This window comes from Streptomyces coelicoflavus (assembly GCF_045041415.1).
GTDB lineage: Bacteria > Actinomycetota > Actinomycetes > Streptomycetales > Streptomycetaceae > Streptomyces > Streptomyces coelicoflavus.
This window is the reverse complement of the sequence record NZ_CP108218.1, coordinates 5681322-5796664: the sequence shown is the minus strand read 5'-3', so window position 1 is coordinate 5796664 and position 115343 is coordinate 5681322. Positions and strand designations below refer to the sequence as shown.

Annotated in this window: 95 protein-coding genes, 3 tRNA genes and 1 pseudogene (2 of these 99 cut by a window edge); 47 read left to right on the top strand and 52 right to left on the bottom strand. The window is 73.0% G+C overall.

Features of this window, described 5'->3' with window-relative positions; genetic code table 11:
- Positions 1–27: the 3' portion of a histidinol-phosphate transaminase gene (locus OHA99_RS25780; RefSeq protein ID WP_366471953.1), read on the top strand. It extends 1641 nt beyond the left edge of the window; only the last 27 of its 1668 coding nucleotides appear in the window; its start codon lies off the left edge, out of view; it ends in the stop codon at positions 25–27.
- A 17-nt stretch (positions 28–44) separates the two neighbouring features.
- Here OHA99_RS25780 and OHA99_RS25775 read toward each other — a convergent pair whose 3' ends face one another.
- From OHA99_RS25775 to OHA99_RS25710, 14 genes and pseudogenes are all read right to left on the bottom strand, one after another.
- Positions 45–1364, bottom strand: a complete 1320-nt coding sequence (locus tag OHA99_RS25775) for a lytic murein transglycosylase (RefSeq protein ID WP_153180026.1) — start codon at positions 1362–1364, stop codon at positions 45–47.
- 37 nt (positions 1365–1401) lie between these two features.
- A complete protein-coding gene (locus OHA99_RS25770) occupies positions 1402–2163 on the bottom strand; it encodes a hypothetical protein (RefSeq protein ID WP_153180025.1) in 762 nt (253 codons plus the stop codon).
- 48 nt (positions 2164–2211) lie between these two features.
- A complete protein-coding gene (locus tag OHA99_RS25765) occupies positions 2212–2760 on the bottom strand; it encodes a nuclear transport factor 2 family protein (RefSeq protein WP_366471950.1) in 549 nt (182 codons plus the stop codon).
- Between the two features lie 28 nt (positions 2761–2788).
- Positions 2789–3553: a hypothetical protein gene (locus tag OHA99_RS25760; protein ID WP_405698045.1), complete on the bottom strand. Its 765-nt coding sequence runs from the start codon at positions 3551–3553 to the stop codon at positions 2789–2791.
- Positions 3550–4080 (bottom strand): hypothetical protein, encoded by a 531-nt coding sequence (locus OHA99_RS25755; RefSeq protein ID WP_405698043.1) that lies wholly within the window; start codon positions 4078–4080, stop codon positions 3550–3552. The genes OHA99_RS25760 and OHA99_RS25755 overlap by 4 nt, the downstream gene beginning before the upstream one ends.
- A complete protein-coding gene (locus OHA99_RS25750; protein WP_164384891.1) occupies positions 4077–5363 on the bottom strand; it encodes an MlaD family protein in 1287 nt (428 codons plus the stop codon). The genes OHA99_RS25755 and OHA99_RS25750 overlap by 4 nt, the downstream gene beginning before the upstream one ends.
- A complete protein-coding gene (locus OHA99_RS25745; protein WP_153180020.1) occupies positions 5360–6490 on the bottom strand; it encodes an MCE family protein in 1131 nt (376 codons plus the stop codon). Before OHA99_RS25745 ends, OHA99_RS25750 begins: the two co-directional genes overlap by 4 nt.
- Positions 6487–7500 (bottom strand): MCE family protein, encoded by a 1014-nt coding sequence (locus tag OHA99_RS25740; RefSeq protein WP_165686123.1) that lies wholly within the window; start codon positions 7498–7500, stop codon positions 6487–6489. The genes OHA99_RS25745 and OHA99_RS25740 overlap by 4 nt, the downstream gene beginning before the upstream one ends.
- The gene (locus OHA99_RS25735) at positions 7497–8546 is read right to left on the bottom strand and encodes an MCE family protein (RefSeq protein ID WP_153180018.1); all 1050 of its coding nucleotides are present in this window, start codon (positions 8544–8546) and stop codon (positions 7497–7499) included. Before OHA99_RS25735 ends, OHA99_RS25740 begins: the two co-directional genes overlap by 4 nt.
- Entirely contained in the window at positions 8543–9607 is a 1065-nt protein-coding gene (locus OHA99_RS25730; RefSeq protein ID WP_381501490.1) for an MCE family protein, read from the bottom strand. The genes OHA99_RS25735 and OHA99_RS25730 overlap by 4 nt, the downstream gene beginning before the upstream one ends.
- Entirely contained in the window at positions 9604–10878 is a 1275-nt protein-coding gene (locus tag OHA99_RS25725; protein ID WP_153180016.1) for an MCE family protein, read from the bottom strand. Before OHA99_RS25725 ends, OHA99_RS25730 begins: the two co-directional genes overlap by 4 nt.
- A gap of 1 nt (position 10879) precedes the next feature.
- Positions 10880–11686 carry an ABC transporter permease gene (locus OHA99_RS25720; RefSeq protein ID WP_115741938.1) on the bottom strand — a complete coding sequence of 269 codons (807 nt, stop codon included), beginning with the start codon at positions 11684–11686 and terminating at the stop codon, positions 10880–10882.
- 6 nt (positions 11687–11692) lie between these two features.
- Positions 11693–12445 (bottom strand): annotated as a pseudogene (locus tag OHA99_RS25715) (MlaE family ABC transporter permease); the annotation flags it as partial.
- An 8-nt stretch (positions 12446–12453) separates the two neighbouring features.
- Entirely contained in the window at positions 12454–13476 is a 1023-nt protein-coding gene (locus OHA99_RS25710) for an ABC transporter ATP-binding protein (protein ID WP_165686119.1), read from the bottom strand.
- 654 nt (positions 13477–14130) lie between these two features.
- Between OHA99_RS25710 and OHA99_RS25705 the strand changes: the two genes are divergently transcribed.
- The 5 genes from OHA99_RS25705 (at position 14131) to OHA99_RS25685 (ending at position 20640) form a co-directional block, all read left to right on the top strand.
- Positions 14131–14763 carry a hypothetical protein gene (locus OHA99_RS25705; protein ID WP_153180013.1) on the top strand — a complete coding sequence of 211 codons (633 nt, stop codon included), beginning with the start codon at positions 14131–14133 and terminating at the stop codon, positions 14761–14763.
- A gap of 112 nt (positions 14764–14875) precedes the next feature.
- A complete protein-coding gene (locus tag OHA99_RS25700; protein ID WP_405698039.1) occupies positions 14876–16510 on the top strand; it encodes a DUF6801 domain-containing protein in 1635 nt (544 codons plus the stop codon).
- Positions 16511–16547: 37 nt separating this feature from the next.
- Complete coding sequence (locus tag OHA99_RS25695) at positions 16548–17489, top strand: hypothetical protein (protein WP_405698037.1); 942 nt, start codon at positions 16548–16550, stop codon at positions 17487–17489.
- 184 nt (positions 17490–17673) lie between these two features.
- The gene (locus tag OHA99_RS25690; protein WP_153180010.1) at positions 17674–18885 is read left to right on the top strand and encodes a helix-turn-helix domain-containing protein; all 1212 of its coding nucleotides are present in this window, start codon (positions 17674–17676) and stop codon (positions 18883–18885) included.
- A 183-nt stretch (positions 18886–19068) separates the two neighbouring features.
- Entirely contained in the window at positions 19069–20640 is a 1572-nt protein-coding gene (locus tag OHA99_RS25685; RefSeq protein WP_405698035.1) for a substrate-binding domain-containing protein, read from the top strand.
- Positions 20641–20666: 26 nt separating this feature from the next.
- Here OHA99_RS25685 and OHA99_RS25680 read toward each other — a convergent pair whose 3' ends face one another.
- On the bottom strand, positions 20667–21320 hold the full coding sequence (locus tag OHA99_RS25680; RefSeq protein ID WP_153180008.1) for a DUF4360 domain-containing protein: 654 nt from the start codon (positions 21318–21320) through the stop codon (positions 20667–20669).
- Between the two features lie 370 nt (positions 21321–21690).
- On the opposite strand from OHA99_RS25680, the gene OHA99_RS25675 reads away from it, so the two are divergent.
- A complete protein-coding gene (locus tag OHA99_RS25675) occupies positions 21691–24462 on the top strand; it encodes a beta-galactosidase (protein ID WP_405698033.1) in 2772 nt (923 codons plus the stop codon).
- A 15-nt stretch (positions 24463–24477) separates the two neighbouring features.
- On the opposite strand, the gene OHA99_RS25670 is transcribed toward OHA99_RS25675, so the two are convergent.
- From OHA99_RS25670 to OHA99_RS25655, 4 genes are read right to left on the bottom strand one after another with little or no spacing between them, the layout of a single operon-like run.
- Complete coding sequence (locus tag OHA99_RS25670) at positions 24478–25983, bottom strand: alpha-N-arabinofuranosidase (protein WP_405698031.1); 1506 nt, start codon at positions 25981–25983, stop codon at positions 24478–24480.
- A gap of 28 nt (positions 25984–26011) precedes the next feature.
- Positions 26012–26875: a carbohydrate ABC transporter permease gene (locus OHA99_RS25665; RefSeq protein WP_153180005.1), complete on the bottom strand. Its 864-nt coding sequence runs from the start codon at positions 26873–26875 to the stop codon at positions 26012–26014.
- Positions 26872–27813 carry a carbohydrate ABC transporter permease gene (locus OHA99_RS25660; protein WP_153180004.1) on the bottom strand — a complete coding sequence of 314 codons (942 nt, stop codon included), beginning with the start codon at positions 27811–27813 and terminating at the stop codon, positions 26872–26874. The genes OHA99_RS25665 and OHA99_RS25660 overlap by 4 nt, the downstream gene beginning before the upstream one ends.
- Entirely contained in the window at positions 27810–29168 is a 1359-nt protein-coding gene (locus tag OHA99_RS25655) for an extracellular solute-binding protein (protein WP_381501472.1), read from the bottom strand. The genes OHA99_RS25660 and OHA99_RS25655 overlap by 4 nt, the downstream gene beginning before the upstream one ends.
- A 252-nt stretch (positions 29169–29420) precedes the next feature.
- Here OHA99_RS25655 and OHA99_RS25650 point away from each other — a divergent pair, with 252 nt between their 5' ends.
- The 4 genes from OHA99_RS25650 to OHA99_RS25635 all read left to right on the top strand — a co-directional run bounded on the left by OHA99_RS25650 (position 29421) and on the right by OHA99_RS25635 (position 33861).
- Complete coding sequence (locus OHA99_RS25650) at positions 29421–29978, top strand: toxin (RefSeq protein WP_153180002.1); 558 nt, start codon at positions 29421–29423, stop codon at positions 29976–29978.
- Complete coding sequence (locus OHA99_RS25645) at positions 29975–31159, top strand: MAB_1171c family putative transporter (protein ID WP_153180001.1); 1185 nt, start codon at positions 29975–29977, stop codon at positions 31157–31159. Before OHA99_RS25650 ends, OHA99_RS25645 begins: the two co-directional genes overlap by 4 nt.
- A gap of 94 nt (positions 31160–31253) precedes the next feature.
- A complete protein-coding gene (locus tag OHA99_RS25640; protein WP_366471935.1) occupies positions 31254–32465 on the top strand; it encodes an MAB_1171c family putative transporter in 1212 nt (403 codons plus the stop codon).
- Positions 32455–33861, top strand: coding sequence for an FAD-dependent oxidoreductase (locus OHA99_RS25635; RefSeq protein ID WP_405698027.1), 1407 nt, complete (start codon positions 32455–32457; stop codon positions 33859–33861). Before OHA99_RS25640 ends, OHA99_RS25635 begins: the two co-directional genes overlap by 11 nt.
- 131 nt (positions 33862–33992) lie before the next feature.
- Here the strand turns inward: OHA99_RS25635 and OHA99_RS25630 are convergent, their stop codons facing one another.
- Both OHA99_RS25630 and OHA99_RS25625 read right to left on the bottom strand, forming a co-directional pair.
- Positions 33993–34853 carry an SMP-30/gluconolactonase/LRE family protein gene (locus OHA99_RS25630; protein WP_366471933.1) on the bottom strand — a complete coding sequence of 287 codons (861 nt, stop codon included), beginning with the start codon at positions 34851–34853 and terminating at the stop codon, positions 33993–33995.
- Positions 34850–35623: an IclR family transcriptional regulator gene (locus tag OHA99_RS25625; RefSeq protein ID WP_007449320.1), complete on the bottom strand. Its 774-nt coding sequence runs from the start codon at positions 35621–35623 to the stop codon at positions 34850–34852. The genes OHA99_RS25630 and OHA99_RS25625 overlap by 4 nt, the downstream gene beginning before the upstream one ends.
- A 99-nt stretch (positions 35624–35722) precedes the next feature.
- Between OHA99_RS25625 and OHA99_RS25620 the strand changes: the two genes are divergently transcribed.
- Positions 35723–36325, top strand: a complete 603-nt coding sequence (locus OHA99_RS25620; RefSeq protein ID WP_405699003.1) for a hypothetical protein — start codon at positions 35723–35725, stop codon at positions 36323–36325.
- 42 nt (positions 36326–36367) lie between these two features.
- Here the strand turns inward: OHA99_RS25620 and OHA99_RS25615 are convergent, their stop codons facing one another.
- Positions 36368–37075, bottom strand: coding sequence for a FadR/GntR family transcriptional regulator (locus OHA99_RS25615; RefSeq protein ID WP_153179997.1), 708 nt, complete (start codon positions 37073–37075; stop codon positions 36368–36370).
- A gap of 201 nt (positions 37076–37276) precedes the next feature.
- Here OHA99_RS25615 and OHA99_RS25610 point away from each other — a divergent pair, with 201 nt between their 5' ends.
- From OHA99_RS25610 to OHA99_RS25600, 3 genes are all read left to right on the top strand, one after another.
- On the top strand, positions 37277–38698 hold the full coding sequence (locus OHA99_RS25610) for an SLC13 family permease (RefSeq protein WP_405698025.1): 1422 nt from the start codon (positions 37277–37279) through the stop codon (positions 38696–38698).
- A gap of 75 nt (positions 38699–38773) precedes the next feature.
- Positions 38774–40231 (top strand): acyl-CoA synthetase, encoded by a 1458-nt coding sequence (locus OHA99_RS25605; protein ID WP_153179995.1) that lies wholly within the window; start codon positions 38774–38776, stop codon positions 40229–40231.
- Positions 40224–41600: a carboxyl transferase domain-containing protein gene (locus OHA99_RS25600; protein WP_405698023.1), complete on the top strand. Its 1377-nt coding sequence runs from the start codon at positions 40224–40226 to the stop codon at positions 41598–41600. Before OHA99_RS25605 ends, OHA99_RS25600 begins: the two co-directional genes overlap by 8 nt.
- 279 nt (positions 41601–41879) lie before the next feature.
- Here OHA99_RS25600 and OHA99_RS25595 read toward each other — a convergent pair whose 3' ends face one another.
- On the bottom strand, positions 41880–45542 hold the full coding sequence (locus tag OHA99_RS25595) for a S8 family serine peptidase (protein WP_405698021.1): 3663 nt from the start codon (positions 45540–45542) through the stop codon (positions 41880–41882).
- Positions 45543–45898: 356 nt separating this feature from the next.
- Here OHA99_RS25595 and OHA99_RS25590 point away from each other — a divergent pair, with 356 nt between their 5' ends.
- The 3 genes from OHA99_RS25590 to OHA99_RS25580 all read left to right on the top strand — a co-directional run bounded on the left by OHA99_RS25590 (position 45899) and on the right by OHA99_RS25580 (position 48722).
- Entirely contained in the window at positions 45899–47017 is a 1119-nt protein-coding gene (locus OHA99_RS25590) for a rod shape-determining protein (protein WP_381606413.1), read from the top strand.
- 70 nt (positions 47018–47087) lie between these two features.
- Positions 47088–48503 (top strand): GAF domain-containing protein, encoded by a 1416-nt coding sequence (locus OHA99_RS25585; RefSeq protein ID WP_153179991.1) that lies wholly within the window; start codon positions 47088–47090, stop codon positions 48501–48503.
- 66 nt (positions 48504–48569) lie between these two features.
- On the top strand, positions 48570–48722 hold the full coding sequence (locus tag OHA99_RS25580; RefSeq protein ID WP_164384864.1) for a hypothetical protein: 153 nt from the start codon (positions 48570–48572) through the stop codon (positions 48720–48722).
- A gap of 47 nt (positions 48723–48769) precedes the next feature.
- On the opposite strand, the gene OHA99_RS25575 is transcribed toward OHA99_RS25580, so the two are convergent.
- The 3 genes from OHA99_RS25575 to OHA99_RS25565 all read right to left on the bottom strand — a co-directional run bounded on the left by OHA99_RS25575 (position 48770) and on the right by OHA99_RS25565 (position 49192).
- Positions 48770–48843: transfer RNA gene (locus OHA99_RS25575), tRNA-Ile, on the bottom strand.
- 198 nt (positions 48844–49041) lie between these two features.
- Positions 49042–49114, bottom strand: a tRNA-Asn gene (locus tag OHA99_RS25570).
- Between the two features lie 5 nt (positions 49115–49119).
- Positions 49120–49192 (bottom strand) — tRNA-Asn (locus OHA99_RS25565).
- A gap of 150 nt (positions 49193–49342) precedes the next feature.
- Between OHA99_RS25565 and OHA99_RS25560 the strand changes: the two genes are divergently transcribed.
- The 4 genes from OHA99_RS25560 (at position 49343) to OHA99_RS25545 (ending at position 54965) form a co-directional block, all read left to right on the top strand.
- Positions 49343–49648, top strand: coding sequence for a YtxH domain-containing protein (locus OHA99_RS25560; protein ID WP_007449397.1), 306 nt, complete (start codon positions 49343–49345; stop codon positions 49646–49648).
- Positions 49649–49691: 43 nt separating this feature from the next.
- Positions 49692–51140 (top strand): FGGY-family carbohydrate kinase, encoded by a 1449-nt coding sequence (locus OHA99_RS25555; RefSeq protein ID WP_153179989.1) that lies wholly within the window; start codon positions 49692–49694, stop codon positions 51138–51140.
- 163 nt (positions 51141–51303) lie between these two features.
- Positions 51304–53037, top strand: a complete 1734-nt coding sequence (locus OHA99_RS25550; protein ID WP_405698017.1) for an ABC transporter ATP-binding protein — start codon at positions 51304–51306, stop codon at positions 53035–53037.
- Positions 53037–54965 (top strand): ABC transporter ATP-binding protein, encoded by a 1929-nt coding sequence (locus OHA99_RS25545; RefSeq protein ID WP_165686097.1) that lies wholly within the window; start codon positions 53037–53039, stop codon positions 54963–54965. The genes OHA99_RS25550 and OHA99_RS25545 overlap by 1 nt, the downstream gene beginning before the upstream one ends.
- A gap of 143 nt (positions 54966–55108) precedes the next feature.
- On the opposite strand, the gene OHA99_RS25540 is transcribed toward OHA99_RS25545, so the two are convergent.
- From OHA99_RS25540 to OHA99_RS25520, 5 genes are all read right to left on the bottom strand, one after another.
- Positions 55109–56281 (bottom strand): RNA polymerase sigma factor, encoded by a 1173-nt coding sequence (locus OHA99_RS25540; protein ID WP_381546884.1) that lies wholly within the window; start codon positions 56279–56281, stop codon positions 55109–55111.
- 141 nt (positions 56282–56422) lie between these two features.
- Complete coding sequence (gene dnaG / locus OHA99_RS25535) at positions 56423–58348, bottom strand: DNA primase (RefSeq protein ID WP_153179985.1); 1926 nt, start codon at positions 58346–58348, stop codon at positions 56423–56425.
- A 29-nt stretch (positions 58349–58377) separates the two neighbouring features.
- Entirely contained in the window at positions 58378–59643 is a 1266-nt protein-coding gene (locus OHA99_RS25530) for an NAD(P)/FAD-dependent oxidoreductase (protein WP_381610531.1), read from the bottom strand.
- Between the two features lie 168 nt (positions 59644–59811).
- Entirely contained in the window at positions 59812–61086 is a 1275-nt protein-coding gene (locus OHA99_RS25525) for a deoxyguanosinetriphosphate triphosphohydrolase (RefSeq protein ID WP_153179983.1), read from the bottom strand.
- Positions 61087–61145: 59 nt separating this feature from the next.
- The gene (locus tag OHA99_RS25520) at positions 61146–61985 is read right to left on the bottom strand and encodes a sirohydrochlorin chelatase (RefSeq protein ID WP_405698014.1); all 840 of its coding nucleotides are present in this window, start codon (positions 61983–61985) and stop codon (positions 61146–61148) included.
- Between the two features lie 165 nt (positions 61986–62150).
- Between OHA99_RS25520 and OHA99_RS25515 the strand changes: the two genes are divergently transcribed.
- From OHA99_RS25515 to OHA99_RS25500, 4 genes are all read left to right on the top strand, one after another.
- Positions 62151–62837: a vancomycin high temperature exclusion protein gene (locus tag OHA99_RS25515; protein ID WP_405698012.1), complete on the top strand. Its 687-nt coding sequence runs from the start codon at positions 62151–62153 to the stop codon at positions 62835–62837.
- Between the two features lie 137 nt (positions 62838–62974).
- Complete coding sequence (locus OHA99_RS25510) at positions 62975–65113, top strand: molybdopterin oxidoreductase family protein (protein WP_405698010.1); 2139 nt, start codon at positions 62975–62977, stop codon at positions 65111–65113.
- A gap of 127 nt (positions 65114–65240) precedes the next feature.
- A complete protein-coding gene (locus tag OHA99_RS25505) occupies positions 65241–66884 on the top strand; it encodes a M4 family metallopeptidase (RefSeq protein WP_405698008.1) in 1644 nt (547 codons plus the stop codon).
- Between the two features lie 84 nt (positions 66885–66968).
- Complete coding sequence (locus OHA99_RS25500; RefSeq protein WP_153179978.1) at positions 66969–67898, top strand: LysR family transcriptional regulator; 930 nt, start codon at positions 66969–66971, stop codon at positions 67896–67898.
- Here OHA99_RS25500 and OHA99_RS25495 read toward each other — a convergent pair.
- The 3 genes from OHA99_RS25495 to OHA99_RS25485 form a co-directional block, all read right to left on the bottom strand.
- A complete protein-coding gene (locus tag OHA99_RS25495; RefSeq protein ID WP_153179977.1) occupies positions 67847–68590 on the bottom strand; it encodes an SDR family oxidoreductase in 744 nt (247 codons plus the stop codon). The two genes, OHA99_RS25500 and OHA99_RS25495, sit on opposite strands and share 52 nt — an antisense overlap.
- Before the next feature lie 76 nt (positions 68591–68666).
- Positions 68667–69434, bottom strand: a complete 768-nt coding sequence (locus OHA99_RS25490; protein ID WP_405698006.1) for an SDR family oxidoreductase — start codon at positions 69432–69434, stop codon at positions 68667–68669.
- 167 nt (positions 69435–69601) lie between these two features.
- Positions 69602–70189 (bottom strand): NADPH-dependent FMN reductase, encoded by a 588-nt coding sequence (locus OHA99_RS25485; protein WP_153179975.1) that lies wholly within the window; start codon positions 70187–70189, stop codon positions 69602–69604.
- A 165-nt stretch (positions 70190–70354) separates the two neighbouring features.
- On the opposite strand from OHA99_RS25485, the gene OHA99_RS25480 reads away from it, so the two are divergent.
- Together OHA99_RS25480 and OHA99_RS25475 are read left to right on the top strand one after the other, a co-directional pair.
- The gene (locus OHA99_RS25480) at positions 70355–70888 is read left to right on the top strand and encodes a hypothetical protein (protein ID WP_164384852.1); all 534 of its coding nucleotides are present in this window, start codon (positions 70355–70357) and stop codon (positions 70886–70888) included.
- A gap of 119 nt (positions 70889–71007) precedes the next feature.
- Positions 71008–71628, top strand: coding sequence for a class F sortase (locus tag OHA99_RS25475; RefSeq protein WP_282880130.1), 621 nt, complete (start codon positions 71008–71010; stop codon positions 71626–71628).
- 94 nt (positions 71629–71722) lie between these two features.
- Here OHA99_RS25475 and OHA99_RS25470 read toward each other — a convergent pair whose 3' ends face one another.
- Complete coding sequence (locus OHA99_RS25470; RefSeq protein WP_165686089.1) at positions 71723–72340, bottom strand: hypothetical protein; 618 nt, start codon at positions 72338–72340, stop codon at positions 71723–71725.
- A gap of 43 nt (positions 72341–72383) precedes the next feature.
- Positions 72384–73166 carry a sulfite exporter TauE/SafE family protein gene (locus tag OHA99_RS25465; RefSeq protein ID WP_153179971.1) on the bottom strand — a complete coding sequence of 261 codons (783 nt, stop codon included), beginning with the start codon at positions 73164–73166 and terminating at the stop codon, positions 72384–72386.
- Between the two features lie 177 nt (positions 73167–73343).
- On the opposite strand from OHA99_RS25465, the gene OHA99_RS25460 reads away from it, so the two are divergent.
- The 5 genes from OHA99_RS25460 (at position 73344) to OHA99_RS25440 (ending at position 79109) form a co-directional block, all read left to right on the top strand.
- Complete coding sequence (locus tag OHA99_RS25460; RefSeq protein WP_381610541.1) at positions 73344–74597, top strand: NAD(P)/FAD-dependent oxidoreductase; 1254 nt, start codon at positions 73344–73346, stop codon at positions 74595–74597.
- Positions 74597–77209, top strand: a complete 2613-nt coding sequence (nirB, locus tag OHA99_RS25455; protein ID WP_405698002.1) for a nitrite reductase large subunit NirB — start codon at positions 74597–74599, stop codon at positions 77207–77209. Before OHA99_RS25460 ends, nirB begins: the two co-directional genes overlap by 1 nt.
- Positions 77206–77580, top strand: coding sequence for a nitrite reductase small subunit NirD (gene nirD / locus OHA99_RS25450; protein WP_194280101.1), 375 nt, complete (start codon positions 77206–77208; stop codon positions 77578–77580). Before nirB ends, nirD begins: the two co-directional genes overlap by 4 nt.
- Before the next feature lie 48 nt (positions 77581–77628).
- Complete coding sequence (locus OHA99_RS25445) at positions 77629–78213, top strand: TetR/AcrR family transcriptional regulator (protein ID WP_007388436.1); 585 nt, start codon at positions 77629–77631, stop codon at positions 78211–78213.
- Positions 78214–78305: 92 nt separating this feature from the next.
- Positions 78306–79109, top strand: a complete 804-nt coding sequence (locus OHA99_RS25440) for an SDR family NAD(P)-dependent oxidoreductase (RefSeq protein WP_153179968.1) — start codon at positions 78306–78308, stop codon at positions 79107–79109.
- A gap of 31 nt (positions 79110–79140) precedes the next feature.
- Here the strand turns inward: OHA99_RS25440 and OHA99_RS25435 are convergent, their stop codons facing one another.
- Positions 79141–80073: an oxidoreductase gene (locus OHA99_RS25435; protein WP_405697999.1), complete on the bottom strand. Its 933-nt coding sequence runs from the start codon at positions 80071–80073 to the stop codon at positions 79141–79143.
- 192 nt (positions 80074–80265) lie between these two features.
- On the opposite strand from OHA99_RS25435, the gene OHA99_RS25430 reads away from it, so the two are divergent.
- Entirely contained in the window at positions 80266–80742 is a 477-nt protein-coding gene (locus OHA99_RS25430; protein ID WP_153179966.1) for an excalibur calcium-binding domain-containing protein, read from the top strand.
- Positions 80743–80784: 42 nt separating this feature from the next.
- Here the strand turns inward: OHA99_RS25430 and OHA99_RS25425 are convergent, their stop codons facing one another.
- Together OHA99_RS25425 and ppdK are read right to left on the bottom strand one after the other, a co-directional pair.
- Positions 80785–82014, bottom strand: a complete 1230-nt coding sequence (locus tag OHA99_RS25425; RefSeq protein ID WP_405697998.1) for an acyltransferase family protein — start codon at positions 82012–82014, stop codon at positions 80785–80787.
- Between the two features lie 283 nt (positions 82015–82297).
- A complete protein-coding gene (gene ppdK / locus OHA99_RS25420; protein ID WP_115741995.1) occupies positions 82298–85027 on the bottom strand; it encodes a pyruvate, phosphate dikinase in 2730 nt (909 codons plus the stop codon).
- Positions 85028–85519: 492 nt separating this feature from the next.
- Here ppdK and OHA99_RS25415 point away from each other — a divergent pair, with 492 nt between their 5' ends.
- Complete coding sequence (locus OHA99_RS25415; protein ID WP_153179963.1) at positions 85520–87307, top strand: CDP-alcohol phosphatidyltransferase; 1788 nt, start codon at positions 85520–85522, stop codon at positions 87305–87307.
- On the opposite strand, the gene dusB is transcribed toward OHA99_RS25415, so the two are convergent.
- A complete protein-coding gene (gene dusB / locus OHA99_RS25410) occupies positions 87308–88474 on the bottom strand; it encodes a tRNA dihydrouridine synthase DusB (protein WP_153179962.1) in 1167 nt (388 codons plus the stop codon). It lies immediately after the preceding gene.
- A gap of 118 nt (positions 88475–88592) precedes the next feature.
- Here dusB and OHA99_RS25405 point away from each other — a divergent pair, with 118 nt between their 5' ends.
- Positions 88593–90038, top strand: a complete 1446-nt coding sequence (locus tag OHA99_RS25405) for an MFS transporter (protein ID WP_165686083.1) — start codon at positions 88593–88595, stop codon at positions 90036–90038.
- A 46-nt stretch (positions 90039–90084) separates the two neighbouring features.
- Here the strand turns inward: OHA99_RS25405 and OHA99_RS25400 are convergent, their stop codons facing one another.
- From OHA99_RS25400 to OHA99_RS25385, 4 genes are all read right to left on the bottom strand, one after another.
- The gene (locus OHA99_RS25400; RefSeq protein WP_405697995.1) at positions 90085–90651 is read right to left on the bottom strand and encodes a hypothetical protein; all 567 of its coding nucleotides are present in this window, start codon (positions 90649–90651) and stop codon (positions 90085–90087) included.
- A 37-nt stretch (positions 90652–90688) separates the two neighbouring features.
- Positions 90689–95152 (bottom strand): cation-translocating P-type ATPase, encoded by a 4464-nt coding sequence (locus OHA99_RS25395; protein WP_405697993.1) that lies wholly within the window; start codon positions 95150–95152, stop codon positions 90689–90691.
- 9 nt (positions 95153–95161) lie between these two features.
- The gene (locus tag OHA99_RS25390) at positions 95162–95983 is read right to left on the bottom strand and encodes a hypothetical protein (protein WP_405697991.1); all 822 of its coding nucleotides are present in this window, start codon (positions 95981–95983) and stop codon (positions 95162–95164) included.
- Between the two features lie 114 nt (positions 95984–96097).
- Positions 96098–96994 (bottom strand): helix-turn-helix domain-containing protein, encoded by an 897-nt coding sequence (locus tag OHA99_RS25385; RefSeq protein WP_153181990.1) that lies wholly within the window; start codon positions 96992–96994, stop codon positions 96098–96100.
- Between the two features lie 110 nt (positions 96995–97104).
- On the opposite strand from OHA99_RS25385, the gene OHA99_RS25380 reads away from it, so the two are divergent.
- Both OHA99_RS25380 and OHA99_RS25375 read left to right on the top strand, forming a co-directional pair.
- Complete coding sequence (locus OHA99_RS25380) at positions 97105–98535, top strand: MFS transporter (RefSeq protein WP_153179958.1); 1431 nt, start codon at positions 97105–97107, stop codon at positions 98533–98535.
- A gap of 124 nt (positions 98536–98659) precedes the next feature.
- A complete protein-coding gene (locus tag OHA99_RS25375) occupies positions 98660–99733 on the top strand; it encodes a chitinase (RefSeq protein WP_405697989.1) in 1074 nt (357 codons plus the stop codon).
- Between the two features lie 139 nt (positions 99734–99872).
- On the opposite strand, the gene OHA99_RS25370 is transcribed toward OHA99_RS25375, so the two are convergent.
- The gene (locus tag OHA99_RS25370) at positions 99873–101255 is read right to left on the bottom strand and encodes a glycine--tRNA ligase (RefSeq protein ID WP_007449582.1); all 1383 of its coding nucleotides are present in this window, start codon (positions 101253–101255) and stop codon (positions 99873–99875) included.
- 217 nt (positions 101256–101472) lie between these two features.
- On the opposite strand from OHA99_RS25370, the gene OHA99_RS25365 reads away from it, so the two are divergent.
- From OHA99_RS25365 to OHA99_RS25350, 4 genes are all read left to right on the top strand, one after another.
- Positions 101473–102453 carry a zinc ABC transporter substrate-binding protein gene (locus OHA99_RS25365; protein ID WP_153179956.1) on the top strand — a complete coding sequence of 327 codons (981 nt, stop codon included), beginning with the start codon at positions 101473–101475 and terminating at the stop codon, positions 102451–102453.
- Between the two features lie 68 nt (positions 102454–102521).
- Positions 102522–103292 carry a metal ABC transporter ATP-binding protein gene (locus OHA99_RS25360; protein WP_405697986.1) on the top strand — a complete coding sequence of 257 codons (771 nt, stop codon included), beginning with the start codon at positions 102522–102524 and terminating at the stop codon, positions 103290–103292.
- Positions 103293–103305: 13 nt separating this feature from the next.
- Positions 103306–104208, top strand: a complete 903-nt coding sequence (locus OHA99_RS25355; protein WP_153179954.1) for a metal ABC transporter permease — start codon at positions 103306–103308, stop codon at positions 104206–104208.
- Between the two features lie 62 nt (positions 104209–104270).
- Positions 104271–104690, top strand: coding sequence for a Fur family transcriptional regulator (locus tag OHA99_RS25350; protein WP_007449657.1), 420 nt, complete (start codon positions 104271–104273; stop codon positions 104688–104690).
- 54 nt (positions 104691–104744) lie between these two features.
- Here OHA99_RS25350 and OHA99_RS25345 read toward each other — a convergent pair whose 3' ends face one another.
- The 4 genes from OHA99_RS25345 to OHA99_RS25330 form a co-directional block, all read right to left on the bottom strand.
- Positions 104745–105314 (bottom strand): hypothetical protein, encoded by a 570-nt coding sequence (locus OHA99_RS25345; protein WP_405697984.1) that lies wholly within the window; start codon positions 105312–105314, stop codon positions 104745–104747.
- Positions 105315–105638: 324 nt separating this feature from the next.
- Complete coding sequence (locus OHA99_RS25340; protein WP_164384833.1) at positions 105639–106469, bottom strand: isoprenyl transferase; 831 nt, start codon at positions 106467–106469, stop codon at positions 105639–105641.
- Positions 106470–106493: 24 nt separating this feature from the next.
- Positions 106494–107240 carry a DNA repair protein RecO gene (recO, locus tag OHA99_RS25335; protein WP_042826133.1) on the bottom strand — a complete coding sequence of 249 codons (747 nt, stop codon included), beginning with the start codon at positions 107238–107240 and terminating at the stop codon, positions 106494–106496.
- 22 nt (positions 107241–107262) lie between these two features.
- The gene (locus OHA99_RS25330) at positions 107263–107484 is read right to left on the bottom strand and encodes a hypothetical protein (protein ID WP_007449592.1); all 222 of its coding nucleotides are present in this window, start codon (positions 107482–107484) and stop codon (positions 107263–107265) included.
- Between the two features lie 317 nt (positions 107485–107801).
- On the opposite strand from OHA99_RS25330, the gene OHA99_RS25325 reads away from it, so the two are divergent.
- From OHA99_RS25325 to OHA99_RS25305, 5 genes are all read left to right on the top strand, one after another.
- Positions 107802–108635, top strand: a complete 834-nt coding sequence (locus OHA99_RS25325; RefSeq protein WP_165687384.1) for a helix-turn-helix transcriptional regulator — start codon at positions 107802–107804, stop codon at positions 108633–108635.
- On the top strand, positions 108617–108838 hold the full coding sequence (locus tag OHA99_RS25320; RefSeq protein WP_405697981.1) for a DUF397 domain-containing protein: 222 nt from the start codon (positions 108617–108619) through the stop codon (positions 108836–108838). The genes OHA99_RS25325 and OHA99_RS25320 overlap by 19 nt, the downstream gene beginning before the upstream one ends.
- 98 nt (positions 108839–108936) lie before the next feature.
- Positions 108937–109422: a cupin domain-containing protein gene (locus tag OHA99_RS25315; RefSeq protein WP_153179949.1), complete on the top strand. Its 486-nt coding sequence runs from the start codon at positions 108937–108939 to the stop codon at positions 109420–109422.
- Between the two features lie 91 nt (positions 109423–109513).
- Positions 109514–110053 carry a hypothetical protein gene (locus OHA99_RS25310; protein ID WP_405697979.1) on the top strand — a complete coding sequence of 180 codons (540 nt, stop codon included), beginning with the start codon at positions 109514–109516 and terminating at the stop codon, positions 110051–110053.
- A 93-nt stretch (positions 110054–110146) separates the two neighbouring features.
- Complete coding sequence (locus OHA99_RS25305; RefSeq protein ID WP_366471915.1) at positions 110147–111646, top strand: alpha/beta hydrolase; 1500 nt, start codon at positions 110147–110149, stop codon at positions 111644–111646.
- Here OHA99_RS25305 and OHA99_RS25300 read toward each other — a convergent pair.
- From OHA99_RS25300 to OHA99_RS25290, 3 genes are all read right to left on the bottom strand, one after another.
- Positions 111634–112314, bottom strand: coding sequence for a response regulator transcription factor (locus tag OHA99_RS25300; RefSeq protein ID WP_153179946.1), 681 nt, complete (start codon positions 112312–112314; stop codon positions 111634–111636). The two genes, OHA99_RS25305 and OHA99_RS25300, sit on opposite strands and share 13 nt — an antisense overlap.
- Positions 112311–113582, bottom strand: a complete 1272-nt coding sequence (locus tag OHA99_RS25295; protein WP_165686075.1) for a sensor histidine kinase — start codon at positions 113580–113582, stop codon at positions 112311–112313. Before OHA99_RS25295 ends, OHA99_RS25300 begins: the two co-directional genes overlap by 4 nt.
- A gap of 67 nt (positions 113583–113649) precedes the next feature.
- Positions 113650–115343 carry the 3' portion of an MMPL family transporter gene (locus OHA99_RS25290; protein WP_345963452.1) on the bottom strand. The gene runs 385 nt beyond the window's last position, so 1694 of the gene's 2079 nt are visible here — the last part of the coding sequence; its start codon lies off the right edge, out of view; it ends in the stop codon at positions 113650–113652.

The following is a 115343-nucleotide window of genomic DNA, read 5'->3' as shown; positions in this document are numbered from 1 at the left end:
GCGGCGGGGATGGGCCGGGCGGGCTGATCTCCCGCCGGCGGCTCCTACGCGTCCTGCTCGGCGGAGGCTGCCGAGGTGGCCGTCGGGCTCGGGCAGGGTGCGTCCGTCGGGGAGGCCGTGGGGTCGGGGGTCGCGGTTCCCGGCCCCCCGGAGCAGTCGTCCGTGGCGGTCGGTGAAGGGCTCGGGTCGGTCGGGTCCGGTGTGGGGCCCTCAGGGTCCGTGGGGCCTTCGGTGGGGGTCCCGGTCGGTGGCGGGGTGGGGCCCTGGCTCGTCGGGGGCAGCGGCGGGGAGGACGGGTCCGGGCCCGTGGAGGGGACGGGCCGGGAGGGGGACGGGGACGGCCCGGGGCTGCCGCCCGGCGTGGTGGTCGGGTCCGGGCCGATGACGACGCCGTCGTCCACGCCCTGGCCGGCGCCTCCGCCCCCGTGGCCACCGCCGCCGCCGTTGCCGCCGTTGCCGCCGCCTCCGCCGTCGACGGGCTCGGTCGCCGGGGTGTCGCCGCCCGCGCCGGGGCTCTTCGGCACGACGCCCTCGCCGTCCGGGACGGTGTGGACTCCCCGGCGGTAGAACTCCAGCCAGTACCGCACCGTTTCGAGGTAGGCGCGCGAGTTGTTGTAGCTGAGGACCGCCCGCTCCAGGTCGGCCCCCCGGCCCAGGTCGCGGTCGCCCGCGCAGAGGTAGTGCCCGGCCGCCAGCGCCGCGTCGAAGACGTTGTTCGGGTCGGCGCGGCCGTCGCCGTTGCCGTCCGTGCCCCAGCGGGCCCAGGTCGAGGGCAGGAACTGCATCGGGCCCACCGCCCGGTCGTAGACCGTGTCGCCGTCGTGGGCGCCGCCGTCGGTGTCCCGGATCAGGGCGAAGCCCCGCCCGTCGAGGGGCGGTCCGGTGATACGGCCCAGGGTCGTGCCGTTCCGGTCGACCGCGCCGCCGCGTGCCTGGCCGGACTCGACCTTGCCGATCGCCGCGAGCAGTTCCCAGGGCAGCCGGCAGCCGGGGTCCGTCCGGCCGACGGCCGTCTCGGCGGCGCGGTAGGCGCGCAGCACGGTGGCCGGGATGCCCGACTGGGCGCGGACCTCGGCCCGCGCGGGCGCGGGGGACGCCGGGCCGCCGGCGCGCGTCGTCAGGGGCGGGAGTTCGGTGTGGTACGAGCCGTCGCCGGGGGGCGCGAGCTCCGCGAAGGGGGTGTCCGCCGTCGGCGAGACCGGGTCGTCGGCCGCCGGTCCCGCGTGGGTGTCCTTCGCGTTCCCGGTGAGGCCGGGGGCCTGGGAGGCGGTGAGGGCCGCCATGGCCGCCACCGCGAGGGCGGTCGTGCGCAGTCCCTTGCGGGTCCGCCCGCGATACAGGCGTCGGGCACGGCGTACGGGCATGGTCGTCACTCCTGTCGGGTCCGTCGGGGATGGGGGGTCAGCGGCCGAAGGTGTCGAGGGCGGAGACCAGCCAGCGTCCGTCGCGGCGTACGACGTCGACGGCGAGCATGGCCGCCGCGTACACGCCCTCGTCCTGCGCGGCCTTCTCGTCCCCTGCCGCCGCTTTGGTGCCGCTCTTGTCGCCACGGGTGGCGACGCTGCTCTGGTCGGCGTAGACGAGGACCCGGGCCCGGTCGCCGTCGATGCGTTCGACCGCGCTCTCGGTGACCGTCGTGGTGATCACCGCCTTCTGCGCGTCGGCCCGCTCGCGGACGTCGGCGAGCAGTTCGCGGTGCTGGTCGACGGCCTTGCCGGTCAGGAGGTCCTTCGCCGCCTTGTCCAGCGCTCCGGGGTCGGCGTGGTCGTAGGAGAAGAGGCGGTCGACGGCCTTGGTCACCTGTCCCTTGATCTCGCTGGTGCGGGCGAGGTCGGTCAGTGCGGTGTTGCTCCGCGCGGGCTCGGACCTGAGCCCTTCGGCCTCCGCGTGCGCCCAGCCCGCGAAGCCGCCGAGGAGCACCGTCAGCGCGCAGAGCAGCGCGAGGACCGGGGGGCGGCGGCGCGGTCGGGCCCGGCCGGGCTTCTTCTCGTCCCCGGCCGTGGGCGCGCCGGCGGGGGCGGCGGTCTTCGTGGGCTCCAGGACGGCCGTGGCGCCGCGCGCGCGGTCCGGGCCCGTGGTGGGGTCGGCGGCGGAGGCGGCGGGCCGGGTCTCGCGGGCCTGGCGGCGCCGCTGGCGGTTGATGTGGTGACGGGTCGTCGACATGGTGCGGTGTCCTCCTCGCTGCGGCCGGCTTCGCGGTACGGAACCGGGTCAGCCGGTCGATGTGCCGCCGACGGGTGCCTGTCCGAGGGCGCTCAGCTTCCACCGGCCGTCGGTCCGGGTGAGTTCGCCGAGCATGCGGCTGTCCTTGTCGGTCTTCGCCCCGTCGGCCGCCTCGACGGTGACGCGCAGGGCGACCAGCACCCGGGCCCGTCCGGCGCGGTCGTCGAGTTCGGTGACGGCGCCGGACAGCACCCGCGCCGTGCTCACCGTCCTGGCCTCCTTCACCTGCGTGGCGAACTCTTCGCGGCCGGCGGTCAGTTGTTCGTGCAGTTCGCCGGTCGTCGACGACGCCCACAGGTCGAGGCCGCGCTTCAGCTCACGGTGGTCCAGCGTGTTGAGGTTCTGCACGGCCTGCTCCCCGGCGGAGAGCGCCGCGTCCCGCTCGGCGGCGTACGCGGCCCGGTCGTCGTGGGCCGCCCGGTACCAGTCCTGGCCGGCCCAGGCTGCGAAGCCGCCCGCGACGAGGGTGAGGGCCAGTGCCAGGGCCGTGAGCGGCCGGAAGCGGCCGACGTCGGGGAGGCGGACCGCGCTCTTCATGGGGTGCTCTCCAGTCTCCCGCGCATGCTCAGCGGGCCTTGATGTCGACGATCCGCCACCGGTCGTCCTCGAGCCGGGCCGTGACCGTGAGCTGGGCCGCCGCGGTGGTGGCCGCGGCCTTGTCCTCGCCCGTCCCCTTGCCCGTCCCCTTGCCCCTGTGGGAGGTCTGGTCGAGGAAGACCAGCAGGCGGGCCTTGTCGCCGTCGAGTTCGATCACTCCGGTGCGGACGGCCCGGGTGCTCAGGGTGACGCGCTGGTCGGTGAGGTCGTCGCGGACGCGGGCGAAGAGGGTCTCGTACTGGCGGGCGGCGCGGCCGTCGAGGACGGTGCGCGCGGAGCGCTCGGCGGCCTCGGTGCCGTCCGGGGTGTAGGAGAAGACCCGGGCGAGGGCGTTGCCGACGTCGCCCGCGACGCGGGTGGTGGCCTCGGTGTCGGTGAGCGCCTGGTTCCGGGCGGGCGCCTGCGACCTCAACTGGTGGGCGCCGTAGAGGAATCCGCAGCCGCCGAGGACGAGGACGGCGGCGGTGCCCGCCAGGGCGGCCTTCCGCAGGCGTCCGTTCGGCGGGCGGACGGCGGGGGCTTCGGGGCCGTCGGCGTCGGACGCGGGCTCGGCCTCTGTCTCTGCCTCGGTCTCGGCCTCTGCGGTCTCGGCTTCGGGCTCTGCGGTTTCGGCTTCGGGCTCTGCGGTTTCGGCTTCGGCCTCTGCGGTCTCGGATTCGGGCTCGGCGGTCTCGTCCGCCGTGCCGGGCGGCTCCGGTGCCGCGTTCCTGCGCAGCCGCCATGTCGGTGTCATCGCTCCTCGCCCTTCTCCTCCGCGACCGGCACCGCGCTCAGCGCCCTCACCTTCCACTCCCCCTCGCCCGTGCGGGCCAGTACCGCCTCCAGGCGCTTGCGGTCGATGGCCGGCTTCTTCGTTCCGGCGGTCCCGGCACCCCCGGCCGGGGTGACCTCGACGCGGACGGTGGCGATGAGCTTGGCCGTGCCGGACCGCGTGTCGAGCGCGGTGAGGGCGGCCTCGGTGACCGTGCCGCGCGCCGAACTCCCCGCCTTGGCCTCGGTGTCGCCGAGTTCCTTGCGCAGCGGCCCGGTGGAGACGTCGCGCCAGTTCCGGATGCTCCGTTCGGCGCTCTGCCGGGTGGCGGCGTCGAGCGTGGTGAGTACGGCGATGCCCTCCCGCCCGTCGGAGAGCGCCTCGTCCCGTTCCCGGCCGTGGGCGAGCGCGTCGTCGGTGCGGGCCTGCGTGTACGTCCACGCGCCGGTGCCGCAGAAGGCGAGGGCCAGCGCGAGCCCCGTCCCGGTGAGGATCCGCGCCCGCCTCATCGTGTGCTCCCGGTGCCGGCCGGGGCGAGGAGACCGGTGAGGCCGGCCGGTGCCTCGCCGCTCTGTCCGGGCAGGGCGAGCGCGCCGGGGAGTGCCGGGGAGGCGTCGCCCTGGGCGGGCGTACCGGCGCTGCCCGAGGGCAGGGAGCCGGGCTCGGCGGGGTCGGGCACCGCGCCGCCCTTCGGGGCGTTGGCCGAGCCGCGCACGTTCTTGCCGCTCGACGCCGGGGCGGTGCAGGCGGCGTCGGTGTTGAGGGCGGGAGCGGTGCCGAGGTCGAGGCCGTTGCGGTAGCGGGTGGCGCCGTATCCGTCGGTGCAGGGCAGGGGGCTGAAGAAGGTCACGGCCATGCCGAGGTTCAGCTTCCCTCCGTCGACGGCGGTGGCGCCGGCGGAGACGGCCGCCGGGTACTTCACGAGGAGTTCCTCGATGCCGCGCTGCCGGGTGACGGCGACCTCGGAGGTGGTGAGGAGGTTGGCGAGGACCACGCCGAGGCTCGGGTCGAGGTCCCGCAGCAGACCGCTGACCTGGGTGGCGGCCTCGGGGGTGACGGCGAGGAGGCGGCGCAGGTCGGCGTCGGAGCCCTTGAGGGCGGCGGCCAGGTCCTTCGCGCCGACGGCGAAGTCGCGGATGGCCTGCGCCTCCTGGGCCTGGGTGCGCAGGACGGTCTCGCCGTCGTTGATGAGCAGGGTGGTGGAGGGCAGGGCGCGGTCGGCGGCCTCGACGAAGTCGCTGCCGCTGTCGAGGAGCACCTGGAGGTCGTCGCCGTGGCCTTCGAAGGCCTTGCCGAACTCGTCGACGACCGTGCGCAGGTCCTCCAGCGGGACCGAGCCGACGAGGTCGTCGACGCTGGTGAGGACGTCGGTGACGGGTGCGGGCACCTGGGTGTCGGCCTGTTCGATGCGGGTGCCGTCGGCGAGGTAGGGGGAGCCGTCGCTCTCGGGCCGCAGGTCGATGTACTGCTCGCCGACGGCGGAGAGCCCGGCGACGACGGCCTTGGTGTCGGCGGGGATGCGGGGCGCGGACTTCTTGATGCGCAGTTCGGCGACGACGCCCTCGGCGGTGAGGTCGATCGGTCCGACGCGGCCCACCGAGACGCCCCGGTAGGTGACGTCGGAGTGTGTGAACAGTCCGCCGGTGCGCGGGAGTTGCACGTCCACGGTGTAGTAGTCGGCGACGCCGACGTACCGGCCGAGGTCGGCGTAGCGGATGCCGAGGTAGGCGAGGGCGAGGACGGCGATGAGCAGGAAGGCGAGGTTCTTCAGCCGTACGGCGAGGGTGATCACCCGTGCTCACCTCCGGTTGCGGACACGGAGGGCAGCGACAGGGGCGAGGAGGCGGGCGACGGCATGTCCTCGGGGACGAGCGGCGGGATCACCTGGGTGCCGGGTACGGCGACCATGCTCAGGTACGTGTTGAGGTAGTCGCCCTTCACCCCGCGCAGCACCTCGTCGGTGAACGGGTACGTCAGCAGCACCTGGAGCGAGTCGGGCAGGTCCGTGCCCGCGTCGGCGAGCGCCTTCAGCGTCGGCGCGACGGCCTTGAGGTCGGCGATCATGTCGTCCTTGCTCGCGTCGATGGTGGAGACGGCGACGCCGGAGAGCGTGTCGAGGGAACGCAGCATGGTCAGCAGGGAGCCGCGCTGCTTCTCCAGCGTCTTCAGTCCCGGCGAGAGGTCGGTGAGGACGGTGCCGACGTCCTCCTTGCGGTGGGCGAGGGTGGAGGAGAGCCGGTTGACCGCGTCGAGGGCGTCGGTGATGTCCCCCCGGTGGTCGTCGAGGTCGCCGACCAGGGTGTTGACCCGTTTCAGCATGGAGCGGACCTCCGGTTCGCGGCCGCCGAGCGCCGCGTTCAGTTCCCGGGTGATGGTCTTGAGCTGGTTGACGCCGCCGCCGTTGAGGAGCAGGGACAGCGCGCCGAACACCTCTTCGACCTCGGTGTTGCGGCTGGTGCGGGCCAGCGGGATGACGCTGCCGTCGGTCAGCCGGCCGGCTCCGGAGTCCTTGGCGGGCGCGGCGAGCTGGACGTACTTCTCGCCGAGCAGGCTGGACTGTTCGAGCCGTGCGGTGGCGTCGGCGGGCAGCCGCACCTTGCCGTTGATCTCCATGGTGACGCGGGCCGTCCAGTCGTCCTCGCCGAGTTCGATGCCGGTGATCCGGCCGACGGCGACGTCGTTGACCCGCACGGCGGCGTGCGGGACCAGGCTCAGTACGTCCTGGAGTTCCGCGGTGACGGTGTAGGGGTGGTCGCCGAGGTCGGCGCCGCCGGGCAGCGGCAGGTCCTCGATGCCGTCGAAGCCCGGCACGCCGGCCGGGACCCCGCCGAGGGTGAGGGCGAGGGCGAGGCCGAGGGCGACCAGTCCGCCGGCGGTGAGACCGGCCACCCGGCCCCCGGGGAGCGTCGCGCGCCTCATCGGCCGTCCCCCTTCTCCGTCCCGGCCACCGGCAGCGGGAGCAGCGGGCCGCCGCTGCTGATCTCGTTGAGGTTGGCGCGGCCGTCGAGGGTGCGGGTGTCGGGGTTGTAGGCGTTGACGACGTTGCCGGCGGCGAGGGGTGCCACGTCCAGTGCCTCGGCCAGCGAGGCCCGTTGCTCGACCAGGGTCTGCGTGATGGGGACGAGCCGGTCGACGTTCTTCTTCAGCTCGCCCCGGTTGTCCTCGATGAAGGTCTTGACCTGGCCGAGGGCCTTGCCGAGTTCCTCCAGCGCGCCGGTGAGGTCGTCCTTGTTGTCGGCGAAGAAGCTGACGACCTCGTCCAGGCGTTCCTGCGCGGTGCGCACGTCGGTGTCCTTGTTCTTGAGCATGGTGGTGAAGGTCTGGAGGCTGCCGAGCGTCTTGAACAGGTCGCCGCTGCTGCCGTCGAGGGTCTTGGCGGCCTTGCCGAACTGCTCGACGCTGTCGCCGATGGCCTCGCCGTTGCCGTCGAGGTTGCCGGCGCCGGTCCTCAGCAGGTCGGACAGGGCGCCGTCGGCGTTGGCGCCGTCCGGGCCGAGGGCGTCGCCGAGTTCGGTGAGGGAGTCGTAGATCTGGTCGATCTCGACGGGGACGCGGTTGCGGGCGGCGGGCAGGACGGCGCCGTCGGCGAGGGCGGGGCCCTTGCGGTAGGCGGGGGTGAGCTGGACGTAGCGGTCGGCGACGACGCTCGGCGCGACGACGACGGCCCGCGCGTCCTCGGGGACCTTGATCCCGTCGTCCAGGCGGAGGCCGACGCGGACCCGGGTGCCCTCGGGGTCCACCGACTCCACCTCGCCGACCCGTACTCCGAGGATGCGCAGGTCGGATCCGGCGTAGACGCCGATGGCGCGGTCGAAGTAGGCGGTGACGCGGGTGCCGTCGGGTTCGAGGGCCCGGGTGGCTGCCAGGCCGCCGGCGGCGAGCACCACGAGGGCGAGCACCGCGGTGAGGATCTTCCGGCGTCGGGTCATCGCTCACCGCTCCCCTGGGCGGCCGCCGGCTGTTTCGGCGGCAGGCATCCGGTCTCGGGCTGGGAGGTCTCGGGCAGATACGCACGGGGCACGACGCCGCACAGATAGCTGTCGAACCAGCGGCCGTTGCCCAGGGTGTTGCCGACCAGGCGGTAGTACGGGCCGACGAGTGCGAGGGTCTCGCCGAGCCGGGTGTTGTTCTTCTCCAGGACGGTGGTGACCCGGCCGAGCGCCTTGAGGGTGGGGCCGAGCTGCTTCTCGTTGTCCTTGACGAGGCCGCCGAGTTCGGTGCCGAGGTCCTGGCTGCCCTTGAGCAGGGCGCTGATGGCGGTGCGGCGGTCGCGGAGTTCGCCGAGCAGCGGGCCGCCGTCCTCGATGAGGGTCTCGAAGCTGGATTTGTTGTTCTCCAGCGTCTTGGTGAACTGCGCGCTGCCCTTGAGGAGTTCGGAGAGTTTCGCGTCGCGCTTGGAGATCGACTTCGACAGGTCGGACAGTCCGGTGGCGGCCTTGCGCACGTGCGGCGGTGAGTCCTTGAAGGTGTCGGTGATGGTCTCGAAGCTCTCCGCGAGCTTCCCGGTGTCGATGGCGTCGACGGTGCCGCTGAGGTCCTGGAAGGCCTGGGTCACGTCGTAGGGGGAGGTGGTGCGGGCGAGCGGGATGCGGGCGGCGGGGTCCTGGCGGGCGGAGCCGAGCGGGTCGAGCGCGAGGTACTTGTCGCCGAGGACGGTCTTGATGGCGATGGCGGCGGTGGTGCGGTCGCCGAGCCAGGCGTCCTCCACCTCGAAGCTGACCTTGACCTTGGCGCCGTCGAGCGCGACGCCGGTGACCTGTCCGACCTTGACGCCGGCGATGCGCACCTCGTCGCCCTCGTCCAGGCCGGCGGACTCGGAGAAGTCGGCGCTGTAGGTGGTGCCGCCGCCGAAGGGGAGCCGGTCGACGTTGTAGGCGAGGAGGGCGATCAGGGTGAGGACGAGCAGTCCGGCGACGCCGACGGCGACGGGGTTGCGTTCCTTCACCGGCTTGATACGGGGGCGGGGGCGCTTCATCCGCGGCACCTCGATTCGGTGATCGCGATGCCGGTGGGCGGCTTCGAGCCGTCGGAGGTGGTCACTCCGCTCACGCGCGCCTCGCAGAGGTAGAGGTTGAACCACGATCCGTAGGAGGACAGCCGGGTCAGCGCGGTCATCTTGGCGGGGCTCTTCGCCAGGAAGTCCTCGATCTGCGGGGTGTGCTCGCCGAGGTTCGCGGAGAGCCGGCCCAGTTCGCGGATGTCCTTCTTGAGGGGCGCCCGTCCGTCCTCGAGGAGACCGGCGGTGACGGTGGTCAGGTCGCCCATGGCGGCGACCGCCTTGCCGAGGGGTTTGCGGTCCTGGTTGAAGCCGGTGACGAGCTTCTGGAGGGTGTCGACGAGGTCGTCGAAGCCGTCCTCGCGGTCGTTCAGGGTGTCCAGGACGGTGGTGAGGTTCTCGACGACCTGGCCGATCACCTTGTCCTTGGCGGCGATCGTGGTGCCCAGCGAGCCGATGTGGCGGATCAGGCTGTCCACGGTGGCGCCCTCGCCCTGGAGCACCTGCACGATCGATCCGGCGAGTTCGTTGACGTCCTTCGGGGACAGGCCCTCGAACAGCGGCTTGAAGCCGTTGAAGAGCAGGGTCAGGTCGAGGGCGGGTGTGGTGCGGTCGAGCGGGACGGTGCCGCCCTCCGGCAGGGCGCCGGTGAGGTCGCCGCTGCCGCGGCCGAGGGAGACGTAGCGCTGGCCGACCATGTTGAGGTACTTCACGGCGGCGGTGGTCGAGCGGGGCAGGGTGCGGTCGTCGCGGACGCTGAAGGTGACCTGGGCGGTGCGCCTGTTGACGACGCGTACGTCGGTGACCTCGCCGACCGTCACCCCGGAGATCCGCACGCTGTCGCCGTCGATGAGCCCGGTGACGTCGGTGAACAGGGCCTTGTAGGAGCGGGTGCCGGTGCCGGAGTCGGCACTGGTGCCGGCGACGCTCAAACCGAGGACGGTGGTGGCGAGGGCGGTGACCACCACGAAGACGAGGGACTTGAGCAGCGGTCCGGTCAGCGGGCGGCGCCGGGTGTGCGCGTGGTCGGCACCGGTCATCGCAGGTTCACCTCCGTACCTCGGTAGACGGGGCCGACGAGCAGGCTGCTCCAGTCGGGCAGGTCCGCGGGGCTCTCCCCGGCCCCGGGGGCGATCAGTTCGTTGACGAGGTCGTTCTCCTGCGGGGAGTTGGCGGGCCCGAGGTCCTGCTCGGCGGCGGGCGTGGCGGCCCGCGCGGTGGGCCGGGGCAGGGTGCCGAGGTAGGGCACGGTGGGGCAGCGGGGGCCGCCGCCGGAGTCGTACGCCGGGGTGTCGCGGCCCGGCCGGTAGGCGCCGCGGGAGGCGACGGTGGTGACGTCGACGTGGATGCCGGGCCGGTCGGTGCCCTTGCCGAGCGCCTTGTCCATGGCCGGCACGAACTCGGCGAGGGTGCGCAGGGTGCAGGGGAAGGCGGAGGAGTACTCGGCGAGCAGTTCCAGGGTGGGGCGGCTGGTGTCGCCGAGCCGGATGATGTTGTCCTTGTTCTTGCGCAGGAAGGCGGTCACGTCCTCGGCCGTCCGGGTCGTGGCGCCGAGGGTGGCGGCGAGTTCGGCCTCCTGCTCGGCGAGGGTGCCGCTGGTGGTGGTGAAGTCGGTGAGCGCCGTGACGATGTCGGGCGCGGCGTCCGCGTAGACGTGGCTGACCTTCACGAGTTCCTTGAGGTCGCGGTTGAGGGCGGGCAGGTGGGGGTTGAACTCGGCCAGGTGCTCGTCCAGCAGGGTGAGTGTGTCGCCGAGGCGCTCCCCGCGCCCTTCGAGGGCCTGCGAGACGGCGGACAGGGTCGCGGAGAGCTTCTGCGGCTGGACGGCGGTGAGCATCGGCAGCACGTTGTCGAGGACCTGCTGGAGTTCGATGGCGTTCGCGGACCGGTCCTGGGGGACGACGGCTCCGGCGGCCAGGGGTTCGGGCGAGGGGCTCGCGGGCGGTACGAGGGCGACGAACCGCTCGCCGAACAGGGTGGTGGGCAGCATCTGCGCGCGGACGTCGGACGGTACGTCGTCCAGCGTGCCGGGCTTCATGGCGAGGGTGAGCCGGGCGCCGTCGCCGGTGGCGTCGATGGCGCGGACCTCGCCGACGACGACGCCGCGCAGCTTCACCTCGGCGCCGGGGTGCATCTGGTTGCCGGCGCTGCCGGTCTCCACGACCACCGGGTCGGAGTCGGTGAACTTCTTGTCGTAGACGGCGACGGCCAGCCAGATCAGCAGGGCGGGCACCAGCACGAACACCACTCCGGCCAGCCGGCGGCGCAGCGCCTGCCCTCGTGCCCTTCGCGTTCCTCGGGGTCGGCTCATCTCACCCCGCCACCTTCACGGTCGTGGTCGCGCCCCACAGGGCCAGCGACAGGAAGAAGTCGGTGACGCTGATCAGCACGATGGCGTTGCGCACGGACCGGCCGACGGCGACGCCGACACCGGCGGGGCCGCCGGAGGCGCGGTAGCCGTAGTAGCAGTGGGCGACGATCACCATGACGCTGAAGATCAGCACTTTCAGGACGGAGAGCAGCACGTCCGTCGGGGACAGGAAGAGGTTGAAGTAGTGGTCGTAGGTCCCCCGGGACTGGCCGTTGAACAGGACGGTCACGTAGCGGGAGGCGAGGAAGGAGGAGAGCAGCCCGATGGCGTAGAGCGGGATGATGGCGACGACGCCGGCGATGATGCGGGTGGTGACGAGGTAGGGCATGGAGCGGATGCCCATGCCCTCGAGGGCGTCGACCTCCTCGTTGATGCGCATGGCGCCGAGCTGGGCGGTGAAGCCGGCCCCGACGGTCGCGGAGAGGGCGAGTCCGGCAACGAGCGGGGCGATCTCGCGGGTGTTGAAGTAGGCGGAGACGAATCCGGTGAACGCGGCGGTGCCGATCTGGTCGAGGGCCGCGTAGCCCTGGATTCCGACGACGGTCCCGGTGAAGAGGGTCATCGCGATCATCACGCCGATGGTGCCGCCGATGACGCCGAGGCCGCCGGAGCCGAAGGCCACCTCGGCCAGCAGGCGCTGCACCTCCTTGAGGTAGCGGCGCAGGGTCCGCGGGACCCACAGCAGGGCCCGGACGTAGAAGAGCAGTTGGTCGCCGGAGCGGTCGAGCCAGACGAGCGGGGAGGCCATCGGACCTCAGCCTCCCTTCGGCGGGACGATCTGGAGGTAGACGGCCGTCATCACCATGTTGACGAAGAAGAGCAGCAGGAAGGTGATGACGACGGACTGGTTGACGGCGTCGCCGACGCCCTTGGGGCCGCCGCGCGGGTTGAGGCCGCGGTAGGCGGCGACGATGCCGGCGATGAACCCGAAGACCAGCGCCTTGAGTTCGCTGACGTAGAGGTCGGGCAGCTGGGCGAGGGCGGAGAAGCTGGAGAGGTAGGCGCCGGGGGTGCCGCCCTGCATGATGACGTTGAAGAAGTAGCCGCCGAGGATGCCGACGACCGAGACCAGGCCGTTGAGCAGGACCGCGACGCCCATGGCGGCCAGTACCCGGGGCACGACCAGGCGCTGCACGGGCGAGACGCCCATGACCTCCATGGCGTCGAGTTCCTCGCGGATCTTGCGGGAGCCGAGGTCGGCGCAGATGGCCGAGCCGCCGGCGCCGGCGATGAGCAGCGCGACGATGAGCGGGCTGGCCTGCTGGACGACGGCGAGGACGCTGGCGCCGCCGGTGAACGACTGGGCGCCGAGCTGCTCGGTCAGGGAGCCGACCTGGAGGGCGATGACGGCGCCGAACGGGATCGAGACCAGGGCGGCGGGCAGGATGGTCACGCCGGCGACGAACCAGAACTGCTCGACGAACTCGCGGAACTGGAAGGGTCTTCGGAAGACGGCCCGGACGACTTCGGCGGCGAGCGCGAAGAGCCGCCCGGTCTGCCGCAGCGCGCCGGTGATCACGCGCCGCTCCCGGCGGCGGGCATCGGCAGGGTGGCCGCCTCGGAGCTCTTGGCGTAGGTGTCCCGGATGGCGGACCGCGCGGCGGGCGGCAGCGTGTCGATCATGCCCATGACACGCTGGCGCCGGCGAGCCACGGCCTGGCGCGGCGGCAGGCCGGGCGAGGGCTCCAGCTGCGGGACGATCACCCGGGGCGCGGCGGGGCCTGCGGATTCGGTGGCGGAGGCGGCGTCCGCCTCGGCGGCGAGGGTGGCCGCGTCCTTCTCCTCGGACATCCCGATGGGCCCCTCGCGCCGGCCGCCCAGGAACTGGGACACGACCGGCTCGTCGCTGGTGAGCAGCACCTCGCGCGGGCCGAAGGTGACCAGTTCGCGCAGGAAGAGCATCCCCATGTTGTCGGGCACGGTCGCGGCGATGTCGAGGTTGTGGGTGACGATCAGCATCGTCGCGTCGAGCTGCGCGTTCAGGTCGATCAGCAACTGCGAGATGTAGGCGGTGCGGACCGGGTCGAGCCCGGAGTCCGGTTCGTCGCACAGGATGATCTGCGGGTCGAGGACGAGCGCGCGGGCCAGTCCCGCCCGCTTGCGCATGCCGCCGCTGATCTCTCCCGGAAGCTTCCCCTCCGCGCCCAGCAGCCCGACGACCTCGATCCGCTCCATGACGATGCGGCGGATCTCGGACTCCTTCTTGCGGGTGTGCTCGCGCAGCGGGAAGGCGATGTTGTCGAAAAGGGACATGGACCCGAAGAGCGCGCCGTCCTGGAACATGAGCCCGAACAGTTTCCGGGTCTCGTAGATGTCCCTTTCCGGACTGTTCACCATGTCCACCCCATTGATGAGGACACGGCCCTGCTCGGGCTTGAGCAGCCCTATGAGCGACTTCAGGAAAACGGTCTTACCGGTTCCGGACGGGCCCAGCATCACGCTGACCTCCCCGGCCGGAAGAGTGAGCGACACGTCCCGCCAGATGCTCTGCTTACCGAAGGACTTGGTCAGACCCTCGACCACTACTTCGATTCCCATATCACCTCCAGCGGACGTCCATCGGATTCGCGCCGCGGGCCCGCACGTTAAGTCGGCCCGGAGCGCACTGACAACGGGTGCGGCGCCGATCTCCGGCGCCCCGGCGGAACTTGTCACCGCGCAGACAACCTGCCCGCGCCGTACTTGTCTCCGGGGAGACAGGGCGGGGTCTCGCGGTTCCGGGGGGTGTGAAGCCCGCGGGACCCCGCCGGCGGACACCCCGGCCGCACAGGAGGTGGGCCGGAACGCGTCCGCCATGGCTCCGGCCGACGGGGGCCACCGACCTGGAACCGAGCACCGCACCGGCACGTTACGGCCGAGTAACCTCGGCGGGCAACACCGGAATCGGAGTTTTCCGGGATACCGACTTCGGCCATCCGGAACCTGTCAGGGAAAGCACAGAAACCCCTCGGCACCTTGTCATCCGGTGAGCATTTCGACCCGGCCACAGGCGACCGCCGGGCAAGTGGATCAACGTCGTCCGCACGTCTCGTCCTTGGCAGCCGGTGACTAAGGAGAATCGCGATTCACTCACCCCGGAAACAGCTTGTTCCACTTTTCAAAGAATCATGGACGGCCGCATTGTTCGGCTATGTTTCCCGCGAGTAACGTCACGGCCCAATGCAGCTCAACCCTCAAGGAGAGTCCCGAGCCATGAAGAAGAGCATGAGAAGGTCGGCCCTCGTGGTGTGTGCGGCCGCGTCAGCGCTGGGCCTCGCCGCCGCCCCGTCCATGGCGGCGCCCTCCACGGTGTGGACCGTCAACCCCTCGCCGGCCAACTTCCAGGCGACGAACGTCGGCAACATCGTGCTGACCGCCACCATCCCCATGACGTGCACGGCCTCGAACGCGGCCGGTTCGATGGCGAGCGCCACCGGCAACCCCGGTGACGTCGCCGACATCACCACCATGAACTTCGGTGCGTCCGGCTCGCCGTGCACCAGTGTCCTGGGCAACGTCACCACCACGTCGGTCACCCCGTGGGACGTCGTCGGGGTGGACTACAACGCCTCCACCGGCGTCACCAAGGGCTACGTCGGCAACGTCAAGGCCAACGTGACCGCCGGCGCCTGCAAGTTCACCGTGACGGGCAAGGCCTCGGGCACCTACACCAACTCCACCGGCATCCTGGCGATCAACAGCACCGCCGGTGAACTGGTGGTCACCAACCCCGTCAACTGCGGTGCGATCGTCACGACCGCCACCAAGCCCACGTTCAAGGGCAACTACGCCGTCAAGGTCGCGGGCTCCAGCGTCATCCCGACCATCGTCGGCTCCAACCCGTAGGCCGCCGGTCAGCCACGTCCGCCCGGCCGGTACCCCCGGTCGGGCGTTCGCGGGCCGTACACCGGGCCCGGAGAAGACCGGCCACCCTTCCGAGCCGTCCGAGCGGAGTCGCATGAAAGCCAAGCCAGCCGCCGCCCCGCGCCCGTCGCGGACCCGGGCCCGGGCCCGCGCCCGGACCACGTCGATCGCCGCCTTCGTGGTGCTCGCCGCCCTGGTCCCGACGACCGCCTCGGCCTCGGGCACCCAGCAGGTCGAGGCCGAACTCCCCTACGTCTGCACCCTGCCTTCGGGGCCGCTGCCCGCGACGGTGCGGGTCTCGGCGGAGTTCCCGGAACGGGCCCTGGCGGGTGAGGCGTTCACGCCGACCGGCGTCACCACCACCGTGGAGCTCCCGGACCAGGCGGTCGCCGACCTGGCCGCACGCGACGCGGCCGGGGTACGGGCGGCCACCCGGCTCGGCGTCGGCGTCGCCCAGAACGCCGCCACGGCCACGGCGACCTGGCGGGGAAGCGCCGAGCCGGTCGCGCTGCCCGAGTCGGGGCCGCTGACGCTGGTGACGAAGGGAGACGTCCCCTCGGTGGCCGGCCGCGGCGACGGCGACCTGACGTTCTCCGCGGGCGCCCTCGCGATCGACCTGGCCCTCGAGGCGGCGGACGGGACCGCCACCGATGCGGCCACCGCGGGCCCCGGCTCGCTGACCGTCGACTGCGCCCTCGCCGAGGACGCTCCCGGCCGGGGGCTGCTGGCCACCGTGCCCGTCGGCACGGGCACCGCGGCACCGAGCGGCTCGCCGTCCTCGCCGTCCCCGTCGGGACCGGCCGGAACCTCCGGGGCGCCGGACGACGGACGGCCGGACGGGCCGGGCGACCGCGAGGCGGAACGGCAGTCGGAGCGGTCGCCGAAGGTGCTGGAGAACACCCCCGGCACCGCCGTCGACCGCGACGAGGTCCCGCCGTGCCGCTACGACGAGCAGCACCCGCCCACGGACGTGTCGCTCAACGCGTACGTCACCGGCTACGCCAACGTGAAGAAGATGAAGGGCGCCGCGTACCTCCCGCCGTCCTGCGTGCTGATCGAGCAGGGCATTCCCGTGCCGGGTCCCCCCGATCCGGACTACCTGATCTTCGACACCGTGTCGTACGCGAACTTCCACTACCAGGAGCGCAGGCAGACGCCGCCGTTCGAAGCGACCTTCCTGTCCTTCGACTTCGCCCCGGTGAAGGCCACCATGGTGCTGGAGCAGACGGACACGATGCGGATCGACTCCCGCATGAAGATGAGCATGACCGACTTCTCCACCACCACGGACACCTACGTCCGGGCCCCGCTGGTCCTGCACGTGCTGGATCTGGAGGTCAACGGGACACCCCTGGACGTCGGTTCCGAGTGCCGGACCGAGACGTCCCTCGTCTCCGAGGACCCGGACCCCGCGAACTTCCCCGGTGACCACCTGGTCCTGTACGGCCGGGGCGAGCTGCTCATCGGCCAGCCGGCCACCGGCTATCTGCTCCTCAGCGGCGGCGTGCTGTCCGGCGAGGCGACCATCCCCGCCTTCACCGGCTGCGGCACCGACGGCGAGGACCTCGACCGCCTGCTCACCGCCTCCGTCTCCGGTCCCGGCAACCTCATCAAGCAGGTCCAGGGCCAGACGTGCGCGATCGCCGCCCCCGTGTTCCCGAGCCCGACCAACGAAGGCCAGTGCACCGAGGACCTCCAGCCCTACGAGATCCCCGTCGCCGAACACTGACCCGCCCTGCCCCCCGACTCCCCGGAAGGCCACCACCATGCCCCCGATCTCCACCCGCACCCGGCTCGCCACCGTGTCCGCGCTGACCGCGCTCGGCGCCGTCGCCTCGCTGGGCACGGCGACCGCCGCCGGCCCCGCGCTGAACGGCGAGTGGGCCCCCTTCACCCGCTGTCCCGTGGACGCCCCCGCGATGCTGAACGCCGACGGCTTCGACCGGACCCCGCAGTGCGTGGTGTCCACCTCGGCGAGCGGCACCATCAAGCTGGGCGACACCACCGTGACGACCGGCAGAACCAACCTCCAGATGGGCGTCGTCCAGAACGCGGACGGCACCAGCACCGTGGTCGCCCCCGCCTCCGGCGCGCTGGTCGCCGAGCCCGCCACCGTGCCCGGCGGACTGCTCGGCCTCATGTGCCCGAGCGACATCTTCATCATCACGGGTATCTGCGAGTCGCTGGAGAACTCCAGCCTCAACAAGATCACCGCGACCATGGAGTCGGTCGGCGCGCCCTACGCCTTCGACCAGACCGCGGGCGCCCTCACCGACCTGCCCATCGTCGCCCTGCCGGTCCGCATCCACCTGGAGAACCCGCTCCTCGGCGACAACTGCTACATCGGGACGGCCGCCAACCCGATCGTGCTGCGCCCGGAGAACCGCAACTACCCCGAGTTCGGCATGACCTTCTTCCAGGGCGACGGCACCGTGGACCCGGCCGGCGAGATGAGCCGGATCAACCTCACCGGCGCCACGCAGAACGACAGCACCTTCGCGGTGCCCGGCGCCACCGGCTGCGGCCTGAACGTCGGCCTGATCAACGCCGCGGTGAACGCGAAGACCGGGCTGCCCTCCGCCGCCGGGAACAACAGCGTCACGCTCGACGACACCCGGACCCACCTCACCGGGCTCAACGCGCCCGGGACCGTCGTCCCCGACGCCGGCAAGGTCCTGGCCGAGAACTGGCACTCCGCCGTCGAGTAACAGCCAAAGACACACACAACCGGGACACGATTCCTCCCCAAGAGATGTACAACACAACAAAGTTGATTTACCTTCAGCTTTGCCAGACCGGTGAACGCCCGGGAGACCGGTCCAGGCACCGCCCGCCGAGGGCGGGGCCCGGCCGGTCCGCCCCACCGGACATGTCGACGGCAAGGGATCACTCATGCCCTCAATCGCGCGTCCCTCGGTGCTCGGTGAACCGCTCGACCCCCTCCCCAAGAAGTTCGCGGCCTTCATGCGGCCCCTGCTCCCGGGGCTGCTGAACGAGATACGCAGCGAGGTCACCCGCAGCTATCCGGTCTACGGCAGGCTGCTCAACGGCCCGGACGGGGACGCGATCCGCCAGGGCGTCGAGCAGGCGCTGACCGCCTTCGTGGACCGGGTGGCCGACCCCTCGAGCAGCTCGGAGCTGCGGGACGAACTGCTGCGCAGGTTCGGCCGGGTGGAGGCCTACGAGGGCCGCGACCTGGAGGTCCTTCAGGGCGCCTACCGGCTCGGCGCCCGTATCGCGCTGCGCCGGGCCAAGACACTGGGCCGCCAGTACAGCCTCTCCCCCTCGCTGATCCTCGCCTTCGCCGACGCCCTGTTCGCCTACGTCGAGGAGCTGGAGTCGATCACCCGCGAGGGGTACGCGGAGGTGCGGGAGCGGGCCGCCTCCGAGGAGTCCGCGTTACGAAGACAGTTACTGCACTTCCTGCTGGCCGCCGCGCCGCTGCCCCGCACGGCCGTGTCCGAACTGTGCAAGGCCGCCGCCTGGGAGCTGCCCCGCACGTGCTTCCTCGTCGCCCTGCGGTCCCCGGCGCCGGAGCACATCCAGGCGGGCCTGGACCGGGACGTCCTCGCCGACCTGGACATACCGCAGCCGCACCTGCTCGTGCCCGGCGACGCCACCCCCGCCCGCCTCGACATGATCGCCGCAGCCCTGGCCGGCACCCGCGCCGCGGTGGGCCTGACCGTGCCGATCACCCAGGCCGCCGACTCCGTCCGCTGGGCCCGCCGCGTGCTCCAGCTCGTTGACGACGATGTCATACCCGAGGCTCCGCTGGTCCGCTGCGAGGATCACCTGACGACCCTGTGGCTGCTGTCCGACCCCGCCCTCGTCGACCGCATCGCGGCCCGCGAGCTGGCCCCGCTCGACGACCTGCCGGCCAGGCGCCGCGACCGGCTCGTCGAGACCCTCCGCGTCCACGTGTCCACCCGGGCGCCCGCGGAGCAGGTCGGCGAGATGCTGGGCGTGCACGCGCAGACCGTCCGCTACCGGCTGCGGACGCTGGACACCCACCTGGGCGACCGCCTCGCCGACCCCGACCACCGCTTCGCCATCGAGGTGGCGCTGCGCTCGCTCCACCTGCGCGGGCACGAGGACACGCAATGAGCACCGGCGGGCCGTCGCCGGAGCGCTGAACCCGGGTGGCGGCGGTTGACGACCGGAGAACGCCGGGTGTCCAAGATGACCCGTGCGTGAATTCGAGTCGGGGAGTCACCGGCTCCGCACCCGCCGCGCCCCCTCCGCCGCCACCATGGCCTCCCGTGTCACCGTCCCGAGGGGGAGCCGGACGTGAGTGTGTCCTGGGGGTCCGTGGCCGCCGTCCTGGGCCTGGCCGTGCCCGTGGCGGCCGCGCTGTGGGAGTTCGTGCTGGCGGGGCGCAAACGGCTCGGGTACCGGGTGCAGCTGGACACCACGATCCGGGACTCGTCCGCCTCGGGGCCCGACACCACGGTGTTGCAGCGCATGCAGTGGGACGGTACGAACCTGCGCGATCCCTCGGTCGTCCTGCTGCGGATCGAGAACGCCGGCTGGAGCCCCGTGGTCGCCGCCGACTACGTCGCCCCCGCCAGCGACCCCGTGGGCATACGCATCGCCTTCCCCGGCCGCCGGGTGGTCGGCATGACCGTCACCGAGCGCAGCCCGCAGGTCCCGCCCACCTTCTTCGTGCCGGGGGCCGAGGGCTTCGAGACCACGGGCAGGGAGGTCAAGCTGCCCAAGGTGATCCTCAACCGCAGGACCCACTACAAGGTCCTCGCGGTCCTGGACCGTGAGGAGGGCTTCACCGAACCGGAGTTCCCCGAGCCGGAGGTCACCGCGGGGATCGTCGGCGGGGTGCGCGGCGGGAACATCAAGAAGACCGCGTACTACCCCTTCGCCTCGCGGCAGGTCCGCTGGCTGCTCGCGTCGCTCATCCTGGTGAGCGCCACCCAGTCCGCGTTCACCCTGGCCGGGGACGACGACGCCGTCGCCGCGCCGCTGGACTGCGCCGCCGGGACCCTGCACCTGTCGGGTTCCACGGCCTTCGCGCCGGTGCTGCGGGAGGCCGCGCGGCAGTACGAGCGGACCTGCCCGGACGCGCACATCCCGCTGACCGCCACCTCCTTCAAGGGCAGCGTCGACGGGCTCGACACCCTCGCCGGCGCCGGGGAGGACGCACGGCTCCCGGACGGCCGGGGCCTGGGCGACCGGCTGGCGTTCAGCGACGGGCCGAAGTCCGAGGGCCGCCCGCGCCTGCTGCCGAGGCCCGTCGCACTGTCCCTGTTCACCCTGGTCGTGCACAAGGACGCGGGAGTCGAGGACCTGTCCCTGAAGCAGGTGCGGGACGTCTACGCCGGGAGGATCACCAACTGGAGCCAGGTCAGGGGCAACGACGTGCCCGTCCACCTGATCAGCCGCAACCCCGGCTCGGGCACCCGGACCACGCTGGAACAGCAGGTCCTCGACGGTCGTCCCCTCCCCGCGGTCACCGCCGCGGACTGCGCCGGGCTCGCCCGGGACCGGCCGGGCCGCTGCGAGGTGGGCGGCACCGGGACACTGCTGGACACGGTGGCCTCCACCCCGGGCGCCCTGGGGCACAGCGAGGTCGGCGCCGCCGCCGCGCACGACGGCGTCCACCAGATCCGCATCGACGGCTACCCGGCCACCCTGGAGGGCGCCGACCAGGGGGCGTACCCGTACTGGCAGACGGAGATCGCCTACACCTACGGCGAACCGCCGGCCGACTCGATCGCGGCGGGCTTCCTGCGCTACCTCGCCAACGAGGTCGGCAAGGACATCATCCGCTCCCGGGGCCACCGCCCCTGCGCCGAGCTGGACAAGCCGCTGCTGTGCCGGCCGGACGGTATGCCCGCCGCGAGGTGACCCCGAGGGGGCCCGCGGCGGTCCGGTCAGGACTCCGGGCACTCCTTCCACGCCAGGTGGTAGACGGTGCTGATGTCGCCGTCCGTCGAGTCCATGGTCATGAAGCTCACCCGGCCGGGGTCGGACGTCCCGGCGGCGACCCGCAGCTCGGTGTTGATGTTGAAGTTGCGCTGGACCCCGCAGGGCGCCCACACCAGCTGCGCCCAGTCGGTGCTGTCGGTGGCCTGCCAGTTGTCGTCGTACGGGCCGTCGAAGGGGTGGCTGCGGTACTCCGTGTTCGGGGAGCCCTGGAAGTAGTACGAGGCCCGCTGGGTGCCCTTCGCGCCGGCCTGGAGGGCGGCGAAGCCGCGGTAGTCGGCGCTGGCGACGGCGTAGGTGAAGCCCTGCGGGACGTGCACGAGCAGGTTGAGCTGGCAGTTCTTGCGGAAGTCGGTGGGCGCGGAGTCGCCGCCCGCCTGGGCGAGGTAGTCGCTGTAGGTGACGGTGAAGGCGGTGTTGTCCTGGGAGACGGCGACCGCTGCCGTGCCCTGCGGACAGCCGGAGCCGTTCACCGTGGCGACCTTGATGACGATTTTGTCCGGGGGCGGGTCCTCGAACCCGCCGGAGGGCTGGTGCTGCGCGGGCAGCGCGGAGGTGAGGAGCGCGGCGATCGTGCCGCTCAGGAGCAGGCCGGTGGCCATGGGTCTCCCATCCGGTCGGTGGGGGGTGGATGTGGTGGAACGAGATGCCGTTGAACGAGAGGTCGTTGAATGCGTCCGCCATCCACACATGGTGTGCACATGACATTCACGGAACGGTCGCATCGTAGGAAGCCCCGCCGGGGGCGCACAGACGCTCTCCCGGCCATTCACACCGGCCTGTTCCCAGCACGTGCGCGCGGGTGCCCCGCGCGCGGCGGCGGGCGGGGCCGACCCTCCAGAAATGTGTGCGGTCCGCACGCGCCGCGGCCGTGTGCCGGTCCATCCGGCGTCCGCTGGGACAATGGCCCGGCACAGGCGGTCCCGCGCAGCCACGGGACCGGAGGCACCGCGCGCAACAGGAGAGGCTCCCTTGGAGCTCAGCAGGCCCCACCGGCTCGGCAGACGAGCGTTCAGCGCCCTCGCGGGCACCACCGTCCTCGGGCTCGCGCTCGGCGGCAGTGTGAGCAGCGCGGCGCTGCCCCACCCCGGCGGACCCGGTCCCGTGCCCACCGGACCGCCGCCCGGCCCGCCCGCCGCCGACGGCCGGCGCCACCGGGTCGCCCTGGACCGGTACTCCCTGCTGGTGGACGGCAGACGGCTGGCGCTGTGGTCCGGCGAGCTGCACCCGTTCCGGCTGCCGAGCCCGTCCCTGTGGCGGGACGTGCTCCAGAAGATGCGGGCGTACGGCCACAACGCGGTCAGCGTCCGCCTCGCCTGGAACCAGCACTCCCCCGCCCCCGGCACGTACGACTTCACCGGCGTCCGCGACCTCGACCTGTTCCTGCGCACGGCCGCCGAGTGCGGCCTGTACGTGGTCGTGCACCCCGGCCCGTACATCGGCGCGGACGTGGACGCCGGGGGCCTGCCCGGCTGGCTGACGGCCGTCGGGGCGCGGGCCAGGACCACCGACCCCGCGTATCTGCGTCACGCCGACGAGTGGCTGAGCCGGGTCAACGCGATCGTCGCCCGCCACCAGTTCACCCGGGGCACCGGCACCGTGCTGCTCTACCGGGCCGACACCCCCGAGCGCGCCGACCTGGACCACCTGCACGAGCGGCTGCGCGCCGACGCCGTCGAGGTGCCCGTGCTGCACGCCGACTCCCCGCTCGCCTGGGAGGAGCCGGAACGGACCCGGGACGCCGCCGAGGCGCGGCGGCTCCACTTCGCCCGCCTGGCCCACGGGAGCACGCTGCACAACGTCCACATGGCGTTCGGCGGCACCTCGTGGGGGTGGCTGCCCGCGCCGTCGGCGCCCGCACCGGCGTACGACCCGACCGCGGCGATCGACGAGGCGCGCCGCCCGACGGACAAGCTGGCGCCGCTCCACCAGCTCGGCCACCTGCTGCGCCACGTGCCGGACTTCACGCGGATGACCGAGGCGCCGGCGATCCGGGCCGCGGACGCCCGCATCCGGGTGCAACGCCTGGCCAACCCGGACACCGGCGCCCAGGCGTACGTCCTGCGCAACGACTCCGCGGCCGACGTCACCTCGACGGTGCCGATGGGCGGGACCGAGGTGGAGGTCACCGTGCCCGCCCGGGACGCCAAGCTGCTGGCGACCGGGCTCCACCTGGGCGCCGGGCGCAAGCTCGCGTACGCCACCGTGCAGCCCATGCTGGCGCTGAGCGTCGGGAAGCTGGACATCGCCGCGTTCGTGGGGCGGGCCGGCGAGACGGCGCACCTGGTCCTGGACTGTCCGAACGAGCCGTGGCCGACCCGGCTGGACGAGGAGGCCGCCTGGATCTTCGACCACGGCAAGCTGCACGTGATCGTGCCGCTGAAGGAGGACCGGCTGACCCGGGTGCGGGTGCGCAGCGGCGAGACCGACCGCACCCTGATCCTCCTCTTCGCCGACGACGACGCCTCCCTGCGGCTGTGGCCGTACGAGACCCCGTCGGGCCGGGTCCTGGTGCGCGGCCCCGAGCTGCTGCGCGAGGCCGTCCTGGACGGTCCCGTGATCCGGCTCACCGGCGACACGGTCGAGGAGCGGGAGCTGGAGGTGTGGGCACCGCCCGGCATCACCGACGTGGCCTGGAACGGCGAGCGGGTGCAGTCGGGCCTGGGCCGTGCCCTGAGCGTGATGACGGTGTGGCCGCTGCCGGGCGTGCCCGGACTGGCCCTGCCCGCGCTCGACGGCTGGCGGCGGCGCACCGAGAACTTCGAGGTGCGGCCCGACTACGGCGACGAGGGCTGGACGGTCGCCGACCGGCGCACCTCGCACAGCACGACACCGGTCCCCGACGGGCAGCCCGTGCTCTTCGCCGACGACTACGGCTTCCACTACGGCGACGTCTGGTACCGCGCCCGCCTCGACGGCGCCTCCGGCCTGGAGTCGGTGTCCCTGGCGTACAGCACGGGCGCCGACGGGCTGCTGATGGCCTGGCTGGACGGGGAGCCGCTGGGCACCCACCGGCCGGGCGGGGCGGGCGACGGGAAGGGCACCTGGACGGCCACGGCGCGGTTCCGGCTGCCGGAACCCCTGCGCGAGTCGGCGCGTGCGCCCGGCGAGGGCGCCGCGCCCGTCCTGGCCGTCCTGGTCCGGCGCACCCAGCACGGCCAGGACGCGTACCGGGTGGCCCGCGGTCTGACCTCGGCCCGCTTCGAGGGCGCCTCGCCCGACGCGCACTGGCGGATCATCGGCGCGGCCGCCCCCGACCCGGTGCGCGGGCCGCTCAACCACGGCGGGCTGTACGGGGAGCGCCACGGCTGGCACCTGCCCGGGTACGACGACGGCGGGTGGGAGCCGGGGTCCCCGGCGGCCGCCCGGGACGAGGACGCGCGCCAGGGCGTGACCTGGTACCGGACCACGTTCCGGCTGGACGTCCCGCCGGAGACCGACGCCTCCGTCGGCCTGGTCCTCGACGGCACCGGTGTCCCGGACCACGACGTGCGCGTCCAGGTCTTCCTGAACGGCTGGAACCTGGGCGCGAACGTGGGCGGTGCAAGGGGTGCCCCGCACACCTTCGTCCTCCCGAACGGCATCCTGCGCACCCGCGCCGCCGCCAACACCCTGGCCCTCGCGGTCCTGTCCGACGGCGACACGGCGCCCGCACCCGGCCCGGTGCGCCTGGAGCTGCTGGGCAGCGCGGCCGGAGGAGTGCCGGTGAAGCCCGTCCCCTCCCCCGGCCGGCGCCGCGGCTGACCGGACGCGCGGGACTCAGCGCAGCCGGATCACGTTCCAGGACAGCGGTTCCAGGGCGGCGGTGAGCCTGCCGTCGGCCAGGGCCGTGCCGTCCACCGCGTGCGGGACGACCCGCTCGGGCTCGGCGAGGGTGTTGCGCGCGTCGGGGTCGGCGTCCGCGAGGGCGCTGTGCTCGACGACCTCCGTCAGGTGCAGGCCGCCGAGGGCGACCTCCAGCGGGAGGGCCTCGGTGCGGGAGCGGTTGACGGCGAAGACGGTGACCGAGCCGTCCTCGGCGCGCACGGCGGTGGCGTGCAGGAGGTCGGCCTCGCCGTACTTCGCGGTGTCGTACGTCGGGGAGTCCACGCGGACGTCGAGGACCTCGCCGCGGCCGTACCTCGAGGCCTGGGAGAAGGGGAAGAAGGTCGTCTGGCGCCAGGCCGGGCCGCCCGGCTCGGTCATGATGGGGGCGATGACGTTGACGAGCTGGGCGAGGCAGGCGACGGTGACGCGGTCGGCGTGCCGCAGCAGGGCGATCAGGAGCGAGCCGAAGACGACCGCGTCCAGGACGCTGTAGTTGTCCTCGAGAATGCGGGGGGCCTCGGGCCAGTCCAGGACGCTCACCTGGGCCTCGGTCCGGCTCATGTACCAGACGTTCCACTCGTCGAAGGAGAGGTTGATCCTCTTCTCGGACTTGAGGCGGGCGCCGACGTGGTCGCAGGTGGCGACGACGCTCTCGATGAACGACTCCATGTCCACGGCGGAGGCGAGGAAGGAGTCGACGTCGCCGTCGTGCGGTTCGTAGTAGGCGTGCAGGGAGATGTGGTCGACCAGGTCGTAGGTCTCCTGGAGGACGGTCGCCTCCCAGGCGGCGAAGGTGTCCATCGCCCGGCTCGACGAACCGCAGGCGACCAGTTCCACGTCCGGGTCGATCTGGCGCATGGCGCGGGCCGTCTCGGCGGCGACGCGGCCGTACTCCTGGGCGGTCTTGTGGCCGGTCTGCCAGGGGCCGTCCATCTCGTTGCCCAGGCACCACAGGCGGATGCCGAAGGGGTCCTTGTCGCCGTGCTCGGCGCGCAGGTCGGACAGGGCCGTGCCGGAGGGGTGGTTGGCGTACTCCTGGAGTTCGAGGGCCTCCGCGACGCCCCGGGTGCCGAGGTTGACCGCCATCATGGGTTCGGCCTGGGGGCCGATCTTCTTGAGGAAGGCGATGTACTCCGAGAGGCCGAAGCGGTTGGTCTCGGTGGAGCGCCAGGCCAGGTCGAGGCGGCGCGGGCGGTCCTCCACCGGGCCGACGGAGTCCTCCCACTTGTAGCCGGAGACGAAGTTGCCGCCGGGGTAGCGGACGGCGGTGACGCCGAGTTCGCGGACCAGGTCCAGCACGTCCTGGCGCAGGCCCTCGGCGTCCGCGGTGGGGTGGCCGGGTTCGAAGACGCCGGTGTACACGCAGCGTCCGAGGTGTTCGACGAAGGAGCCGAAGAGCCGGGGGTTGACGGCGCCGACGGTGAAGGCGGGGTCGAGGGTGAAGCGGGCGGGGCGCATCTTTTCCTTTCGGGACGGAGTGCGAGGGCTACTGGCCGGCCAGGCCCGTGTGGGCGACGCCCGCCACGATCTGGCGCTGGAAGAAGACGAAGACGACGATGAGCGGCAGGCCGGCCATCAGGCCGCCGGCCATGAGCTGGGCCCACTGGATGCCGTAGGAGTTCATGACGGTCGCGATGCCGTTGGGCATGGTCATCAGGTCCGGGTTGTTGGTGACCATGTAGGGCCACAGGAAGTTGTTCCAGGAGCTGATGAAGGTGAAGATGCCGACCGCCGCGAGCGAGGGGCGGGACAGCGGCACGATGATCGTGAAGAAGACGCGCCAGCGGCCCGCGCCGTCGATGAAGGCGGCCTCCTCCAGCTCGCGCGGGATGCCCTGGAAGAACTTGTAGAGGATGTAGACCATCGCGGCGGGCGCGCACTGCGGCAGGATCATGCCCCAGTAGGTGTCGACCATCCCCATCTGCTGGACGGTGGTGAACAGCGGGACGCCGAGCACGGCCGGCGAGACCATGAGGCCCGCCATCACCACGCCCATCAGGACGCCCTTGCCGCGGAACTCGGTGCGCGCGAAGCCGTATCCGGCGAGTGCGGCGACCAGCAGCACGATCGTGGTCACGCACACGGACACGACCAGCGAGTTGACGAACCAGTTGGTGATGTTGCCGGTCTCGAAGAGGGCCGTCCAGGCCTGGCCGGTCCAGTCGTGCGGCAGCCAGTGCGTGGGCACCTCGACCGCCTCGGTCTCCGACTTGAGCGAGGTGAACAGCGCCCAGGCGAGCGGGGCGAGGAAGAGGGCGGAGACGGCGGCGCCGAGCAGGGTGAGCACGATCTGGCCGGGGGTCCATCCCCGGCGGGGGCGGGTGCGGACCGGCGGTGCGGCGGTGGTCATCGGCCGCCCTCCTCACGGTTGCGCAGCAGCCACATCCGGGCGAGGGCGACGGCCGCGATGAGCACGAAGAAGATGATGGAGATCGCGGAGGCGTAGCCCACGCGGTAGCTGGTGAAGCCCTGTTCGAGCGTGTACTGCACGAAGGTGCGCGTCGAGTTCTCCGGACCGGGCCCGAAGTCCTGCATGACGACGGCCTGGTCGAAGACCTGGAGCGAGGCGAGTATCTGCAGGGCGACGACGAGGCCGGTGATGTTGCGCAGCATCGGCAGCGTGATGTGCAGGATGCGGTGCCAGGCGTTCGCGCCGTCCAGCTTGGCGGCCTCGTAGAGGTGGGCGGGGATGCCCTGGAGCGCGGCGAGGTAGAGCAGGAAGCTGAAGCCGACGGTCCACCACAGGGTGGTGATGACGACCGCGAGCATGGCGTACGACTTGTCGGTCAGCCAGGGCGTGTCGAGGCCGAAGACGTGGTTGATCATGCCGGTGCCGGGGTTGAACAGCCACTGCCACAGGTTGGCGGCGACGGTGGACGGCAGCAGGAACGGCAGGAAGAAGCAGAGCCGCCACAGCCACTTGCCGCGCTCGATGTGGTGGGCCAGCATCGCGAGGAGGAGGGCGAGGACGGTGATGCAGGGCACGACGAGCAGCGTGAAGTACGCGCTGTGGCCGAGCGCGTCCCACATCAGGGGGTCTTTGAGGGCCTCGCGGTAGTTGTCGAGGCCGACGAAGTGCGCGCTGTCGCCGGAGATGTTGGCGTCGGTGAAGCTGAGGTAGAGGCCGCGCAGCAGTGGCCAGACCACGAAGAGCGCGAAGAGGGCGAGGAACGGGGCGACGAACCAGCCGCCGTGCTGGAAGCCCTGCCGGCGGCGGACGCCGGCGCTGTCGGCGGCGGTCCTCGCGCGCGTCGGGCGGACGATCGTCTCGGCGCTGGTGGCGGTCATGCGGTGGCACCTCCCTGCGCGGCGGTGCGGCCGTCCATCGGGTTCTTCATGGCGAGCAGTTCGGCGAGCGTGCTCTTCATCCGGCGGGCGGCGGTCCCGGGCTTCGCGGAGCCCGTGGTCGAGGAGACGACGACCGGGCCGACGCGCTGGGCGAGGATGCCGGTGGACCCGGCGAACCACACCTTGGGCTCGGTGGCCTGGTGGTCCATGGCCGACACGTACTCGTTCTGCGGTTGCAGCTTCTGGTACGCGGCCGTGGACAGGGTCGGTGTGTGGGCGGGGATGTGGCCGCCGGCCGCCCACTGCCGGGCGTGCTGGACGACGTAGGCGGCGAGCCGGTGCGCGCCCTCGTTGGTGGCGCCGCCGCGGCCGGCCTGGTGCGGCAGGACGAAGGAGTGGGACTCGGCGTGCGTGGCCCGCCTGCCGAAGACGGGCGGCAGCGGGGTGGCGCCGTAGTCGAGCTTCGCGGCGTCGAAGACCGGCACGGACCAGTTGCCCTCCCAGGCGAAGGGGGCCCCGTTGACGAACTGTTCGGCGCCCGCGTTGCCGCCGAAGGAGGGGTCGGCGTAGCCGTCGGCGACGTGCTTGCGCAGGAACTCCAGGACCTGGACGGCCTTGTCGGTGTCGAAGGTGACGTCGGTCCTGGCGTCGTTGAACCAGGTGCCGCCGAGCTGGGTGTAGAAGGCGACGAAGAACCACCACTGGAAGTTCTGGTCGCTGTGCCACAGACCGATGGTCTGGAGCCCCTTCGCGGTGGCCTTCCTGGCCTCCTTGAGCACGTCGAACCACTCTTCGGTCGAGGTGACCGGCACGATCCGGCCGTCCTCGCCGAGCAGGCCCGCCTTCTTCAGCACGTCCTTGCGGTAGAAGCAGAGCTGGACGTGGATGTCGAGCGGGAGGGCGTAGAGCTTGCCGTCGACGACGGCGCGCTTCCACAGCTCGGGGTTGAAGTCCTCCTCGCGCACGCCGTACTTGGTGAGCAGGGCGGGGTCCCAGGGGTCGAGGAGGCGGCCGGGCGAGAAGCCGGTGACGCGGCCGAGGTGCATGACGCCGAGGTCGGGGGCGCGGTTGCCGGCCGCGGCCATGGCGAGCTTGGTGTAGAAGGGGCTGCCCCACTGGAGGGTGGAGTCCTCCACGTCGATGCCGGGGTTGTCCCTGCGGAAGGAGTCCAGCATCGCGATCATGTTGTAGCCGTCGCCGCCGCTGAAGAGGTTCCAGTAGCTCACCCGGGTGTCCGCGCCGGAGGCGAGCGCGTCGGCGCCGGTGCCGAGTCCCGCGAAGCCGAAGCTGCCCGCGACCGTCAGACCGCCGGCCGCGGCCAGAAAGTGCCTGCGATTCAGGCCAGGTCGTCCCATGCCCTGCCCCATCTGTCGTCGTTCGCCGTTCGATGGTTGACGTTCGATATCTCGGATGTCGCTCGTAACTTCGAACGGGAAACGTAGGTGGGAAGCGCTTTCCCGTCAATGGCCTGGGCAGGATCGCGGGCAGGAGTTTCCCGGAGAGCGGAGAGACGGCCCGGGACCTGCCGCGGAACTGGCCCACAGGGCCCGGGTCTTGGCATATTGCTGGGGTGACCGGAGGACGGCCGGGGGGACGAGGAGACAGCGGTGCGTACCAGGAAGGAGATGCGGCGTCTCGCTGACGCCCTCACCGACCCCATCCGGGTGGCCGTGCCGGCCGATCCCGAAGTGCTGTTCGACGCGCTCGTCGCCTCCGTCAGTGCGTGGCGGGGCCGGGAGGTGGTCGTGCACCGGGCGGCGTTCCCGCCGCACACCGCGAGCGGACTGTGGCTGGAGCGCGAGAGCCACGACGACGTGGTGGTGGACGAACGCGCGGCCGTCTGGCACCAGATCGTCATCCTCTGCCACGAGGTCTGGCACATGAGCCGCCGTCGGGCCGAGGCCGAGGCGGCGGGAAGGGCGGGGGCGGACGCGGACGCGCGGACCGGAGTCCGGACCCGGCCGGTGGCCGCGCGCACCGACTTCTCCCTGGCCGAGGAGCAGGAGGCGGACCGCTTCGGCATGCTGATGGGCAGCCGGCTGCGCCCCTGGCTGGACGCCTCCACCGACTCGGTGTTCGCCGCGGAGGGCGGCGACCCGGCCAGTCCCCAGAGCCTCGCGGGACGCATCGGCGCCGCGCTCAACTACCGCGGGACGGCCGGATGAACAGTGTGATCAACTACCTGAGTTGCGCGGCGCTCTGGCTCGGTCTCGCGGTGAAGGCCCCCGACCTGCTGCGGCACCGGCACGATCCGTATCTGCGGGCCATCTGCGCGGTACTGGGACTGGCCGGGCTCTGTTTCCTGCTCGGGGCGCCGCCGACCGTCGGAGCCGTCAACCGGCTGAGCGGCGTGTCCAACCTCGCGGCGCCGCTCACCTACGCGGCGATCACCGGGTACTGCGCCGCCTCCCAGGTCCTCGTCGTCCACTGGCGCGGCGGCCCCCGGGTGCGGAGCACCGCCCGGCGGTGGACGCTCGCCTACGCCGCCGTGGTCCTCGGCATCGGGGTGACCTTCGCCCTCGGCGACGCGCCCGTGGAGCGCCGCACCGATCTGGACACGTACTACGCGACGACCCCGTTCATCGCCGAGATGATCGTGCTGTACCTGGTCGCGCACCTGACCGCGGTGTCCGTCACGACGGTCTCCGCGCTGCGCTGGGCCCGGCAGGTGCGCGGCGGGCTGCGGGCCGGGCTGCTGCTGCTCGGGGTCGGTTCGCTGTGCGGCGCCGGTTACAGCGTCGTCAAGCTCGTCGCGGTGGGCGCCCGCTGGTCCGGGCACGACTGGTCGGCGCTCGGCACCACCGTCTCCCCGGCCGCGGCCGGCCTGGGCGCCCTGCTGGTGGTCGTCGGGGTGCTGGTGCCGCTGGCGGCGTCGTGGGTGGGCGAGTGGCGGCGCGCGTGCCGCGCGTACGTCCGGCTCGAGCCGTTGGAGCGGGCCCTGGACGACCTGCTGGTCCGCCGGGCGCTGCGCCTGCCGCGCCCCCGCTTCGCCTCGCCCGCCACCCTCCTGATGTGGCGCCGGACGAGCATCCACAACGCGCTCGGGCACCTGGACGCGTACGGCGACCGGGACCTGTACGACCGGACCCGCGCCGACGCGCTGGCGGCGACGGGGGACCCGGAACTGGCCGGCGCCAGGGCCTGGGCGGCGGTGATCACCGACGCGCTGCGGCACGAGGCCGGCCCCGGACGGGCGTCCCCGACGGCCGCCGGCACCGTCCCGCCCCCGGCGGCGTCACCGGACCCGGCCATGCTGGCGCGGATCGCCGACGTGCTCGCCGGCACCGTGCGGGTACCGGGCGCCCCCGCCGTGCCGAGCGGCCGGGCCCCGGCGGGCACCGTATGACGGGCCGCGGGGTCTCGGCCGTTGTCGCGGGCGGCCGCGGCGGCGAGCGGCACGGCCGCGACGGAGAAGGCCCGCACGAGAGGAGTGGTCGGACGTGAGTCTCGTCGTCTACCTGGCGGCACTGGTGTTCGGCATGACGTCCGTGCTGCTGTTCCGCCGCCCGCGCACCGCCATCCGCAATCCGCTGACCCTGTCCACCTGCGTGGCGATCGTCCTCGGTGCCCTGGTCTTCGTGTGCGCCGCCCCGGCCACCCTCGGCACCGTCAACGAACTCACCGGCGTCGCCAACTTCGGGGCCCCGCTGACCTACGGCATGCTCTCCGCGTACAGCTGCGCGGTGCTGGTGCTGCTGATCAACTGGCGGGGCGGGCCCCGGCCGGTGGTGCGGCGCGCGGTGCTGCGCAGCATGGCCGCCTACGGTCTGCTGGTGGCCGCCGTCGTCGTGCTGTTCCTGCTCGCCGACGCGGACACCGAGCGGCTGACCGACCTCGACACGTACTACGCCGGTACCCCGTTCATGCGGGAGATGATCCTGCTGTACCTGCTCGGGCACAGCGCGGCGATGCTGGTGATGTGCGCCGTGTGCGTCAAGTGGAGCCGCGAGGTGGGCGGTCTGCTGCGGGTCGGGCTGCGGCTCATCGTGCTGGGCGGGCTGCTGGACCTGGTGGGCTTCCAGCTCACCAAGTACACGGCCGTGGTGGCGCGGTGGACGGGGCACGACCTCGACTTCCTGTCCACCAGCGTGGCCCCGCCGATGGCGTCGCTGGCCGCGCTGGTGTGTTCCGTGGGGTTCGCGCTGCCCAGGCTGCTGCCGTCCGTGCTCGCGCACCGGCGGGGGCTGGACGACTACCGCCGGCTGGGTCCGCTGTGGGCCCTGGTGAAGTCGGTGTCCACCGCCCCCAAGCCTCCGGCCGCCTGGTGGCAGCTCCCCCGGGCCCGGCTCCAGTGGCGCGAGGTCTCGATCCACGACGCCCTGCTCGCCCTGGCCCCGTACTTCGACCACCGGGTCCGTGAGCGGACTCGGGACGCCGCCCTGCGCGCGGGCCGCTCCGCCCACGAGGCCCGGCTGGCGGCGGAGGCGGCGATGCTCGCGGACGCGGCGCGCCGGGCGGCCGCCCACGAGGAGGCGCCCGACGCCTCCGGTTCCTACCGGCTGCACGCCACCGAGGTGCCCGGCCCGAGCGGGCTGGTGGAACTGTCCCAGGCACTGCACCACCCGCCCGGCCGGGCCACCGCGCCCGGCGGCACGAGCCCGTCCTCCCTGACCGGAACCCTGACCGAACCCGAGGAGCCCCATGTCGCGTAGAGCCGTCGTCGTCGGTGCCGGACTGGCCGGGATGCTGACCGCGGCCGTACTGGCCGACGCGGGCGTGGAGGAGGTCGTGGTACTGGACCGCGACGAGCTGCCCGACGGGCCCCGGCAGCGCCGGGGGCTGCCCCAGGGGCGACACGCGCACCTGCTGATGAGCGGCGGGCTGACCGCGATGGAGGAGATCGTGCCCGGCGTGAGCCTGCGCAAGCGGCTGCTCGCGGCCGGGGCGCACGAGGTGTCCCTCAGCTCGGGCATGCTGGCCCGCACTCCCGAGGGCTGGTTGCGCCGCTGGCGGCGCGAAGGTCCCATGATGCTCACCTGCACCCGGGCGCTGGTGGACTGGACGGTACGGGCCGCGGTGCTCGAACACCCGGCGGTCGAGGTGCGCCGGGCGGCCGCGGCCGGGCTGACGGGGTCCGCGGGCCGGGTCCGGGGGGTGCTGATCTCGGGGCCGGACGGGGAGGCGGACCTCGACGCCGACCTGGTCGTCGACGCGAGCGGACGCGGTACGCGCGTCGTCACCTGGCTGGACGGGCTCGGAGTGTCCGGCGTCCGGACGCGGACCGTGGACTCGGGGCTGGTCAACGCCTCGCGCGTGTACCGGGTGCCGGCCGGGGCCGAACGGTTCCCGCTGACGATCGTGCACGCCGACCCGTACGTCTCCCGGCCGGGCCGGAGCGCCATGGTCATGCCGGTCGAGGGGGACCGCTGGCTGGTCAGCTGCGGCGGCACGCGCGGCGGTGAGCCGCCGGCCGACCCCGAGGGCTTCCTGCGGTACACGCTCGGCCTGCCGGACCCGATCGTCGGCCGGCTGATCTCCGGCGCCGAACCGCTCACCGACGTGCATCTGAGCCGGTCCACCAGCAATGTGCGGCACTACCTGGACAAGGCGCCCCACTGGCCGGAGGGCCTCGTGGTCCTCGGCGACGCGCTCGGCACCTTCAACCCGGCCTACGGGCAGGGCATGTCGGTGGCCGCGTTCGGCGCCCGGATACTCGGCCGGGAGCTGGAGCGGGCCGGCGGTCTCGACGCGCCCGGCCTCGCCCGGCGGGTGCTGCGGGGCGCGGCGCGCCCGGTGGACGCCGCCTGGGCGATGGCCGTCGGGCAGGACGTCCTCTATCCCGAGACGCGCGGCGGCGGACGGCGGGGGCTCGCCGACCGGGCGGTGACGGCGTACACGCGGCGCATGACGAGGGCGGCCACCGGCAGCTTCGCGGCGGCCTCGGCGCTCTGGGACGTCACCAGCATGCGCACCCCGCCGACCCGCATGTTCCACCCGTCGGCACTCCTGGCCGCCCTCGCCGGCCCCCCGCTCCCGCTCCTGTCCGGCCCGCCGCTGACCCCCGGCGAACGCGAGGTGCTCGCCGGGCTCGACCGCACGGGCGGGTGACGGGACGGCCGTGAGCCGTGGCGGAGGGACGGCCGCGAGCCACGACGGGGGGACGGCCGTGAGCCACGGCGGGGGCGCGGTCGCCGCCCGCGCCGCTCACCCGGCGCCCCGCCGCAACGGCCCCGCGCCGCTCATCCGGCGAACGCGGGCTGCGCCACCCCCCGTCCGGCGCCCGGCACCACCAGCAGCGAGCCCGCCAGCGGGTGCGGGGCCGACAGGCCGACGCGGGCGGTGGTGAGGTACAGGTCGGTGAGGTCCGGGCCGCCGAAGGCGCAGGCCGTGACGCGGGGGACGGGGAGGGTGAGCACCCGGTCCAGGTCGCCGGACGGGGTGTAGCGGCGTACCCCGCCGCCGTCCCACAGGGCCACCCACACACAGCCCTCGGCGTCGACGCACAGGCCGTCGGGGAAGCCCGCGCCCTCCTCGACGGTGGCCAGGGGGCGGCGGTTCGCGACCCGGCCGTCCCCCGCGACGTCGAAGACGTCGATGCGGCGGGTCGGGGTGTCGACGTAGTACATGAGCGTGCCGTCGGGGCTCCAGCCGGTGCCGTTGCTCACCGTCACGTCGTCGAGGACGGTCTCGGCGGTGCCGTCGCCGGTGATCCGGGACAGCGTGCCCCCGCCGCGCGCCTCGTCGTAGCGCATGGTGCCCGCCCACAGGCTGCCGTCGGGGGCGACGGCGGCGTCGTTGCCGCGGCGGCCGGGGACGGGCTCGCGGTGCAGCCAGCGGAAGGTGCCGTCGGGGTCGAGCAGGCCGATCCCGTCCCGCAGGTTGAGGACCAGGCCGCCGCCCGCGCGGGGCTTGACGGCGCCCACGTGCTGGTCGGTGCGGCGCAGCGTGCGCCGGCCGGTGGCCGGGTCGTAGGTGTGGACCCGGGAGTTCAGGATGTCGAGCCACAGGAGGCGGTTCGTCGCCGGGTCCCAGGTGGGGCCCTCGCCGAGGGACGCCTCTTCGTGGACGGCCACTTCGAAGGCCGTGCCGGCCGCCGTCATGCCGCGCTCCGGTGACCGAGCCGCTCGGAGAGGTCGGCGGCACCCTTGACGGCCAGCTGCTCCAGCTCGGCCCGGCGTTCCTCGCTCCAGCGGATCATGGGCACGGAGATCGACAGCGCGGCGACGACGCGGCCGGTGCGGTCGCGGACCGGGGCGGCCACGCAGGACACGTCCGGGTTCGACTCCCGGCTCTCCACCGCCGTACCGCGCTCGCGGATCGCGGCCAGGGCCTCGCGCAGGGCGGCCGGGTCGGTGATGCTGTTCGGGGTCATCGCGGTCAGCTCGGCGCCGTCCGGGAAGCGCGCCGCGACCTCCGGCTCGGGCAGCGAGGCCAGCAGCATCTTGCCCACCGACGTGCAGTGCGCGGGCAGCCGGCGCCCGGCCGCCGACACCATGCGCACCGCGTGCGTGGAGTCGACCTTGGCGATGTAGATGACGTCGGTGTCCTCCAGGATCGCCACGTGCACCGTCTCGTCGCAGGTCTCGGCGACGGTCCGGGCGACCTGCTGGCCCTCGGCGGCGAGGTCGAGGTGCTCGGCGTAGCGGGCGCCGAGCTGGTACGGACGCACACCGAGCCGGTACCGTCCGGACTGCCCGGCGACCGGGACGATGTACTTGCGGGCGGCGAGCGTGGTGACCAGCTCGTGCACCGTGGTGCGCGGCAGCTGGAGCCGGCGCACGATGTCGGGGGCGGAGAGCGTGCCGTCCCCGTCGAGGAAGAGCTCCAGTATGTCGAGAGCCCGGGTCACGGCCGGCACGAGGCGTCCCATGTCCAGCCCCCTCCCTAGGTGTGTTCGATATTTCAACAGACGGTCGGAATAACGAACACAGGCTACTCACATAGCGTTTGCCTGGGCAATGGCCGGGTGATGATGGTTGCCATGCCGACCGGAAAGCAGCCCGCAGGCCCCTTCACCCCGCGCGACTTCCAGCTGGTCCTGCTGCGCCGCATGGCCGACCACAACCCCGGCCCGGTGGAGGACGCCCGCCGCGAGCTGGGCGCCTCGGTCGCGGACATGCGCGAGGCCAACAGGCGCTGGCAGGCGATGCTGCACTCCCCCCGGTCCCGCTCGGCCGCCACTCGGTACCGCTCCGTCCTCGGCGAGCCGGTGTCGGTGGCGCCGCGCCGGACCGGCGACCTGGAGTGCGAGGCCCGGCAGTGGGCGCTGCCCCTGTGGCCGGACCTGCGCTTCGAGGTGCTCGTGGCGGACAGGGGCGTCGTCTGGAACGAGTGGCTGGTGCGCGCCCCCGGCGCTCCGGCGCCCGAGCTGCGCACCCTGGACGACCTCACGCCCTGGTCCTGCACGGTCGACGAGGCGGCCCGCGCCTTCGCCCCCGCCCGGCCGCTCCAGGGCTCGGCCCCGACCCGGTGGGGGCTGGCCTTCACCGCCCCGGACCGCGACGGCGTACGGCACGAGGTGGTCGCGGAGTTCACCTGGGGGCTGCTCCAGCGCACGGCCGTCGGCGGGTGAGGCGGGACCGGCGGGCCGGGGACGGAGCCGTACCCGGCCGGGTCAGCGCTCGTCCTCGGGGTCCCAGTCCAGCAGCCGGACCTTGGCGACCGTGCGGACGTGACGGCGCATCGCGGCGGCGGCCTGCCGGGGCTCCCCGGCTGCCACGGCGTCCAGGATCGCCCGGTGCTGGGCCAGGGAGCGGCCGGGGCGGCCGGGCTGGCGCAGGGACTCGGTGCGGCTCTCGGCGATCTGGTGGGCGATGGAGCGCATGAACTCGGCGAGCAGGCTGCTGTGCGCCGCCGCCGTCACCGCCGCGTGGAACAGCCGGTCGCCCTCGACACCGTGCCCGTCCCGGTCGATCTCCTCGGCCATCACGTCCAGCGCGGCCCGCATCGCGGCGAGGTCGTCCTCCGTGCGGCGCTCGGCGGCCAGTTCGGCGAGCTTGGTCTCCAGCGCCTCGCGGGCCTCCAGGACGTCCGGGAGGCGCCGGCGGCGTTCGACCATCTTCTCGACCGGTTCGACGTCGAGGCTGTCCCGGACCAGATAGGTCCCGCCGCCGTGCCGCGCCTCCACCAGGCCCTGCACCTCCAGGACCACGATCGCCTGCTTCACCGAGGCGCGGCTGACGCCGAGGCGCTGGGCGAGGTCCCGTTCGGGCGGAAGGCGGTCGCCGGCCCGGAGGCCGCCGTCGGCGACGTACTGGCGCAGCCGCTCCAGCACCTGTTCGTACAGGCGCTGCTTGGTCATGGGGCGCAGAGCGTCGGTCATGTGAGGTCCCCCCTCTCGCCGGGAGCGTAGCACCGGGCGAGGAGGTGGCCCGGTGGCCGAGTGGCTGAGCCAATTGTTGCGCGACCCCTTGACGCCGGCTCCCGCCGGGCCCACGCTGACCAGCCAACCGCACCCTTCCAAGTGGCTCAGCCACTCAGCCACTCCCCATCGGCAGTCAGGTCAGCACTCGGGAGCCCCCGCATGTCCCCCGAACTCATCTCGATCCTCGTCCTCGTCGTGGTGTTCGTCATCGCCACCACCCGCTCCGTCAACATGGGCGCACTCGCCTTCGCCGCCGCGTTCGGGGTGGGCACGCTCGTCGCCGACCTCGACGCGGACGGCATCTTCGCCGGGTTCCCCGGCGACCTGTTCGTCGTCCTCGTCGGCGTCACCTACCTGTTCGCCATCGCCCGGGCCAACGGCACCACCGACTGGCTGGTGCACGCGGCCGTCCGGCTGGTGCGGGGGCGGGTCGCGCTGATCCCGTGGGTGATGTTCGCGCTCACCGGCGCGCTCACCGCGATCGGCGCGGTCAGCCCGGCCGCGGTCGCGATCGTCGCGCCGATCGCCCTGAGCTTCGCCACCCGGTACTCGATCAGCCCGCTGCTGATGGGCACGATGGTGGTGCACGGCGCGCAGGCCGGCGGGTTCTCGCCGATCAGCATCTACGGCTCGATCGTCAACGGCATCGTGGAGCGCGAGAACCTCCCCGGCAGCGAGGTCGGCCTGTTCCTCGCCTCCCTCGTCGCCAACCTCCTCATCGCGGCCGTGCTGTTCGCGCTGCTCGGCGGGCGGAAGCTGTGGGCGCGCGGGGCGGTGACGCCGGAGGACGGCGGTGTCCTCGGCACGGGCGGCACGGAGGCCACGGGCTCGGGCACCGGCACAGGCACGGGCTCAGGCACGGGCCCGGGCGCCCGCACCGGTACCGGTACCGGTGCGGGCGCCGGTACCGGCGGCACCGCCCCCGCCGCCGTGGCCGTCCGCCCCGACCGGGAGACCGGCGGCACCGAAGGCACCGGCGTCCGCCTCACCCCCGCCCGCATCGCCACCCTCGCCGCCCTGGTCGCGCTGGTCGTGGCCGTCCTCGGCTTCGACCTGGACGCGGGCCTGACCGCGGTCACCCTCGCCGTCGTGCTGAGCACCGCCTGGCCGGACGACAGCCGCCGCGCGGTCGGCGAGATCGCCTGGTCCACGGTGCTGCTGATCTGCGGTGTCCTCACCTACGTCGGCGTACTCGAGGAGATGGGCACCATCACCTGGGCCGGTGAGGGCGTCGGCGGCATCGGCGTCCCGCTGCTGGCCGCCGTACTGCTCTGCTACATCGGCGCGATCGTGTCGGCGTTCGCGTCCTCCGTGGGCATCATGGGCGCGCTGATCCCGCTGGCGGTGCCGTTCCTCGCGCAGGGCGAGATCGGGGCGGTCGGCATGATCGCGGCGCTCGCGGTGTCGGCGACGGTGGTGGACGTCAGCCCCTTCTCGACCAACGGCGCGCTGGTGCTGGCCGCGGCCCCGGACGTGGACCGGGAGCGCTTCTTCCGCCAGCTGATGATCTACGGCGGGATCGTGGTCGCGGCCGTGCCCGCGCTGGCCTGGCTCGTACTGGTCGTGCCCGGCTTCGGGTAGACCCACCTCGCGGATCCGGCGCGATCCGGCAGCCTTGAACGACAGCTCTCGGGCAACAGCTAAGGAGTACGACGCGTGTCCTCTCTCTTCCCGGCCCTCTCCCCGGCCCCGACCGGCGCTCCGGGCGACCGGCCCGCGCTGCGGTTCGGCGAGCGCTCACTGACCTACGCGGAACTCGCCGCCGCGGCGGGCGCCACGGCCGGGCGGATCGGCGGCGCCGGCCGGGTCGCCGTCTGGGCCACCCCGGCGATGGAGACCGCCGTCGCCGTGGTGGGGGCGCTGCTGGCCGGGGTCGCCGCCGTCCCCCTCAACCCGAAGTCCGGCGACAAGGAGCTCGCGCACATCCTCTCCGACAGCGCGCCCTCCCTCGTCCTGGCGCCCCCGGACGCCGAACTCCCGCCCGCCCTGGGCGCCCTGGAGCGCGTCGACGTCGACGTGCACGCCCGCGGCACCGTCCCCGAGGACCGCTGCGCCGACGGCGACCCCGCGCTCGTCGTCTACACCTCCGGCACCACCGGACCGCCCAAGGGCGCCGTCATCCCCCGGCGGGCGCTCGCGACGACCCTGGACGCGCTGGCGGACGCGTGGCAGTGGACCGGTGAGGACGTGCTGGTGCAGGGGCTGCCGCTGTTCCACGTGCACGGGCTGGTCCTCGGCGTCCTCGGCCCGCTGCGCCGCGGCGGATCCGTGCGGCACCTGGGCCGGTTCTCCACCGAGGGCGCGGCGCGGGAACTGAACGACGGCGCGACCATGCTGTTCGGGGTGCCGACGATGTACCACCGGATCGCCGAGACGCTCCCCGGCGACCCGGAGCTGGCGAAGGCCCTCGCCGGGGCGAGGCTGCTGGTCTCGGGGTCGGCCGCGCTGCCGGTGCACGACCACGAGCGCATCGCCGCCGCCACCGGCCGCCGGGTGATCGAGCGGTACGGCATGACGGAGACGCTGATGAACACCAGCGTGCGCGCCGACGGCGAGCCGCGCGCCGGGGCGGTGGGCCTGCCGCTGCCCGGCGTGGAGCTGCGGCTGGTGGAGGAGGACGGCACGCCGATCGCGGCGCTGGACGGGGAGAGCGTCGGCGAGATCCAGGTGCGCGGCCCGAACCTGTTCACCGAGTACCTCAACCGCCCCGACGCCACCGCCGCCGCCTTCACGGAGGACGGTTTCTTCCGCACCGGGGACATGGCGGTGCGCGACCCCGACGGCTATGTCCGCATCGTCGGCCGCAAGGCCACCGACCTGATCAAGAGCGGCGGTTACAAGATCGGCGCCGGGGAGATCGAGAACGCGCTGCTGGAGCACCCCGGGGTACGGGAGGCAGCCGTCACCGGCGAGCCCGACCCGGACCTCGGGGAGCGGATCGTGGCCTGGATCGTGCCGGCCGACCCCGGCGCGCAGCCCGCCCTCGAGACGCTGGCCGACCACGTCGCGGGCCGGCTCGCCCCGCACAAGCGGCCCCGCGTCGTCCGGTACCTGGACGCGCTGCCCCGCAACGACATGGGGAAGATCATGAAGCGGGCGCTGGACCATGGCTGAGCGTCCGGGCGCCCGGGAGTTCCTCGCCCTCGTCACCGACGACGCCTCCTTCGCCGAACTCCCCCACCCGGACGGCCCGTGGCCGCCCGACGGCCCCCTCGGGTGGCCCGGCTACGACGCCGCGCGGGCCCGTGCCGCCGAGCGCACCGGCGAGGCGGAGTCCGTCGTCTGCGGCACCGGCCGCGTCGAGGGCACCCGAGCCGTGTTCGTCTCCTTCGAGTTCGGCTTCCTCGGCGGCTCGCTGGGGCACCGCACCGGCGACCGTCTCGAGGCGGCGTACGCGTACGCGCGCGAACACCGGCTGCCCGTGGTGCCGTTGGTCGCGACCGGCGGCAGCCGGATGCAGGAGGGGATGCTCGCGCTGACCCAACTCCAGCGGGTGGCCCGGCAGTCGGCGCTCACCCGTGCCGCCGGGCTGGCGCAGATCGCGGTGGTGCGGGACCCGGCGACCGGGGGCGGCTGGGCGACGCTGGGCGCGGGCGCCGACGTGGTCCTCGCCCTGCCCGGCGCCCAGGTCGGTTTCGCCGGGTCTCGGGTCCGGCCGCCGGACGCCGACCCGGCGGCGTACACGGCCGAGGCGCAGGTGGCGGCGGGCAGCGCGGACGCGGTCGTGGCGCCCGGGGAGCTGCGCGTGACGCTGGGCCGGTGGCTGCGGCTGCTGACGGCGCCGTCCGGGGATCCGGCGCCGGTGCCGGAGCCGCTGGGCGCGCGGGACCTGCCGGTCAGCGGCTGGGACGCGGTTCGGCGGGCCCGCGCCGCCGGACGTCCGCGCGCCGGGGCGTACCTGGACGCCTACTTCACCGAACGCGTCGCCCTGTCCGGCGACCGCTGCGGCGGCCGGGACCCGGAGGGCATGCTGTGCGGCTTCGGCACGCACGCGGGGCGCACGGTCGCGTACGCCGCCCAGACGGGCGCGGCGACCCGGCCCGCCGGGTACCGCACCGCGACCCGGCTGGTCCACCTAGCCGACCGGCTCGGCATCCCGGTGCTGACCCTGGTGGACACGCCGGGCGCGGCCAACGACGCGGCGGCGGAGCGGCAGGGGGCGGGCCCGGCGATCGCGGACCTGTTCGGCGCCGTGGCCTCGGTGCGCACCCCGGTCACCACGCTGGTGATCGGCGAGGGCGGCTCGGGCGGGGCGCTGGCCCTGGCCGCGCCCGGCGCCACCTGGGCCACCCCGGACAGCTACTTCTCGGTCATCGCGCCGGAGCACGCGGCGGCGATCCTGAAGCGCCCGCCGGAGGAGGTGGAGGCGACGGCCGGTCAACTGCGCCTGCGCCCGCAGGACTTGGCGGCACTTGGCGTGATCCGAACAAGCGAGCAGTTGTTCCCTGGAACAGGTGATCGTCGCTCTGAAGAGCGTATGTGACTGAAGGGACCAACGATACTTACGGTGTGCGAGCGACGGGCTGCAGACCGTAGTCGACGCACATGTCCCAGTAGTCCCCCGTGGGTCCCGGCGAGTCCCGGCGGGTCCCGCACATGAACAGCGCAAGGAGCTGCACGATCATGAACCTTCTCACCGACATCCTCGCCGGCCTCGTCCACTTCGTCGGCTGGCTGGTCTGACGGTCCGAGAACCCAGGCGGCGCCGCCTCCCCGTCCCAGGGAGGCGGCGCCGTCCGCGTGTGCGGGTCCGGTCGGGGGGCTACCGCACGGCCACCGCCCGCACGATCTCCTGCGTGACCGAGCCGCCCCGGTCGTCGCGCGCGGAGGCCCGCAGCGAGACGTGCCCGGCGTCGCGCGGCACGCGCACCGTCCCCCGCCAGGACGCCGCGCCGTCACCGCCGCGCAGCCGGACCTGCTGCCAGGTCTTCCCCTCGTCGTAGGACACCTCCAGCTTCCCGCCGCCGATCGTGCCGGTGTCCGGGGCGCCCGCCACGTACTCCGCGCCGAGCCCGATCCGCAGCTTCTTCCCGCCGCGCACCTTCCCCGCGAGGTCGGTGTCCACGTCGAAGGAGAGGTTGATCAGCGGCAGGTGGGTCCACCGGTCGTCCGGGGTGGCCGCGGAGCGGAAGGTCCACTCCGCGTGGCCCTCGCTCGCGAGCGGCCACCGCTCCGCGTCGAGCGCGGTGTCGGTGACGAGCTTGTACGTGTGCTCGTCGGCGGGCATGTCCCACGCGTAGGCGGCGGAACCCGTCCCCTGGTCGACCAGCTCGCCGTCCAGGTACACGGACGTGGTCTGCGACATGCCGCTGCCCTCGCTCCACACGTCGCCGAAGCCGGTGTGGTCGGGACCCGAGTCGCCCCAGCCGGGCGCGTTGAACTGGAGCTGGTTCCCGGCGCGCTGCTGTCCCCAGCCGAGCCCGGTGCCGAGGTAGGGGTGCCACACCGGCTTGAACCAGTTCAGCTCCGCGCGGGAGCCGCCCCGGTAGCGGGACAGTCCGCCGCGCTCCTCCAGTGCTCCGCCGGTCACGGTCTCGTGCCAGAGCTGGCCGGGGCCGGTGGACACGTACTCGGTGCGCTCGACGGGGTAGTCGATCCGCTCCCGGAAGCCCAGGCCGATCGGGAAGGTGTCGGTGATCGAGTACCGGAACTCGCCGCCGCTCGACGGTTCGTCGCCGTGGTACTTGGTGTGCAGCACGGCGAGGTCGCGGTGGCCCGGCCGGTAGGTGAGGTCCCGGTCGGGCACGGCGCCCTCGTGGCCCTCGGACAGGTCGTACACGTAGGGCGTGTCGCGGGTGCCGGTCATGTCGACCCGTCCGGCCCCGCGCAGCCGGCGGGCGTCGGCCGCGGAGACCGTGGCGATCTGGAGCGGGCGGTCGGCGTTGTCGGCCGTGCCCCACCACGCCATCAGCCGGCCGGCGGCGTCGTCGGTCACGAACAGCGCCTCGACGCCCGCGTCCTGCGCGGCCTGCGCGAGCGCCGCCGGTTCGGTCCCCTCGGTGAGCTCGGCGAGGACCGCCTTGCCGCGCACGTCCGCCGGGAAGGGCCCGTCCCCCACGTCGACCAGCGGCAGCCGGGTGCGGCCCTCGAGCAGCGTGCCGCCGGACTGGACGACGGCCTCGCCGATCCCCTTCACCTCGAGGAGCGGCTTGCCGAGCCGCCACACGGTCCGGTACTCGAAGCCGCCCTCGGTGACCTTCTTCGTCGGCGCGGCGAAGATGCTGTCGTACGTCAGCGGCACCTGGACGGCGCCGAAGAGGCCGGAGCCGTTCGCGGTGCGGTCGTACTCCATCAGGAGCTGCCGGGTCTCGGTGCGCCGGCGGACGTCGGCGCCGATCTCGCGCAGTTCGCGGCCGTCCAGGGTGATCTCGTGGTTCCGGTCGAGGACGACCTCCGGGGCGGCGAGGAAGCCTAGGCCGAGCGAGTCGGCGCCGTGGCTGCCGCGCACGTCCAGGAAGGACGCCAGGCTGTACGTCCCGCGCGGCAGCCGCAGCTCCAGGGTGCCCGAGTCGCCGACGTGCGCGGGGAAGGGGTCGACGCCCTCGGTGAGCCGCTGGACGGTCAGGTCGGCCGGGGTCGCGGCGCCGGAGCGGTCCTTGACATGCACGGTGAGCGTGTACCGCTCGTCCTCCTTGACCAGCCCGAACGCGGTGTGCGCGAGGGTGTTCCCGCTCCCGTCGGCCGCCACGACCTGCCCACTGGTGTTGCCGACCGGCGCCTTCGCCCCGTTTCCGGTGACGGTGGTGGCGGCGGTGCCGTGCGCGGGCACGGCGAGGGAGGTGTCGGCGAGGGTGGCGACGCCCTCGGGGGCGCCCCGCACGGACAGGTGCAGCTCGACGTCCGTGTCGGAGGAGTTGGTGTAGGTGACGGTCCTGGTGACCGGCTCGTTGGCGTCGTACGGCCAGGAGTGGAAGCCGAGGTCGGCGCTGCCGGTGGCGGTGACGTCGGCCCCGACGGCATCCGGCACGCTGACCCGTCCCGCGCCGAGCTGGTAGGCGGGAGCGTCCAGCTCCTTCGACGTGGACATCAGCGCGTCCTTGAGTCGCGCGCCGCTCCAGTCCGGGTGCTCCTCGGCGAGCAGCGCGGCCACGCCGGCGATGTGCGGCGTCGCCATCGACGTACCGTCCATGCTGGTGTAGTCGCCGCTGCCCTCGGTGAGCCGGGAGCGGGCGGCGAGGATGCCGACGCCCGGGGCCGACAGGTCGGGCTTGAGGGCGTGGTCGCCGTAGCGGGGCCCGGCGCTGGTGAACCAGGCGGCCCGGTCCGCGGAGTCGACGGCGCCCACGGTGAGGGCGGCGTCGGCCGCGCCGGGCGAGCCTATGGAGGAGGGGGCGCCGGTGTTGCCGGCCGCGATGACGAACAGGGCGCCGGTCTCGCGGGACAGGGTGTCGACGGCCTCGGCCATGGGGTCGGTGCCGTCGCTGGGCTCGGTGGAGCCGAGGCTCATGGAGACGACGTCGGCGTCCACGTCCCGGGCGGCCCACTCCATGCCGGCGATGATCTCGGACTCGCTGCCGAAGCCCTCGTCGGAGAGGACCTTGCCGACCGCCAGGGTGGCGCCGGGCGCGACGCCCTTCTCCTTGCCGTCGGAGGCGGCTCCGCTGCCGCCCACGGTGGAGGTGACGTGCGTGCCGTGTCCGTTGCGGTCGGCGACCTCCTCGCCGGGGATGAAGCTCTTGCTCTCGGCGATCCGCCCCGCGAGGTCCGGGTGCCCGGCGTCCACGCCGCTGTCCAGCACGGCCACGGTGACGCCCTTGCCGGTCAGCCCGGCCTGCCAGGCCTCGGGCGTGCCGATCTGCGCGTTGGACTCGGCCATGTCGGTGGTGACCCGCCCGTCGAGCCAGACGCCGTCGATGCCGGCGCCGCCGCGGGTGAACTCCCGCCAGAACGCGCGTCCCTTGTCGGCCTCGACGGCGGCCCCGCGCACGCTGGGCAGCGACCGGGTCCGCTCGGCGCCCCTCGGGGTGGCGGCCCGCGCGCCCCTGCCATAGGTCACGATCAGCGGCAGCTCGCCGGTCTCGGTGTCGGCGAGCCCCTGTTCCAGCAGTTCACCGACGTCGAAGAGCCGCTCGTCGAGGCTGCCGTCCCGCAGGTACGGCAGGGCCTCGTCCGGTACGACGACGGTCCGGCCGCCGGAGTCGCGCGTGTGCACGGCTCCCGTGGCGCCCTCGGGCCGGTCGACCGTGATCGTCCGCTTGCCGCCGCCGAGGTCGGTGACGGTCACCCGGTCGCCGGTGACGAGGGTGACGGTGCGCGCCGGGCCGGCCGCCGAGGCCGGGCGAGGGGTGTCGCGGGCAGCGGCGGCCCGGGTGTGCGCCGGGTCCGGGGGCGGCTCCTGTGCCACCGCCGCCCCGGCCGGCAGCAGCGCGATCACGAGCCCCGCCGACAGGAGGGTCGCCCCACGTCTGACTGGTCCTGTGCTCATCCACGTCTCTCTTCGTGTCGTCGTAGAGTGCAGTGACGAGTGCTGTGAGCAGTCTCAGGGGGCCTGCGGGACAAGGGAGTTGACGGGAGGCGGCGGGTAGTTGCCCTGGCGGGTTCCCGCCAGTGGCGCGGGAGGCCGGCGCCCCGGTGCACCGGCGGCGGCATCGGGCGCGCCCGCCGGCCGGTTCGGGGTACCGGGGCCGGTCCCCCGGCGAGGCCGGGGGCACCCCCCCCGTTCAGCCGCCCCCCGCCCGGCCCCCTCCAGCAGGCGCCCGGCCGCGCCGCCGCGCACGATCGGTGCCTAAGGGCCGGCCGCCGGGCGGCCCCGCACGGTCCGCGCTCTCGGGAGGATTCGCCATGACCGCCAGCACTGCCAGTACCGCCAGTCTGGAGGCGCTGCGCCGCTGCCACTTCGCCGTCGACCTGGGCGCGGCGCGGACCCGCGTGTATGTGAAGGGGGCCGGGCTCGTCGTCGACCAGCCGTCCGCCGCGGCCGTCAACACCCGCACCGGCGCCCTCATCGCGGTCGGCGAGTTCGCGGAGAAGATGACCGGCCGCACCCCCGGCTACATCCGTGTGGTGCGTCCGGTCTCCGGTGGCACGGTCGTCGACATCGAGATGGCCCAGCGCATGCTGCGGCACCTGCTCGGCGACCGGATCCGCCGCACCCTGCGCCGCAAGCCCCGGCTGCGGGCCGCCGTGTGCACCCCGCACGACGCGGACCCGCTCTCCCAGCGGGCGGCGATCGAGACGCTGGTCGGCCTCGGCGCGCGCCGGGTGGAACTCGTCGACACCCTCATCGCGGCGGCGGTCGGCTGCGGACTGCCCGTGGAACGGCCCGAGGCGACCATGATCATGGTGTGCGGTGCGCACGCCACGCAGGTCGCGGTGCTCTCCCTCGGCTCGATCGTCACCGCCGAGCGCGTCCCGGTGGGCGGCGAGGCCGTGGACCACGCGATCGTGCAGCTGCTGCGCCACCAGCACGAGCTGGTGCTGCCCAGCCAGTCCGTACGCCCGCTGCAACTCGCCCTGTCCGGCAACGGCCTGACCCCGCAGGGGCCGGCGTCCACCGAGATCCACGGCCGGGACGTGGCGACCGGCCTGGCCCGCAGTGTGCGGGTGGACACCGCCACGGTGCGCAACGCCATCCAGACCCCGCTGACGGCCGTGCTCGACGGCATCGGCAAGGTGCTGCGGGACTGCCCGCCCGACCTGGTCGCGGACCTCGCCGACCGCGGGATCATGATGGTCGGCGGGAGCGCGCTGCTGCCGGGCTTCGACCAGATGCTGCGTCAGGCCACGGGCATGCCGGTGCACATCGCGGAGCGGCCCGACGTGTGCGCGGTCCAGGGTCTCGGCAGCATGCTGGAGGGCCGCGTCGAGCCGCTCGTCCTGCACCCGACGACCTCGGACGCAGGCGTCGGCTCCGGCTCCGGCTCCGGCGCGGACGCCGCTCCCGGCGTCGAGTCCGACTGATCCGCCGCCGTACGGCCGAGGAGACCGGGACACCGGGGCCGGACGGCAGGAGACCGAGGAAGCCCGACGCATGACCGCGCACCCCGCGCCCCGCCTGGCCCGTCTCCTCGAAGCGCTCCTGGGCGTGGGCACCGCGCTCGATCTGCCCACCGTCCTTCAGCACATCGTGGACGGCGCCGCCGACCTGACCGGCGCCCGCCACGCGTCCCTGGTGGTCACCGCGCCGGGCGAGACGCGGCTCGCCGAGTTCCGCGCCGCCGGCCCGGGCCCCGTACCGGAGACGGCACCCGTGCTGCGGGTGCCGGTCCACGTGCGGGACGAGGAGTTCGGCGAGCTGCGGCTGGCCGGGCGGCCCGGGGCGGGCCCGTTCACCGTCGAGGACGAGCAGCTGCTGCGGGTCCTGGCCGTGCAGGCCGGTGTCTCGATCGGCAACGCCCGGCTGTACGAGACGGCCCGGCAGCGGGAGCGCTGGATCGAGGGCGCGGCGGCCGTCACCACCGCGCTGCTCACCGAGGAGGGCGCGGACGACGCGCTGACCACGGTCGCGGAACGGGCCCGGCTGCTCGCCGACGCCTCCGCGGGCGTCATCCTGCACCCGACCGCCGAGGGCGGCATGGCCATCGTGACCGCCTCGACGCCGGAGGACCCGGACGGCATGGTCGGCGCCACCATCGCGCCGGGCAGCCCGGTCCTGGAACAGCTCCTGGGCGGCGAACCGGTGTTCATCGACGACTCGGCGACCGACCCGCGCATGACGACCCACGTACGGCACCGGTTCGGGCCGAGCATGATGCTGCCCCTGCGGGCGAGCGGCCGGCTGATCGGCACCCTCGCCCTGCCCCGCCGCCGCGGCGGACGCCCCTACACGGAGGTGGAACGGCTGCTCGCGACGCAGTTCGCCTCGCAGGCGGCGCTCGCCCTCGTCCTGGCCGACGCCCGGCGCGGCCGGGAGCGGCTGGCGGTCTACGAGGACCGCGACCGCATCGCCCGCGACCTGCACGACCTGGTGGTGCAGCGGCTGTTCGCCACCGGCCTGATGCTGGAGTCCACGCAGCGCCGCCCGGACGCCGGCGACGTCCACGACATCCTCGGCCGGGCGGTGGACGAGCTGCGCTCCACGGTCCAGGAGGTCCGCACCACCATCTTCGCGCTGCAACAGCCCCCGGCCGAACCGCCGGCCGGCCTGCGCGTCCGGGTCCTGCGCGAGACCGCGTCGGCCGCCGCCCGGTTCGGCACCACGCCCTCCGCACACTTCAGGGGCCCCGTCGACACCAGCGTCCCCGACCGGGTCGCCGACCGCCTCCTCACCGCCCTCCGCGACGCCCTGGCGGCCGCCTCCGGACGTCCGGGCGTCTCCCGCGTCGAGGTCACCGTGGAGACGCCCGCCGCGCTGCCGGAGGGCCGGGCGGGCGTACGCCTGAGGGTCACCGCCGACGGCGGGGACGAGGGACGGGGCACGACGGTCTCCTGGTGGGCGCCGCTGTAGCGGGTGGTGGCGACCTCCCGGACGGGGTACTCGGCCCGCGACCCGCCCGGCAGGAGGAGGTACATGATGAGCGAGCCCACCCCGTCCCAGGCCGAGGGCGAACGCGACGACGAGCCCGACACCCCGGACGTGCCGCACTCCACGCCTTCACAGGCGGAGGGCGAGCGCGACGACGAGGCCGAGGCCGAGCGCGCCGGGAAGGAACCGGACAACCGGTGACGCGGCACCACCACGGGCCAGAAGGTTTCTGCAGAGGTGGTGCGGAGTGGGGCGGGTGGGACTCGAACCCACGGCCGACGGATTATGAGTCCGCTGCTCTAACCGGCTGAGCTACCGCCCCAAAGCGGCGTGTCGCGTACATGTGTGCGCGCCGTCTGCCGCAGCATAGCCGCTCATACGATCTCCTGCCTCGGATGGTCGGCTTCCACGGCTGCCTTCATGACCTTGAGGACTCCGCAGCGTGCCGCGCGGTTCCCGGGGCACGGGACGGACGTGGGGGCACATGAAAAAGGACCCCGGAGGGTCCTCGTTCACCGCGCTCCCCCGACTGGACTCGAACCAGTAACCTGCCGGTTAACAGCCGGCTGCTCTGCCAATTGAGCTACGGAGGACCGAGCTCCCCGGACTGGACTCGAACCAGTAACCTGCCGGTTAACAGCCGGCTGCTCTGCCAATTGAGCTACCGAGGAAGGTCTCGTGTCGCATCGAACGTGTCTGCCTGGGTATTCGCCAGGGGGCGCGCGCTCGCTGCGACACATACATTAGCGCAAGCAGGGGGGTGCTCCGCCAATCGGTACTCTCCGGCACCCCCGAAGCCAGCGAAGGGAAGGGTGGCCGCCATGCGATACCGGCTCACGTTCGTCGTCGGACTAGCGGTGGGTTACGTGCTCGGCACGAAGGCCGGGCGGGAGCGTTACGAGCAGTTGCGGAAGTCCGCGCAGCAGGTCGCGCAGAACCCGGCCGTGCGCAACACCGCGGAGTCCGCCGCCCAGCAGGGCAGGCACTTCGCCGACAAGGCGTACCACGTGGTGAGCGACAAGGTCGGTGACCGGGTGCCCGACTCGGTGGCCCACCGGGTCCGCTCGCTGCGCGAGCGCGGCACGAACGGCAGCGGTCCGGACGACTGGGGCACCAGCAACACCTGAGGCCCGGTACGGCCACCGCACCCGGTGCGGCAGAATTTCACGTATGGGGATAGTCGCCGGGCTGGACAGTTCGCCCGATTTCACTCGTATCGTCGTCTGCGATTCGGACACGGGCGCCGTGCTGCGCCAGGGCTACGCGCCGCACCCGCTGGAGAGCCCCGAGGGCGGGGGCCGGCCCGCGGACGTCGATCCGCAGGCCTGGCTGCTGTCCCTCGGGGAGGCGGCCGGCGGCGGACTCCTCGAGGGCGTGCAGGCCATCGGCGTGTCGGCGCAGGCCAACTCGGTCGTGCCGCTGGACACGCAGGGCAACACGGTGCGCCCGGCCCTGGTCGGCGGAGACAAGCGTTCGCAGGTCGCGGCGGCCGACCTGATCGACGCGCTCGGCGGGCGCGAGGCGTGGGCGCAGGCCGTGGGCTCGGTGCCGCAGACCGCGCAGCCGGTGACGAAGCTGCGCTGGCTGGCGCGGAGCGAGCCGGAGGCCGCCGCGCGGACCGCCGTCCTGCTCCAGGCCCACGACTGGCTGGTGTGGCAGCTGCTCGGGCGGCCGGCCCGGCGGACCACGGACCGGGGCGGGGCCTCCGGCACGGGGTACTGGTCGGCGGCGACCGGCGGTTACCGGCCCGACCTGGTGGAGCTGGCGCTCGGGCACCAGGCGATGCTGCCGGAGGTGATCGGCCCGGCCGACGCGGCCGGTACGACGCCGGAGGGGCTGCTGATCTCCGCCGGGACCGGCGAGACCCAGGCCGCCGCCTTCGGGCTCGGGATCGGTCTCGGCGACGCGGTGGTGTCGCTGGGCGCCTCCGGGTCCGTGATGGCCGTGCACACCGAGCCGCTCGTCGACCAGTCCGGGATGATCACCGCTCTGGCGGACGCCACGGGCATGCATCTGCCGGTCGTCACCACGCTGAACGCGGTGCGGGTCCTGCGCGGTACCGCCGAACTGCTCGGCGTGCCGGACCTGGAGGGCCTGTCCGAGCTGGCGATGAAGTCGACCCCCGGGTCGCACGGCCTCGTGCTGCTCCCCTATCTGGAGGGCGAGCGGACGCCGAACCTGCCGCACACCGCCGGGACGCTCGCCGGCCTGCGGCGCGAGTCGATGCGGCCGGAGCACCTGGCGCGGGCCGCGTTCGAGGGGATGCTGTGCGGTCTCGCCGACGCCCTGGACGTGCTGCGCTTTCGGGGCGTGGACGTACGGCGGGTGTTCCTGCTGGGCGCGGCGGCCGAGCTGCCGGCCGTGCAGGCGGCGGCGCCGGCGCTGTTCGGGACGCAGGTCGTCGTACCCCAGCCGGCGGACTACGCGGCGATCGGCTCGGCCCGGCAGGCGGCCTGGGCGCTGGGCGTCTCCCAGGGCACGCTGGACCCGCGCACTCCCCCGGCCTGGCAGGGCGCGGTGGCGCAGGTCCTCGAGCCGGGCGAGGAGCTGGCGGTCGGGCAGGCCGTGCGCCAGCAGTTCGTGTCGGTGCGCGAGCAGACGCACCCGGGCGCGCTGTGAGGCGCGGGGAGCCGCATCCCTCGTGACTCTTCGTGACCCCTCGTAGGCCGGAATTTGCCGTGCTCTTGGGTTAATCGGTTGAGGTAACGCGGGTGGAGTGTCCGACGATAGGGGCCAGGGGCAACCAACCGCGGCCCCTGTCGCCGACTCCGAGAGACTCAGTGTGCTCATACGACTCCTGCGGACCTATCTCAGGCCCTACAAGAAACCCATCGCGCTGCTGGTGACGCTGCAGTTCCTTCAGACCTGCGCCTCCCTGTACCTGCCGACCCTGAACGCGCACATCATCGACGAAGGCGTCGTGAAGGGTGACTCGGGCTACATCCTGAGCTACGGCGCCCTGATGATCGGCATCTCGCTGGCCCAGGTGGTCTGCAACATGGGTGCCGTCTTCTACGGCGCGCGCACCGCGGCCGCCCTGGGCCGGGACGTGCGCGGTGCCGTCTTCGACCGGGTGCAGTCCTTCTCGGCGCGCGAGGTGGGCCACTTCGGCGCGCCCTCGCTGATCACGCGGACCACCAACGACGTGCAGCAGGTCCAGATGCTGGCCCTGATGACGTTCACCCTGATGGTGTCGGCGCCGATCATGTGCGTGGGCGGCATCGTGATGGCGCTCGGCCTGGACGTGCCGCTGTCCGGGGTGCTGCTCGGGGTCGTGCCGGTGCTGGCGATCTGCGTCACGCTGATCGTGCGGAGGCTGCGCCCGCTGTTCCGGAAGATGCAGGTGCGCCTCGACACGGTGAACCGGGTGCTGCGCGAGCAGATCACCGGCAACCGCGTCATCCGCGCCTTCGTGCGCGACGAGTACGAGCAGCAGCGCTTCCGGAAGGCCAACACCGAGCTGACCGAGGTGTCCCTCGGCACCGGCAACCTGCTGGCGCTGATGTTCCCGGTGGTCATGACGGTGGTGAACCTGTCGTCGATCGCGGTGGTCTGGTTCGGCGCCCACCGCATCGACAGCGGCGGGATGCAGATCGGCGACCTGACCGCGTTCCTCGCCTACCTGATGCAGATCGTCATGTCCGTGATGATGGCCACCTTCATGTTCATGATGGTGCCGCGCGCGGAGGTGTGCGCCGAGCGCATCCAGGAGGTCCTGGGCACCGAGAGCAGTGTGGTGCCGCCGGTGGCGCCGGTCACCGAGCTGCGCCGGCACGGGCACCTGGAGATCCGGGAGGCGGGCTTCCGCTACCCCGGCGCCGAGGAGCCGGTACTCAGGAACATCGGCCTGGTGGCCAAGCCGGGCGAGACGACCGCCGTCATCGGCTCGACCGGCAGCGGGAAGTCGACCCTGCTGGGCCTGGTCCCCCGCCTGTTCGACGCCACCGACGGGGAGGTCCTGGTCAACGGCGCGGACGTGCGCACCGTCGACCCGAGGACGCTGGCCAGGGTGGTGAGCCTGGTGCCGCAGAAGCCGTACCTCTTCGCGGGCACCGTCGCGACCAATCTGCGGTACGGCAATCCGGACGCCACGGACGAGGAGCTGTGGCACGCGCTGAAGGTTGCGCAGGCCAAGGGGTTCGTCTCCGATCTTGAGGGCGGGCTCGACGCGCCGATCGCGCAGGGCGGCACCAACGTGTCCGGCGGTCAGCGCCAGCGCCTCGCCATCGCGCGGACGCTGGTCCAGCGCCCGGAGATCTACCTCTTCGACGACTCCTTCTCCGCCCTCGACTACGCCACCGACGCGGCGCTGCGGGCCGAGCTGGCCCGGGAGACCGCCGAGGCGACCGTGGTGATCGTGGCGCAGCGGGTGGCGACCATCCGGGACGCGGACCGGATCGTCGTGCTGGACGAGGGGCGGGTGGTCGGCGTGGGCCGGCACCACGAGCTGATGGCGGACAACGAGACCTACCGGGAGATCGTGCTCTCCCAGCTGACGGAAGCGGAGGCTGCCTGATGGCAGGGCCTGCGGGTCGCATGATGGCCGGGGGCGGCCCCGACCAGCGATCGATGGATTTCAAGGGGTCGAGCAAGCGGCTCGTCGCCCAGTTCCGGCCGGAGCGGGCGACGCTGTTCACGCTGCTGACGTGCGTCGTCGTCAGCGTCGGCCTCAACGTGGTCGGGCCGAAGATCCTCGGCCGGGCCACCGACCTGGTCTTCGCGGGCATCGTCGGGCGGGACATGCCGTCCGGGGCCACGAAGGAGCAGGTCCTGGACGACATGCGCGCGCACGGGGACGGCAACGTCGCCGACATGCTCCGCAGCACGGACTTCACCCCGGGCCGCGGCATCGACTTCGGCGCGGTCGGCGAGGTGCTGCTGCTCGCGCTGGCGACGTTCGCGGTGGCGGGGCTGCTGATGGCGGTGGCCACGCGCCTGGTGAACCGGGCGGTGAACCGGACGATGTTCCGGCTGCGCGAGGACGTGCAGACGAAGCTGTCCCGGCTGCCGCTGTCGTACTTCGACAAGCGCCAGCGCGGCGAGGTGCTGAGCCGCGCGACGAACGACATCGACAACATCCAGCAGACCCTCCAGCAGTCGATGGGCCAGCTGATCAACTCGCTGCTCACCATCATCGGCGTGCTGGCGATGATGTTCTACGTCTCCTGGATCCTGGCGCTGGTCGCCCTGATCACCGTGCCGCTGTCCTTCGTGGTGGCCACGCGGGTGGGCAAGCGGTCGCAGCCTCAGTTCGTGCAGCAGTGGCGCTCGACGGGGCAGCTGAACGCGCACATCGAGGAGATGTACACCGGGCACACGCTGGTGAAGGTGTTCGGGCGGCAGGAGGAGTCGGCCAAGCAGTTCGCCGAGCAGAACGACGCGCTGTACGAGGCCGGGTTCAAGGCACAGTTCAACAGCGGGATCATGCAGCCGCTGATGATGTTCGTCTCCAACCTGAACTACGTGCTGGTCGCGGTGGTCGGCGGACTGCGGGTGGCCTCCGGCCAGCTGTCCATCGGCGACGTGCAGGCCTTCATCCAGTACTCCCGGCAGTTCTCGATGCCGCTGACGCAGGTCGCGTCGATGGCGAACCTGGTGCAGTCGGGCGTGGCGTCGGCGGAGCGGATCTTCGAACTCCTCGACGCGGAGGAGCAGTCGGCGGACCCGATCCCGGGCGTGCGGCCCGAGGACCTGCGCGGGCGGGTGGAACTGGACCACGTGTCCTTCCGCTACGACCCCGAGAAGCCGCTGATCGAGGACCTGTCGTTGAAGGTGGAGCCGGGCCACACGGTCGCCATCGTCGGCCCGACCGGGGCCGGCAAGACGACCCTGGTCAACCTGCTGATGCGGTTCTACGAGGTCTCCGGCGGCCGGATCACCCTGGACGGCGTCGACATCGCGAAGATGTCCCGGGACGAGCTGCGGGCCGGCATCGGCATGGTGCTCCAGGACACCTGGCTGTTCGGCGGCACCATCGCGGAGAACATCGCGTACGGGGCCTCGCGGGAGGTCACCCGCGGGGAGATCGAGGAGGCCGCGCGGGCCGCGCACGCCGACCGGTTCGTCCGGACGCTGCCCGACGGCTACGACACGGTGATCGACGACGAGGGCACGGGGGTGAGCGCGGGTGAGAAGCAGCTGATCACCATCGCGCGGGCGTTCCTGTCCGACCCGGTGATCCTGGTGCTGGACGAGGCGACGTCGTCCGTGGACACGCGCACGGAGGTGCTGATCCAGAAGGCGATGGCGAAGCTGGCGCACGGGCGGACGTCGTTCGTGATCGCGCACCGGCTGTCGACGATCCGGGACGCGGACACGATTCTGGTGATGGAGGACGGGGCGATCGTGGAGCAGGGGGCGCACACGGAGCTGCTGGCCGCGGACGGCGCGTACGCGCGTCTGTACAAGGCTCAGTTCGCGGAGGCGGTGGCCGAGGTGGGGTGAGCGGTGGCTGAGGTGGGTGAGGGGTTGCCCGGCGTCGGGGTGCCGCGCCCACCCGTGCCGCCCTGGGGGTACCTCCCAGGCCGTTCAGGCACTGGGGGAGGCGCGATTGCCCGCGGCTGCGGCGCGGGAGCGCACCCCGCGCCTCAGTCCAGGTAGCCCCTCAGCTGGTCCGCGTAGGCGTGGTCGCGGAGTTTGTTGAGGGTTTTGGACTCGATCTGGCGGATGCGTTCGCGGGTGACGCCGAAGAGGCGGCCTATCTCCTCCAGGGTGCGGGGGCGGCCGTCGACCAGGCCGTAGCGGAGCTGGACGACCTTGCGTTCGCGTTCGCCGAGGGTGGAGAGGACCGCCTCCAGGTGCTGGCGCAGCAGCAGGAACGCGGCCGACTCGACGGGGCTGGCGGCGTCGCCGTCCTCGATGAGGTCGCCGAGGGCGACGTCCTCCTCCTCGCCGACCGGCGCGTACAGCGACACCGGTTCCTGGGCCAGCCGCAGCACCTCGCCGACGCGTTCGGCGGGCAGGTCCAGGTGGGCGGCGACCTCCCGCGGGGTCGGCTCGTAGCCGCGTTCCTGGAGCATCCGGCGCTGGACGCGGACGACCCGGTTGATCAGCTCCACGACGTGGACGGGGACGCGGATGGTGCGGGCCTGGTCGGCCAGGGCGCGGGACATGGCCTGGCGGATCCACCAGGTGGCGTAGGTGGAGAACTTGTAGCCGCGGGCGTAGTCGAACTTCTCGACGGCCCGGATCAGCCCCAGGTTCCCCTCCTGGACCAGGTCGAGCATGGTCAGCCCGCGCCCCACGTACCGCTTGGCCACGGACACCACGAGCCGCAGGTTGGCCTCGATCAGGCGCCGCTTGGCGAGGCGGCCCATGACGACGAGCCGGTCGAGGTCGAGGGCGAGGCGGTCGTCCAGGCCGGGGGTGCGCCGCAGCTTCTCCTCGGCGAACAGGCCCGCCTCCACCCGCCGGGCGAGGTCGACCTCCTCGGCCGCGGAGAGCAGCGGAATCCGGCCGATCTCGCGCAGGTACTGCCGGAACAGGTCGGAGGAGGGGCCGCCGGACTCCGTACGGGTGGGCGGCGGCGGTTCGGCGGGCGCGGGGGCGTCCGCGGGGCCGCCCGGGTGGTGCACGGCCGGCCCGGCACCGGGCTGCGCGGGCATCGCGACGAGCGTGCCGCGCTCCGCGACCGGCTCCGCACCACCGGTACCGGTGTCGGTCTGGGTGAGGGTCTGGGTCTGCACGGGGGCGACCTCCAGGATGGACGCGGCCGGCGGGGGCCGGCGGCGGTACGTCGGGGGCGGAGCCGGCTCGCTCACCGCCGTCCGCCTCGCACGCGTGCACTCAGGTACCGCCCCCAGTGTGGGGTACGACACATCACCGCCACGAGGGTCGTGCGGTGACTTTTTGCGTCCGGGCCGTGACCGACGGGTAACCCGCGCGTGCCTCCGGGGGCCCTCCTAGAGCGCGGCGGCGCCGTGTTCGCGCAGGTTCTGGTCGTACTGCTGGAGGACCCACAGCTCGTTCTGGACGGCCGCCAGTTCGGCGGGGTCGCCGTGGCCGGAGAGGCGGGTGAGGCGGCCGGTGATGTCGCGGATGCGGCGTTCGACGGCGCGGCGGCGGACGGTGACCAGCTGGGCGCCGGCGTACACCTCGTCGACGCCCTTCACGCCGCGGTGCAGCATGATCGCCTCGACCGCGAGTTCGGTGACCGTGGCGCGGACGGCGTCGTCGGGGGCGGCCTCGCGGACCCGGACCAGGTAGTCCTGCGGGTCCTGGACGCCGAACTCGGCGCCGCCCGCTTCCATGATCGCCTCGCGTACGGCGGCGTAGGGCGGGGCGGTGAACTCGTCGACGCCGTACGCGTCGAAGGCCGGGGAGACCAGCTCGGGACGCTGGAGGGCGAGCTTGAGCAGCTCGCGTTCGGTGGCGAAGACCGGGTTGCGGAGGTTGAGGGCGGGGCCGCGGGGGGCGGATGTCGTGGGCCCGGACTGCTGGTGCGGGGCGCCGCCGCGCTGCCGCTGGTCGGGGGCGGGGCCCTTGCCGCCGCGGTCGCGGGCCCAGCGGGCGAGCTGGGCGATCCGCTTGACCACGAACTGGGTGTCGAGGATGCCGAGCATTCCGGCGAGCTGCACGGCGACCTCGTGCTGGGCGCCGCTGTTCTTGATCCGGGCGACGACCGGCGCCGCCTCGTCGAGGGCCGAGGCGCGGCCCGCCGGGGTGTCCAGGTCGTAGCGGGCGACGATCTGGCGGAGCGCGAACTCGAAGAGCGGGGTGCGCGGCTCGACCAGGTCGGCGACCGCGTCGTCGCCCTTGGCCAGGCGCAGGTCGCAGGGGTCCATGCCGTCGGGGGCGATGGCGATGTAGGTCTCGGCGGCGAACTTCTGGTCGTCCTCGAAGGCGCGCAGGGCCGCCTTCTGTCCGGCCGCGTCGCCGTCGAAGGTGAAGATCACGCGGGCCGAGCCGTTGTCCATGAGGAGCCGGCGCAGGATCTTGATGTGGTCGCCGCCGAAGGCGGTGCCGCAGGTGGCGATGGCCGTGGTGACCCCGGCGAGGTGGCAGGCCATGACGTCGGTGTAGCCCTCGACGACGACGGCGCGGGACGCCTTCGCGATGTCCTTCTTGGCGAGGTCGATGCCGTAGAGGACCTGGGACTTCTTGTAGATCGCGGTCTCGGGGGTGTTCAGGTACTTCGGGCCGTTGTCCGCCTCGTAGAGCTTGCGGGCGCCGAAGCCGACGACGTCGCCGCCGATGTCGCGGATGGGCCACATCAGCCGGCCGCGGAAGCGGTCGATGGGGCCGCGGCGGCCCTCCTGGGAGAGGCCGGAGAGCAGCAGCTCCTTGTCGCTGAAGCCCTTGCCGCGCAGGAAGCGGGTGAGGTGGTCCCAGCCCTGGGGGCTGTAGCCGACGCCGAAGTGCTCGGCGGCGGCCTGGTCGAAACCGCGGTCGGCGAGGAAGGCGCGGCCGGTGTCCGCCTCGGGGCCGGTCGCGAGCTGCTCCGCGTACCACTGGGCGGCGATCTTGTGGGCCTCGACCAGGCGGATGCGCTCACCGCGCTGGTGGGAGGGGTTGTACCCGCCCTCCTCGTAGCGCAGCGTGATGCCCGCCTGGCCGGCCAGGCGCTCGACCGCCTCCGAGAAGGTGAGGTGGTCGATCTTCATCACGAACGTGATGGTGTCGCCGCCCTCCTGGCAGCCGAAGCAGTGGAAGAACCCCTTGCTCGGACTGACCTGGAAGGACGGCGACTTCTCGTCGTGGAAGGGGCACAGCCCCTTCAGGTTGCCGCCACCCGCGTTGCGCAGCTGGAGGTACTCCGAGACGACGGCGTCGATCGGGACCGCGTCCCGTACCGCCTTCACGTCCTCGTCGTTGATCCGTCCTGCCACGCGTGAAGTCTACGGGGGCGGACCGACAACTATGCGACGAGGCTTTCGAGGGATACGTGCGGGTTCGCCAGGGCCTCCGTGTCCACCCGGGACTTCGAGCGGATCAGCTGCTGGATCGGCTCCGTGACGTCCCACACGTTGACGTTCATCCCGGCCAGCACGCGGCCCTCCTTCACCCAGAAGGCGATGAACTCGCGCTTCGCCGCGTCCCCGCGGATCACCACCTGGTCGTAGGACCCGGCGGGCGCCCAGCCGGAGTACTCCATGCCCAGGTCGTACTGGTCGGTGAAGAAGTAGGGCACGCGGTCGTGGGCGAGGCCCTTGCCGAGCATCGCGCGGGCGGCTGCCGGGCCGCCGTTCAGGGCGTTGGCCCAGTGCTCCACGCGCAGCCGGGTGTCGAAGAGGGCGTGGTGGAAGGAGGCCACGTCACCGGCCGCGTAGATGTCCGGGTCGGAGGTGCGCAGGTTCGCGTCGACGACGATGCCGCCGCCGGCCGCGCGGTCGGCGATCTCCAGTCCGGCCGCCTGGGCGAGCGCGGTGCGCGGGGCGGCGCCGATCGCGGCGAGCACGTCGTGGGCGGGGTGCTCCTCGCCGTCGTCGGTGCGGGCGGCGAGCACCATGCCGTCCTGGCCGACGATCTCGGTCAGCTTCACGCCGAAGCGGAAGCGGACGCCGTGCGCCTCGTGCAGCTCGGCGAAGACGGAGCCCAGCTCGGGGCCGAGGACGCCGTGCAGCGGGGTGGGGGCCGGCTCGATGACGGTGACCTCCGCCCCGTACTCGCGGGCCGCCGCCGCGACCTCCAGGCCGATCCAGCCCGCGCCGGCGACGACCAGGTGGCCGTTGTCCCGGCCGAGGGAGGTGAGGACGCCCTTGAGGCGCTCGGCGTGGGCCAGCCGGCGCAGGTGGTGGACGCCCGCCAGGTCGGTGCCGGGGACGTCGAGGCGGCGCGGCTCGGCGCCGGTCGCGATGAGCAGCTTGTCGTAGCTGACGTGGGTGCCGTCGTCGCCGTAGTGGACGGTCCTGGCGGCGCGGTCGATCGCGACGACGGTCTGGCCGAGGTGCAGCTCGATGTCGTGCTGGGCGTACCAGGCGGGCTCGTGCACGAAGACGCTGTCGCGTTCCTCCTTGCCGAGCAGGTAGCCCTTGGACAGCGGCGGGCGCTCGTAGGGGTGGTCGCGTTCGTCGCAGATGAGGATCACCCGGCCGGTGAAGCCCTCCGTACGGAGCGTCTCGGCCGCCTTCGCGCCCGCCAGGCCGCCTCCGACGATGACGAATGTCTGATCCGCGTCGACCACTTGTCTGCCTCCTCGTCAGGGTGCCGCCACATGCGAGCGTCCCGCACGTGGCGTGGTGCGGGAAGGGGGAAGGACCCGTTCAGGCCACGACCTGCCGTGTTCCGACCGCCCGAGTACCGCGTTGTACCGCGTTTCGGGCGCCGGGTCACACCCGTCCCGCCGCCAGTCTCATGGATGCCCCGTCAGACGGGCGTGAAGCGAGCGGGCCGAGGCGTCGGTGAGGGACGCGATCTGGTCGACGATCACCCGTTTGCGGGCCCGGTCGCCGTCGGCCGCGTCGAACAGGGCGCGGAACTGGGGGTCGAGCCCGTCCGGTGCGCGGGCGGTCAGCGCCTCGGCCAGCTCCGCGACGACGATCCGCTGGTCGGCGCGGAGCCGCTCCTGCTCGGTGCGCTGCATGACGTAGCGGACGGCGACCGCCTTGAGCACGGCGCACTCCATGCGGGTCGCGCGCGGCACGACCAGCTCGGCGGTGTACCGGGTGAGTCGGCCGCCCCCGTACGCCGCCCGGGTGGCGGCCTCGGCGGCGAGGCAGAAGCGGCCGATGAGCTGGCTGGTGGCGTCCTTGAGCCGGGCCTGGGCGCCGGCCGAGCCGTCGTAGCCGTGCGGCCACCAGTCCTGGGCGAGGAGCCGGTCGAGGGCGGCGGCCAGCTCGGCGTGGTCGGTGCCGGCGGGCACGTACCGTCCGACGGCCGTGGCGAAGACGGCCTCGCGCTCGGGGTCGGCGAGCAGGCAGTTCGGGTCGATGTGGCCGGCGTGCAGGCCGTCCTCGACGTCGTGCACGGAGTACGCCACGTCGTCGGCCCAGTCCATGACCTGGGCCTCGAAGCAGGTGCGGGCGCCGGGGGCGTCCTCGCGGAGCCAGTCGAAGACGGGCCGGTCGTCGTCGTACACGCCGAACTTGCGCGAGAGCGGGTCGCTGGGGTGCGCGCCGCGCGGCCAGGGGTACTTGGTCGCGGCGTCGAGGGTGGCGCGGGTGAGGTTGAGTCCGACGGAGCCGTCCTCGGTGAACCGCTTGGGTTCGATGCGGGTGAGGAGGCGCAGGGACTGGGCGTTGCCCTCGAAGCCGCCGCAGTCCTCGGCGAACGCGTTGAGCGCCTGCTCGCCGTTGTGCCCGAAGGGCGGGTGGCCCAGGTCGTGCGCGAGGCAGGCGGCCTCGACGAGGTCGGGGTCGCAGCCGAGGGCGGCGCCCAGCTCCCGGCCGACCTGGGCGCACTCCAGGGAGTGCGTGAGGCGGGTGCGGGGGCTGGCGTCCCAGACGGGGCTGCCCTCCCCCGGCGCGACGACCTGCGTCTTCCCGGCGAGGCGGCGCAGGGCGGCGGAGTGCAGGATGCGGGCGCGGTCGCGTTGGAAGGCGGTGCGGCCGGGGCGTTTGTCCGGCTCGGGGGCGTAGCGGGCCACTGACGTGGGGTCGTACGAGGGTGGGGGTGCGGTGCCTTCCATGTCATGAACAGTAAGGGGAAGGTGTGACAGGTGGGGGCCTACTCGTCTGCCTGGTGCGGCTATCGGGCGAGTGCGGGTTCGGTTGTGGCTGGTCGCGCCCACGCGGCGGAGCCGCAAGTCGACTCGCCCCGCGCCCCTTTAGGTGCGTTCTCCTCGCCGTCGGCTCCAAGTGCCCGGTCGTAGCGGTGGAGCAGCAGGTGGGCCATCGACGGGTGGGTGCCCAGGGGGGCCGAGGCGATCCACGGGGCCGCTGCCGCGCTCTGGGTCGCGAAGCGGCCCGGGGCGGTGAAGCAGGAGGCGACGGCCACCCTGCGGTGGCCCCGGGCGGTCAGCGCGCGTACGGCCTCCGGGACCGTCGGCGTCGCCGCCGAGGCGTACGCCGGGACGACCGGGACGCCCAGGCGGGCGGCGAGGAGTGCCGCCGTGCGGGACGTGTCCGTGCGGGAGGCCGGGGCGCGGGAGCCGGCGGAGGCGAGGACGACGGCGTGGTCCGGGCCCGGGTGGGCGGGCCAGCCGGCCTCCGTGAGGCGGGCGTGCAGGGCGTCCACGAGGAGGGGGTGCGGGCCGAGCGGGGCGGCCACGCGGGTGCGGGCCGGGGCGGCGGCGGCCAGGTCGGGGATGTCCCGTCGGACGTGGTGGCCGCGGGTGAGGAGAAGGGGGACGAGGACCGCCTCCCCGTCGCCGAGGGCGGTGAGCGTGTCGGGCAGCAGGGGCTCGTTCAGTTCTATGTGGCCCAGGTGCACCGGCAGGGCGGGGCGCAGGGCGCTGACCCGGTCGAGGAGGGCCCGTACGGTGCTCAGCGCGCGCGGGTCGCGGCTGCCGTGGGCGACGACGACCAGGGCGGGGGTGCCGCCGGTGGAGGCTGTGGTCCTGTTGCTCGTCGCTGTCGTCGCCGTCATGCACCGAGGGTGCCCGCCGGACGTTGCCGTCCCGTTGCGCGGACGTCACGGGGATTTTCCGTCGGTTCACACGGCGCCGGGCCGTCCGTGTGAGCGTGCGGCGAACCGCACGGCCCGCCCGGACGTCCCTGGTGGCAGGAACCGACCGGGGAGGGAACCGTACGCATGCGCCGCCCGAGACTTCGCAGACCGCGCCTTCCCCGTACCCGGAAGGGGCAGCGGCGGCTGCTGCGGGCGGTGGTGGCCGGATGCGTGCTGGCGCTGCTGCCCGCGGCGTGGCTGCGCCTGGTCACCGACGACCGGCTGCGTACCGTCGCCGACGTGCCGCACACCGAGGTCGCCGTCGTCTTCGGCGCCGGGCTGTGGGACGGGGAGCCCTCGCCGTATCTCGCGCACCGGCTGGACGCGGCGGCGGAGCTGTACCGGGCGGGGCGGATCGAGGTGGTGCTCGTGACCGGGGACAACAGCCGCGAGGAGTACGACGAGCCGGACGCCATGCGCGCCTACCTGGTCCGGCACGGTGTGCCCGACGGGCGGATCGTCGGCGACTACGCGGGCTTCGACACCTGGGACTCCTGCGTCCGCGCCAAGAAGATCTTCGGCGTCGACCGGGCCGTGCTGATCAGCCAGGACTTCCACATCCGGCGGGCGGTCGCGCTGTGCCAGGAGGCGGGGGTGGCCTCGTACGGCGTCGGGGTCGACGACGAGCACGACGTGACCTGGTACTACGGGAGCGCGCGGGAGGTCCTGGCGGCGGGCAAGGCGGCGCTGGACGCGGTCTTCGAGCCGGATCCGCACTTCCTCGGGCCGAGGGAGCCGGGCGTGTCGCGGGCCCTCGCCGGTGCGCGGTGACGCGGCTCCTCACGCGCCCCGAACACGCCCCGCACGCGCTCCTCACGCGGGCCCCGCGGCGGCGGGGAGGCCGCCGTCCCCGCGGCGTAACAGAGCGCCGACCGGCCGCGTAACACGGAAGACGCAGGCTGGGCGGCATGCAGAACACCGCCGCGCCGAACGCCGTCCCCACGCACTGCCCGTACTGCGCGCTGCAGTGCGGGATGAACCTGACGCCCGTCGAGGGCGGGACCGTCGAGGTGTCCGAGCGGGCGGACTTCCCCGTGAACCGGGGTGCGCTGTGCGGCAAGGGGCGTACGGCGCCGCAGGTGCTCGCGCCGGGGGCGCGGCTGACCTCGCCGTTGGTGCGGTCGGGCGACGGTGCGCTGGTGCCGGCCGGGTGGGACGAGGCGCTGGACCGGATCGCCGGGAGTCTGGGGCGCACGCGGGCGGAGTACGGCGCGGACGCGCTCGGGGTGTTCGGCGGGGGCGGGCTGACCAACGAGAAGGCGTACGCGCTGGGCAAGTTCGCGCGGGTGGTCCTCGGCACCTCGCAGATCGACTACAACGGGCGGTTCTGCATGTCGTCGGCGGCGGCGGCCGGGACGCGGGCCTTCGGGCTCGACCGGGGGCTGCCGTTCCCGCTGGAGGACATCCCGGAGACCGGGTGCGTGATCCTCGTGGGGTCCAACCCGGCGGAGACGATGCCGCCGTCCATGCGCTACTTCACCGCACTGCGGGAGAACGGCGGCACGCTGATCGTCGTCGACCCGCGCCGGACGCGGACCGCCGAGCAGGCCGACCTGCACCTCGCGCCCCGGCCCGGGACCGACCTCGCCCTCGCGCTCGGCATGCTGCACCTGGTGGTCGCCGAGGGCCGGGTCGACGAGGCGTACGTCGAGGAGCGCACGTCCGGCTGGGAGGAGGCGCGGGCGGCGGCGATGGCGCACTGGCCGGAGTACGTGGAGCGGATCACGGGGGTGGCCGTGCCCGAACTGCGGGAGGCGGTACGGCTGTTCTGCGCGCCCGAGGCGGCGATGGTGCTCACCGCGCGCGGGCCCGAGCAGCAGGCCAAGGGCACGGACACGGTGGGCGCGTGGATCAACCTGTGCCTGGCGACCGGGCGGGCCGGGCGGCCCCGGTCGGGGTACGGCTGCCTGACCGGGCAGGGCAACGGGCAGGGCGGGCGTGAACACGGGCAGAAGGCGGACCAGTTGCCGGGGTACCGCAAGCTGACCGACCCGGCGGCGCGGCGGCACGTGGCCGAGGTGTGGGGCGTCGGCCCGGACTCGCTGCCGGGGCCGGGGCGCAGCGCGTACGAGCTGCTGGACGCGCTGGGCACGGACATCAGGTCGCTGCTGGTGATGGGCTCCAACCCGGTGGTGTCGGCGCCGCGCGCCGCGCATGTCGAGGGGCGGCTGCGGTCGCTGGACTTCCTGGCCGTGTGCGACGTGGTGCTCTCCGAGACGGCGGAACTGGCGGACGTGGTGCTGCCGGTGACGCAGTGGGCGGAGGAGACGGGGACCACGACGAACCTGGAGGGCCGGGTGCTGCTGCGGCGGCGCGCGATCACCCCGCCGGCGGGGGTCCGCAGTGACCTGGAGGTGCTGCACGGGCTGGCCGGGCGGCTCGGCGTGGAGAAGGGCTTCCCGGTGGAGCCCGAGGAGGTCTTCGAGGAGCTGCGGCGCGCGAGCGCGGGCGGCCCGGCGGACTACTCCGGGATCGACTACCGGCGGCTGGCCGAGGAGAACGGGGTGTTCTGGCCGTGCCCGGCACCGCCGGCGGACGGGGGCGCGGACCACGGCACCGGCACCGCGCCCCACCCGGGCACGCCCCGTCTCTTCCTCGACCGTTTCGCCACCGAGGACGGCCGGGCCCGTTTCGCCCCCGTCGCGCACCGTCCGAGCGCCGAGGAGCCGGACGACGCGTACCCGGTGCTGCTGACCACGGGACGGGTGGTGGCGCAGTACCAGTCCGGGGCGCAGACCCGGCGGGTGGCCGAGCTGAACGCCGCCGCGCCGGGCCCCTTCGTGGAGCTGCACCCCCTGCTGGCGGCGCGGCTCGGGGCGGCCGAGGGCGACCCGCTGGCGGTCGTGTCCCGGCGCGGGCGGGCGGTGGCGCCGGCCCGCATCACCACCGGCATCCGGCCCGACACCGTGTTCATGCCGTTCCACTGGCCGGGCGAGGGCCGCGCCAACACCCTGACCAACCCGGCCCTGGACCCGGTCTCGCGGATGCCGGAGTTCAAGGTGTGCGCGGTGCGGGTGGAAACGGTGCGGCCCCAGAGCCTGTCCTGACGGCGTCATTCTCTCCTCTCACGATCTCCACGCGAGCGCTATGGACATGTCATGTCCCGGGTCCTTGAATCCGAGTCAGCACCAGCGCCCGCAAGCGCCGAGAGGCGCGCCCGCCCCGAGGAGATCGATGAGCCGAATACGGCACGTCAGAGGTTCCCGTACCGCCACGGCCGGCCTCGCCGCCACCACCGCGACCCTCCTGGTCGCCGCCCTGGCCCCCGGCGCCACGGCAGCCGACCGCCCGACCCGCACCGCCGCCCTGGAGCACGCGGCGACGGCCCTGCTGGACCACTCCGCAGCGCTGAGGCTGACGGACGCGCAGGACACCGAGGCGCGCGACGTCGTCGTCGACGACGACGGCACCCAGCACGTCCGCTACGACCGCACCTACCGCGGACTCCCCGTCCTGGGCGGCGACTTCGTCGTGCACCTCGCACCGGACGGCGCCTTCCGCTCCGCCGACCGCGCGACGGACGCCGCCCTGTCCCTGCCCACCGTCACGCCCGAGCTGTCGGCGCCCAAGGCCGCCGACCTGGCCGCGAACGCCCTGCGCGCCGCCAACCCGGGCGAGCTGCTGAAGCGGCTCACCGCCAAGCCCGAACTGGTCGTCGACGCCCTGCACGGCGCCCCGAAGCTGGCCTGGCGGACCAACGCGGTGGCGCTGGACTCCCTCGGCAACCCCGTCGCCCGCACCGTGCTGACCGACGCGGGCACGGGCGCCCGCATCGACGCCTGGGACGCCATCGAGTCGGTCTCCGGTGACGGCGAGTCGCTGTACGGGGGCACGGTGCCGCTGGAGACGACGCGGTCCGGGGCGTCGTACCAGCTCAAGGGCCCGACACGCGGCGGCACGTACACGGGTGACGCGGAGAACCGGACCGACCTGTGCTTCCTGGGCATCTGCCTGGTGCGGGCGCCCGCGACGCTGTTCACCGACGCCGACAACCACTGGGGCTCGGGGAGCGCGGACGACCGCGCCTCGGCCGCGGTGGACGCGCAGTACGGCACGGACGCCACCTGGGACTACTACCGGAACGTCCACGGGCGCAGCGGCATCGCGGGCGACGGCAAGGGTTCGTACAACCGCGTGCACTACGGCAACGAGTACAACAACGCCTTCTGGGACGACAGTTGCTTCTGCATGACATACGGCGACGGTGACGGGACGACCTTCGGGCCGCTGGTCTCGCTGGACGTCGCCGGGCACGAGATGTCGCACGGGGTGACGTCGAAGACGGCCGCGCTGACGTACTCGGGCGAGTCCGGCGGCCTCAACGAGGCGACCTCCGACATCTTCGGCGCCCTGGTGGAGTGGCACGCCGGCAACGCCGCCGACCCCGGGGACTACCTGATCGGCGAGAAGGTGGTGCGGGACGGGTTCGGCCGCGAGGCGCTGCGCTACATGGACAGGCCGAGCAGGGACGGGAGTTCGGCCGACTGCTGGAGCACCGCGGTGGGCGACCTGGACGTCCACTACTCCTCCGGCGTCGCCAACCACTTCGCCTACCTGCTGGCCGAGGGCAGCGGCGCGCGGACCGTGGGCGGCGTGGCGTACGACTCCCCGACCTGTGACGGCTCCACGGTCTCCGGGATCGGCCGGGACGGGCTGGGCGACATCTGGTACCGGGCGCTGACCGTGTACATGACGTCGTCCACCGACTACGCGGGCGCCCGCGCCGCCACCCTGAGCGCCGCCGGTGACCTCTACGGCACCGACAGCGCCGAGTACGCCGCGGTCGGCGCGGCGTGGAGCGCGGTGAACGTGCGCTGACGGCCCCTGCCTCCCGTGCTCACTTACGCTTGCGGCGAGAGCGCGAGCGGGAAGGCGCGAGTGCGGGAGAGGGGACCGGAGCCGATGAGCCTGAGGCAGTTCGAGTACGCCCTGGCCGTCGCCGAGGAGGGCTCGGTGACGGCGGCGGCGGAGGTGCTGCGCGTCGCCCAGCCCTCGGTGTCCCAGCAGATCCGCGGTCTGGAGCGGGACCTCGGCGTGGAGCTGTTCTCCCGCACGCCGACCGGCCTGGTGCCCACCGTGGCCGGCCGTGCCTTCCTGCGCGAGGCGGAGGTCGCCGTGAACGCGGCGCGCCGGGCCCGGGCGACGGCACGGGCGAGCGCCGACGAGCTGGTGGGCGAGCTGGTGGTGGCGGTGCAGATGGGCCTGGGCGCCCGGCAGCTGCCGGGCGCCCTGAGCGCACTGCGCCGCCGCTTCCCGCGCCTGGAGATCACCGTCTTCGAGGAACCGAACCCGACCGAGCTGGAGCGGCTGGCGCGCGGCGGTGTCATCGACCTCGCCCTGATGGCCGGTCCGTGCGAGGAGGGCCTGTACGACGGCCACCACCTCGGCGACGAGGAGTTCGTCGTCGTGCTGCCCGCCGGGCACCCGGCGCTCGCCGCGGACCGCGTCGGGCTGCGGGAGCTGGAGCGGGAGCCGTGGGTGCGGTTCGACACGAGCAGCGCGCTCGACGGCGTACTGGTGGAGGTGCTGCGGGACAACGGGCTCGCCCCGACCACGGTCGCCCGTGTGTCCCAGACGGCGACGGCCGTGCGCTGGGCCGTGCACGGCCTCGGGGTGACGTTCGTCCCGGCCTCCGCGGTGCCGCCCGGTCACGAGCACCTGGTGCGCCCGGTGTCCCCGGCCGTCTCCCAGCCCGTGGTCGCCGCGGTCCGGCCCGGCGCGGGTCCGGCGGAGACCGCGCTGCTCGAGTTCCTGCGCCAGGAGACCTGGTACAGGTTCGGTCAGAGCTGGGTGGCGCCGCCGTCCGCGACCAGTTCGGCGCCGGTCGTGTAGGTGGCGTCGAAGGCGAGGAAGGCGGCGGCCCGGGCGATCTCCTCGGGGGTGCCGAAGCGACGCATGGGGTTGTCCGCGACCCGCTCGGCCTTGAACCGCGCGGCCTCCTCTGCGGTCGTCGTCGCGTCCAGGGCGCCCGTGTCGACGGGTCCGGGGCTGATCGCGTTGACCCGGACGCCGCGGGGCAGCAGCTCGCGGGAGAAGCTCCGGGCCATGGAGCGCAGGGCCGCCTTCCCGGCCGCGTAGACGCTGGTGTCCGCCATGCCGACGACGTTCGCGGCCGAGGTGGTGAGGACGACGCCGGCGCCCGTGCTCAGCAGCGGGGCGAGCTTCTGCACGGTGAACCAGGCGCCCTTGACGTTGATGGCGAACAGTTCGTCGTACGCCTCCTCGGTCGTCGACTCGAAGGGCGTGAGGGCGGCGACGCCGGCGTTGACGAACAGGGCGTCGACCGTGCCCAGTTCCGCCTTCACCCGGTCGGCCAGGGTGTCCAGGTCGGTCAGCGACGCCACGTCGCCGCGCACCGCCACCGCGTTCTCGCCGAGCCGCTCGCGGGCTGCGTCGAGCGTGTCCCGGGAACGCCCGGTGATCACCACCCGGGCTCCGCCGTCCACCAGCCTTTTCGCCATCGCGAAACCCATACCGCTGCCGCCGCCCGTGATCACGGCGTTCTTGCCGCTGTACTCACTCATTTCCGGGACACCTCTTTCCACTTTCCCGCGCCCATTTCTCACTTCTCACTTCCCACTTCTCGGAATTCGGCGGAAGTCACCCCCGGGGGAATTCCCCGCCGTCCACGACGAGGTTGGTCCCGGTCACCCAGCCCGCCCGGCCGGAGACGAGGAACAGCACCGCTTCGGCGACGTCCCCGGGCCGGCCGTCGCGTCCCAGGGGCGCGGTGGCGGTCGGGCCCGGCCCCGCGTTCAGGCCCGCCCAGTGCTCCCGGGTCTCCTCACCGCCGGGGGTGGCGGTGCGGCCGGGGCTCACCGTGTTGACCCGGACGCCGGCGGGGGCCAGCGACGAGGCCAGTCCCCGGCTGTAGGTCTCCAGCGCCGCCTTCGCCGCCTGGTAGTGCAGGAACGGGGGCACCGGAGGGACGACGGCCGCCGAGGAGATGTGCACGATCGCCCCCGAGCGGCGGCCCCGCATGCCCGGTGCCAGCAGCGAGTCCAGGCGGACCGAGGCGAGGAGGTTCAGGTCCAGCGCGTCCCGCCACTCCTCGTCGGGAATGGCCAGGCCGTCCTTGTGGGGCCGCGCCCCGCCCGCGTTGTGGACCAGGACGTCCACCCCGCCGAGCAGCTCCTGCGCGGCCGTGGCCAGCGCCTCCGCGCCGGCGGTCGTCCGCACGTCGGCCGGTACGAAGGCGGCGCCTTCCGGCGCCGTGCCCGTCGCCGACCTGGCGGTGGTGACCACTTCGGCGCCCGCGTCGAGGAGCCGGCGGACGATCTCCGCCCCGATTCCCCGGGTGCCGCCCGTGACGAGAGCCCGCTTTCCGGCGAGTTCCCGACGACCCGACGCGTTTTCATTCGTGCTCATTCCACTGGCCTTTCCGGAATCCCGTGATGACGCAGTCACGGTAGATCCGGGAAATGACCGGGAGCAAAGACGAAATTGCAGCGGGCGCCATAGGAACTTCCTATGGCACCCGCCGCGGCACCTCACGCGCCGTCGTCTCACGCGCCGTCGTCTCAGGCGCCGTCGTCTCAGGCGCCGTCGTAGGGCCGCTTCTCCTTCGCCTCCCGCAGGGCCCGCCCCCACCACACCAACTGGTCGAGCATCGTCTTGGCCGCGGCGTCCGGACCGGACGGGTCCCTGAGCCTGCCCCCGTCGTCGAAGGACGCGCCCGCGTTGTGGAAGGAGACGGTGTCGCGGACGGTGACGGCGTGCAGTTCGGCGAAGACCTGGCGCAGGTGCTCCGCGGCGCGCAGGCCGCCGGCCAGTCCGCCGTAGGAGACCAGCCCGACGGGCTTGGCTCGCCACTCGGTGAAGTGCCAGTCGATGACGTTCTTCAGGCCCGCCGGGAACGAGTGGTTGTACTCGGGAGTGAGCACGACGAACGCGTCGGCGTCCGCCAGCTTCGGGGTGATCTCCGCCAGTGCGGCGGTCGCCTCCGGGGTCGGGGCGAAGGTGGTGGGCAGGTCGGCCTCGGCGACGTCCACCACGGCCGGGAGCAGGTCGTCGTGGGTGCGGAGGTGGTCCAGGAGCCAGTCGGCGACGACGGGGCCGAAGCGGCCGTGGCGGTTGCTGCCGACGAGCAGGGTCACACGGAGCGGTGCGGTCGTTGTGTTCATGCCGGAGAGCCTGGTACCTCAAGTTTGCTTGAGGTCAAGTCGGCCGGGGGCGGGGGCCCGTTCGGAGGCACCGGTCACCCGTTCACACCGCTCGGGGGGCGGGCCGGGCCCGGTGCCACTTTCCTCGGTAGGGCAGGGGCCACCGAACAGCTCAAGGGAGCACCGATGCGACGTACCGCCCGCCTGCTGACCGGTACCGCGCTCGCCGCCGCGGCCGTCGGTCTGACCACCGCGGCCCCGGTGTACGCCGGGGAGGACGCCGCCACCGGCGGCCTGACGGTGTATCCGTCCTCGGTCGTACCGGGCGAGCGGGCCGTGGTGACGACGACGGCGTGCGGGAAGGGCGGCTCGGCCGCGGGCGACGCCGGCGCGGTCGGCGCGGGCGCGTTCCCGCTGGCGCCAGGCACGGACGACGGCGCGACGACCGGCCGCTTCGTGGTGCCGCCGAGCGCGCAGCCGGGGACGTACGAGATCGTCGCGGCGTGCGGGGACGGCGACCGGCGGGTGACGGGCGACCTGGTGGTCACGCTGACCCCGGCCGCCGAGCGGGTGTACCCGAGAGGAAGCGTGAAGACGGGGGTCGGCGGCGCTCTTGGCCCCGATCCCGTGCAGACCGCGGCCGGCGTGGCGGCTCTCGCCGTCGCCGCCGCGGGCGGTACCTGGCTCCTGCATCGCCGGGCGAGAGGCGACGGGATCTGACGGGCACCCTCCGCTGCCCGTCCGCCGGTACCGCACTTCCCCACCCCCTCCGGGTCCGACCGCCCCTCGCGGCCCGGAGGGGGCCGGGGGCTCCAGGGATCCGAGGGAGAGGGGACGTCGTGCGCAGGGTCAAGGACACCGCGATAGCCGCGGTCACCGCGGTCGCTCTCGGCTCGGGGGCGTGGCTGCTGCTCGGCGGTACCCGCCCCGACGCCCCGCCCCAGCCGTCGGCCGCGCAGGCCCACACCAGCCGTACCGACCGGGGCGCCGCGGCCCCCGCGCTGCCGCCGTCCCCGCCCGACCGCGTCCGCATCCCGGCGATCGGCGTGGACGCCCCGCTGACGGGCCTGGGCCTGACCTCGGCGGGCAGCCTGGACGTGCCGCCCGCCGAGAAGAAGAACCTCGCCGGCTGGTACGAGGCCGGCACCACCCCCGGCGAGACGGGCACCGCGATCCTCGCCGGACACGTCGACAACGCCGAGGGCCCCGCCGTCTTCTACCGCCTCGGCGCCCTGGAGAAGGGCGCCGGGATCGAGGTCGACCGGCGCGACGGAGGCGTCGCGGTCTTCACCGTGGACGCGGTGGAGGTGTACGCCGCCGACGCCTTCCCCGACGAGAAGGTCTACGGCGCCGCCGACCGCCCCGAACTCCGCGTCATCACCTGCGGCGGCCCCTACTCACGCAGTACCGGATACCAGGGCAACGTCGTCGTCTTCGCCCACCTCACCGACAGCCGGTGACACGTCCGGCAGGTGCGCCCCGCCCCACGCGCCGAGGGCGTGACGGCCGCCGCGAGTGCCGCCGAGGCGGTGGCCCGCGGGCCCGCCGGGCGGGCTAGCCGTGCCGGGTGAAGACCTCGCGGACGGCGAGCAGGTCCGCTTCCCTCTCCCGCGCGTCCTTGTACCGGCCGTCCGCGTCCCGGGTCGCCACGACGGTCTCCGGGGTGAAGTCCCGGCCGAAGCCGTAGGCGTTCAGGCAGTAGGCGAAGCCGGACTCGCCGAAGAGGTCCTCGTCCTCGCGTCGGCAGTACTCCGCCAGGCCGTCGGACACGTGCCAGCGCGTGCCGTCGTACCAGAAGACACCGCCCGCGTAGTGGATCGTGCGGCCCGTCGCGGAGTCGGTGAGGTTCAGCGACTCGTAGTTCTCGGGGCGGTCGCGGACCAGGGCGACGAGGGCTTCGGGGACGCCGTCGTAGAGGGACTCCTGGAGGGCGTAGTCCTCCTCGGCGTACAGGTTCAGCTCCGACTCGTGGTCGAAGGTCAGCAGCAGCACGCGGCCGTCGTCGGCGAAGTACCAGACCGCGGACTGGCCACCGCGGTCGTTCCAGGCCAGACGGTGTGCGCCGGGCACCGTCACCGGTCCGACCCCGGTGAGCGCGTCCACGACGGCCGCGCGGCGCCGCACTTCCGGGAGGGGCGTCGCCGACAGGGCGTCCCATATCGCGTTACTCATTGCCGCAGGCTATCCGCCGCCTACGACAACGGCCGCGCCACCGCTACGCCACCCACTGCTCCCACGCCAGGTTCGCCACCAGTGCGAACACCACCGTCAGCAGGACGACGCGGACGAAGCCGGTGCCCCTCTTGAGGGCGGTGTGGGCGCCGAACATGCCGCCGGCCAGGTTGAAGACGGCCATCAGGGCGGCCAGCTGCCACAGAACCGCGCCCTGCCAGGCGAAGGTGGCGAGGGCGCCGGCGTTGGTGCAGCAGTTGACGATCTTGGCGGTGGCGGAGGCGGTCACCAGGTCCAGGTGGAGCAGGGCGGTGAGGGCCAGGACCAGGAAGGTTCCCGTGCCGGGGCCGACGAGGCCGTCGTAGAAGCCGATGCCCACGCCCGCGAGGGCGATCGCCGTGAGGATCTGGCGGCGGGTGGCCGGGCCGGTGGCGGGCGCGGTGCCGAAGGCGGGGCGGAAGATCACGAAGGCGGCGACCGCGAGCAGCACCACCATGATCACCGGTTTCAGGACCTCGGTGCTCATCCCGGCGGCGAAGAAGGCGCCGGCCGAGGACCCGGCCAGCGCCGCCAGGCCGATGCGTACGGCGGTGCGCACGTCCACCGGCGCCTTGCGGGCGTACGTCACCGCCGCGCCCGTGGTGCCGACGATCGCGACCGCCTTGTTGGTGCCGAGCGCGTGCGCGGCCGGGGTGCCGGAGGGCAGGCCGAGCAGCAGGGCGGGCAGCAGCAGGAGGCCGCCACCGCCGACCACGGCGTCGATCCAGCCGGCCGCGAGTGCGGCGAGGCAGAGCAGGACGACCGTGGTCAGCGATATGTCGGGCATGATCGCGACCCTATGGACGGGATGGATGTGCCGTCCATCGAGATGAGGGACTTCTGAGGTTCCCGCGCACCCGGCCGGGGCCCTCACACGCACCGGCGGCCCCCGCTGAGGGCAGCGTTCCCCGTGGGAAACAGAAGGGATGCCACCGGGTAACACCCGCACCGCACGCTCGGTGCCATGACCTCGAAATCGCGTGTGGTGGTGATCGGCGCCGGACTCGCGGGCGTGACGCTCGCCCGGCGGCTCGGTGAGCTGGGCACGCCCGCGCTGACGCTCGGCGACGAGGAACACCGCCCGTACAACCGGGTGCTGCTCGCCGAGGTGCTGGCCGGGCGGTACGGCCCCGAGGTGATCACCCTGCCGGCGCCCGCCGGGCTGCTGCGCGGCCGGGTCACCGGCATCGACCGGGCCGGGCGGACCGTGCGCTGCGCCGACGGGTCCGTGATCGCGTACGACACGCTGGTCCTGGCCACCGGCTCCAACGCGGTGCTGCCGCCCCTGCGCGGCCTGTTCACCCCGGACCACGAGCTGCCCGAGGGCGTGCACGCGTTCCGGACGATGGACGACTGCCTGGGGCTGTCGAAGGCGGTACGGCCCAGAGCACGGGCCGTCGTGATCGGGGGCGGGCTCCTCGGGGTGTCCGCCGCCCGCGCGCTGGCCGTGCGCGGCGCCCAGGTCGTCCTCGCCCAGCAGTCCGAGCGGCTCATGGAACGGCAGCTCGACCCGGCGGCCTCCGCGCTCGTGCGGCGGCACCTGGAGGGCCTCGGCGTCGAGGTGCACACCGAGTGCCGGGTGCGGGACGTGCGCAGCGTCGGCGGGGCGGTGCGGTCGGTGGAGATGGGCGACGGGTACGCCCTCGGCGCCGACCTGGTGGTGCTCGCCTGCGGGGTCCGGCCGCGGGTCGGGCTCGCCCGGGAGGCGGGGCTCGAGGTCGGCGAGGGCGTCCTCGTCGACGACGAGCTGCGCACCTCCGACCCGGACATCCGCGCGATCGGCGACTGCGCCCAGCACGCGGGGCGCGTGTACGGGCTGGCCGCGCCCGCCCTCGAACAGGCGGGTGTGCTGGCCGAGCTGCTCGCGGCGGACGGGGCCGCCTCCCGGTCCTACACCGGCACCCGCTCCCTGACCCGGCTCACCCTCACGGGACCCGACGGTCCCCCCACCGGACCCGAGGGCCCCGTCGCCCCCTTCGACCTCGCCGCGTTCGGCGAGACCGACCCCCGCCCCGGCGACGACGTCGTGCAGCTCGCCGACGCCACCCGGGGCACCTACCGCAAGGTCGTCGTCCGTGACGACCGGCTGGTCGGCGGGGTCCTGGTCGGCGAACTCGGCACCGTCGGCGCGCTGGCGCGCGCCTGGGAGGGAGCAGAGCCGCTCCCCTCCGACGGCGGCCCCCTGCTCCACCTGCTCACCCAAGACGGAGGCTCCTGATGACCGCCACTCCGGGGATCACCCCGACGATCGTGCTGGTCGGCCACGGCATGGTCGGCCAGCGCTTCCTGGAGGCCCTCGCCGAGCGCGGCCTGACCCGCACCCACCGCGTGGTCGTCCTGTGCGAGGAGCCGCGCCCCGCCTACGACCGCGTCCAGCTCACCTCGTACTTCTCGGGCCGGACCCCCGAGGACCTGTCGATGACGGACCCGGCCTTCGTCGAGGAGCACGGCATCGAACTGCGCGTCGGCGACCCGGCCGAGACGGTCGACCGGGAGGCGCGCGAGGTGACCGCCCGCTCGGGGCTCGTCGTCGCCTACGACGTCCTCGTCCTGGCCACCGGCTCCTACCCGTTCGTCCCTCCGGTGCCCGGCAAGGACGCCGAGGGCTGCTTCGTCTACCGCACGATCGAGGACCTCCTCGCCATCGAGGCGTACGCGAAGAACGCGACGACCGGTGCCGTGGTCGGCGGCGGGCTGCTCGGCCTCGAGGCGGCCGGCGCGCTCAGGGGGCTCGGACTCACCTCGCACATCGTGGAGTTCGCGCCGCGCCTGATGCCGGTGCAGGTCGACGAGGGCGGCGGCGCGGCGCTGCTGCGCACCGTCGAGGAGATGGGGCTCTCCGTGCACACGGGCGTCGGCACCCAGGAGATCGTGGTCGACCCGTCGGGTGCCGTCACCGGCATGAAGCTCTCCGACGGGTCCGAACTCGCCACCGACCTGGTGGTGTTCAGCGCCGGTGTCCGCCCCCGCGACCGGCTCGCCCGGGACTCGGGCCTCGCGGTCGGCGAGCGCGGCGGGATCAGCGTCGACGAGCAGTGCCGCACGGTCACCGACCCGCACGTGTTCGCGATCGGCGAGTGCGCACTGGCCGCCGACGGCCGGGTCTACGGTCTGGTGGCGCCCGGGTACGAGCAGGCCGAGACGGCCGCCGCGACGATCGCCGACGACGAGGCGTCCTTCACCGGCGCCGACCTGTCCACCAAGCTGAAGCTGCTCGGCGTGGACGTGGCGTCCTTCGGCGACGCGCACGGTGCCACCGCCGACTGCCTGGACGTCGTCTACTCCGACTCCCGCGCGGGCCTGTACAAGAAGCTGGTCGTCGGCCGCGACGGCACGCTGCTCGGCGGCATCCTGGTCGGCGACGCGGAGGCCTACGGCACCCTGCGCGCCTTCACCGGTTCGGTCCCGCCCGTCTCCCCCGAGTCGCTGGTCCTGCCCGCCGGTGCCGGGGCCCCGGCCCAGCTCGGCCCGTCCGCGCTGCCCGACGACGCGGTGATCTGCTCCTGCCACAACGTCACCAAGGGCACCATCCGGGGCGCGGTGACGGAGCACTCCTGCACGACCGTGCCCGAGGTGAAGAAGTGCACCAGGGCCGGCACCGGCTGCGGCTCCTGCGTGAAGGTGCTCGGCCAGCTGGTCACCGCCGAGCTGGAGGCGAGCGGCGTCGAGGTCGACAAGGGGCTGTGCGGCTGCTTCGCGCAGACCCGCGAGGAGCTGTACGAGATCGTCGGCGCCCTGCGGATCACCTCCTTCCGCGAGCTGCTCGACCGGCACGGCCGCGAGGGCGCGCGGGGCGGTGAGGGCTGCGAGGTGTGCAAGCCGGCGGTCGGCTCGATCATCGCCTCCCTCGCCCCGGCCATCGGCGCGAGCGGCTACGTCCTGGAGGGCGAGCAGGCGGCGCTCCAGGACACCAACGACCACTTCCTCGCCAACCTCCAGCGCAACGGCTCGTACTCCGTCGTCCCGCGCATCCCGGGCGGTGAGATCGCGCCGGAGAAGCTCATCGTCATCGGCGAGATCGCCCGGGACTTCGGGCTCTACACGAAGATCACCGGCGGCCAGCGCATCGACATGTTCGGCGCCCGCGTCGAACAGCTGCCGCTGATCTGGGCACGGCTGGTGGACGCCGGCTTCGAGTCGGGGCACGCGTACGGGAAGTCGCTGCGCACGGTGAAGTCCTGCGTGGGGCAGACCTGGTGCCGCTACGGCGTCCAGGACTCGGTGCGCATGGCGATCGACCTGGAGCTGCGCTACCGGGGCCTGCGCTCCCCGCACAAGCTGAAGTCGGCCGTCTCCGGGTGCGCCCGCGAGTGCGCGGAGGCCCAGTCGAAGGACTTCGGGGTGATCGCCACCTCCAACGGCTGGAACCTCTACGTCGGCGGCAACGGCGGCGCCACCCCGCGCCACGCGGACCTGCTCGCGCAGGACCTCTCCGACGCCGAACTGGTCCGTCTGATCGACCGGTTCCTGATGTTCTACATCCGCACCGCCGACAGGCTGGAGCGCACCTCCACCTGGCTGGAGCGCATCCCGGGCGGCCTGGACCACGTGCGGGACGTGGTGGTGCACGACTCGCTCGGCATCTGCGACGAGCTGGAGTCCCTGATGCGGGCCCACGTCTCGCACTACCGCGACGAGTGGGCCGAGACGATCAACGACCCGGAGAAACTGGCCCGGTTCGTGTCCTTCGTGAACGCCCCCGACACCCCCGACCCGGTCGTGGGCTTCGTGCCCGAACGCGACCAGATGAAGCCCGACCTGCCGCTGCTGGACATCGGCCTGCGGCGCCCCTCGGAAGACGACCTCCTGGAAGGAAGCACCCGGCGATGACCCTGGCCCCCGAGACCCTCGCCCCCGACACGACCGGCCTGAAGGTCCGACTGCGGCTCGCCGACGACTGGTTCACGGCCTGCGACCTCGGCGCCCTGCTCCCCGGCCGCGGCGTGGCGGCCCTGCTGCCGGACGGCGGTCAGGCGGCCCTGTTCCGCGACCGGGACGGCGGGCTGTACGCCATCGACAACCGCGACCCGTTCACCGGCGCGGCGGTCCTCTCCCGCGGCCTGACCGGCACCCACCGTGGCCGCCCGTTCGTCGCCTCCCCGCTGCTCAAGCAGCGCTTCGACCTCACCACCGGGGAGTGCCTGGACGACGGGGCGATGCGGGTGGGGACGTACCAAGTGACGGCCGTCAAGGCCGCCTGAGCCGAGCTTTCTTGACCGATCGTTTCAGATGGGCCTAGGCTGCGGATCATGGCCAGGACCAAGGAGTTCGATCCGGACGCCGCGCTGCGGGCAGCCCTTGAGCTGTTCTGGCGGCGCGGCTACGAGGCGACGTCGATGGCCGACCTCGTCGAACACCTCGGCGTCGGACGCGCCAGCATCTACGCGACCTTCGGCAACAAGCGGGAGCTGTACCTGAAGGCGCTGGCGCACTACGAGCAGGGGCTGCTCCCGGACCTGCTGGCGGACCTGTCCCGGCCGGGCCCGGCCCTGCCGGGGGTGCGGGCCCTGGTGCGGCGCTACGCCGCCGAGGCGAGCGCCGACGACTCGCGCCTGCACGGCTGTTTCGTCACCAACACCGCCGCCGAACTGGCCCCGCACGACACGGTCGCCGCCCGGCGGGTCGAGCGCAACTGGGACCAGCTGGAGACCGTGCTGCACACCTCGCTGGCCCGGGCCCGCGCCGAGGGCGAGCTGCCGGCCGGGCGCGATCCGCTGGCGCTGGCCAGGATGCTGCTGGTCCTGCTCCAGGGCATGCGGGTGGTCGGGAAGGCCTCGCCGGACCCGGCCAGGATGCGGGACGCGGCGGAGGCCGCGCTCGCACTGCTCGACTGAGGACACGGACGCACCCCTCTCCGGAGGGGTGTTTCCACGGCCACATACTGAACCGATCGGTCAAGAAAATCGGTCAAGAAATGGGGAGATTCATGACCACCCAGCGCTTCACCGGCAGGACCGCCCTCGTCACCGGCGCGGGCTCCGGCATCGGACGGGCCGTCGCCCTCGCCCTCGCCGCCGAGGGCGCGCACGTCGTCGTCGCCGGGCGTGGACGGGGCCCGCTCGACGAGACGGCGGCCCTGATCGAGGAGGCCGGCGGCAAGGCACTGGCCGTCACCGCGGACGTCACCCGGCCCGCCGACGTGGACGCCCTGGTGGCCGCCGCGGTGGACCTCCCCCACTCTCGACTTCGCTCGAGCGGGGGGACCCCCACCGGCTCCCTCGACGTGGCCGTGAACAACGCGGGCGTCTTCCGCGGCGGGGTGCCCGTCGCCGACCTGTCCGAGGAGGACTGGCACACGCAGCTCGACATCAACGTCACCGGCGTGTTCCTCGCGCTGCGCGCGGAGGTCCGGCAGATGCGCGCCCAGCCGGGCGGCGGCGCGATCGTGAACATCGCCTCCACCTTCGGGGCGCACAAGCGCAGCCCGGGCGCCACGGCCTACGCGGCGACCAAGGCGGCCGTGTCGGCCCTCACCCGGGGCGCCGCCCTGGACCACATCGGGGACGGCGTCCGCATCAACGCCGTGAGCCCCGGCGCCACGGCGACCTCGATGTCGCTGCGTCCTGGCGAGACGGAGGCGGGCCGGGCCGGGCGGATGCGCGAGGAGACGCCGCTCGGCCGGGTGTCGGCGGTCGCGGAGGTCGCGGCGGCCGTGCTGTACCTGGCGTCGGACGACGCGGCGTCGGTGGTGGGCACGGACCTGATCGTGGACGGCGGGCAGACGGCCTGACCCTCCGCGCAGAGCGGAGCCCCGGACGCCCTCAGGGCAGCAGCGGCTCGTAGACGACGCCCGTCAGCCGCTCCGAGGCGGCCCACAGCCGCTCCCCCATCGTGTCGTCGGTGGTCCAGGACGCCCGCCAGGACGGTGCGGGCGACCCGCGCCACATCGCGAAGGACGGGCCGGTGAAGGAGTCGGAGGGGACGCCGGGTGCGGTCGCCGCGTACAGGACGGGCAGCGCGCCGACCTCCGGGGACTGGGCGACGACCCGGTTCCCGAGCCGCGCCAGCCGCTCGGCGAGCCGGCGCCCCTCGGCGCGGGGCCCGGCGGTCTGGAGCCCGGTCTCGGCGTACCCGGGGTGGGCGGCGACCGCGCGTACGTCCGAGGCGCCCTCGCGTGCGGCGAGCCGGCGCGCCAGCTCGTGGGTGAAGAGCAGGTTGGCGGACTTGGAGCGGGCGTAGGCGGTCCAGCGCCCGTACCGCCGGACGCTGTTGAGGTCGCGTGGATCCACGTTGGCCAGGACGTGCAGGAAGCTGGAGACGGTCACGATCCGGGCGCCGGGCGCGGCGAGCAGGGAGGGCAGCAGCAGCCCGGTGAGGGCGAAGTGACCCAGGTGGTTGACGCCGAACTGCGTCTCGAAGCCGTCCGCCGTCGTCCCGTGGGGCAGCGCCATCACCCCGGCGTTGTTGACGAGCAGGTCGACCCGCTCGTACGGCAGCGCGTAGGCGAACTCGCGGACGGAGCCCAGGTCGCCGAGGTCCAGTCGCGCCGGTTCCACGGCGGCGGCGGGCACCTCGGCGAGGAGGCGGTCCACGGCCGCGCTCCCGCGCGCCTCGCTGCGGCAGGCGAGCACGACGGTCGCGCCCTTGCGCGCCAGCTCCCGGGCGATCACGTGGCCGAGGCCGCCGTTGGCGCCGGTGACGACGGCGACGCGCCCGTCCAGGTCGGGGATGTCACCCGTGTTCCAGCCGGTCATCCGCGGCTCCTTCGCTGGTCCGGACCCGTCTCACCGTACGCGCCCGACCGCCCTGAGCGGAGAGCTACCGTCCGGTCACGTCACGTTCTCATCACGAGTCCTCCATATCTCCACCACATCTCGCCCGTCTCAATAGCTTCGTCACTTCATATCCGCTCATCCGTACCAACGACACCACTTCCGGGACTCTCGATGAAGCTGCTCCGCAAGCCCGCCGCCGTGACCGTCGCCGCGCTGGCCCTGGCCGCCCTGCCGGCCGCCGCCGCCCAGGCGCACGACGGCACCCACCCGTTCAAGAACTGCACCGAGGCGTACGACGCCGGGTACTCCAACATCCAGAAGGGTGACGAGCACTACGGCGAGCACCTGGACCGCGACAAGGACGGCGTCGGCTGCGACAAGCCGCCGGCCGACTTCGTGCCCGCGAGCGACAAGGGCTCCGGCGCCGAGGACACCGACGACGCGGCAGGCGCCGGGAGCGGCGAGGACTCCGGGAGCAAGGCGAGCGGCGGGGACGAGGCCGCCGGGCAGCAGGGCACCGACCTGGCCGAGACCGGCGGCGACGACAGCACGCCGTACATCGCGGCGGGCGGCGCGGCGGTCGTGCTCGTCGGCGGCGGGCTGATGCTGGCCGTGCGCCGGCGTCGCGGCGACGGCGGCGCGGCCTGACCCACCCTCCGGCCCGTGTCCCGGTCCCCGGGCCCCGTCCGTTCAGCGGCGGGACCCGGGCGTACTGCGGCGGGGCTCGGGCGTCTTGAGGCTGAAGGCGGCGCTGCTCAGCCAGCGCCGTGCGGCCCGCGCCACCGGGCGCTCGACGAACCGCTGCACGACGTACGACAGCGCGACCAGCGCGGCGACGGTGACGCAGACCACGACCCAGGGGTCGGCGCGGTCGCCGAAGCGGTGCAGGACGTTGACGCCGATGGCGTCGTGCAGCAGGTACAGCGGGAAGGTCAGGGTGCCCGCGACGGTCAGTCCGCGCCAGCGGATGCGGCGGGTCCAGCCGAGGGCGACGGCGGCGATCAGCAGGAAGAAGACGGTGACGACCAGGACCAGCCAGGCGCGGCCCGGCTGCCAGGAGTCCCAGTTGAGGCGGCCCCCGTCGGGCGTCAGCAGGTAGTGCAGGGCCACCAGCCACGACATGGCGACGATGCCCCACAGCAGCGGCGTCGGCCGGTAGCGGTACATGAGGTGGAAGGCCATGCCCGCGATGAAGTACGGGGCGGACGGCGGGTTCACCAGCAGCGTCAGCAGGTGGATGTCGGCGCTGGGCGCGAGGACGGCGGCGACGGTCCACAGCCCGCAGTAGATCACCACGCGCTGGTAGGTCAGCCCCTTCCAGACCACGACCGCGAAGGTCAGGTAGAAGCACAGCTCGGGCCAGAGCGTCCAGTAGACGGAGTCGAGGTGCTCCACGCCGAGCGGGGTCTGGAGCATCGTCAGGTTGGCGAACAGCACGCGCGGCGACGGGTGTCCGAACGGGTTGTCGGCGAAGAAGATCACACACCCGCTGATCAGGATGGCCGCCCAGTACATCGGGTACAGCCGGGTGACGCGGGAGATGAAGAAGTCGCGCGGGGTGCGGCCCCACGCGCTCATGCAGATGACGAACCCGCTGATCAGGAAGAAGAGTTCGACGCCGAGCCGGCCGTAGGCGAAGTAGCCGTGGGCCTCGGGGAAGACGGTGTCGACGGGGCGGCCCCAGATGGTCTCCATCGTGGAGGGCACCTGGCCGACGAAGTGGAAGAAGACCACGGAGAGGGCCGCCAGGAAGCGCAGTCCGTCCAGGGCCGCGAGCCGGTTCCTGCGGACGGGGGGCCCGGCCTCGGGCACCCGCTCCCGCACGCCGGCCCGGGGGCCGGGCACCGCGTCGGCGGTTCGGTCGGCGATTCCGTCGCGGTCGGTCGGTCCGGCCGGTTCCCTGTGCTCCGTCTGCGTCATCCAACCACCGTTCCGGGTGTCGGCCGCTGTCCGCTGCCAGGGGCCTCCAACTCTGCTGACAGCTTGCTGCTGCTCAGCCGACAGGAATTCACACCGTTGAACGTGTCACAAAGGCGGCCGGATGTGAATGTGCCGCAGGAGACCGTGGAGACCGCCGGGGCGCACGCGAAAGGCGGCACCCCCGCACGGGTGCCGCCTTTTCTCGTGGTCCGGAGCCGCCGCCGATCGGTGAGGGTGGTCGGGTGACAGACGACGGCTCCGGGGCTCAGGGGCCCGCGAGGGCCTACCGGTGGTCGCTGCCCTTCGACCGCGACGCCGCCCGGCCGGCCTCCAGGCGGGCCACCGGGATCCGGAACGGGGAGCAGGAGACGTAGTCCAGACCCACCTCGTGGAAGAAGTGGACCGACTCCGGGTCGCCGCCGTGCTCGCCGCAGACGCCGAGCTTCAGGTCGGGACGCGTGGCGCGGCCGGCCTTCGCGGCGGCGGCGACCAGGGAGCCGACGCCGTCCTTGTCGATGGTCTCGAACGGGGAGACGCCGAAGATGCCCTTCTCCAGGTAGGCCGTGAAGAAGCTGGCCTCGACGTCGTCGCGGCTGAAGCCCCACACGGTCTGGGTCAGGTCGTTGGTGCCGAAGGAGAAGAACTCCGCGGCCTCGGCGATCTGACCGGCGGTCAGCGCGGCGCGCGGCAGCTCGATCATCGTGCCGATCGACAGCTTGAGCTTGGCGCCGGTGGCGGCCTCGACCTCGGCGATGACCTGGTCGGCCTCCTCGCGGACGATCTCCAGCTCCTGGACGGTGCCGACCAGCGGGATCATGATCTCGGCGCGCGGGTCGCCCTTGGCCGCCTTGCGCTCGGCCGCGGCCTCGGCGATGGCGCGGACCTGCATGGTGAACAGGCCGGGGATGACCAGGCCGAGGCGGACGCCGCGCAGGCCCAGCATCGGGTTCTGCTCGTGCAGCCGGTGCACGGCCTGGAGCAGGCGCAGCTCGTTCTCGTGCGGCTCCTGCCGGGACTCGGCGAGCGCCACGCGCACCGACAGCTCGGTGATGTCGGGCAGGAACTCGTGCAGCGGCGGGTCCAGGAGGCGGACGGTGACCGGGAGGCCGTCCATCGACTCGAAGAGCTGGACGAAGTCCTGCTTCTGGAGCGGCAGCAGCTCCTTGAGGGACTCCTCGCGCACCGCCTCGGTGTCGGCGAGGATCAGCCGCTCCACCAGCTCGCGCCGGTCGCCGAGGAACATGTGCTCGGTGCGGCACAGGCCGATGCCCTGGGCGCCGAACCGGCGGGCGCGCAGCGCGTCCTCGGCGTTGTCGGCGTTGGCCCGCACCCGCAGCCGGCGCTTGCGGTCGGCGAAGGCCATGATCCGGTGCACGGCCTCGACCAGCTCGTCGGCGTCCTCGGCGCCCGCGTGCATGCGGCCCTCGAAGTACTCGACGACCGGGGAGGGCACGACCGGCACCTCACCGAGGTAGACCTTGCCGGAGGAGCCGTCGATGGAGATCACGTCGCCCTCCTCGACGACGTGCCCGCCCGGCACGGTCATCCGGCGGCGCTTGGTGTCGACCTCCAGCTCCTCAGCGCCGCAGACACAGGTCTTGCCCATGCCACGCGCGACCACCGCCGCGTGGGAGGTCTTGCCGCCGCGCGAGGTCAGGATGCCCTCGGCGGCGATCATGCCGTCCAGGTCGTCGGGGTTGGTCTCGCGGCGGACCAGGATGACCTTCTCGCCGGACCGGGACCACTTGACGGCGGTGTACGAGTCGAAGACGGCCTTGCCGACCGCCGCGCCCGGCGAGGCGGCGATGCCCCGGCCGACCTTCTCGACCTTCGCCTCGTCGTCGAAGCGGGGGAACATCAGCTGGGCGAGCTGGGCGCCGTTGACCCGCTGGAGGGCCTCGGCCTCGTCGATCAGGCCCTGGTCGACGAGCTGGGTGGCGATGCGGAAGGCGGCGCCCGCGGTGCGCTTGCCGACGCGGGTCTGGAGCATCCACAGCTGGCCGCGCTCGATGGTGAACTCGATGTCGCAGAGGTCCAGGTAGTGGTTCTCCAGCGTCTCCATGATCTGCATCAGCTGGTCGTACGACTTCTTGTCGATCTGCTCCAGCTCCGCCAGCGCGACGGTGTTGCGGATGCCGGCGACGACGTCCTCGCCCTGGGCGTTCTGGAGGTAGTCGCCGTAGACGCCCTGGTGGCCGCTCGCGGGGTCCCTCGTGAACGCGACACCCGTGCCGGAGTCGGGGCCGAGGTTGCCGAAGACCATGGAGCAGACGTTGACGGCGGTGCCGAGGTCGTGCGGGATGCGCTCCTGGCGGCGGTAGAGCTTGGCGCGCTCGCCGTTCCAGGACTCGAAGACCGCCTTGATGGCGAGGTCCATCTGCTCGCGCGGGTCCTGCGGGAAGTCCCGGCCGGCCTCGGTCTTGACGATCTTCTTGAACTTGGTGACGAGCTTCTTGAGGTCGGCGGCCTCCAGCTCGGTGTCGACCGCGACCTTCTTGGCCGTCTTCGCCGCCTCCAGCGCCTCCTCGAAGAGGTCGCCGTCGACGCCGAGGACGGTCTTGCCGAACATCTGGATCAGGCGGCGGTAGGAGTCCCACGCGAAGCGGTCGTCGCCGGCCTGCTTGGCCAGTCCCTGCACGGACTTGTCGGACAGGCCGATGTTGAGGACGGTGTCCATCATGCCGGGCATGGAGAACTTGGCCCCGGAGCGCACCGACACGAGCAGCGGGTCGTCGGCCTGCCCGAGCTTCTTGCCCATCTTCGCCTCGAGGGCGTCGAGGTGCGCACTCACCTCGTCGCGCAGGGCCGCGGGCTCCTCACCGCTGTCGAGGTAGGTCTTGCAGGCCTCGGTGGTGATGGTGAAGCCGGGAGGGACCGGGAGACCCAGGTTGGTCATCTCGGCGAGGTTGGCGCCCTTGCCGCCGAGGAGGTCCTTGAGGTCCTTGTTGCCCTCGGTGAAGTCGTAAACGAACTTCGCTGCGTTCGCTACCTGGGGATCTTTGTTTTCCGACACGGGTCTCGACTCCTCGAGGACGCGGTGGCTGCCCTGACGGCGAGGAATGTACCCAGATCAAAGGCCTCTGGGTACGTCCACTTGCGCGTCATGCGCCCGTAACCACTCGTCCGCCACCGGATCGAAAGTCAAAGCTTGGCAAGCGACCGGCCGCTTGTGTTTTCACTTCTTGAACGAATGGGTTCCCGAACGCTGGACCGAGCGCTCACCTGAGCGCGATTCTCTACGTTTGAGTTCGATCGATGAACGATCAAGGTGTGGCACTTAGTGCCACACCTTGGAGAAGTGGAGTCGCTCATGATCCGCTCATCTGAGCGCCTCCCTTATCAGAGGTGGCGAGAATCACGCTCCCACAGGCAGCCGGATTTCACCATGCGGACCCGTGAACGGACCGCCTCCACCGGACGTACGAGAGGGTGGCGGGCCCCGGCCCCCTCGCCGGGTCCCGCCGTCCACGACCGTCCACCGGGTTTCGTACGGAAGGACCCCCGGGTGCCCGTCATCACGCCTTTCCGCCGGCCGTCGCGGCCCCCCGACCACGCTCCCGACGACGCCGGCACCCCCGGATCCGCCCCGTTGGAGGCCCTCACGGCCCTGCGGACCCGCCTCGCCCACTGGCGTGCGTGGGGCACCCGGCACCCGCGCGCGGCCCTCGTCGCCGGCCGGGTCACGACGTCCCTTTCGGCCATTCTGGTGCTCGGGGCGCTCCTGCTGCCGAACACCTTCGTCGCCCTGGAGCCCAACCGCTTCGCGCGGATCCCGGGGGAGGCGGTCGTGGCGGCGGTGCTGCTGCTCTGCCTGCCCCGGGTGCCGCGGCTGGTGGCGGCGGCGCTGTTCGGGACCGCGCTCGGGGCGCTGACCGTGCTGAACCTGCTCGACATGGGCTTCACCGAGTACCTGGGCCGCAGCTTCAACCTCGTCCTGGACTGGGGTCTGCTGGACGACGCGCAGTCGTTCGTGGCGGACTCGATGGGCGGGGCGGCGGCGACCTGGGCGGCGGTGGGCGCCGCCGCGCTGGCCGTGCTGCTGCTGGTGCTCATGGCGCTGGCGGCGGTCCGGCTCGGCGAACTGCTGGCCGCGCACCGGGAGCGGGCGGCGCGGGGCGCGCTGATGGCGGCCACCGTGTGGATGACCTGCGCGGCGCTGGGCGTGCAGACCTTCGGCGTGCCGGTCGCCACCACGAGCGCCTCGAAGGCCGCCGAGGCACAGGCGCACCGGGTGGTGGACACGCTGCGGGACGAGGCGGCCTTCGCGAAGGAGGCGAAGGCGGACCGCTTCGGCGCCACGCCCGGCGCGCAACTGGTGCCCGACCTGCGCGGCAAGGACATGATCTTCACGTTCATCGAGAGCTACGGCCGCAGCGCCATCGAGGATCCGGTGATGGCACCGGGTGTCGGCCGGACGCTGGACGCGAGCACCGAGGCACTGGCGAAGGCGGGCTTCCACGCCCGCAGCGGCTGGCTCACCTCGGCGACGTACGGGGGCAGCAGCTGGCTCGGTCACTCCACCTTCCTGTCCGGTCTGTGGGTGGACAACCAGCAGCGCTACCGGACCGTCACCGCGGGCGACCACCTCACCCTCACCAAGGCGTTCGAGAAGACCGGCGACTGGGACACGGTCGGGATCATGCCCGGGGTGCAGAAGGCCTGGCCCGAGGCGGACTGGTACGGCCTGGACAAGGTCTACGACGCGTTCGACATGGGCTACCGGGGACCGAAGTTCAGCTGGTCGACGATGCCCGACCAGTACGCACTGGAGGCCTTCCAGCGCCTGGAGCACGGCCGCGAGCGCGACAAGCCGCTGATGGCGGAGGTCATCCTCACCTCCAGCCACCAGCCCTGGGCGCCGATCCCCCGGATGGTCGGCTGGGACGAGGTCGGCGACGGTTCGGTGTACGACGGCATCGAGGCGTCGGGCGTGAAGGCGTCCGACGTCATCACCGACTCCGCCCGCTCGAAGGAGGAGTACGGCAAGTCGGTCCAGTACTCGGTCACCAGCCTCACCCAGTGGCTGGAGCGCTACGGCACCGACGACACCGTCCTGGTCTTCCTCGGCGACCACCAGCCGCTCGCCCGCGTGAGCGGGAACGAGGCCAGCCGGGACGTCCCGGTGTCGATCGTCGCCAAGGATCCGAAGGTGCTCGACGCGATCGACGACTGGAACTGGACGGAGGGGCTCGAACCGGCGAAGGACGCCCCGGTGTGGAGGATGAGTTCCTTCCGGGACCGCTTCCTGACGGCGTACGGCTCGACGCCGCACCCCACCGGCGCGGGGGGCTGATCAGCCGCCGGAGGTGTCCAGCTCGGCGTCCTCGCCGACGCCCGCGCAGTCGTACGGGTCCTTGAGCCAGCCGTCGGGCAGGACCACCCGGTTGTTGCCGGAGGTGCGGCCGCGGGGGCCGTCGGCGCCGGTGGGCCAGGGCTGGTCGAGGTCGAGTTCGTCGAGACCGGCGCGCAGGGCCTCCAGGGAGGAGGTGACCGCGAGCCGCTTGCGCATCTCGGAGCCGACGGCGAAGCCCTTGAGGTACCAGGCGACGTGCTTGCGGAAGTCGATGACGCCCCGCGCCTCGTCCCCGATCCACTCGCCGAGGAGGGTGGCGTGCCGCACCATCACGTCGGCGACCTCGCGCAGCGTGGGCCGGACGAAGGAGTCGGTGCGGCCCTCGAAGGCGGCGACCAGGTCGGCGAAGAGCCAGGGCCGCCCCAGGCACCCGCGGCCGACCACGACGCCGTCGCAGCCGGTCTCGCGGACCATGCGCAGCGCGTCCTCGGCGGACCAGATGTCGCCGTTGCCGAGGACGGGGATCTCCGGGACGTGCTCCTTGAGGCGGGCGATGGCGTCCCAGTCGGCGGTGCCGCCGTAGTGCTGGGCGGTGGTGCGGCCGTGCAGGGCGATGGCGGTGACGCCCTCCTCGACGGCGATGCGGCCGGCGTCGAGGTAGGTGAGGTGGTCGTCGTCGAGGCCCTTGCGCATCTTCATGGTGACGGGCAGGTCGCCGGCGCCGGTGACGGCCTCGCGGACGATGGCCCGCAGCAGGTTCCGCTTGTACGGCAGCGCCGAGCCGCCGCCCTTGCGGGTCACCTTCGGGACCGGGCAGCCGAAGTTCAGGTCGATGTGGTCGGCCAGGTCCTCCTCCGCGATCATGCGGACGGCCTTGCCGACGGTCACCGGGTCGACGCCGTACAGCTGGATCGAGCGCGGGGTCTCCGTCGCGTCGAAGTGGATCAACTGCATGGTCTTCTCGTTGCGCTCGACCAGCGCCCGCGTGGTGATCATCTCGCTCACGAACAGGCCCTTGCCCCCGCTGAACTCCCTGCACAGGGTGCGGAACGGCGCGTTGGTGATGCCGGCCATCGGGGCCAGCACGACGGGCGGCGCGACGGTGTGCGGTCCGATCCGCAGGGGTGCGGCGGTGGTGTCGGGGGCGGGCGTGGTGAGCGTGGACATTCCCCCATTGTCACGCACGCGCGGCCGTGCCCGCCGCGCCCTGTGGACGAATATCGGCGAACATCATGCATCGGTCATTAGTTAGACGCACTATCGAAGTAGGCGTAGGCTGGAGTTCATGCCCGAGCTCACCCGTCGCCGCCGCATGCTCGTGCTCGCCATCTGCTGCATGAGTCTGCTGATCGTGAGTATCGACAACACGATCCTCAACGTCGCCCTCCCCTCCATGCAGCGCGACCTGCACGCGAGCACGTCGGGGCTTCAGTGGGCCATCGACGCGTACACGCTGGTGCTGGCCGCGCTGCTGATGCTGTCCGGCTCCACCGCCGACCGGATCGGCCGCAAGCGGGTCTTCATGACCGGCCTGGTGATCTTCACCCTGGGCTCGCTGCTGTGCTCGCTGGCCCCCGACCTGTCCTCGCTGGTCGTCTTCCGGATGATGCAGGCGGTGGGCGGTTCGATGCTCAACCCGGTCGCCATGTCGATCATCACCAACACCTTCACCGACCCGCGCGAGCGCGCCCGCGCGATCGGCGTCTGGGGTGCGGTGGTCGGCATATCCATGGCCGCCGGTCCGCTGGTGGGCGGCGTGCTCGTGGAGTCGGTCGGCTGGCGCTCGATCTTCTGGGTCAACCTGCCGGTGGGCCTGGCCGCCCTGCTCCTGACCCTGCGCTTCGTCCCCGAGTCCCGCGCGCCGAAGGCCCGCCGCCCCGACCCGCTGGGCCAGCTGATGGTGATCGTGCTGTTCGGTTCCCTGACGTACGCGATCATCGAGGCGCCCAACGCCGGGTTCACGCACGTGCTGCCCTTCGCCGTCCTGGCGCTCGCCGCGCTGACCGGCCTGCTCGTCCACGAGCCGCGCCGCGCGGACCCCCTCATCGAGCTGCGCTTCTTCCGGTCGGCGCCGTTCAGCGGGGCCACCGTCATCGCGATCAGCGCCTTCGCCGCGCTGGGCGGCTTCCTGTTCCTGTCCACGCTGTACCTCCAGAACGTGCGCGGGCTGAGCGCCCTGGAGGCCGGTCTGTGGATGCTGCCGATGGCCGTGCCGACCTTCCTGTGCGCCCCGCTGTCCGGACGGCTGGTCGGCGGCCGGGGCCCGCGCCTGCCGCTGCTGATCGCGGGCGGCGCGCTGACCGTGAGCGGGACGCTGTTCGCCGCCTTCGAGGCGGAGACCTCCGACGTCACGCTCTTCATCGGCTACGTCCTGTTCGGCGTGGGCTTCGGCTTCGTCAACGCGCCCATCACCAACACCGCAGTCTCCGGCATGCCCCGCGCCCAGGCCGGGGTCGCGGCGGCCGTCGCCTCGACCAGCCGCCAGCTGGGCCAGACGCTCGGCGTGGCGGTGGTCGGCGCGGTGCTGGCCGCGGGCGTGGGCGCGTCGTCGTACCGCGACACCTTCGTCTCCGCGGCCCGTCCCGGCTGGTGGATCCTCGCCGCCTGCGGCCTCGCGGTCCTCGTCGTGGGCGCCGTCACCAGCGGCCGCTGGGCCCACCGGACGGCGGAGCGGACGGCCGAGCGCCTGCGGTCGCCGGAGGTGCGGGAGGCGGCGCGGACGGGGGCGTGACGACGCACCAGGGGGGACGGAGGCGTGACGGAGGCATGACGGCGCCTCAGACGTAGTCGAAGTACCTGTGGCACCAGACCGCCTGTAGATCCTCCTCGTCCTCCTCCTCGTCCGCGTCGTCCGCGTCGTCGGTGCCCTCCGGGCCGTCGGGCCCGAGCGCCGCGAGCGTCTCCAGGAAGAACCGGTCGTCGTCCACGAGGGTCGGGGTCGGGCCGTCGTACGGCTCCAGCAGCAGCTCGAGCGGGACGAAGACGCACCCCGCCGCCGTACAGACCTCGTCCAGCCACGTCACGAACTCCGCGCTCAGGCCCGCCGCGGTGTCGGCGGACCAGTCGGTGCCCGTCCCCGCGGTGACGAAGCCGCCGAAGTTGCTCAGCTCGACCCACAGTCTCCCGGCGGGCCCGGCGCCGTCCGCGACCGAGAACCTCCCGTACACACTGGCGTCCTGATACAGACCGGCGCCGCCGGACGGCCCGAAACGCCGCTCCAGCGCGGCCGTGAGGAGCGCGAAGCGGCGCGCGGAGGCCTCCTTGTCGAAGTCCCGGGGCCGTTCCCGGTGGAGCGGGTCGTCGTGCTCGTTCAGCAGGGTCCGGAGCTCGTCCAGGGGAAGCACGCACACGCCTCTCGGTCAGCGACGACGGACCCGCGCATCATCCCCTCGCGCCCTGCGGCACCGCACCGGATTTCTCCACCGGCAACCGCTCCGCCACCTTCGGCCAGTACCTCGCGATCGCGTCCTCCACCGCCGGCAGCGCCCGCTGCCCGGCCAGCGCGAGCGCGATGGCCGCGGCCACGCCCGTCCAGGCGACCGGCCCGAGCGGAGTGCAGCCGAAGAGGCGGCTGGCGCCCGGGGTCATGACGAGGGCGACCAGGGCGGCGGCGGAGCCGAGGGAGGTGACCTGGACCAGGCGGCTGTCGCGGCGGTCGGCGAGGGTCTGGGCGAGCTGGGTGCCGACGACCGCGCACAGCGCCATGGTCGTCGAGCGCCGCTCCGTGCCCGGGGTGAAGCGGCCGAACAGCCAGGCCGCGGTCGCCCCGAGCGCGGTGGTCAGGGCCCGGTGCCGGATCTGCCGGAGCAGCGGCTCACCCAGCACGGCCGTACCGAGCGGAGCACCCGCGTCGGCCTCCTCCTGCTCCGGATCGCCCGTCTTCGTCACCGCGACGGCCATCGCCGGGAACAGGTCGGTGAAGAGGTTGACCAGCAGCATCTGGCGGGTGGACAGCGGGGCGGCGCCGCCCAGCACCGTGCCGAGGATGCCGAAGCCGACCTCGCCCGCGTTGCCGCCGATCAGGATGGCGATGGCGTCGGCGACGCTGTGCCACAGGGCCCGGCCCTCCCGTACCGCCTCCACGAGGACCAGCAGGTCGTCGCCCGTGACCACCAGGTCGGCTGCGTTGCGGGCGGCGGCCGAGCCGCGGGCGCTGATGCCGACGCCGATGTCGGCGGCCCGGATCGCGGCGGCGTCGTTGGCGCCGTCGCCGACCATGCCGACGACCCGCCCGGCGTCCCGCAGCGACTCGACGACCTGGAGCTTCTGCTCCGGCGCCACCCGGGCCACGACGTCCGCGTCGCGCAGCATCCGGGAGCGGGCGGTGCGGTCGGCGGCGGCGAGTTCGTCGCCGGTGACCACGACCGCGTCCTCGGGCCAGCCCAGGTCGACGGCGATGGCGCGGGCGGTCTGCGGATGGTCGCCGGTCAGCACCACGGGCCGTACGCCCGCCTCGCGCAGCCCGCGCACCAGCGCCGGGGAGGTCTCGCGGGCCACGTCGGCGAGGGCCAGCAGTCCGGTGAACTCCAGCCCGGACGGCGGCTGTTCGAGGACGTCGGCGGCCTTCTCGCCCTTCGCCAGGGTCCGCCGCGCCACCGCGATGATGCGCAGCCCGTCACCGGCCAGGCGCCGCGCCACCTCGGCGGTGTGCGCGGGCAGGCCGGCGCAGGCGGGCAGCACCGTCTCGGGGGCGCCCTTGACCACCAGCACCGCGGGGCCGCCGGAACGGGTGGACCGGCCGGACCGGCCGGAACCGCTCTCGCGTCCGACGGCGGCGGCGTAGCCGCGGGAGGTCTCGAAGGGCAGGCCCTCCTCCTGTGCCCACCCGGGGTCGTCCCCGGCCGCGTCCAGGATCGCCTCGTCGGTGGCGTGGGTGGGCCGGGCGCCGTCGCCGTTCAGCCGGGGGCAGGCGCGCGCGGCGGTCCGTACGGCGTCGGCGGCGTCCGGGTCGCCCGCCCGGCGGACCGTGCCGTCGGTGCCCGCGACGCGCGAGAGCCGCAGCCGGTTCTCGGTGAGGGTGCCCGTCTTGTCGAAGCAGACGGTGTCCATCCGGCCCAGCGCCTCCAGCGTGCGCGGGGTGCGCACCAGGACGCCCCGGCGGCTGAGCCGGCGGGCCGCCGCGAGCTGGGCCACCGTCGCCACCAGCGGCAGCCCCTCGGGCACGGCGGCCACCGCCACCGACACGCCACCGGCGACGGCCTGCCGGATCGGCGTCCCGCGCAGCAGCGACAGACCGGTGACCGCGGCGCCGCCCGCCAGGGTGAGCGGCAGCGCCTTGCGGGTCAGCTCCTGGAGCCGGGCCTGCACTCCGGCCGCCGACGGCGTACGGGCCGCCAGCGCGACCGCCCGCGCCGCCTCGGTGTGGTCGCCGGTGTCGACGACGACGGCGCGGGCCCGCCCGGCCACCACGGTCGTGCCCTCGAAGACCATGCAGTACCGCTCCGCCACGGGGGCGCGGGGCGCCGGGTCCACGCACTTGTCGACCGGCAGCGACTCGCCGGTCAGCGCGGACTCGTCCACCTCCAGGCCGTCCTCCCACAGCAGCCGCGCGTCGGCCGGCACGACGTCGTCCGCCTTCAGCTCGATCACGTGGCCGGGGTGCAGCTTGGCCGCGTCCACGATCCACGGCTCGCGCTGCGCCGCGAACTCGTCGCCGTTCTCGCCGAGTTGCTCCTCGGTGACCCGGGCCTTCTGCTTCTGCTCCGCCAGCAGCCCGGACAGCGCCCGCTCCGCGCGCAGCCGCTGGAAGCCGCCGACCAGCGCGTTGAGGTCCAGGGCGCCGACGACGAGCAGCGCGTCGACGACCGACCCGAGGATCGCGGAGGCGGCCGAGCCGACCGCGAGGACCGGGGTGAGCGGGTCGTCCAGTTCCCCGCGTACGGCGCGGGCCAGCTGCCACGACCAGCGGACCGGGGCCAGCACGGGCACCCGGCCCGCCCGGTCGGCGGCCGCGCGCAGCCGGGCGCCGGCCTGCTCCACGGCGGTCGGCTCGGGCTCGCGCTCCCGCTCGAGCCGCTCCCGTACGTCGTCCGGGTCCAGCGCGTGCCAGGCGACCCGGGCCCGGGGGTGCGGAGCGCGGGCCGTCGCCACGCCGATCGCCGCCCGGGTGCCGGACAGCAGGGCCAGCGCGGCGCTCGCGTCGACCGGCGCGTGCCGCATCCCGAGGAGCGACGACACGCCGCCCCGGCTCCTGCCGCGCGCCTCGCCGACCGCGACCAGCAGTCCGGACAGCGCGGCCCCGGACCGGGCCAGCGTCTGCGACCGGCGCCCGACCGCACGCGCGACCGGCACCGCCCGCAGCACCCGCCACACGTCGGCGAGGCCCTGCGGCGCGAGCACGTCCGCGCCCCAGGCCACCGGACAGTCCGCGTCGGCCAGCGCGACGGCCACGTCCCCGGCGAGCAGCCCGTCCGACACCGACCCGTCGTCGCCGGGCAGCGGCCGTACGACGGTGACGACGCCGCCCTCGGCGCGCAGCCCGGCCACGACGTCCGCGAGCGGGCGCCCGGCGCCGACGACCTGGTCGGCGAGGCCGGTGAAGTCGGCCAGCGCGGGGTCCTCGACCATCACCACGCGCAGTCCCGCGCGGCGCGCCGCGTCCAGCACGTCCTCGGTCCACGGGTCGGCGCCCGCGTCCGGCATCCGCAGCGCGCTGGGGTGCAGGACGACCGTGCGGGCCATCTCCAGCTGCCGCAGCCGCCCGGGGTCGCGCACGAGCACGCCGGTGCGGGACAGCGCGGCGCTCAGTACGGCGTGGAAGGCGGCGGGCCCGTAGCGCGCGGCCTTGGGCGACCCGGCGAGCACCGCCTCCGCGGCCTCCGCGACGTCGTGCTTGACCAGCAGGGTCGCGGCGGCGCCCGCCACACTGCCCGCCGAGGCGTGGGCGGCGTAGTCCTGGGCCGGGGAGGTGCGCGGCGGCGGTCGCAGCGCGGGCCCGGCGGGCAGGCTGCCCCGGCCGGGGACGCACAGTTGGTCGTGCACGACCTCGAAGGCGGCCCCGCGCGCCACCGCCTCCGTCAACTGGCAGACGCGCAGCGCTCCGTCGAGCACCAGCGAGGTGGGGCTCTGCCCGGCGCCGTGGACGGCCGCGTTGGCTGCGGCGAGGGCCACGTCCATGCGGTGGTCGCCGAGCCGCTCGCGCAGCCAGGCGCGGAAGGCCGGGTTCTCGCGCAGCAGCGTCGCCACGGCGGTGACCAGGCGGGGCGAGGGCGGCAGCCGCAGCCGCGCGCCGGTCACGGCGGCGGCGATGCCCAGCACGTCGGCGCCGAGCGCGGCCGCCGCGACCCGCACCGGGGCCGGATCGCCCGGGTGGTCCGTCTCGTCCACCAGGTCGTCCAGGGCAGCCGGGTCGTCCGGGTCGTCCGGGCCGATGGCGGCGGACTGGTCCGCCCGGGTGAGTCCGTGGCGTTCGGCGAGTTCCGCGGCGTGGTCCACGACGCGGTCGGTGAGCGTGTCCTCGGTCGCCGTCACCACCAGTCTGGCGAGACCGGTGTCCCAGTAGGCGAGCAGGACGTCCGGGTGCTCGGCCAGTGCCGCCGCCACCCGCCGCGCCACGCGCTCGGTACCGCCCGCCCGGCGCACCGCGTCCGTCGCGGCCGGCCGGAGCGCGAGGTGCGCACGCGGTCCGGCCCGCCAGTCCCGCGACCCGCCGGGCAGCGCCGCACGGGCCACCCGTGCCGCCCGCGCCGCGAAGTCGGCGCCGCGCACACCTGCCCGCGCGGTGCCCGCCGCCGCCCCGGCCGCGGCACCCACGGCGGGCGCGGTGCCGCGCGCGAGCAGCCGGGGCCCGGCCAGCACCAACCCCGTGACGGCGTCCTGGGAACGCGTCAGCAGTCCACCGACCATTGCTCTCCCTCAGCCGGACGTGCGGGTGCGCGACGCGGCGGCCGTCTTGCGGCTGCGGCTGCGGCTTCCGCCCGAGGCGGCGGGCCGGCTCGAGGACGCCTTGGTCCCCGACTGGCTCTTGGCCCGAGTGGGGGACGCGGTCTTCTTCGCGGGCGCCTTCCTGGCGGCGGACTTCTGCGCGGCGGACTTCTGCGCGGCCGACTGCTTCGCGGTCGACTTCTGCGCGGTCGACTGCTTCGCGGCGGCGGACTTCGCCGACTTGGCCGTCGCCGACTTGGTGGCAGTGGACTTGGTGGCAGTGGACTTGGCGGCCGTGGACTTGGCGGCCGTGGTCCTGGCGGCGGTGGACTTGGCGGCGGTCTTCCTGGCGCCGGCGCCGGTGGTCCTCTTCGCCGCGGCCGTCTTCGCCCTGCTGACGCCGGTGCCGGCGGTGCCGCTCGTGCCGCCCGCCCCGGCCGTCTTGGCCGCGACCCCCCGGGCGGTGGTCTTCCCGGCGGTGGTCCTCCCGGCCGGCGTCCGGGCGGGCTTCGCGCCGGACTCCGCTCCGGCGGCGCTCTGCGCGGCCTGCCCGTTGCGCCCGCGCGACTGCGTCAGCCAGGCCACCGCCGCCCCGGTGACCGCCACCGGCCACTCCACCAGTCCGGCGACGCCCAGCACCCCGGCGCCCGTGTAGACGAGCACCCGCCGCCCGCGCGGCGACACCGCCCCGATCCTGTCCAGCGCACCCTCGGCGGCCCTGCCCACCGTCCCGGCACCCGGCACCTTCCGCACCGCCGAAGCGGCCGCGTGCAACGGCCGCGGGAGTGTCCGCGCCGACTTCTGCTCAGCCATGACTCTTCGTCCTCGCCCTGTCCGTGCGGTGGGAACCCCGGGCTGTGGCAACCCTGGGGAACCCCGGGAACATCACCTTCCGCATTTCCCCGGGTTCCCGCACTTCGAGCACTCTCACCCGGACGACGCCGGCCCGCGCTCCAGAGCGATCGCGTGCAGCTTCTCCAGCCGCTCCCGGGAGGCCTCGTCGGCCGGCGCGTACGTCACCATCCGGGGCCCCGGTTCCGGACCGAGCCACAGGTCGGTGTGGTCGACACGGATCCGGCCGACGTGCCGGTTGAGGAACTCCTTGCGCTTGCCGCGGTGCGCGACGACCTCGTACCGCTCCCAGGCCTCGCGGAAGTCCGGCGACTGGGTGCGCAGCCGCTTGAGCAGCATCTTCCAGGCGGGCTCGGCGAGATGGCCGGCCATCGTCGTGCGGAACCGCGCCGCCATCAGCCGCTGGGTCTCCTCCAGGTGCACGATCGAGGACCGCCAGTCCTCGTGGGTGAAGCACAGGATCATGCAGTTGCGGTCCTCGGGCGGCACCTCGTCCAGGTCGCACAGCAGCAGCCCGTACGTCCGGTTGTGGGCGAGGATGTCGTACCGGCTGTTCTGCACGCAGGCGGGGTACGGCTCGAACTGCTCCAGCAGGGCGCGCACCGCCGGGGTGATGACCGGGCAGACCGTCGCGGGCGTCGGGTCGACGGATCCCGCCAGCTGGAAGAGATGGCCGCGTTCGGTGGGGTCGAGCAGCAGGGCGCGGGCGAGGGCGTCGAGGACCTGGACGGAGACCTGGATGTCCCGGGCCTGCTCCAGCCAGGTGTACCAGGTGACGCCGACGGCCGAGAGCTGGGCGACCTCCTCGCGCCGCAGCCCCGGGGTCCGGCGGCGGCGTCCGCGGGGCAGGCCGACCTGTTCGGGGGCGATGCGCTCGCGGCGGCTGCGCAGGAAGGCGGCGAGTTCGTGCCGCCGGATCTCCGAGCCGGTGTCCCGGGGCGGGGACTGCGCCGCCGTTTCCTGACCCGTCATCGTCGTCATGCCTCCAGGGTGCCGCGTGCCGGACCCTGTTGCCAGGTACTCCTACTACCAGCATAAGGAGACTCTGGTACCACCCTGGAAACGGTCGCAGGCTCGACCACGTGACCGAAACCATCACTTCTCGTCCCGTCCGCACGGGCCCCCCGGCGACGCCCTCGCTCGGCGGCCTCGGACTCTTCACGGTGCTGCTGGCCGCGGCGCTCCCGCTGGTCGACTTCTTCATCGTCAACGTCGCCCTGCCCACCATCGGCGCGGACCTGTCCGCGAGCGAGGCGGTCCTGGAACTGGTCGTCGCCGGGTACGGGGTGGCGTACGCCGTCCTGCTGGTCCTCGGCGGCCGGCTCGGCGACCTCTTCGGCCGGCGCCGCCTGTTCCTGGGCGGCATGGCGGCCTTCGGGCTGACCTCGCTGGCCTGCGGCCTGGCGCCGGACGCCTGGTCGCTGGTGGTGGCACGGGCGGCGCAGGGCGCCTCGGCCGCCGCGATGCTGCCGCAGGTGCTGGCGACCATCCAGGCGACCACGTCCGGTCCCCGGCGCGCGAAGGCCATGGGCCTGTACGGGGCGACGGCCGGCCTGTCGATGGTGGCCGGGCAGATCCTGGGCGGCGTCCTGGTGGCCGCCGACATCGCGGGCACCGGCTGGCGTTCCGTCTTCCTCGTCAACGTCCCGGTCGTCCTCGTGGGCCTCTTCCTGGCCGCCCGCGCGGTCCCGGAGACCCGCTCCGCGCGCCCCGAGCCGGTGGACGTGCCCGGCACCTTCCTGCTGGCCGCCTCGATCCTGACCCTGCTGGTCCCGCTCACCGAGGGCCGGGCGGCGGGCTGGCCGCTGTGGACGTGGCTGTCGCTGGCGGCGTTCCCGTTCGCGGCGGCGGCGTTCTTCGCGGTGGAGCGCCGGGCCGACCGCGCGGGCCGTACGCCCCTGGTCCCGCCGAGCCTGTTCGCGATCGTCTCGCTGCGCCGCGGCCTCCTGCTCATGGTGCCGTTCTCGATCGGCTTCAGCGGCTTCATGTTCGTCATCGCGGTGGCCCTGCAACAGGGCGCGGGTCTGGGCCCGGTGGCCGCGGGCCTGGCCCTGGCCCCGCTCGCGGTGGTGTTCTTCTTCTTCTCCCTCGCCGGCCCCCGGCTGGTCGCCCGCTACGGCACCCGTGTCGTGCCCGCCGGCGCCGCCCTCCAGGGGGTGGGCCTGGCCCTGATGACGCTGGCCGCGTGGCGTTCCTGGCCCGATCTGGGTCTGGTCGAACTCCTGCCGGGCGCGGCGGTCGCGGGGGCGGGCCAGGCGCTCCAGCTCCCGGTCATCATGCGGGTGGTCCTGTCGGAGGTGCCTGCCGTACGGGCCGGCGTGGGCAGCGGCGTCATGGTCACCACCCAGCAGTCGTCGCTGGCCCTGGGGGTGGCCACCCTGGGCACGCTGTTCCTGTCGCTGGTCCCGGGGATGGGCATGCGGGACGCCCTGGTGACGACGCTGCTGGTCCAGTTGGCGGGGGTGGCCCTGACCGGCCTGCTGAGCCTGCGCCTGCCCCGGACGATCGCCTGACGGGCGACTGAGCCGGATCCGCTTCTTGGTCCAGACCTCTTGACGAAAGGTCTGGACCAAAGCACTGTCATGCCTACGACACAAGACGACTCTCCCTCACCGAACCCCCACCGGGAGGCCCGGCATGATCCGCCGCAAGATCCGTCTACTGGCCGCCGCACTGGCGGCCACCGTCCTCACCCCCCTGGGAGTCGCCACGGCGTCCGCCGCCCCCACCGGCGCCGCCCCCGCCCCGGCCGCCGACACCTGCGCCGTGAAGTCGAAGCCCGCCGGCAAGGTCCTCCAGGGCTACTGGGAGAACTGGGACGGCGCCGCCAACGGCGTCCACCCGCCCTTCGGCTGGACCCCGATCACCGACCCGCAGATCGCCGCCCACGGCTACAACGTCCTGAACGCGGCCTTCCCGGTGATCCTCTCCGACGGCACGGCGCTGTGGGAGGACGGCATGGACCGGGGCGTGAAGGTGGCGACGCCCGCCGAGATGTGCGCGGCCAAGGCGTCCGGGCAGACGCTGCTGCTCTCCATCGGCGGTGCGACGGCCGGCATCGACCTCAACTCGACCGCGGTCGCGGACCGTTTCGTCGACACCATCGTGCCGATCCTCAAGACGTACAACTTCGACGGCATCGACATCGACATCGAGACCGGCCTGACCGGCAGCGGCAACATCAACCAGCTCTCCGCGTCCCAGTCCAACCTGATCCGCATCATCGACGGCGTCCTGGCCCGCATGCCCTCCAACTTCGGCCTCACCATGGCCCCGGAGACGGCGTACGTCACCGGCGGCAGCGTCGTCTACGGCTCGATCTGGGGCGCGTACCTGCCGATCATCAAGAAGTACGCGGACAACGGCCGCCTGTGGTGGCTGAACATGCAGTACTACAACGGCAGCATGTACGGCTGCTCCGGCGACTCCTACTCGGCCGGCACCGTGCAGGGCTTCACCGCCCAGACCGACTGCCTGGACAAGGGCCTGGTCATCCAGGGCACGACGATCCGGGTGCCCTACGACAAGCAGGTCCCGGGCCTGCCCGCCCAGCCCGGCGCGGGCGGCGGTTACATGTCACCGTCCCTGGTCTCCCAGGCCTGGAACCACTACAACGGCGCCCTCAAAGGCCTGATGACCTGGTCCCTCAACTGGGACGGCTCGAAGAACTGGACCTTCGGCAACAACGTGAAGGCACTCCAGGGCCGCTGAGCCAGGGGCTGAACCTGTAGTCCGGGCCCCCAGAACGCCGAAACGCCCACCCTCCTCCCGACCGAGTCGGGTGGTGGGTGGGCACAGGCCCGGGGGTCCAAGGGGCAGAGCCCCCTGGTACCTCAACCGGAACGGACGTTCAGCAGCCAACCAGCCGAGAGGCGAGGTACCCCTCGATCTGGTCCAGCGACACGCGTTCCTGCTTCATCGTGTCCCGCTCGCGCACGGTCACCGCGTTGTCGTCCAGCGTGTCGAAGTCGACGGTCACACAGAACGGCGTCCCGATCTCGTCCTGACGCCGGTACCGCCGCCCGATCGCACCCGCGTCGTCGAACTCGATGTTCCAGTTCTGCCGCAGCGCCTGCGCCAGCCCCTTCGCCTTCGGCGACAGCTCCGGGTTGCGGGACAGCGGCAGCACGGCCACCTTCACCGGCGACAGCCGCGGGTCGAGCCGCAGCACGGTGCGCTTCTCCAGCTTGCCCTTGGCGTTCGGCGCCTCGTCCTCGATGTACGCGTCGAGCAGGAACGCGAGCATCGCGCGCCCGACACCGGCCGCCGGCTCGATGACGTACGGCGTCCAGCGCTCCTGGGCCTCCTGGTCGTAGTAGGAGAGGTCCTGGCCGGAGGCCTTGGCGTGCGAGGAGAGGTCGTAGTCGGTCCGGTTGGCGACACCCTCCAGCTCGCCCCACTCACTGCCGCCGAAGGAGAAGCGGTACTCGATGTCGGCCGTGCGCTTGGAGTAGTGGGAGAGCTTCTCCGCCGGGTGCTCGTACCACCGCATGTTCTCCTCGCGGAGACCCAGGCCGGTGTACCAGTTCCAGCGCTGCTCCATCCAGTATTCCTGCCACTTCTCGTCCTCGCCCGGCTTGACGAAGAACTCCATCTCCATCTGCTCGAACTCGCGGGTGCGGAAGATGAAGTTGCCGGGCGTGATCTCGTTGCGGAAGGACTTGCCCATCTGGGCGATGCCGAACGGCGGCTTGCGCCGCGAAGTGGTCTGCACCTGGGCGAAGTTGGTGAAGATGCCCTGCGCGGTCTCGGGCCGCAGGTAGGCGACGGAGCCGCTGTCCTGGGTCGGGCCGAGGTGGGTGGAGAGCAGACCGGAGAACTGCTTGGGCTCGGTGAAGGTGCCCTTGTTGCCGCAGTTGGGGCAGTTGAGGTCGGCGAGGCCGTTCTCCGGGGCCTTGCCCTTCTTCTCCTCGTACGCCTCCTCCAGGTGGTCCGCGCGGAACCGCTTGTGGCAGGAGGTGCACTCGGTCAGCGGGTCCGTGAAGGTGGCGACGTGACCGGAGGCCACCCAGACCTCGGGAGCCAGGATCACGGAGGAGTCGAGACCGACGACGTCCTCGCGCGAGGTGACCATGTAGCGCCACCACTGGCGCTTCAGGTTCTCCTTGAGCTCGACGCCCAGCGGCCCGTAGTCCCAGGCGGCGCGCTGACCGCCGTAGATCTCACTGCACGGGAAAACGAAGCCACGGCGCTTGCTCAGGCTGACGATGGTGTCGATCTTGTCGGCGGCCACGGTGCTCTCTTCATTACGACGACGGTGACTGACTGGTGCGGCGCGAAGCGCCTCGATGAGGGGTGGTGGTCGGGAGACGGGCGGGCGAAGCGAGGATGCTTCCAGAGAATGCTTCAGGTTACCGGCGTGGGCCGCCCCACGGCCAAATCGGGGCCTCCCATCTGCGGATACGGGCGCTTGTTGACAACGGTTTCCATATTTGTTGAAAATGAGTGTCATGAACGTACGACGACGCCGCATATCCGGCATAGCAGTCACCGCGGCCACCGCGATCGGCCTCGGCACCCTCTCCGCCTGCTCCAGCGACAGCTCGGCGGCGGGCAATACGGACAAGTTCGACGTCGTCGCGTCGTTCTACCCCATGGAGTACCTCGCCGAGCAGATCGGCGGGGACCACGTGAACGTCACCACGCTCACCGAGCCCGGCCAGGAGCCGCACGACCTGGAGCTGAGCGCCAAGCAGACCGCGCAGATGGGCGAGGCGGACGCGGTGCTCTACCTCAAGTCCCTCCAGCCCGCCGTGGACGAGGCCATCGCCCAGTCCGACGTGAAGACCAAGATCGACGCGGCCACGCTGACGAAGCTCGAGGACCACGGCGACGTGGAGCACGACCACGGCGGCGAGGAGCACGCGGACGAGCACGCCGAGGAGGAGCACTCCGAGGGCGGGGAGCACTCGCTCGACCCGCACGTCTGGCTGGACCCGGTGAAGTACGCGGAGATCGCCGAGGGCGTCGCCAAGTCCTTCGAGAAGGCCGACCCGGACCACGCCGACGACTACCGCAAGAACGCCGAGGCGCTGACGAAGAAGCTGGGCGGCCTGGACACGGCGTACAAGGACGGCCTGAAGACCACGGCCACCAAGGTCTTCTTCACCAACCACGCCGCCTTCGGCTACCTCGCCGAGCGCTACGGCCTCACACAGGAGGCCATCAACGGCCTCGACCCGGAGAGCGAGCCCAGCCCCGCCCGGATCAAGGAGCTCCAGGAGGAGGCCAAGGCCGACGGCGTCACCACCGTCTTCTACGAGACACTGGTGTCCGACAAGACCGCGAAGACCCTCGCCAAGGACGCGGGCCTGAAGACGGACGTGCTCGATCCGCTGGAAGGCATCACCGACAAGTCCAAGGGCGACGACTACGTCGCGGTCATGGAGTCCAACCTCAAGGCACTCCAGGCCGCCCTCGGCGCCAAGTAGGCAGTAACACCCAGTACCAGCCGGTACCACCCAGTACCACCCGCAGTCCGATCGTTACGGAGGACATCGTGAGCGACGAGTCCGTCATATCCCTGCGCGGCGTCCGCGCCGAGCTGGGCTCACGCCCCGTCCTGCGCGGCATCGACCTCACCGTGCGGCGCGGCCAGGTGGTCGCGCTGCTCGGCGCCAACGGCTCGGGCAAGTCCACGGCCGTGCGCACGATCATCGGCCAGGTGCCGGTGACGGACGGGGAGATCGAGCTGTTCGGCACCCCCAGGCGCAGCTTCCGCGACTGGGCGCGCGTGGGCTACGTCCCGCAGCGCACCACGGCCGCGGGCGGCGTCCCCGCCACGGTGACCGAGGTGGTCTCCTCGGGCCGGCTCTCCCGGGCCCGCTTCGGCGTCCTGCGCAAGGCCGACCACGAGGCCGTACGCCGCGCCCTCGACCTGGTCGGCATGGCCGACCGCGCCAAGGACTCGGTGAACGCCCTCTCCGGCGGCCAGCACCAGCGCGTGCTGATCGCCCGCGCGCTGGCCGCCGAACCCGACCTGCTGATCATGGACGAGCCGATGGCCGGCGTCGACCTGGCCAGCCAGGAAGTACTGGCCGAGACCCTGCGCGGGCAGGTGGCCGCCGGCACCACCGTCCTCCTCGTCCTGCACGAGCTGGGCCCGCTCGAGCCGCTGATCGACCGGGCGGTGGTGCTGCGCGACGGCTGCGTCCTGCACGACGGCCCGCCGCCCGAGGCGGTCGGCCAGCACGCGCTGCCCGGCCACGACCACGTCCACCCGCACGCACCGGCGGGCGCCGAACCGATCCGCACCGGCCTGCTGAGCTGAGAAGGCGACGACCATGGAAATCCTGAACTACGCCTTCATGCAGCGGGCGCTGCTCGCCGCCGTCCTGGTGGGCATCACCGCCCCGGCCATCGGCATCTACCTGGTCCAGCGCCGCCAGGCCCTCATGGGCGACGGCATCGGCCACGTGGCGATGACCGGCGTCGGCCTCGGCTTCCTGCTCTCCTGGTCCCCGGTGTGGATGGCGACCCTGGTCTCCGTCCTCGGCGCGGTCCTCATGGAGCTGATCCGCTGGTACGGCAAGACCCGCGGCGACATCGCCCTGGCCATGCTCTTCTACGGCGGCATGGCGGGCGGCGTGATGTTCATCAACCTCGCGCCGGGCGGTTCCAACGCCAACCTCACCTCGTACCTCTTCGGCTCCCTCTCGACGGTCTCCGAGTCCGACGTCGGCGCGATCTGCCTGCTCGCCGCCTTCGTGATCCTGGTCACCGTCGGCCTGCGCCGCCAACTGTTCGCCGTCAGCCAGGACGAGGAGTTCGCCCGGGTCACCGGCCTGCCGGTGCGCGCGCTGAACCTGCTGACGGCCGTCACGGCGGCGGTCACGGTGACGGTCGCGATGCGCGTCGTCGGCCTGCTGCTGGTCTCCGCGCTGATGGTGGTCCCGGTGGCCGCGGCCCAGCAGCTCACCCGCAGCTTCGCCGCCACCTTCGCGATCGCCGTCGCGCTCGGCGTGAGCGTGACGATCGGCGGCACCGTCACGTCGTACTACCAGGACGTGCCGCCCGGCGCCACGATCGTGCTGCTCACCATCGGCGCGTTCATCGCGCTGAGCGTGCTGGCCGCCCCGCTGGCCAGGCGACGCGCGCGGGCACTCGCCGCCGCGCAGCCCGCCGCGGATCCGGCGGAGTGCAAGATTCCGGCCACCAGGGGGGCCGCCGACGAGGTCGGCGTCTGACCGCGGTCGAACCGGGCTGGCACAATGGCTCGGCAAGCCGCGAAGACGTGAGGAGGAATCCAGTGACCACCGCTGGACCGCCCGTGAAGGGCCGCGCCACCCGGCAGCGGGCTGCCGTGTCGGCCGCCCTTCAGGAGGTCGAGGAGTTCCGCAGCGCACAGGAACTCCACGACATGCTCAAGCACAAGGGCGACGCGGTCGGGCTCACCACGGTCTACCGCACCCTGCAGTCCCTCGCCGACGCCGGCGAGGTCGACGTCCTGCGCACCGCCGAGGGCGAGTCCGTCTACCGGCGCTGCTCCACCGGCGACCATCACCACCACCTGGTCTGCCGCGCCTGCGGCAAGGCGGTCGAGGTGGAGGGCCCGGCGGTGGAGAAGTGGGCCGAGGCGATCGCCGCGGAACACGGCTACGTCAACGTCGCGCACACCGTGGAGATCTTCGGCACCTGCGCCGACTGCGCGGGGGCCTCCGGCGGCTGAGCGGGGTGGGGCCGGCGCCCTGCGCCCCGGCCCCACCTCGATCGCCGGCTCTCCTCACGTGCACCAGGCTTCGGTCAGGTTCGGGACGTAAGACCGCAGGAAGCGCTCCATGTCCGACAAGTGATCAGCCGTTTGGGCAGAGTCTGCGCTTGCGGCAGGGGTGTGGATCTTCAGCACCAGGTGTGTGAACGGACGGTCGGGGGCCTCGTTCTGGGGTTGACCGGGCTTGGGCTGACACTTCATCCACGCCAGGCCGCCGTCGTCCCCGACCCCCGCGCTCGTCACGGGCCCACTCAGAGAAATTTTCCTGAAGTTCTCCCCGAACTCCTTTATCCCGAACTTCGCAGCGTCATCCGCCATGACATCACGCGAAATTCGCACGTTCAGCGCCAGCTTCTCTTCGACGACCACCTGGCACTTGTGAAACTTCCAGTCGTTGACCCCGGACTCCACAGCCCGCCCTTCGTCCCCCGGCGGAAGAATCCGCTTCAGATCAGACTGGTCGACCCCGACGCCGCACAGCCGCGAAGGAATGGCGTAATCGTACCCCGGCTCGCCGCCTGAACAGCCGGAAGCGAGAAGAGCGCCAGTCACAAGAATCCCGCAAAGATGACTACGTTTCATGATCCTTTACCCGCCAGGCCGCGCGCGGTACGGCGACGCCGAACGGCTCGGTCGTCCCGGTTACGGCGACAACCCGCGAACAGGCCAGGACGATGCCTCGGCCACAGAACCGCCGGCCGGGCACAGAAAACACCACACCGGCCGATGAGAAACAACCCGTTTGAAGGACGTCCCGGCGACGCCCCGCCCCCTCGTGCGCCACAGCAGTCCTTCCCCGTTGGCCTGCGCGCGAAGGAACATCGTAACGAGTGGCCCCCGCACCGTCAGCTCCGGCTGCTCACGGTTGTCGGGCAGTGGGCGATCACCTACCGAAACAGGCCAGTACTACGCCTGCTTGCCCTCCATGGCGAGCAGCTCCTCGTTGGGGATGGCGCCGCCGAACCGGCGGTCGCGGGAGGCGAACTCCAGGCAGGCCCGCCACAGGTCGCGCCGGTCGAAGTCGGGCCACAGGACGTCCTGGAAGACCATCTCCGCGTACGCGCTCTGCCAGAGCAGGTAGTTGGACGTGCGCTGCTCCCCGCTCGGCCGCAGGAAGACGTCCACGTCCGGCATGTCCGGGTAGTACAGGTACTTCGCGAGCGTCTTCTCGTTCACCTTCGACGGGTCGAGCTTCCCGGCCCGCACGTCCTCCGCGAGGGCCTGCGCCGCGTCGGCGATCTCGGCCCGCCCGCCGTAGTTCATGCAGAAGTACAGCGTGAGCCGGTCGTTGTCCTTGGTCTGCTCCTGGGCGACCTGGAGCTCCTTGGCCACCGACTTCCACAGCCTGGGCATCCGCCCCGCCCAGCGCACCCGCACCCCGAGGGCGTCGAGGGTGTCGCGGGACTTGCGGATGAAGTCGCGGTTGAAGTTCATCAGGAAGCGCACCTCCTCCGGCGAGCGCTTCCAGTTCTCGGTGGAGAAGGCGTACAGGGAGATGTTCCCCACGCCCATCTCGATCGCGCCCTGGAGAACGTCCATGACCTGCTCGGCACCGACCTTGTGCCCCTCGGTGCGCGGCAGCCCGCGCTCCTTGGCCCAGCGCCCGTTGCCGTCCATGACGATCGCCACGTGCTCCGGAACCAGCTCGCCGAGCTTCGGCGGCCGCGCGCCGGACGGGTGCGGCTCCGGCGTCCTGTACTCCCGGCGCTGCCGCCCCAGAATCCCGCGTACGGCCATATCGGTTCTCTCCTACTTCTGCTTCTACTTCTCGACGTACCGCAGGGAGCGCAGTCCCCGCTCAAGGTGCCAGTGCAGGTAGGCGGAGACCAGTCCGCTCCCCTCCCGCACGTACCGCGGCTCGGCCGCGTCCGCCGTGCCCCAGTCTCCCGCAAGCAGCGCCCCGAGCAGTTCCAGGGCCTGCGGCGAGGGTACGACGCTGCCGGGCACCCGGCAGTCGACGCAGACGGAGCCGCCCGAGCCGACCGAGAAGAACCGGTTCGGACCGGGCAGGCCGCACTTCGCGCAGTCCCCGAAGGTCGGGGCGTAGCCGTTCACGGCCAGCGAGCGCAGCAGGAACGCGTCCAGCACGAGCGTCGGGGCGTGCTCGCCCCGGGCGAGGGTCCTGAGCGCGCCCACGAGCAGCAGGTACTGCTGCACCGCCGGCTCGCCCTCGTGGTCGGTGAACCGCTCGGCCGTCTCCAGCATGGCGGTCCCGGCGGTGTACCGCGCGTAGTCGGTGACGATCCCGCCGCCGTAGGGCGCGATCGTCTCGCTCTGCGTGCACAGCGGCAGGCCGCGCCCGACCAGCTCGCTGCCCTTCGAGAAGAACTGCACGTCCACGTGCGAGAACGGCTCCAGCCGCGCCCCGAACTTCGACTTCGTGCGCCGCACCCCGCGCGCCACGGCGCGTACGCGGCCGTGACCGCGCGTGAGCATGGTGATGATCCGGTCCGCCTCGCCCAGCTTCTGGGTGCGCAGCACGATGCCGTCGTCGCGGAACAGACTCATGCCGCCCATTCTCGCGCATCCTTCAAGGCACCTCACCACGGCTCCGGGCGTTGGTGTACGCCGTCGCCGCGCTGAGCCGCTCCGACGCGGTGGCGTGGCGTACGTCACCCGGTGCGGCGTCCCACTCCCGTCCCCCGCCGTACGGCCGCATCTGCACGTACGGTCCCTCGTGCCCCATGACGACCCCGACCCGTCCGCTGCGGGTGTCCACGGCGTAGACGCCGACGGGCGGTGTCGTCGTCATCGCAGGGCCGCCGCGAGGCGCCGCGCGGTCTCCACGGAACACCGGCCCAATTCGACGAGCGGGCAGGGGGCCTCCCGCGCGAGACTCACCGGGTCGAGCCCGAGTGAGGGCAGAACAATTCCTGCCTCGGCGAGCGCTGCGCGCAATTCTTTCACCGTGTCCTCCGCTCCTTCGACGCAGAGCGCCGAGTGTCGTGCTTCCACCGCGTTCCCTCCCTTTTACGTTTTCACTCTTCGTGTCCCCAGAATGCCGCGACGTGCCTACACTCGACAGGAGTATGCGCACTACAAGTGCGGGTCAGTGCATGGGGGTTGGTTATGGCCAATGGTTCACGGCAGGCCGCGTGGGAGTTCTTCGGAACAGAACTGAAACGACGGCGGGAGGACGCCGGAATCACCCAAGTAGAGCTGGGGGCCCGGGTATTCGTCTCCGGCGGCTACATCGGCCAGTTCGAACAGGCAATTCGTAAACCGCAGCTGGATGTGGCCCAGCGGATCGACGAGACACTACAAACCGACGGTATTTTCGAGCGACTGTGCCGGAAGCTGATCGATGATCCCCGGTATGCGGATTACTTCGCGGGGGTGGTCGAGCTGGAGCGGCTGGCCACGAAGGTCTGCGAGTTCGCACCGACGGTCGTGCCGGGTCTGCTTCAGACGGAGCACTACGCGCGCGCGGTCACGATCGCCGCGAATCCGTTCAAGCCGGACTCCTACGTCGACGAGATCGTCACCGCGAGGCTGGAGCGAGCACTGGTCCTCGACGACGCTGCACGGCCCGAGTATTGGGTGACTCTGCACGAGAACGTGCTGCGGATCCCCATGGGTGGCCCGCAGGCCATGACGGCTCAACTCGACCACATCTCCCGACTGGTCCGCGAGCGCACGGCGGTGGTGACGGTGCTTCCGTACGAGGCAGGAGCACATGCTGCCATGACCGGGGATCTGCGGCTCATGGACTTCGAGGACGCGCCCCCGGTCGCCTATACAGAGACGTCGTTTTCGGGAACGTTGGTGGACGTTCCGGCCGTGGTGAAGCGGGCGCAGCGCGCATACGATCTACTCAGGGTCGCCGCGCTGTCGCCGGAGGCGTCCCTGGCCCTGATCGACTCGGCGGCGGAGGACTTCAGACGATGCGCGAGTACGACCTGACCAACGCCCACTGGCGCAAGAGCACGTACAGCAACGGCGAGGGCGGCAACTGCCTCGAAGTCACCGACGGAGTCCCCGGCGTCATACCCGTCCGGGACAGCAAGGTGACCAACGGCCCCGTGGTCGTCGTCGGGTCCGGCGCCTGGACGGCGTTCGTACGCACCGTGGGGGCCACTCGTCCCACACGCGGTACCGCGACCTAGGACTTGCGTCCCCGTCCCTGTCGATCTTCCGGACGATGCCCAAGGCGCCTCCGGTCAGTCAGAGTTGCCTCAGCCAGTCACGACGGAGGAGGCACACCATGTCGTACCCGGAGCCGCGCTACCTCGGTGAGAACGGCGAGATCAACGCCGTCTTCAGGCCGGCCGACACCCCGCCGGACATCGTCTCTCCCGGCGGCACGACCACCCACTACCTCGCGAGCCACGCCTCCACCGGGGGTGAGTTCGGCCTGTACAAGGTGGACATGGGGCCCAAGGCGCCCGGCGCCAAGACGCACTTCCACCGGGGCATCTCCGAGTCCTTCTACGTCCTGTCGGGAGAGGTGGAGCTCTACAACGGCGAACGCTGGGTCACCGGCCGGCAGGGCGACTTCCTGTATGTCCCGGTCGGCGGGCTGCACGCCTTCAAGAACGACAGCGACGACCCGCTGTCCATGCTGATGCTCTTCTCGCCGGGCGCTCCGCGCGAGGAGTACTTCGAGCGCGTCGCCGAGTTCGCGCAGCGGGGCGGTGAGGAGCTGCGGGCGTTCCAGGTCCGGCACGACAGCTTCTTTGTCGAGGGTTGATGGACGGGTACTCCGGGAGTGGGTTCGGAGGCCGTTGTTCAGTCCTGCACACCGGGTGTCTGAACAACTCGTCCGGCGCTTGAGTGGCCCCATGATCACGCGCCGATTCGCCCTCGCCCTGTCCGCAGCCGTGACGACGGCCCTGACGCTGTCCGCCTGCGGCGACGACGGGAAGGCGGCCGACGACCGGCCGTCGCCCCGGGCCGCTTCCTCCGCCCCGTCGGAGTCGAAGCGGCCCTCGGCGGCCGCCTCCTCGGCCAAGCCCGCGACCCCCGCGGAGCTGCTGCCGCTCTTCCGCGTCACCTACGGCATGAGCACCTCCCCGATGTGCGGTCACGTCGCCTGGGACGACCCCGGTTGCGGGGAGGACCTCACCGCGGCCGCGGAACTCGCCGGCGCGATGGCCGAGAGCATCGGGCGCGACTTCCCCGACGGTGAGTACACCGAGGTCGAGAAGTCCGCGGACCACGTGGTGAAGACGGTGGGCACCGTCCGCAAGCTCGGTTGCTACGGCATGGGTTCCACACCGCCCAAGACCGACTCGGCCAAGCTGCGGGAGCTGTGCCCCTCACTGGGCACCATCGCCTCCCTCGCCTGGCTCAACTTCGAGAGCAACGTGACCTTCCCCTAGTCCGCACGGCGCTTTCCCTAGGGGGCAACCCCCCGGATATATCGGGTTGTTACCCGGATGTGGCGACCCCCGGGCTTCGGCGAGGCTCCTCGTATGACGCAGCGCAAGCGAAGCAGAAGCATCCGCAACGCCGCCATCGTCGGCGTGTCCACCGCCCTCCTGGGCGTCACCGCACCGGTGACCGCCTCCGCGACGGGCACGAACAGGCCCGAGCCCCTCACCTGGTCCGCCTGCGAGGGCACGGGGCTCGACCCCCGGCAGGAGTGCGCCACCCTCGACGTGCCGATGGACTACGCCGATCCCGAGGGTCCCCGTATCGAGATGGCCGTCTCCCGCATCCCCGCCGAGAAGCCGGACGCCCGGCGCGGGGCCCTGCTGCTCATCGCCGGCGGGCCGGGCGGGTCGAGCCTCAACGACCCCTCGGGGAAGGGACAGAAGCTGCCCCAGCGCGTCCGCGACACCCACGACCTCATCGGGTTCGCGCCGCGCGGGCTCGCCCCGTCCACTCCCGCCGACTGCGGCCTGGAGCACGGCGACCTCGCCACCTCCAGGCTCCGCCCCTGGCCCGCCCCCGACGGCTCGGTGGACGGGAACATGACCACCGCCCGGCGCATGGCCGACGCCTGCGCACGCAACGGCGGCGAGCTGATCAAGCACCTCAGCACCGCCAACGAGGCCCGCGACATCGACCGCCTCCGGGCCGCGCTGGGCGAGCGGAGGATCTCCGCGTGGGGCGTGTCGTACGGGACGTACGTCGGGGCCGTGTACGCGCAGTTGTTCCCGCACCGCACCGACCGGATCGTGCTGGACAGCATCGACAACCCCGACCCGGCTCTGGTCAACCGAACCTGGCTTGCGGCGCACGAGCAGGGCGTCGAGGACACCTTCCCGCACTTCGCCGCGTGGGCGTCGGAGCCCGGCAACCCTGACCGCCTGGCGGACCGGGCCGCCGACGTGCGGCCGCTGTTCCTGCGGCTCGCCGCCCGGCTCGACCGGGAACCGATCCCCTGGCCCGGGGCCAACCCCGAGGAGCTGAACGGCAACGTGCTGCGCCAGACGATGCTGGAGACCTTCGCCGCCCCCAGCCGCTATCCGACGCTCGCCAAGCTGATGCTGGCCGCCCAGCGGGGCACCGTGCCGCCCGCGCCCCAGGCGCCGCCCGAGGCGGTGCTCCAGAACGTCGCCGCCGTCGGAGCCGGCGTCCTCTGCAACGACGTCGCCTGGCCCCGCACGGCGGCCGCGTACGAGAAGGGCGTCGCCGAGAGCCGCGCCAAGTACCCGCTCACCGCCGGGATGCCCCGCAACGCGATGCTCTGCGCGGCCTGGCCGTACCCGCCGCGTGAGGCACCCGTCCGGATCACCGACCGCGGTCCCTCCAACATCCTGCTCGTTCAGAACGAACGGGACGTCAACACCCCGCTCGCCGGCGCCCTGCGGATGCGGGAGGCACTCGGCCGCCGCGCGGTCATGGTCACCGTGGACTCCACCGGCCACGACGCCTACCTGGCCAACGGCAACGCCTGCGGGGACGCCACGGTCTCCCGGTTCCTCGCGACCGGGCAGCGCCCCGACGCGGACCTCTACTGCCGCTGACCACTCGTCCCCGGCGTCACCAGGCCCGACTCGTAGGCCACGATGACCAGTTGCGCCCGGTCCCGCACCTCCAGCTTGCCCATGATGCGGCTGACGTGGGTCTTCGCGGTGAGGGGGCTCAGGCCCAGGGTCTCGGCGATCTCCGTGTTGTTGAGGCCCCGGGCGACCAGGGTGAGGACCTGGCGTTCCCGGTCGGAGAGGCAGTCGGGGCCCGATCCGGGCGTGTGGTGGGCCGACGGGCTGCGCAGGAAGCGTTCGATCAGGCGGGCCGTCGGGCCGGGTGAGAGGAGGGCGTCGCCGGCCGTCACCGTGCGGATGGCGTCCAGGAGTTCGGCGGGCCTGGTGTCCTTGACCAGGAACGCGGAGGCGCCCGCGCGCAGCGCGTCCACGATGTTCTCGTCGGTGTCGTAGGTGGTGAGGACCAGCACCTTCACCCCCGCCAGGTCCTCGTCGGCGGCGATCAGCCGGGTCGCCTCGATGCCGTCCAGGTCGGGCATGCGCACGTCCATGACGACGAGGTCGGCGCGCGAGGCGCGGGCCAGGTGCACGGCCTCGCGGCCGGTGGCGGCCTCGCCGACCACCTCCATGTCGGGGGCCGACGCCACGAGCAGGGCGAACGCCGCGCGGACGAGGTTCTGGTCGTCCGCGAGCAGTACGCGAATCGTCATCCGGTTCTCTCCGAGGTGAGCGTCGTGCCGGTCGTCGTCGGGGGCGTGGCGGGAGTCGGCAGTACGGCCGTCACCTGGAAGCCGTCGGCGTGCTCCCGCGGTCCGGCGTCGAGTGTGCCACCCACGCTGCGGGCCCGCTCCCGCATGCCGACGAGGCCGAAGCCGGGGGTGTCCGCCGGGTCGGGGCCGGTGCCGTCGTCGGTGACGGACAGGCGCAGGGCGCCGGGCCCGGCGTGCACGTCGACGCGGACGGACGGTTTCGGTCCCGCGTGGCGTACGACGTTGGTCAGCGCCTCCTGGACGATGCGGTAGGCGGCCGCGCCGACCGCGGAGGGGACGTCGTCGGCGCGCACCGACAGCTCCACGTGGGCTCCGGCGAGCCGGGCGCTCTCCGCCAGGTCGGTCAGCCCGCCCAGGTTGGGCAGCGGGCCGCGCGCGTCGGGGACGCCCGCGTTGTCCTGCGCCCGCAGGACCTCCAGGGTGGTGCGCAGTTCGCCGCGTGCGGTGCGGCAGGTCTCGGCGATGTCGTCGAGGGCCCTGGCGACGGCCGTCCGGTCCAGGCGTTCGGGGTCGGCGGTCAGGACGTGCGCGGCGACGGAGGTCTGCACGCCGATGAGGGTGATGCTGTGCGCGAGCAGGTCGTGCAGGTCGCGGGCGACGCGCAGGCGTTCCTCGGCGACGCGGCGCCGGGCCTCCTCCTCGCGGGTGCGCTCGGCGCGTTCGGCGCGCTCCACTATGGCGGCGACGTACTGGCGGTAGTAGCGGATGTCGATGCCGCAGAAGAGGATGGCGATCACCCAGCCGGAGATACGGAGCAGTTCGAGGGCCTGGTGGGTGTTGACGGTGAGCATGATGCTGACCGACACGGTGAGGACCGCGACGCCGGTCACGACGGTGCGCAGGGGGCGGCCGGTGACGGCCAGGGTGTACAGGGCCACGTAGGAGGCGGGGCCCACCGCGGTGTGGTTGTTGTCCATCGCGTGGTACGGCGCGGCCACGGCGACCAGTGCCGCGAGCACCAGCAGCGGGCGGCGCCGCCGCCACACGATCGGGACGTGCGCGGCGACCAGCAGCGTCCAGCCGAGGGCGTCCGGGCGCTGGGCGTCGTGGGTGAGGAGCGCCAGACAGACGGCGCCGGTGAGGAGGGCCGCGGCGAGCACGGCGTCGTTGCGGGTGCCGTGCGGGGCGGTGCGCGGGTCGCGGTTGATGGCGGCGATGATCCGGTCGCCGACGCGGGGGCGGGACACTGCCTCGGTCGTGGGGTGCACGCGTCCATACTCCGCGACCCGCGCGCCCCACCGGGAGGGGAGGGGCGCGCTCCGGCCGTCGGGCACCTCAGACACCGACGGTTTCCCGCACGCCGTCCGGCGAGGACGGTCCGGGGTCCCGGGACAGCCGCCCCGGCCACCACACCCGGCGGCGCAGGGCGACGCTCGCGCTGGTGACCAGGTAGGTGCGGACGAGGAAGGTGTCGAGCAGGACGCCGACCGCGATGACGAAGCCCAGCTCGACCAGTTGCACCATGGGCATGCTGGTGAGCACGGCGAAGGTGGCCGCGAGGACCAGCCCCGCCGAGGCGATGACACCGCCGGTGGTGCGCAGCGCGGACAGCGCCGCCTGGGTCGGTTCGGCGCCGTGCAGGGCCTCCTCGCGCATCCGGTGCATCAGGAAGATGCCGTAGTCGACGCCGAGGGCGACGAGGAAGACGAAGGAGAGCAGGCCGAGTCCGGGGTCGGTGCCCTCGAAGCCGAAGAGCGGCTCGAAGACGAGGCCGCCGATGCCGAGGGCCGCGCCCCACACGGCGACGACGGCGGCGACCAGGATCAGCGGCGCGACCAGGGAGCGCAGCAGCACCGTGAGGATCAGCAGCACCGACAGCAGCACGATCGGTACGACGATGACGGTGTCCCGCGCGTTGGTGTTCTCCAGGTCGATCTGCTGGGCGCTGGGACCGCCGACGTAGGAGCCGTCGAGCTTGTCGCGCAGTTCCTCGATGGTGGCGGTCTCGGCGGCCGACTGGGGCGGGGTGGAGGCCAGGACGGTCAGCTCGGTCCACCCGTCGCCGCTGCGGCCGGTCTCGGCGCTCTCGACTCCGTCGGTGGCGCGGATCTCGGCGAGCGCGGCGCCGGCGCGGTCGGTGGGGCTGATGACGGTGATCGGCTGGGTGCCGGACTCCGGGAAGGCGTCGGCGAGGGTCTCCATGGCGGCGATCGCGTCGGGGCGGGTGGTGAAGGAGTCCTCCTGCTTGATGCTGCCGGGCAGGGTGAACGTGCCGAGCGCGAGGGCGCCGAGCAGGACGGCGCCGCCCACCAGGACGGTGCGGGGCCGGCGTTCGGCGGAGCTGCCCATCGCGGCGAACAGCGAGCGGCGGGCCTTGGGGGTGGTGCCGTAGCGGGGCACGAGCGGCCAGAAGACACGGCGGCCGAGCAGCACCAGCAGCGCGGGCAGCAGGGTCAGCATGGCGGCCAGCGCGCACAGCACCCCGACGGTGCCGAGGGGGCCCATGCCCCGGCTGGAGTTGAGGTCGGCGGCGAGCAGGCACAGCAGTCCCGCGGCGACGGTGCCGGAGGAGGCGAGCACGGCGGGGCCGCAGCCGCGCAGCGCGGCGAGCATGGCGTCGTACGGCCGCTCGATACGGCGCAGTTCCTCGCGGTAGCGGGAGACGAGGAGCAGCGCGTAGTCGGTGCCGACGCCGAAGACGAGGATGGTCATGATGCCGCTGCTCTGGCCGGAGACGGCGGTGCCGAAGACCTGGTTGAGGCCGTAGGCGACGCCCATGGAGAGGTAGTCGGCCATTCCGGCGACGGCGAGCGGGACGAGCCACAGGAAGGGGCTGCGGTAGATGAGGATCAGCAGGAGGGCCACCACGGCCGCGGTGGTGTAGAGCAGGGGCCCGTCGAGGGAGTTGTAGACCTCGGCGGAGTCGGTGGCGAGCGCGCCCGCGCCGCCGACCTGGACGCTGAGCCCGTCGCCGCCCCGGGCGACGTCCCGTACGTCGTTGACGAGTGCGTCGCGCGCCTTCTCGTCCG

Coding starts and splice junctions, on each gene's coding strand:
- OHA99_RS25775 (WP_153180026.1), bottom strand. CDS start 1,364: ATGCCCGTACGCCGTGCCCGACGCCTGTATCGCGGGCGGACCCGCAAG.
- OHA99_RS25770 (WP_153180025.1), bottom strand. CDS start 2,163: ATGTCGACGACCCGTCACCACATCAACCGCCAGCGGCGCCGCCAGGCC.
- OHA99_RS25765 (WP_366471950.1), bottom strand. CDS start 2,760: ATGAAGAGCGCGGTCCGCCTCCCCGACGTCGGCCGCTTCCGGCCGCTC.
- OHA99_RS25760 (WP_405698045.1), bottom strand. CDS start 3,553: ATGACACCGACATGGCGGCTGCGCAGGAACGCGGCACCGGAGCCGCCC.
- OHA99_RS25755 (WP_405698043.1), bottom strand. CDS start 4,080: ATGAGGCGGGCGCGGATCCTCACCGGGACGGGGCTCGCGCTGGCCCTC.
- OHA99_RS25745 (WP_153180020.1), bottom strand. CDS start 6,490: ATGAGGCGCGCGACGCTCCCCGGGGGCCGGGTGGCCGGTCTCACCGCC.
- OHA99_RS25740 (WP_165686123.1), bottom strand. CDS start 7,500: ATGACCCGACGCCGGAAGATCCTCACCGCGGTGCTCGCCCTCGTGGTG.
- OHA99_RS25735 (WP_153180018.1), bottom strand. CDS start 8,546: ATGAAGCGCCCCCGCCCCCGTATCAAGCCGGTGAAGGAACGCAACCCC.
- OHA99_RS25730 (WP_381501490.1), bottom strand. CDS start 9,607: ATGACCGGTGCCGACCACGCGCACACCCGGCGCCGCCCGCTGACCGGA.
- OHA99_RS25725 (WP_153180016.1), bottom strand. CDS start 10,878: ATGAGCCGACCCCGAGGAACGCGAAGGGCACGAGGGCAGGCGCTGCGC.
- OHA99_RS25720 (WP_115741938.1), bottom strand. CDS start 11,686: ATGGCCTCCCCGCTCGTCTGGCTCGACCGCTCCGGCGACCAACTGCTC.
- OHA99_RS25710 (WP_165686119.1), bottom strand. CDS start 13,476: ATGGGAATCGAAGTAGTGGTCGAGGGTCTGACCAAGTCCTTCGGTAAG.
- OHA99_RS25705 (WP_153180013.1), top strand. CDS start 14,131: ATGAAGAAGAGCATGAGAAGGTCGGCCCTCGTGGTGTGTGCGGCCGCG.
- OHA99_RS25700 (WP_405698039.1), top strand. CDS start 14,876: ATGAAAGCCAAGCCAGCCGCCGCCCCGCGCCCGTCGCGGACCCGGGCC.
- OHA99_RS25695 (WP_405698037.1), top strand. CDS start 16,548: ATGCCCCCGATCTCCACCCGCACCCGGCTCGCCACCGTGTCCGCGCTG.
- OHA99_RS25690 (WP_153180010.1), top strand. CDS start 17,674: ATGCCCTCAATCGCGCGTCCCTCGGTGCTCGGTGAACCGCTCGACCCC.
- OHA99_RS25680 (WP_153180008.1), bottom strand. CDS start 21,320: ATGGCCACCGGCCTGCTCCTGAGCGGCACGATCGCCGCGCTCCTCACC.
- OHA99_RS25670 (WP_405698031.1), bottom strand. CDS start 25,983: ATGCGCCCCGCCCGCTTCACCCTCGACCCCGCCTTCACCGTCGGCGCC.
- OHA99_RS25665 (WP_153180005.1), bottom strand. CDS start 26,875: ATGACCACCGCCGCACCGCCGGTCCGCACCCGCCCCCGCCGGGGATGG.
- OHA99_RS25660 (WP_153180004.1), bottom strand. CDS start 27,813: ATGACCGCCACCAGCGCCGAGACGATCGTCCGCCCGACGCGCGCGAGG.
- OHA99_RS25655 (WP_381501472.1), bottom strand. CDS start 29,168: ATGGGACGACCTGGCCTGAATCGCAGGCACTTTCTGGCCGCGGCCGGC.
- OHA99_RS25645 (WP_153180001.1), top strand. CDS start 29,975: ATGAACAGTGTGATCAACTACCTGAGTTGCGCGGCGCTCTGGCTCGGT.
- OHA99_RS25635 (WP_405698027.1), top strand. CDS start 32,455: ATGTCGCGTAGAGCCGTCGTCGTCGGTGCCGGACTGGCCGGGATGCTG.
- OHA99_RS25630 (WP_366471933.1), bottom strand. CDS start 34,853: ATGACGGCGGCCGGCACGGCCTTCGAAGTGGCCGTCCACGAAGAGGCG.
- OHA99_RS25625 (WP_007449320.1), bottom strand. CDS start 35,623: ATGGGACGCCTCGTGCCGGCCGTGACCCGGGCTCTCGACATACTGGAG.
- OHA99_RS25620 (WP_405699003.1), top strand. CDS start 35,723: ATGATGGTTGCCATGCCGACCGGAAAGCAGCCCGCAGGCCCCTTCACC.
- OHA99_RS25615 (WP_153179997.1), bottom strand. CDS start 37,075: ATGACCGACGCTCTGCGCCCCATGACCAAGCAGCGCCTGTACGAACAG.
- OHA99_RS25610 (WP_405698025.1), top strand. CDS start 37,277: ATGTCCCCCGAACTCATCTCGATCCTCGTCCTCGTCGTGGTGTTCGTC.
- OHA99_RS25600 (WP_405698023.1), top strand. CDS start 40,224: ATGGCTGAGCGTCCGGGCGCCCGGGAGTTCCTCGCCCTCGTCACCGAC.
- OHA99_RS25595 (WP_405698021.1), bottom strand. CDS start 45,542: ATGAGCACAGGACCAGTCAGACGTGGGGCGACCCTCCTGTCGGCGGGG.
- OHA99_RS25590 (WP_381606413.1), top strand. CDS start 45,899: ATGACCGCCAGCACTGCCAGTACCGCCAGTCTGGAGGCGCTGCGCCGC.
- OHA99_RS25585 (WP_153179991.1), top strand. CDS start 47,088: ATGACCGCGCACCCCGCGCCCCGCCTGGCCCGTCTCCTCGAAGCGCTC.
- OHA99_RS25580 (WP_164384864.1), top strand. CDS start 48,570: ATGAGCGAGCCCACCCCGTCCCAGGCCGAGGGCGAACGCGACGACGAG.
- OHA99_RS25560 (WP_007449397.1), top strand. CDS start 49,343: ATGCGATACCGGCTCACGTTCGTCGTCGGACTAGCGGTGGGTTACGTG.
- OHA99_RS25555 (WP_153179989.1), top strand. CDS start 49,692: ATGGGGATAGTCGCCGGGCTGGACAGTTCGCCCGATTTCACTCGTATC.
- OHA99_RS25545 (WP_165686097.1), top strand. CDS start 53,037: ATGGCAGGGCCTGCGGGTCGCATGATGGCCGGGGGCGGCCCCGACCAG.
- OHA99_RS25525 (WP_153179983.1), bottom strand. CDS start 61,086: ATGGAAGGCACCGCACCCCCACCCTCGTACGACCCCACGTCAGTGGCC.
- OHA99_RS25520 (WP_405698014.1), bottom strand. CDS start 61,985: ATGACGGCGACGACAGCGACGAGCAACAGGACCACAGCCTCCACCGGC.
- OHA99_RS25515 (WP_405698012.1), top strand. CDS start 62,151: ATGCGCCGCCCGAGACTTCGCAGACCGCGCCTTCCCCGTACCCGGAAG.
- OHA99_RS25510 (WP_405698010.1), top strand. CDS start 62,975: ATGCAGAACACCGCCGCGCCGAACGCCGTCCCCACGCACTGCCCGTAC.
- OHA99_RS25505 (WP_405698008.1), top strand. CDS start 65,241: ATGAGCCGAATACGGCACGTCAGAGGTTCCCGTACCGCCACGGCCGGC.
- OHA99_RS25500 (WP_153179978.1), top strand. CDS start 66,969: ATGAGCCTGAGGCAGTTCGAGTACGCCCTGGCCGTCGCCGAGGAGGGC.
- OHA99_RS25495 (WP_153179977.1), bottom strand. CDS start 68,590: ATGAGTGAGTACAGCGGCAAGAACGCCGTGATCACGGGCGGCGGCAGC.
- OHA99_RS25490 (WP_405698006.1), bottom strand. CDS start 69,434: ATGAGCACGAATGAAAACGCGTCGGGTCGTCGGGAACTCGCCGGAAAG.
- OHA99_RS25485 (WP_153179975.1), bottom strand. CDS start 70,189: ATGAACACAACGACCGCACCGCTCCGTGTGACCCTGCTCGTCGGCAGC.
- OHA99_RS25480 (WP_164384852.1), top strand. CDS start 70,355: ATGCGACGTACCGCCCGCCTGCTGACCGGTACCGCGCTCGCCGCCGCG.
- OHA99_RS25470 (WP_165686089.1), bottom strand. CDS start 72,340: ATGAGTAACGCGATATGGGACGCCCTGTCGGCGACGCCCCTCCCGGAA.
- OHA99_RS25465 (WP_153179971.1), bottom strand. CDS start 73,166: ATGCCCGACATATCGCTGACCACGGTCGTCCTGCTCTGCCTCGCCGCA.
- OHA99_RS25460 (WP_381610541.1), top strand. CDS start 73,344: ATGACCTCGAAATCGCGTGTGGTGGTGATCGGCGCCGGACTCGCGGGC.
- nirB (WP_405698002.1), top strand. CDS start 74,597: ATGACCGCCACTCCGGGGATCACCCCGACGATCGTGCTGGTCGGCCAC.
- nirD (WP_194280101.1), top strand. CDS start 77,206: ATGACCCTGGCCCCCGAGACCCTCGCCCCCGACACGACCGGCCTGAAG.
- OHA99_RS25445 (WP_007388436.1), top strand. CDS start 77,629: ATGGCCAGGACCAAGGAGTTCGATCCGGACGCCGCGCTGCGGGCAGCC.
- OHA99_RS25440 (WP_153179968.1), top strand. CDS start 78,306: ATGACCACCCAGCGCTTCACCGGCAGGACCGCCCTCGTCACCGGCGCG.
- OHA99_RS25435 (WP_405697999.1), bottom strand. CDS start 80,073: ATGACCGGCTGGAACACGGGTGACATCCCCGACCTGGACGGGCGCGTC.
- OHA99_RS25430 (WP_153179966.1), top strand. CDS start 80,266: ATGAAGCTGCTCCGCAAGCCCGCCGCCGTGACCGTCGCCGCGCTGGCC.
- OHA99_RS25425 (WP_405697998.1), bottom strand. CDS start 82,014: ATGACGCAGACGGAGCACAGGGAACCGGCCGGACCGACCGACCGCGAC.
- dusB (WP_153179962.1), bottom strand. CDS start 88,474: ATGTCCACGCTCACCACGCCCGCCCCCGACACCACCGCCGCACCCCTG.
- OHA99_RS25405 (WP_165686083.1), top strand. CDS start 88,593: ATGCCCGAGCTCACCCGTCGCCGCCGCATGCTCGTGCTCGCCATCTGC.
- OHA99_RS25395 (WP_405697993.1), bottom strand. CDS start 95,152: ATGGTCGGTGGACTGCTGACGCGTTCCCAGGACGCCGTCACGGGGTTG.
- OHA99_RS25390 (WP_405697991.1), bottom strand. CDS start 95,983: ATGGCTGAGCAGAAGTCGGCGCGGACACTCCCGCGGCCGTTGCACGCG.
- OHA99_RS25385 (WP_153181990.1), bottom strand. CDS start 96,994: ATGACGGGTCAGGAAACGGCGGCGCAGTCCCCGCCCCGGGACACCGGC.
- OHA99_RS25375 (WP_405697989.1), top strand. CDS start 98,660: ATGATCCGCCGCAAGATCCGTCTACTGGCCGCCGCACTGGCGGCCACC.
- OHA99_RS25365 (WP_153179956.1), top strand. CDS start 101,473: ATGAACGTACGACGACGCCGCATATCCGGCATAGCAGTCACCGCGGCC.
- OHA99_RS25355 (WP_153179954.1), top strand. CDS start 103,306: ATGGAAATCCTGAACTACGCCTTCATGCAGCGGGCGCTGCTCGCCGCC.
- OHA99_RS25345 (WP_405697984.1), bottom strand. CDS start 105,314: ATGAAACGTAGTCATCTTTGCGGGATTCTTGTGACTGGCGCTCTTCTC.
- OHA99_RS25340 (WP_164384833.1), bottom strand. CDS start 106,469: ATGGCCGTACGCGGGATTCTGGGGCGGCAGCGCCGGGAGTACAGGACG.
- recO (WP_042826133.1), bottom strand. CDS start 107,240: ATGAGTCTGTTCCGCGACGACGGCATCGTGCTGCGCACCCAGAAGCTG.
- OHA99_RS25330 (WP_007449592.1), bottom strand. CDS start 107,484: ATGACGACGACACCGCCCGTCGGCGTCTACGCCGTGGACACCCGCAGC.
- OHA99_RS25325 (WP_165687384.1), top strand. CDS start 107,802: ATGGCCAATGGTTCACGGCAGGCCGCGTGGGAGTTCTTCGGAACAGAA.
- OHA99_RS25320 (WP_405697981.1), top strand. CDS start 108,617: ATGCGCGAGTACGACCTGACCAACGCCCACTGGCGCAAGAGCACGTAC.
- OHA99_RS25315 (WP_153179949.1), top strand. CDS start 108,937: ATGTCGTACCCGGAGCCGCGCTACCTCGGTGAGAACGGCGAGATCAAC.
- OHA99_RS25310 (WP_405697979.1), top strand. CDS start 109,514: ATGATCACGCGCCGATTCGCCCTCGCCCTGTCCGCAGCCGTGACGACG.
- OHA99_RS25305 (WP_366471915.1), top strand. CDS start 110,147: ATGACGCAGCGCAAGCGAAGCAGAAGCATCCGCAACGCCGCCATCGTC.
- OHA99_RS25300 (WP_153179946.1), bottom strand. CDS start 112,314: ATGACGATTCGCGTACTGCTCGCGGACGACCAGAACCTCGTCCGCGCG.